The sequence below is a fragment of the Streptomyces sp. NPDC052036 genome (assembly GCF_040680495.1).
Lineage (GTDB): Bacteria > Actinomycetota > Actinomycetes > Streptomycetales > Streptomycetaceae > Streptomyces.
On the sequence record NZ_JBFAWW010000002.1, the window covers coordinates 228,086 to 341,312 of the forward strand.

Annotated in this window: 102 protein-coding genes, 3 tRNA genes, 3 pseudogenes and 1 riboswitch (2 of these 109 cut by a window edge); of the genes and pseudogenes, 55 read left to right on the top strand and 53 right to left on the bottom strand. The window is 70.8% G+C overall.

The genetic code is table 11. The features are described from left to right. On the top strand, positions 1-96 hold the end of the coding sequence (locus AB0L95_RS05050; protein WP_365157069.1) for an ADP-ribosylglycohydrolase family protein. The gene continues 1,020 nt to the left of window position 1, outside the view; only the last 96 of its 1,116 coding nucleotides appear in the window; its start codon lies off the left edge, out of view; it ends in the stop codon at positions 94-96. A 47-nt stretch (positions 97-143) separates the two neighbouring features. Here AB0L95_RS05050 and AB0L95_RS05055 read toward each other — a convergent pair whose 3' ends face one another. After that, a complete protein-coding gene (locus AB0L95_RS05055) occupies positions 144-1,727 on the bottom strand; it encodes a sodium:solute symporter family protein (RefSeq protein ID WP_365157072.1) in 1,584 nt (527 codons plus the stop codon). 413 nt (positions 1,728-2,140) lie between these two features. Continuing rightward, a complete protein-coding gene (locus tag AB0L95_RS05060) occupies positions 2,141-2,926 on the bottom strand; it encodes an SDR family oxidoreductase (protein WP_365157075.1) in 786 nt (261 codons plus the stop codon). 85 nt (positions 2,927-3,011) lie between these two features. Between AB0L95_RS05060 and AB0L95_RS05065 the strand changes: the two genes are divergently transcribed. After that, the gene (locus AB0L95_RS05065) at positions 3,012-3,851 is read left to right on the top strand and encodes a hypothetical protein (RefSeq protein ID WP_365157078.1); all 840 of its coding nucleotides are present in this window, start codon (positions 3,012-3,014) and stop codon (positions 3,849-3,851) included. 116 nt (positions 3,852-3,967) lie between these two features. Here the strand turns inward: AB0L95_RS05065 and AB0L95_RS05070 are convergent, their stop codons facing one another. From AB0L95_RS05070 to AB0L95_RS05080, 3 genes are all read right to left on the bottom strand, one after another. Next, the gene (locus tag AB0L95_RS05070; protein ID WP_365157081.1) at positions 3,968-4,156 is read right to left on the bottom strand and encodes a DUF397 domain-containing protein; all 189 of its coding nucleotides are present in this window, start codon (positions 4,154-4,156) and stop codon (positions 3,968-3,970) included. Between the two features lie 256 nt (positions 4,157-4,412). Then, positions 4,413-5,276: a helix-turn-helix transcriptional regulator gene (locus tag AB0L95_RS05075; RefSeq protein ID WP_365157084.1), complete on the bottom strand. Its 864-nt coding sequence runs from the start codon at positions 5,274-5,276 to the stop codon at positions 4,413-4,415. Between the two features lie 274 nt (positions 5,277-5,550). Further along, positions 5,551-6,303 carry a GPP34 family phosphoprotein gene (locus tag AB0L95_RS05080; protein WP_365157087.1) on the bottom strand — a complete coding sequence of 251 codons (753 nt, stop codon included), beginning with the start codon at positions 6,301-6,303 and terminating at the stop codon, positions 5,551-5,553. Positions 6,304-6,531: 228 nt separating this feature from the next. Here AB0L95_RS05080 and AB0L95_RS05085 point away from each other — a divergent pair, with 228 nt between their 5' ends. Together AB0L95_RS05085 and AB0L95_RS05090 are read left to right on the top strand one after the other, a co-directional pair. Then, complete coding sequence (locus AB0L95_RS05085; RefSeq protein WP_365157090.1) at positions 6,532-9,162, top strand: serine hydrolase; 2,631 nt, start codon at positions 6,532-6,534, stop codon at positions 9,160-9,162. Positions 9,163-9,419: 257 nt separating this feature from the next. Further along, positions 9,420-11,339, top strand: coding sequence for an MFS transporter (locus AB0L95_RS05090; protein ID WP_365157093.1), 1,920 nt, complete (start codon positions 9,420-9,422; stop codon positions 11,337-11,339). Positions 11,340-11,603: 264 nt separating this feature from the next. Here the strand turns inward: AB0L95_RS05090 and AB0L95_RS05095 are convergent, their stop codons facing one another. Further along, positions 11,604-12,113, bottom strand: coding sequence for a glutathione peroxidase (locus AB0L95_RS05095; RefSeq protein WP_365157096.1), 510 nt, complete (start codon positions 12,111-12,113; stop codon positions 11,604-11,606). Between the two features lie 35 nt (positions 12,114-12,148). Continuing rightward, positions 12,149-13,114 carry a winged helix-turn-helix domain-containing protein gene (locus tag AB0L95_RS05100; protein WP_365157099.1) on the bottom strand — a complete coding sequence of 322 codons (966 nt, stop codon included), beginning with the start codon at positions 13,112-13,114 and terminating at the stop codon, positions 12,149-12,151. Between the two features lie 151 nt (positions 13,115-13,265). Between AB0L95_RS05100 and AB0L95_RS05105 the strand changes: the two genes are divergently transcribed. Further along, a complete protein-coding gene (locus tag AB0L95_RS05105) occupies positions 13,266-14,594 on the top strand; it encodes an MFS transporter (protein WP_365157102.1) in 1,329 nt (442 codons plus the stop codon). 122 nt (positions 14,595-14,716) lie between these two features. Here the strand turns inward: AB0L95_RS05105 and AB0L95_RS05110 are convergent, their stop codons facing one another. Next, positions 14,717-15,694 carry a slipin family protein gene (locus AB0L95_RS05110; RefSeq protein WP_365157105.1) on the bottom strand — a complete coding sequence of 326 codons (978 nt, stop codon included), beginning with the start codon at positions 15,692-15,694 and terminating at the stop codon, positions 14,717-14,719. A gap of 117 nt (positions 15,695-15,811) precedes the next feature. Continuing rightward, entirely contained in the window at positions 15,812-16,525 is a 714-nt protein-coding gene (locus AB0L95_RS05115) for a nucleotidyl transferase AbiEii/AbiGii toxin family protein (protein ID WP_365157754.1), read from the bottom strand. Between the two features lie 617 nt (positions 16,526-17,142). Between AB0L95_RS05115 and AB0L95_RS05120 the strand changes: the two are divergent. Further along, positions 17,143-18,189 (top strand): annotated as a pseudogene (locus tag AB0L95_RS05120) (hypothetical protein); the annotation flags it as partial. A 241-nt stretch (positions 18,190-18,430) separates the two neighbouring features. On the opposite strand, the gene AB0L95_RS05125 reads toward AB0L95_RS05120, so the two are convergent. After that, a complete protein-coding gene (locus tag AB0L95_RS05125; protein ID WP_365157108.1) occupies positions 18,431-19,516 on the bottom strand; it encodes a saccharopine dehydrogenase NADP-binding domain-containing protein in 1,086 nt (361 codons plus the stop codon). Between the two features lie 104 nt (positions 19,517-19,620). Further along, on the bottom strand, positions 19,621-20,106 hold the full coding sequence (locus tag AB0L95_RS05130) for a nitroreductase/quinone reductase family protein (protein WP_365157111.1): 486 nt from the start codon (positions 20,104-20,106) through the stop codon (positions 19,621-19,623). Positions 20,107-20,431: 325 nt separating this feature from the next. Between AB0L95_RS05130 and AB0L95_RS05135 the strand changes: the two genes are divergently transcribed. After that, the gene (locus AB0L95_RS05135) at positions 20,432-21,703 is read left to right on the top strand and encodes a serine hydrolase domain-containing protein (RefSeq protein WP_365157114.1); all 1,272 of its coding nucleotides are present in this window, start codon (positions 20,432-20,434) and stop codon (positions 21,701-21,703) included. 103 nt (positions 21,704-21,806) lie between these two features. Here the strand turns inward: AB0L95_RS05135 and AB0L95_RS05140 are convergent, their stop codons facing one another. Beyond that, positions 21,807-22,451: a methyltransferase domain-containing protein gene (locus tag AB0L95_RS05140; RefSeq protein ID WP_365157117.1), complete on the bottom strand. Its 645-nt coding sequence runs from the start codon at positions 22,449-22,451 to the stop codon at positions 21,807-21,809. A gap of 125 nt (positions 22,452-22,576) precedes the next feature. Then, positions 22,577-23,017, bottom strand: coding sequence for a hypothetical protein (locus tag AB0L95_RS05145; protein ID WP_365157120.1), 441 nt, complete (start codon positions 23,015-23,017; stop codon positions 22,577-22,579). Positions 23,018-23,186: 169 nt separating this feature from the next. Here AB0L95_RS05145 and AB0L95_RS05150 point away from each other — a divergent pair, with 169 nt between their 5' ends. Together AB0L95_RS05150 and AB0L95_RS05155 are read left to right on the top strand one after the other, a co-directional pair. Next, positions 23,187-24,437, top strand: a complete 1,251-nt coding sequence (locus tag AB0L95_RS05150; RefSeq protein WP_365157122.1) for a histidine kinase — start codon at positions 23,187-23,189, stop codon at positions 24,435-24,437. After that, positions 24,425-25,069: a response regulator transcription factor gene (locus tag AB0L95_RS05155; RefSeq protein ID WP_365157125.1), complete on the top strand. Its 645-nt coding sequence runs from the start codon at positions 24,425-24,427 to the stop codon at positions 25,067-25,069. The genes AB0L95_RS05150 and AB0L95_RS05155 overlap by 13 nt, the downstream gene beginning before the upstream one ends. Positions 25,070-25,137: 68 nt before the next feature. On the opposite strand, the gene AB0L95_RS05160 is transcribed toward AB0L95_RS05155, so the two are convergent. Together AB0L95_RS05160 and AB0L95_RS05165 are read right to left on the bottom strand one after the other, a co-directional pair. After that, positions 25,138-25,602 (bottom strand): hypothetical protein, encoded by a 465-nt coding sequence (locus AB0L95_RS05160; protein WP_365157128.1) that lies wholly within the window; start codon positions 25,600-25,602, stop codon positions 25,138-25,140. 135 nt (positions 25,603-25,737) lie between these two features. Continuing rightward, positions 25,738-26,847, bottom strand: coding sequence for a Gfo/Idh/MocA family oxidoreductase (locus tag AB0L95_RS05165; protein ID WP_365157131.1), 1,110 nt, complete (start codon positions 26,845-26,847; stop codon positions 25,738-25,740). 185 nt (positions 26,848-27,032) lie between these two features. On the opposite strand from AB0L95_RS05165, the gene AB0L95_RS05170 reads away from it, so the two are divergent. Further along, positions 27,033-27,446 carry a helix-turn-helix domain-containing protein gene (locus AB0L95_RS05170; RefSeq protein WP_365157134.1) on the top strand — a complete coding sequence of 138 codons (414 nt, stop codon included), beginning with the start codon at positions 27,033-27,035 and terminating at the stop codon, positions 27,444-27,446. Positions 27,447-27,498: 52 nt separating this feature from the next. On the opposite strand, the gene AB0L95_RS05175 is transcribed toward AB0L95_RS05170, so the two are convergent. Together AB0L95_RS05175 and AB0L95_RS05180 are read right to left on the bottom strand one after the other, a co-directional pair. Beyond that, a complete protein-coding gene (locus AB0L95_RS05175) occupies positions 27,499-28,260 on the bottom strand; it encodes a DUF4232 domain-containing protein (RefSeq protein ID WP_365157137.1) in 762 nt (253 codons plus the stop codon). A gap of 368 nt (positions 28,261-28,628) precedes the next feature. After that, complete coding sequence (locus AB0L95_RS05180) at positions 28,629-31,049, bottom strand: SpoIIE family protein phosphatase (protein ID WP_365157757.1); 2,421 nt, start codon at positions 31,047-31,049, stop codon at positions 28,629-28,631. A 569-nt stretch (positions 31,050-31,618) separates the two neighbouring features. On the opposite strand from AB0L95_RS05180, the gene AB0L95_RS05185 reads away from it, so the two are divergent. Further along, a complete protein-coding gene (locus tag AB0L95_RS05185; protein ID WP_365157140.1) occupies positions 31,619-31,939 on the top strand; it encodes a hypothetical protein in 321 nt (106 codons plus the stop codon). 345 nt (positions 31,940-32,284) lie between these two features. Here the strand turns inward: AB0L95_RS05185 and AB0L95_RS05190 are convergent, their stop codons facing one another. After that, the gene (locus AB0L95_RS05190; protein WP_365157143.1) at positions 32,285-33,193 is read right to left on the bottom strand and encodes a nucleotide sugar dehydrogenase; all 909 of its coding nucleotides are present in this window, start codon (positions 33,191-33,193) and stop codon (positions 32,285-32,287) included. Between the two features lie 14 nt (positions 33,194-33,207). Between AB0L95_RS05190 and AB0L95_RS05195 the strand changes: the two genes are divergently transcribed. Then, positions 33,208-33,444, top strand: coding sequence for a hypothetical protein (locus AB0L95_RS05195; RefSeq protein ID WP_365157146.1), 237 nt, complete (start codon positions 33,208-33,210; stop codon positions 33,442-33,444). Between the two features lie 123 nt (positions 33,445-33,567). Here AB0L95_RS05195 and AB0L95_RS05200 read toward each other — a convergent pair whose 3' ends face one another. The 5 genes from AB0L95_RS05200 to AB0L95_RS05220 form a co-directional block, all read right to left on the bottom strand. Then, entirely contained in the window at positions 33,568-34,056 is a 489-nt protein-coding gene (locus tag AB0L95_RS05200) for a hypothetical protein (protein ID WP_365157149.1), read from the bottom strand. Beyond that, positions 34,053-34,208, bottom strand: coding sequence for a hypothetical protein (locus tag AB0L95_RS05205; protein WP_365157151.1), 156 nt, complete (start codon positions 34,206-34,208; stop codon positions 34,053-34,055). Before AB0L95_RS05205 ends, AB0L95_RS05200 begins: the two co-directional genes overlap by 4 nt. 266 nt (positions 34,209-34,474) lie before the next feature. Further along, the gene (locus AB0L95_RS05210) at positions 34,475-35,659 is read right to left on the bottom strand and encodes an SPFH domain-containing protein (RefSeq protein WP_365157154.1); all 1,185 of its coding nucleotides are present in this window, start codon (positions 35,657-35,659) and stop codon (positions 34,475-34,477) included. Between the two features lie 11 nt (positions 35,660-35,670). Then, a complete protein-coding gene (locus AB0L95_RS05215) occupies positions 35,671-35,922 on the bottom strand; it encodes a hypothetical protein (protein ID WP_365157157.1) in 252 nt (83 codons plus the stop codon). A gap of 362 nt (positions 35,923-36,284) precedes the next feature. After that, the gene (locus tag AB0L95_RS05220; RefSeq protein ID WP_365157160.1) at positions 36,285-37,238 is read right to left on the bottom strand and encodes a DUF3237 family protein; all 954 of its coding nucleotides are present in this window, start codon (positions 37,236-37,238) and stop codon (positions 36,285-36,287) included. Positions 37,239-37,360: 122 nt separating this feature from the next. On the opposite strand from AB0L95_RS05220, the gene AB0L95_RS05225 reads away from it, so the two are divergent. Further along, positions 37,361-37,987: a TetR/AcrR family transcriptional regulator gene (locus tag AB0L95_RS05225; protein WP_365157163.1), complete on the top strand. Its 627-nt coding sequence runs from the start codon at positions 37,361-37,363 to the stop codon at positions 37,985-37,987. Between the two features lie 101 nt (positions 37,988-38,088). On the opposite strand, the gene AB0L95_RS05230 is transcribed toward AB0L95_RS05225, so the two are convergent. Next, a complete protein-coding gene (locus AB0L95_RS05230; RefSeq protein WP_365157166.1) occupies positions 38,089-40,041 on the bottom strand; it encodes a SpoIIE family protein phosphatase in 1,953 nt (650 codons plus the stop codon). 680 nt (positions 40,042-40,721) lie between these two features. Then, positions 40,722-40,898, top strand: a riboswitch (M-box (ykoK) riboswitch). Between the two features lie 322 nt (positions 40,899-41,220). On the opposite strand from AB0L95_RS05230, the gene AB0L95_RS05235 reads away from it, so the two are divergent. From AB0L95_RS05235 to AB0L95_RS05245, 3 genes are all read left to right on the top strand, one after another. After that, entirely contained in the window at positions 41,221-42,597 is a 1,377-nt protein-coding gene (locus AB0L95_RS05235; protein WP_365157169.1) for a CBS domain-containing protein, read from the top strand. Then, a complete protein-coding gene (locus AB0L95_RS05240; protein ID WP_365157172.1) occupies positions 42,594-43,889 on the top strand; it encodes a divalent metal cation transporter in 1,296 nt (431 codons plus the stop codon). The genes AB0L95_RS05235 and AB0L95_RS05240 overlap by 4 nt, the downstream gene beginning before the upstream one ends. Before the next feature lie 217 nt (positions 43,890-44,106). Further along, complete coding sequence (locus tag AB0L95_RS05245; protein ID WP_365157175.1) at positions 44,107-45,204, top strand: magnesium and cobalt transport protein CorA; 1,098 nt, start codon at positions 44,107-44,109, stop codon at positions 45,202-45,204. A 238-nt stretch (positions 45,205-45,442) separates the two neighbouring features. On the opposite strand, the gene AB0L95_RS05250 is transcribed toward AB0L95_RS05245, so the two are convergent. Next, positions 45,443-45,862, bottom strand: coding sequence for an arsenate reductase ArsC (locus tag AB0L95_RS05250; RefSeq protein WP_365157760.1), 420 nt, complete (start codon positions 45,860-45,862; stop codon positions 45,443-45,445). Between the two features lie 259 nt (positions 45,863-46,121). On the opposite strand from AB0L95_RS05250, the gene AB0L95_RS05255 reads away from it, so the two are divergent. Next, positions 46,122-46,436 carry a metalloregulator ArsR/SmtB family transcription factor gene (locus AB0L95_RS05255; protein WP_365157178.1) on the top strand — a complete coding sequence of 105 codons (315 nt, stop codon included), beginning with the start codon at positions 46,122-46,124 and terminating at the stop codon, positions 46,434-46,436. Positions 46,437-46,498: 62 nt separating this feature from the next. Next, positions 46,499-47,416 (top strand): MIP/aquaporin family protein, encoded by a 918-nt coding sequence (locus AB0L95_RS05260; protein ID WP_365157181.1) that lies wholly within the window; start codon positions 46,499-46,501, stop codon positions 47,414-47,416. Between the two features lie 68 nt (positions 47,417-47,484). On the opposite strand, the gene AB0L95_RS05265 is transcribed toward AB0L95_RS05260, so the two are convergent. Together AB0L95_RS05265 and AB0L95_RS05270 are read right to left on the bottom strand one after the other, a co-directional pair. Next, positions 47,485-47,553, bottom strand: a tRNA-OTHER gene (locus AB0L95_RS05265). 138 nt (positions 47,554-47,691) lie between these two features. Next, positions 47,692-48,258 (bottom strand): Uma2 family endonuclease, encoded by a 567-nt coding sequence (locus AB0L95_RS05270; RefSeq protein WP_123976305.1) that lies wholly within the window; start codon positions 48,256-48,258, stop codon positions 47,692-47,694. Between the two features lie 343 nt (positions 48,259-48,601). Between AB0L95_RS05270 and AB0L95_RS05275 the strand changes: the two genes are divergently transcribed. Continuing rightward, entirely contained in the window at positions 48,602-48,769 is a 168-nt protein-coding gene (locus AB0L95_RS05275) for a hypothetical protein (RefSeq protein WP_365157185.1), read from the top strand. A gap of 67 nt (positions 48,770-48,836) precedes the next feature. Here the strand turns inward: AB0L95_RS05275 and AB0L95_RS05280 are convergent. The 3 genes from AB0L95_RS05280 to AB0L95_RS05290 form a co-directional block, all read right to left on the bottom strand. Continuing rightward, positions 48,837-48,912, bottom strand: a tRNA-Arg gene (locus AB0L95_RS05280). 184 nt (positions 48,913-49,096) lie between these two features. Beyond that, positions 49,097-49,684: a TetR family transcriptional regulator gene (locus AB0L95_RS05285; protein WP_365157188.1), complete on the bottom strand. Its 588-nt coding sequence runs from the start codon at positions 49,682-49,684 to the stop codon at positions 49,097-49,099. Between the two features lie 218 nt (positions 49,685-49,902). Beyond that, the gene (locus AB0L95_RS05290) at positions 49,903-51,816 is read right to left on the bottom strand and encodes an acyl-CoA dehydrogenase (RefSeq protein WP_365157191.1); all 1,914 of its coding nucleotides are present in this window, start codon (positions 51,814-51,816) and stop codon (positions 49,903-49,905) included. Between the two features lie 262 nt (positions 51,817-52,078). On the opposite strand from AB0L95_RS05290, the gene AB0L95_RS05295 reads away from it, so the two are divergent. From AB0L95_RS05295 to AB0L95_RS05305, 3 genes are all read left to right on the top strand, one after another. Continuing rightward, positions 52,079-52,765, top strand: coding sequence for a ScbR family autoregulator-binding transcription factor (locus AB0L95_RS05295; protein WP_365157194.1), 687 nt, complete (start codon positions 52,079-52,081; stop codon positions 52,763-52,765). 250 nt (positions 52,766-53,015) lie between these two features. Next, positions 53,016-54,248 carry a cytochrome P450 gene (locus AB0L95_RS05300; protein ID WP_365157197.1) on the top strand — a complete coding sequence of 411 codons (1,233 nt, stop codon included), beginning with the start codon at positions 53,016-53,018 and terminating at the stop codon, positions 54,246-54,248. A gap of 162 nt (positions 54,249-54,410) precedes the next feature. Further along, a complete protein-coding gene (locus AB0L95_RS05305) occupies positions 54,411-55,043 on the top strand; it encodes a ScbR family autoregulator-binding transcription factor (RefSeq protein ID WP_365157200.1) in 633 nt (210 codons plus the stop codon). Between the two features lie 45 nt (positions 55,044-55,088). Here the strand turns inward: AB0L95_RS05305 and AB0L95_RS05310 are convergent, their stop codons facing one another. Continuing rightward, the gene (locus AB0L95_RS05310; RefSeq protein WP_365157203.1) at positions 55,089-56,363 is read right to left on the bottom strand and encodes a M6 family metalloprotease domain-containing protein; all 1,275 of its coding nucleotides are present in this window, start codon (positions 56,361-56,363) and stop codon (positions 55,089-55,091) included. Positions 56,364-56,706: 343 nt separating this feature from the next. Here AB0L95_RS05310 and AB0L95_RS05315 point away from each other — a divergent pair, with 343 nt between their 5' ends. Continuing rightward, the gene (locus tag AB0L95_RS05315; protein WP_365157206.1) at positions 56,707-57,357 is read left to right on the top strand and encodes a helix-turn-helix domain-containing protein; all 651 of its coding nucleotides are present in this window, start codon (positions 56,707-56,709) and stop codon (positions 57,355-57,357) included. A gap of 400 nt (positions 57,358-57,757) precedes the next feature. Then, a complete protein-coding gene (locus tag AB0L95_RS05320; RefSeq protein ID WP_365157209.1) occupies positions 57,758-59,293 on the top strand; it encodes an MFS transporter in 1,536 nt (511 codons plus the stop codon). Between the two features lie 141 nt (positions 59,294-59,434). Here AB0L95_RS05320 and AB0L95_RS05325 read toward each other — a convergent pair whose 3' ends face one another. Continuing rightward, positions 59,435-59,938 (bottom strand): MarR family transcriptional regulator, encoded by a 504-nt coding sequence (locus AB0L95_RS05325; RefSeq protein WP_365157212.1) that lies wholly within the window; start codon positions 59,936-59,938, stop codon positions 59,435-59,437. 95 nt (positions 59,939-60,033) lie between these two features. Between AB0L95_RS05325 and AB0L95_RS05330 the strand changes: the two genes are divergently transcribed. Further along, entirely contained in the window at positions 60,034-60,840 is an 807-nt protein-coding gene (locus AB0L95_RS05330) for a class III extradiol ring-cleavage dioxygenase (RefSeq protein ID WP_365157215.1), read from the top strand. Between the two features lie 10 nt (positions 60,841-60,850). On the opposite strand, the gene AB0L95_RS05335 is transcribed toward AB0L95_RS05330, so the two are convergent. Beyond that, the gene (locus AB0L95_RS05335) at positions 60,851-61,369 is read right to left on the bottom strand and encodes an N-acetyltransferase family protein (protein WP_365157218.1); all 519 of its coding nucleotides are present in this window, start codon (positions 61,367-61,369) and stop codon (positions 60,851-60,853) included. A 171-nt stretch (positions 61,370-61,540) separates the two neighbouring features. On the opposite strand from AB0L95_RS05335, the gene AB0L95_RS05340 reads away from it, so the two are divergent. Continuing rightward, positions 61,541-62,539 (top strand): sigma-70 family RNA polymerase sigma factor, encoded by a 999-nt coding sequence (locus AB0L95_RS05340; protein WP_365157221.1) that lies wholly within the window; start codon positions 61,541-61,543, stop codon positions 62,537-62,539. Between the two features lie 405 nt (positions 62,540-62,944). Then, a complete protein-coding gene (locus AB0L95_RS05345) occupies positions 62,945-63,628 on the top strand; it encodes a TetR family transcriptional regulator (RefSeq protein WP_365157224.1) in 684 nt (227 codons plus the stop codon). Here AB0L95_RS05345 and AB0L95_RS05350 read toward each other — a convergent pair. Then, positions 63,590-64,645 carry a YafY family protein gene (locus AB0L95_RS05350; RefSeq protein ID WP_365157227.1) on the bottom strand — a complete coding sequence of 352 codons (1,056 nt, stop codon included), beginning with the start codon at positions 64,643-64,645 and terminating at the stop codon, positions 63,590-63,592. The two genes, AB0L95_RS05345 and AB0L95_RS05350, sit on opposite strands and share 39 nt — an antisense overlap. Positions 64,646-64,877: 232 nt before the next feature. On the opposite strand from AB0L95_RS05350, the gene AB0L95_RS05355 reads away from it, so the two are divergent. From AB0L95_RS05355 to AB0L95_RS05375, 5 genes are all read left to right on the top strand, one after another. Continuing rightward, entirely contained in the window at positions 64,878-66,317 is a 1,440-nt protein-coding gene (locus tag AB0L95_RS05355) for an MFS transporter (protein ID WP_365157763.1), read from the top strand. Positions 66,318-66,515: 198 nt separating this feature from the next. Beyond that, entirely contained in the window at positions 66,516-67,277 is a 762-nt protein-coding gene (locus AB0L95_RS05360) for a DeoR/GlpR family DNA-binding transcription regulator (RefSeq protein WP_365157230.1), read from the top strand. After that, positions 67,274-68,227, top strand: a complete 954-nt coding sequence (pfkB, locus tag AB0L95_RS05365; protein WP_365157233.1) for a 1-phosphofructokinase — start codon at positions 67,274-67,276, stop codon at positions 68,225-68,227. The genes AB0L95_RS05360 and pfkB overlap by 4 nt, the downstream gene beginning before the upstream one ends. Positions 68,228-68,427: 200 nt before the next feature. After that, positions 68,428-70,539 carry a fructose-specific PTS transporter subunit EIIC gene (locus AB0L95_RS05370; RefSeq protein WP_365157236.1) on the top strand — a complete coding sequence of 704 codons (2,112 nt, stop codon included), beginning with the start codon at positions 68,428-68,430 and terminating at the stop codon, positions 70,537-70,539. A gap of 221 nt (positions 70,540-70,760) precedes the next feature. After that, entirely contained in the window at positions 70,761-71,048 is a 288-nt protein-coding gene (locus tag AB0L95_RS05375; RefSeq protein ID WP_365157239.1) for a hypothetical protein, read from the top strand. Positions 71,049-71,085: 37 nt separating this feature from the next. On the opposite strand, the gene AB0L95_RS05380 is transcribed toward AB0L95_RS05375, so the two are convergent. The 3 genes from AB0L95_RS05380 to AB0L95_RS05390 all read right to left on the bottom strand — a co-directional run bounded on the left by AB0L95_RS05380 (position 71,086) and on the right by AB0L95_RS05390 (position 74,392). Further along, positions 71,086-71,844 carry a DUF6227 family protein gene (locus tag AB0L95_RS05380; RefSeq protein ID WP_365157242.1) on the bottom strand — a complete coding sequence of 253 codons (759 nt, stop codon included), beginning with the start codon at positions 71,842-71,844 and terminating at the stop codon, positions 71,086-71,088. 157 nt (positions 71,845-72,001) lie between these two features. Further along, a complete protein-coding gene (locus tag AB0L95_RS05385) occupies positions 72,002-73,225 on the bottom strand; it encodes an Ig-like domain-containing protein (protein WP_365157245.1) in 1,224 nt (407 codons plus the stop codon). A gap of 138 nt (positions 73,226-73,363) precedes the next feature. Next, positions 73,364-74,392 carry a P1 family peptidase gene (locus tag AB0L95_RS05390; protein WP_365157248.1) on the bottom strand — a complete coding sequence of 343 codons (1,029 nt, stop codon included), beginning with the start codon at positions 74,390-74,392 and terminating at the stop codon, positions 73,364-73,366. Between the two features lie 436 nt (positions 74,393-74,828). Here AB0L95_RS05390 and AB0L95_RS05395 point away from each other — a divergent pair, with 436 nt between their 5' ends. After that, positions 74,829-75,023 carry a hypothetical protein gene (locus tag AB0L95_RS05395; RefSeq protein ID WP_311695516.1) on the top strand — a complete coding sequence of 65 codons (195 nt, stop codon included), beginning with the start codon at positions 74,829-74,831 and terminating at the stop codon, positions 75,021-75,023. Between the two features lie 54 nt (positions 75,024-75,077). Here AB0L95_RS05395 and mscL read toward each other — a convergent pair whose 3' ends face one another. The 6 genes from mscL to AB0L95_RS05425 all read right to left on the bottom strand — a co-directional run bounded on the left by mscL (position 75,078) and on the right by AB0L95_RS05425 (position 81,019). Further along, positions 75,078-75,548: a large conductance mechanosensitive channel protein MscL gene (mscL, locus tag AB0L95_RS05400; protein WP_365157252.1), complete on the bottom strand. Its 471-nt coding sequence runs from the start codon at positions 75,546-75,548 to the stop codon at positions 75,078-75,080. A 135-nt stretch (positions 75,549-75,683) separates the two neighbouring features. Then, entirely contained in the window at positions 75,684-76,277 is a 594-nt protein-coding gene (locus tag AB0L95_RS05405) for a hypothetical protein (RefSeq protein WP_365157255.1), read from the bottom strand. Positions 76,278-76,530: 253 nt separating this feature from the next. Further along, positions 76,531-77,382: an S-methyl-5'-thioadenosine phosphorylase gene (locus AB0L95_RS05410; RefSeq protein WP_365157258.1), complete on the bottom strand. Its 852-nt coding sequence runs from the start codon at positions 77,380-77,382 to the stop codon at positions 76,531-76,533. 129 nt (positions 77,383-77,511) lie between these two features. Next, entirely contained in the window at positions 77,512-77,823 is a 312-nt protein-coding gene (locus tag AB0L95_RS05415; protein WP_365157261.1) for an FmdB family zinc ribbon protein, read from the bottom strand. A 68-nt stretch (positions 77,824-77,891) separates the two neighbouring features. Then, positions 77,892-79,163 carry an MFS transporter gene (locus AB0L95_RS05420; RefSeq protein ID WP_365157264.1) on the bottom strand — a complete coding sequence of 424 codons (1,272 nt, stop codon included), beginning with the start codon at positions 79,161-79,163 and terminating at the stop codon, positions 77,892-77,894. Between the two features lie 329 nt (positions 79,164-79,492). Continuing rightward, on the bottom strand, positions 79,493-81,019 hold the full coding sequence (locus AB0L95_RS05425) for a potassium/proton antiporter (RefSeq protein ID WP_365157267.1): 1,527 nt from the start codon (positions 81,017-81,019) through the stop codon (positions 79,493-79,495). 257 nt (positions 81,020-81,276) lie between these two features. Between AB0L95_RS05425 and AB0L95_RS05430 the strand changes: the two genes are divergently transcribed. After that, positions 81,277-84,042, top strand: coding sequence for a penicillin acylase family protein (locus AB0L95_RS05430; RefSeq protein WP_365157270.1), 2,766 nt, complete (start codon positions 81,277-81,279; stop codon positions 84,040-84,042). A gap of 95 nt (positions 84,043-84,137) precedes the next feature. Here the strand turns inward: AB0L95_RS05430 and AB0L95_RS05435 are convergent, their stop codons facing one another. Next, on the bottom strand, positions 84,138-84,713 hold the full coding sequence (locus tag AB0L95_RS05435; protein WP_365157273.1) for a 5-formyltetrahydrofolate cyclo-ligase: 576 nt from the start codon (positions 84,711-84,713) through the stop codon (positions 84,138-84,140). A 133-nt stretch (positions 84,714-84,846) separates the two neighbouring features. Between AB0L95_RS05435 and galU the strand changes: the two genes are divergently transcribed. From galU to AB0L95_RS05470, 7 genes are all read left to right on the top strand, one after another. Continuing rightward, on the top strand, positions 84,847-85,749 hold the full coding sequence (gene galU / locus AB0L95_RS05440; protein ID WP_365157276.1) for a UTP--glucose-1-phosphate uridylyltransferase GalU: 903 nt from the start codon (positions 84,847-84,849) through the stop codon (positions 85,747-85,749). Positions 85,750-85,753: 4 nt separating this feature from the next. Further along, entirely contained in the window at positions 85,754-87,076 is a 1,323-nt protein-coding gene (gene glp, locus AB0L95_RS05445; RefSeq protein WP_365157279.1) for a gephyrin-like molybdotransferase Glp, read from the top strand. Positions 87,077-87,327: 251 nt separating this feature from the next. Beyond that, entirely contained in the window at positions 87,328-87,807 is a 480-nt protein-coding gene (gene moaC, locus AB0L95_RS05450; RefSeq protein ID WP_365157282.1) for a cyclic pyranopterin monophosphate synthase MoaC, read from the top strand. Further along, positions 87,804-88,382, top strand: a complete 579-nt coding sequence (locus tag AB0L95_RS05455; protein WP_365157285.1) for a MogA/MoaB family molybdenum cofactor biosynthesis protein — start codon at positions 87,804-87,806, stop codon at positions 88,380-88,382. Before moaC ends, AB0L95_RS05455 begins: the two co-directional genes overlap by 4 nt. Positions 88,383-88,399: 17 nt before the next feature. Then, a complete protein-coding gene (locus AB0L95_RS05460) occupies positions 88,400-89,011 on the top strand; it encodes a GNAT family protein (RefSeq protein WP_365157288.1) in 612 nt (203 codons plus the stop codon). 173 nt (positions 89,012-89,184) lie between these two features. After that, entirely contained in the window at positions 89,185-90,408 is a 1,224-nt protein-coding gene (gene glpR, locus AB0L95_RS05465) for a gephyrin-like molybdotransferase receptor GlpR (protein ID WP_365157291.1), read from the top strand. 95 nt (positions 90,409-90,503) lie between these two features. Further along, positions 90,504-90,577 (top strand) — tRNA-Ala (locus AB0L95_RS05470). 254 nt (positions 90,578-90,831) lie between these two features. On the opposite strand, the gene AB0L95_RS05475 is transcribed toward AB0L95_RS05470, so the two are convergent. After that, entirely contained in the window at positions 90,832-91,308 is a 477-nt protein-coding gene (locus tag AB0L95_RS05475; RefSeq protein WP_365157294.1) for a GNAT family N-acetyltransferase, read from the bottom strand. A 68-nt stretch (positions 91,309-91,376) separates the two neighbouring features. Here AB0L95_RS05475 and AB0L95_RS05480 point away from each other — a divergent pair, with 68 nt between their 5' ends. Further along, positions 91,377-92,177 carry an exodeoxyribonuclease III gene (locus AB0L95_RS05480; protein ID WP_365157297.1) on the top strand — a complete coding sequence of 267 codons (801 nt, stop codon included), beginning with the start codon at positions 91,377-91,379 and terminating at the stop codon, positions 92,175-92,177. A 19-nt stretch (positions 92,178-92,196) separates the two neighbouring features. On the opposite strand, the gene AB0L95_RS05485 is transcribed toward AB0L95_RS05480, so the two are convergent. Continuing rightward, positions 92,197-92,850 carry a MerR family transcriptional regulator gene (locus tag AB0L95_RS05485; RefSeq protein ID WP_365157300.1) on the bottom strand — a complete coding sequence of 218 codons (654 nt, stop codon included), beginning with the start codon at positions 92,848-92,850 and terminating at the stop codon, positions 92,197-92,199. A 168-nt stretch (positions 92,851-93,018) separates the two neighbouring features. On the opposite strand from AB0L95_RS05485, the gene AB0L95_RS05490 reads away from it, so the two are divergent. From AB0L95_RS05490 to AB0L95_RS05505, 4 genes are all read left to right on the top strand, one after another. Beyond that, positions 93,019-94,557, top strand: coding sequence for an NAD(P)/FAD-dependent oxidoreductase (locus AB0L95_RS05490; RefSeq protein WP_365157303.1), 1,539 nt, complete (start codon positions 93,019-93,021; stop codon positions 94,555-94,557). Beyond that, positions 94,554-95,480 (top strand): alpha/beta hydrolase, encoded by a 927-nt coding sequence (locus tag AB0L95_RS05495; protein WP_365157306.1) that lies wholly within the window; start codon positions 94,554-94,556, stop codon positions 95,478-95,480. Before AB0L95_RS05490 ends, AB0L95_RS05495 begins: the two co-directional genes overlap by 4 nt. Next, positions 95,477-96,361, top strand: coding sequence for an SDR family oxidoreductase (locus AB0L95_RS05500; protein ID WP_365157309.1), 885 nt, complete (start codon positions 95,477-95,479; stop codon positions 96,359-96,361). Before AB0L95_RS05495 ends, AB0L95_RS05500 begins: the two co-directional genes overlap by 4 nt. Positions 96,362-96,443: 82 nt before the next feature. Next, positions 96,444-96,695: a hypothetical protein gene (locus tag AB0L95_RS05505; protein WP_365157312.1), complete on the top strand. Its 252-nt coding sequence runs from the start codon at positions 96,444-96,446 to the stop codon at positions 96,693-96,695. A 66-nt stretch (positions 96,696-96,761) separates the two neighbouring features. Here the strand turns inward: AB0L95_RS05505 and AB0L95_RS05510 are convergent, their stop codons facing one another. Beyond that, the gene (locus tag AB0L95_RS05510) at positions 96,762-100,349 is read right to left on the bottom strand and encodes a S41 family peptidase (protein ID WP_365157315.1); all 3,588 of its coding nucleotides are present in this window, start codon (positions 100,347-100,349) and stop codon (positions 96,762-96,764) included. Between the two features lie 298 nt (positions 100,350-100,647). On the opposite strand from AB0L95_RS05510, the gene AB0L95_RS05515 reads away from it, so the two are divergent. Next, the gene (locus AB0L95_RS05515) at positions 100,648-101,247 is read left to right on the top strand and encodes a TetR/AcrR family transcriptional regulator (RefSeq protein WP_365157318.1); all 600 of its coding nucleotides are present in this window, start codon (positions 100,648-100,650) and stop codon (positions 101,245-101,247) included. A gap of 111 nt (positions 101,248-101,358) precedes the next feature. Then, positions 101,359-103,584 carry an MMPL family transporter gene (locus AB0L95_RS05520; protein ID WP_365157321.1) on the top strand — a complete coding sequence of 742 codons (2,226 nt, stop codon included), beginning with the start codon at positions 101,359-101,361 and terminating at the stop codon, positions 103,582-103,584. A 148-nt stretch (positions 103,585-103,732) separates the two neighbouring features. On the opposite strand, the gene AB0L95_RS05525 is transcribed toward AB0L95_RS05520, so the two are convergent. Continuing rightward, entirely contained in the window at positions 103,733-104,074 is a 342-nt protein-coding gene (locus tag AB0L95_RS05525) for an SsgA family sporulation/cell division regulator (protein ID WP_365157324.1), read from the bottom strand. A gap of 160 nt (positions 104,075-104,234) precedes the next feature. Here AB0L95_RS05525 and AB0L95_RS05530 point away from each other — a divergent pair. From AB0L95_RS05530 to AB0L95_RS05555, 6 genes and pseudogenes are all read left to right on the top strand, one after another. Next, a pseudogene (locus AB0L95_RS05530) lies at positions 104,235-105,295 on the top strand (energy-coupling factor ABC transporter permease). Between the two features lie 2 nt (positions 105,296-105,297). Further along, positions 105,298-106,057 (top strand): annotated as a pseudogene (gene cbiQ, locus AB0L95_RS05535) (cobalt ECF transporter T component CbiQ). Continuing rightward, positions 106,033-106,812 (top strand): ABC transporter ATP-binding protein, encoded by a 780-nt coding sequence (locus tag AB0L95_RS05540; RefSeq protein WP_365157765.1) that lies wholly within the window; start codon positions 106,033-106,035, stop codon positions 106,810-106,812. The pseudogene cbiQ and the gene AB0L95_RS05540 overlap by 25 nt, the downstream one beginning before the upstream one ends. Before the next feature lie 10 nt (positions 106,813-106,822). Continuing rightward, positions 106,823-107,290 carry a MarR family transcriptional regulator gene (locus AB0L95_RS05545; protein ID WP_365157327.1) on the top strand — a complete coding sequence of 156 codons (468 nt, stop codon included), beginning with the start codon at positions 106,823-106,825 and terminating at the stop codon, positions 107,288-107,290. A 193-nt stretch (positions 107,291-107,483) separates the two neighbouring features. Beyond that, positions 107,484-107,930, top strand: coding sequence for an organic hydroperoxide resistance protein (locus tag AB0L95_RS05550; protein WP_365157329.1), 447 nt, complete (start codon positions 107,484-107,486; stop codon positions 107,928-107,930). A gap of 91 nt (positions 107,931-108,021) precedes the next feature. Further along, positions 108,022-109,179, top strand: coding sequence for a serine hydrolase domain-containing protein (locus tag AB0L95_RS05555; protein WP_365157768.1), 1,158 nt, complete (start codon positions 108,022-108,024; stop codon positions 109,177-109,179). Between the two features lie 88 nt (positions 109,180-109,267). On the opposite strand, the gene AB0L95_RS05560 is transcribed toward AB0L95_RS05555, so the two are convergent. The 4 genes from AB0L95_RS05560 to AB0L95_RS05575 all read right to left on the bottom strand — a co-directional run bounded on the left by AB0L95_RS05560 (position 109,268) and on the right by AB0L95_RS05575 (position 111,375). Further along, positions 109,268-109,543 carry a DUF1876 domain-containing protein gene (locus AB0L95_RS05560; protein ID WP_365157332.1) on the bottom strand — a complete coding sequence of 92 codons (276 nt, stop codon included), beginning with the start codon at positions 109,541-109,543 and terminating at the stop codon, positions 109,268-109,270. Positions 109,544-109,636: 93 nt separating this feature from the next. Next, entirely contained in the window at positions 109,637-110,053 is a 417-nt protein-coding gene (locus tag AB0L95_RS05565; RefSeq protein ID WP_365157335.1) for a PPOX class F420-dependent oxidoreductase, read from the bottom strand. A 53-nt stretch (positions 110,054-110,106) separates the two neighbouring features. After that, positions 110,107-110,997, bottom strand: coding sequence for an NAD(P)-dependent oxidoreductase (locus AB0L95_RS05570; protein ID WP_365157338.1), 891 nt, complete (start codon positions 110,995-110,997; stop codon positions 110,107-110,109). 51 nt (positions 110,998-111,048) lie between these two features. Continuing rightward, complete coding sequence (locus AB0L95_RS05575; protein ID WP_365157341.1) at positions 111,049-111,375, bottom strand: hypothetical protein; 327 nt, start codon at positions 111,373-111,375, stop codon at positions 111,049-111,051. A 156-nt stretch (positions 111,376-111,531) separates the two neighbouring features. Here AB0L95_RS05575 and AB0L95_RS05580 point away from each other — a divergent pair, with 156 nt between their 5' ends. After that, complete coding sequence (locus AB0L95_RS05580; protein ID WP_365157344.1) at positions 111,532-112,491, top strand: LysR family transcriptional regulator; 960 nt, start codon at positions 111,532-111,534, stop codon at positions 112,489-112,491. 83 nt (positions 112,492-112,574) lie between these two features. Here the strand turns inward: AB0L95_RS05580 and AB0L95_RS05585 are convergent, their stop codons facing one another. Then, positions 112,575-113,227, bottom strand: partial view of a bifunctional YncE family protein/alkaline phosphatase family protein gene (locus AB0L95_RS05585; RefSeq protein WP_365157347.1) — the final stretch only. Its footprint extends 2,101 nt past the window's final position; the window shows 653 of its 2,754 coding nt (coding positions 2,102-2,754); its start codon lies off the right edge, out of view; its stop codon occupies positions 112,575-112,577.

A 113,227-nucleotide genomic window follows, 5' to 3' on the forward strand; every position in this document is an offset into this window, starting at 1 on the left:
GCGGACGACTTCGCCATGGAGATGACGCAGGGCCCTGCGCTGCACGGTCCGGGCGGTTCGTCCCCGGGGTGGCTCGTGCGGTATCCGCGGGCTTAGGGGCCGCACCCGAGGGCTCCGGGTACGGCCCCTCAGGGCTCCCCGGACTACACGCCCGAAGGGCTGGTCGTGGCGCCGGTCGTGCCCGTGGTGCCGCCGGTCGCGCCCGGGGCGGGCACGGACACCGCGGACCCGTCGTCGTCCGTGTTCAGCGTCTCGATGATCGCGACCCGCTCCGGTGTGTCCTCCGGCCTGACCAGGCCGATCACGATGTACAGCACCAGGGAGATCACCATGGGCAGCGCCACCTGGTACTCCAGCTTCACGTCCGAGCGCTGGGAGAAGTCCAGGTGGTAGTTGACGAAGAAGAACGCCAGCAGACCGGCCGCCCAGCTGACGAGCGCCGCCGTCGGGCCCGAGCGGCGCAGCGGGCGCAGCAGGCCCAGGATGAACGGGATCGCGATCGGCCCCATCAGACCGGCCACCCACTTGATGACGACCGTGATGATGTCCTTGAAGGTGGGGGAGTTGACCTGGGTCGCCACCGCCATCGACAGTCCCAGGAAGGCGACCGTGGTGACCCGGCCCGCGATCAGACCGGCGCGGACGTTCCAGGTCCGGGCCGCCTTCGAGAACACCGGCATCACGTCGCGGGTGAACACGGCCGCGATCGCGTTCGCGTCGGAGGAGCACATGGCCATCGTGTGCGAGAAGAAGCCGACGACCACCAGGCCCAGCAGCCCGTGCGGCAGCAGCTGTTCGGTCATCAGGCCGTACGCGTCGGAGCCGTCCGGCTTCTGCGCCGTGACCAGGAGCGGGGACAGCCACATCGGGATGAAGAGGATGACCGGCCAGACGAACCACAGGCCCGCCGACAGCAGGGCGGAGCGTGTCGCCTCCCGGGGGCTGCCCGTGGCCATGTAGCGCTGGGCCTGGTTCCACATGCCGCCGTTGTACTCGAAGAGCTTGATGAACAGGTACGCGATGAAGAAGACCGTCAGGTACGGGCCCGCGAACCCGTGCCCGTGACCGGCCAGCTTCGGCGAGTCCAGCGCCTTGGACAGACCGCCCTGGTCGGAGATCTTGTGCAGCGCGATGATCAGCATGGCGAGGCCCGCGAGCAACTGGATGACGAACTGGCCCAGTTCGGTCAGCGCGTCCGCCCACAGACCGCCGATCGTGCAGTACACGGCCGTGATGCCGCCGGTGATGAGGATGCCCTGGGTGAGGGTGACCCCGGTGAAGACGCTGAGCAGGGTCGCGATCGCCGCCCATTTCGCGCCCACGTCGACAATCTTCAGCAGGATCCCGGACCAGGCCAGGGCCTGCTGGGTGGGCACGTTGTAGCGGTCCTTCAGATACTCCAGCGGCGAGGCCACGTGCAGCCGTGAACGCAGCCGGTTCAGCCGGGGCGCGAACAGTTTCGCGCCTATCAGCACGCCGATGGCGATGGGCAGTGCCCAGGTCACGTAGGACGTGACGCCGTAGGTGTAGGCGATGCCGGCGTAGCCCGTGAACATCACCGCGCTGTAGCCCGACATGTGGTGCGAGATGCCCGACAGCCACCACGGCATCCTGCCGCCCGCGGTGAAGAAGTCGCTGACGTTGTCGACGCGTTTGTGGGACCAGACACCGATCGCGGTCATCACGCCGAAGTACGCGACCAGGACAGTCCAGTCGAGACCGTTCATGTGCCCCCTCCAGGGGTCCGCCTTGTGAACCTGCGCTTACCGGACGGCACTTCGCCAGTACGCACACACGGGCGGTGCCCCCGTGCGGGAGCGGGGACTTCGGGGATTGAACCGCCGGTCAGGCGGATGGTCAAGACTTTTCTAGGTCATGGATATGAACGTAAGTCAGCAAGGCGAACGATTTTACGTTCTCTTGACTTGTCCGCCGGTTGTCGCACGCGTGACGCGGACCACACCATGAGCGGGCACTTCGCCAGTCGGGAGACATCCCATGGATCGGGTGGATCAGCTGGATCAGGCGCGACGGACAGGGCACCGGGATGCGGGTCCCGTACGGCCCGGAGGGGAGACACGGGGCATTCGATGACGTCACGCCAACGCGAGGAGCCGCCGATGTGACGGGACAGGGGTCGTCAGCGCATCAGTTCCCCGGCGTTCACGAGCAGGGACTGCCCGGTGATCGCCCGCGCCCGGTCGGACGCCAGAAAGACGACCGCGTCCGCCACATCGCCGTCCGTGGCCAGTTCCGGCAGCGCCATCCGGTCCGTCAGGCGCCGTGTCACCTCGTCCTCCGGTACGCCCTCGGTGTGTGCGGTGAACCGGACGTAGGCCTGCACGGGCGGGCCCCACATCCAGCCGGGCAGCACGGTGTTGACCCGGATCCGGTGGGGGCCGAGCTCCCGGGCGAGCGAGTACATGGCGCTGGTGAGCGCCCCCTTCGACGCCGCGTAGGCCGCCTGCCGCACCTGGGACGGCGCGGCCACCGAGGACTGGGTGCCGATGAGGACCACCGAGCCGCCGCCCTCCTTGAGCCCCGCCAGACAGGCTCGCGTCATCCGCAGAGTGCCCAGCAGGTTCACGTCGATGACCGCGTGCCAGGTGGCGAAATCCGCGTCCTGGATGCCGCCGAAGTAGCTGTCCCACGCGGCGACATGGACCACGGCGTCGATCCCGCCGAACCGTTCCAGTGCCAGCGCCGCGAGCGCCTCGCACTGCGTCTCGTCGGTGATGTCCGTCGCCCGGTGAGCCGTCTGCGCGCCCTCCGGATCGAGGGCGGCGGCGGACTTGGCGAGGTTCTCCTTCGTACGGGCGCCGAGCACCGCGTTGCCGCCGTCCCGCACCACGGCCGCCGCGACCTGGTGTCCGAGCCCGGCACCGACCCCCGAGACCACGACCGTCTTGCCCTGGAGCAGTGACATCGGCCCTCCCGGATATGGCGCATTGCCTGACGGACCGTCAGAGTAAAGGGGACCGGCGGAGGAGGGAAGGGAGAGGGGAACGGCGATGGGTGAGGACACACGCAGCGCGGTGTACGCGGAACTGGCCGCCGTGGGGCCCTACGACGTCCGCCCGGGCCATGCCCTGATCACCATGGTGGAACCGCACCCGGGGCACGAGTACGCGTACAACCGCTGGTACGAGGACGACCACTACTACGCCGGCGCCATGGCCATGCCCTGGATGTTCGCGGGCCGCCGCTGGGTCGCCACCCGGGATCTGCAACTGCTGCGCTACCCGCGGAAGTCGGCGGTGGCGCAGCCGGTCACGGCGGGCTGCTATCTCTCCACGTACTGGATCACGGACGGCCGCTACGACGACCACATGCGCTGGACGGTCGCCATCAACAAGCGGCTCAACCGCGACCACCGTGTCTTCCGCGACCGCACGCACATCTTCACGGCCTTTCACGACCACGCGGCGACCGTCTACCGAGACGGTGACCGCGGTCCGCGTGACATCCACGCCCTGGACCACCCGTACACCGGGCTGGTCGTCCAGGTCGTCGAGGCCGACTCCCCAGGCAGGCGTGGGGAACTGCTCGCGTGGCTCCGCGATGACCACCTTCCGAGACGTCTAGGGGGCTCGCCTGCGGCCATGGTGACCATCTTCATGCCGACGCCGCTGCCCTTGGACCGGATGACCTACGTCAAACAGGTCGACGGGGTCGGGACCCGGCTGACACTGCTCTGGTTCCTCCAGCAGGATCCCCGCGACCACTGGGGAGACCGCTTTGCGGACCTGGACAGAGAAGTGGCGTCCTCGGGGCTGGGCGACGTGCAGTTCGTCGCACCGTTCATACCCACGGTGCCCGGGACGGACCGGTATGTGAGCGACCTGCGCTGAACCGTGCGGCGCCCCGGCTCACTCGCCCCATGAGACGGACGTGCCCCCTCGGCCGGGACGGCGGGCCAGTCGAGAGGGCTCTGTCGTTGCTGAGTATGGAGTTGTGGCGGTCGGTGCTACTTGATGGTCGTCACGAAGGCGTTCCAGGCATCGGCCGGGAAAGCCAGGACGGGCCCCTCGGGAACCTTGGAGTCGCGAACGGCGAGCGCCGCCACGATGGGAGATTTGACCTCGACGCAGGCGCCGTTGCCCGTCGAATACGACGACTTGGTCCACGTTTCCGTGGCCCCCTGAAGAACGGCCATGTTCACTCCGTAGCGAGTTGCTGAGTTGCTGAGTTGCTGTCGTGCTTTCATCGGGTCGCGAGCCCTGTCGGTGCTCGCGGCCCGAATCGCGCCAACGGGTTTGGCTGATGGCGTGATCGAAGCTACTCGGCAACATCCTTGCCCGGAGAGGCCATTCACTCGACCGGATGGCGTATTCCAGTGGAGCCTTCCGCTTGAAGGTTTCACCGGTGTAAGATCCGCCGCCCGCTCGTGCGGAGGTCCCGGGACGGACTCATCACGTGGAGTCCGCGTACCTCTTGGCCGCATCTGCGATGAACTGGCGGGACTTCTCCACGCTCAGCGCCTGCGCCCGCAGATGCTCGTACATCACGGCGTACTTCTGCACGTCGTTGGCCTTTTCCAGATACAGGTCACTGGTGACCCCCTCCAGGTACACGACGCTGGAGTCGGCCGCGTCGGAGAACTCCAGGATCGCGTACTGCCCGTTCAGGCCGGGATGCGCGCCCGCCTCGAACGGCAGCACCTGGACGGTCACGTGCGGAAGGTGGGACAGCTCGCCGAGGTGCTCCAACTGCTCCCGCATCACATGGTTGTTGCCGACGACCCGGCGCAGCGCGGCCTCGTCCAGCACCACCCACAGACGCAGCGGGTTGTTCTCGGCGGCGATGCGGTCCTGGCGTCGCATCCGCACCTGTACACGCTTTTCGATGTCCGCGCCCGACGTCTCGGGCAGAGCGCCCTGGATGAGGGCCTCGGCGTAGGAACGAGTCTGCAGCAGGCCGGTGATGACCTGGGGCTCGTAGACCCGCAGCGACTCCGCGTCCGTCTCCAGGCCGATGTAGACGCTGTAGGGGATGTCCCCGAACGCGTGCCACCAGCCTTGCTGCCGCGAATCGCGTGCCATCTCCATCAGCGAGTCGACGACGCGCTGGTCCTCGACCTCGTACACGCCGCACAGGTCGCGTACGTCGCGCTGGCTGATGCTGCGGCGGCCGTTCTCCAGTCGGCTGATCTTCGACTGGGAGACGAGCAGGCGCTCGGCGACCTCTTCGGCGGTCATGCCCTTGAGTTCACGGAGCCGGCGCAGCTCCTGACCCAGTCGGCGCCGCCGGACGGTGGGATTGACATTCGACGCCACGGACGTGCACCTCCGGCTACTGCCTCTACTTTGCGTATCTGCTGCTGAGCAGATTGCCACCAAGGTGCTTACTACCGCTGGGAAACAGCGGATATGCGCTGCGTACGCGCGACTTGGGCCCTCTTTGGGTCCTCCTCGGGCGCGAGTCGGCCGCAGTGGCCGCATGTGTGTGCTGTGCGGCCCGGGCCGGTGCCGGCACACGGCAGCGCGGAGCGAGGAGACCGTGCCGTCCCGCCGGACGTACGGTCTCCTCGCCCCGCGCGGGCCGGACGGCTCAGTGGGCCACGACGCGGGCCATGGATCCGCGACGCGGCTGCATCGGAACACCACGGGCGGGTTCCGGTGCTGTCCTGGCCGCGGTGGCCTGGCGGCCGGCCGGGGCCGGGGCACGGCGCGGTTGCGCGACCGCGCCGTTCTGGACGTCCATCACGGCGTGCGCCACGAGGCCGCCCATGGGGTCGTGCCTGATCAGATCCCGTAGCCGGGAGCGGGACGAGCGTCCCTCGTTGCCCGGATACAGGTGCTTGCCGAGACCGACCGCATGGGCCAGCGCGGCGAGCGCCGCGGTCCGCGGGTCCGGCGGAACGCCGGTGCGGATCGCGGAATCCAGCCGGGCCTTGATCTCCCGGCTGATGGCTGTGTCCGTCGCCTGGTAGCGCGTCGTCGGCAGCACTCCGCACATCTGGCCCGGCACGGCCTGGACCATGCCGCACCGCTCCAGATGTGACAGATAGGTCTGGCGCAGCCCGAGACGTGGCCCGCCGATCCAGTGGACTGCCCGCACCGGAGCGCCGCGCCTGCGCAGCAACTCCAACGCACAGTCCAGAGTCGGATCTCCAGTCGGCCGTGGTACCACCACGGCGATACGATCCCCGTCAGGGGCTATCCGTCCGGCCAGCGCCAGCTCCACTAGCTGTGCTCCGGCCAGACCCAGGTCGAGCGACTGCGGCTGTGCAGTGGTACCCGTCGTCGGGTCCAGTGCCAGCAGCAGAAGCTCTTCCGGAATTGTTCTGCGGCTCCTGCCCATCCATGCCTCCCCGCGTGGATGAATGACAGGGTGACCCCTCTCACATTGGTCTGTCGAGAGTGCGTGACCGGAATGTAGTGGAACCGGTAGGTATGTCGTTCTCGTCTAGCCCAGGGGTCAAGTCCTCACACAGGACACTGGTACATGGTTCGGGCAGTGATGTCCGGGTGGCGGTTCATGGTTCGGCAAGGCGCGCGAGCGGGTGCGTGGCGCAAGGAGGAGGCATCGGTGGCGGGCGAGTCCCCCGACAGGTCGAGGCAGCACGAGTCGCCGACGGAAGCGACGTCGGGGAGCGGGGATCCGGTTCCGGGGCCGGCCGCGGGCGACCGCGACCCCCGGCTGGCGATGGCGGGCAAGAAGGCGAGGGTCGACCAGGCGACGACGGTCTTGTCCACGCGTGAGGTGCGGGACCCCACCGGCACGGCGGCGGACGAGGCCGCTCCGGGCGCCGAGGAGTCCACCACGGACGCGAAGGGCGCCAAGGACGCCGAAAACGCCAAGCGCGGTGCGCGGCAGGAGGCTTCGCTGGCGTCCTGGGTGCGGAGCGCGGACGAGGTCGAGACGGAGGCCGGGGCCGAGGCTGAGGGTGCGTCGGACGCGCAGGCCGGGGCCGAGGGCGACGGGGCCAAGTCGGGGGCGGAGGGGGACCGTTCCGGCGACGAGGGCTCCGGGGATTCGGCGTCCGATGAGGCCGAGTCCGGCGACTCGGAGTCCGGTGACGCTGAGTCCGGTGACGCCGAGTCCGGCGACGCGGCGGACGCAGGTGCCGGGGAGGCCTCGAAGGCGTCGGAAGCCTCGGAGGCGTCGGGCGGGGAGTCCGAGGACGCCCCGAAGGAGAAGAGCGAGGACGTCTCGGAGGAGGAGTCGAACGGGGCCGCCAGTGCCTCCGAGGGCGCGCCTGCGGGCACGGCGGCCTCCGGGGAGGAGGCGGCGGCCGACGGGTCCTCTGACGGCGACGCAGAGGCTGCGGCGTCCATCGATGCCGATGCCGATGCCGATACGGACGCAGACGCAGATGTAGACGCTGAGGGCTCGGAGAGCGGCGCGGACGACGCCGAGGGCAAGCCGGCCGTGGATCAGCCCACCGCCGCCTTCAAGACCCCGCGCCGGCCCGCCGTGGACCAGCCGACGACCATGCTCAAGCTCGGAGGCGGCACCAAGTCGTCCGACCTGTCCGAGAAGTCCGGGAAGTCTGATGAGTCCGACGGCTCCGGCGACTCCACGGACAAGCCTGCCGTCGACCAGCCGACGACCATGCTCAAGCTCGGCGGCGGTACCAAGTCGTCCAAGCCGTCCGCGTCGACGTCCACCGAGCCCGAGTCCGAGTCCGTCTCCGGGCCCAAGCCGGAGGCCGACTCCGAGCGCACCAGCAAGTTCGTAGCGCTGAAGCCGCTTGACGAGCCCAAGTCCGCCCAGTCGAAGACCGCGCCGCCGAAGACCGAGCAGTCCAAGGCCGCGCAGTCCAAGGCGGCCACGCAGCCCAAGCCCGCGCAGGCCGCCCCCGCGGACGCCACCGCCGCGTTGCCCCGGGTCGGTCCCGAGCGCACCGCCCAGCAGCCGCTGCCGCCGAAGCCCCCGCTGGACCTGCTCGCCGAGCTGACGAACACTCCGCCGCCGCCGGAGACCCCGGTGCGCACGGTGCTGCGGCGGATCAGGATCTGGACCCCGCTCGCCGTACTGCTCGTGATCATCTTTGCGATCGTGCAGGCGGTACGTCCGCTGCCGACCCCGACGCTCGGGCTGTCCGCCGACGAGACGTACACGTTCGGCGGCGGCAAGCTCGCCCTGCCCTGGCCGGGGCAGGGACAGTCGGCGGTCGAGGTGGACGGCGTCGGCATGATCGGCGTCGAGGGCAAGCAGACCCCGCAGCCGATCGCGAGCGTCACCAAGATCATGACGGCGTACGTCACCCTCCAGGAGCACCCGCTCAAGGGGAACGACGGGGGTCCGAAGATCACGGTGGACCAGCAGGCCGAGGACGAGTCCAAGATCGGGGACGAGTCGACGGCGGCCATGAAGAAGGGCCAGGTGTTCACCGAGCGGCAGATGCTCCAGATGCTGATGATCCCGTCCGGGAACAACGCGGCACGGCTGCTCGCCCGCTGGGACTCGGACAACAAGACCTTCGTCGGCAAGATGAACGCCGCCGCGAAGGGACTCGGCATGACGAACACCACGTACACCGACCCGAGCGGCCTGGAGAAGTCGACGGTGAGCACCGCCGTCGACCAGCTGAAGCTTGCGAAGAAGGTCATGCAGAACCCGGTGTTCCGCGGCATCGTCGGCATGGCCAAGGCGGATATCCCCGGACTTACCGGGACGATCTACAACAACAACGACCTGCTGGTGAAGCAGGTCGGCGTGATCGGTCTGAAGACCGGTTCGTCGACCCCGGCCGGCGGCAACCTGGTATGGGCGGCCACGAAGGTCGTCGACGGCAAGACGCAGACGATCTACGGCGCGGTCCTCAACCAGGACGCCCACACCGGCCGCGTCTGGGACAGCCTCCAGCTGGCGATCACCAACAGCCAGAAGCTGATCGACAAGGTCCAGCAGAGCCTGACCACCGCGACCGTGGTGAAGAAGGGCGAGGTCGTCGGGTACGTGGACGACCAGATGGGGGGACGGACGCCGGTGGTCGCCACCCGGAACATGACGGCGATCGGCTGGCCGGGCCTGCGGACCAAGCTCTCCATCGGGGACGACGGCAAGCCGGTCCCGCACGAGGCGAAGGCCGGCACGGTCGTCGGCAGGCTGACTGTCGGCGACGGTTCCAGCCATGCCGTGATGATTCCGGTCGCCCTGCAGAAGGACCTGAGCGAGCCGGGATACGGCGCGAAGTTCACCCGACTGGGCTGAACCACCCTCCCGCCCCTCCGGCGGGTACGACACGGCGCACCCCCGTCGGCGGCCCCCACCCGGGAGCCCGCCGGCGGGGTGCGTGCTAGCGTCGCGAGGCCGGGGCAGACCGCGAGCCGCAAAGCCTGGCCCGGGGCGGGCCTCCGGGAGAACCCCCACGGAACGGTGGCGGAACTCTTGCGGATGTCCGGGCGCGGAGCGGGAACGGAACCGGATACGGGGCGAGAACAGAAACGGGACACGGGGAGTGCCTTCAGGTGGCCACAGCGGAGCGGACACACGCCGACGACGCCGATCGGGGCCGTCAGCCGGCCCGGCCCTCGGGCCCGCGAATACCACCGGCCGAGCCCGCCGCTGACCCGGCCGTGCACCCGGACCCACCCGCACTCCCCGAGGACGGCCCCGGCGCCGGGCCCGGGGACATCGCCACCCGGCCGCGCACCCTGCTCACCCGGCTGCGGTCCTCGCGCGGCGCGGACCTGGCCCGCAGGCACCCCGTGCTCACGGTCACGACCCTCGCCGGGCTGCTGCACCTCGTGTGGTTCTTCACCTTCGCGAACAGCGGTGGCGACCTCGCCGCGCAGGACGCCTGGGCGGAGTTCGTGGGGCGGCACCCCGACTCGGCGTACAACCTCGCCTGGTACGGCGGTATGCACCCGGTGTCGTACAGCGTGGTGTCGCCGTATCTGATGTCGGTGCTCGGCGTCCGTACGACGATGATGATCGCCGGCACGATCTCGGCGGGGCTGCTGACGCTGATCCTCATCCGCAGCCGTGCGGTCCGCGAGCCGTGGTGGCCCGCCCTGGCCGGGGTGTTCGCGCTGCTGTGCAACGCCATCTCGGGCCGGGTGACCTTCGGTCTCGGCACGATGTTCGCCCTGGGTGCGACGGCGTGCGTGTTCTGCTGGCCGTACCGCTGGCGCTACAAACGCTGGGCGAAGGCCCTGTGCGCCGCACCGCTGGCCGCCCTGGCCACGATGGCGTCCCCGGTGGCGGGCCTGTTCGTCGGCCTGGTCGCGGCGGCGCTGTTCCTGCAGAAGCGCCGCCCCGGTGCCTGGGCCCTCGGCCTCGCCCCGACCGCGGTGGTGGCCCTGTCGGCCTGGCTGTTCCCGTTCTCCGGTACGCAGCCGATGACGTGGGCGTCGGTGCTCCTGCCGTTCGTCTTCTCGGTCATGGTCTTCGTGCTCGTCCCGAAGGACTGGAAGACCGTACGGATCACCGCGGCGGTGTACGGGCTGTCCGTGCTCCTCGTCTGGCTGATCAGCTCCCAGATCGGCTCGAACATCACGCGGCTGGCGATGCTGTTCGCGGGCGTGGCGCTGGTCGCGGCGCTGCCGTTCACGGTGCCGCGCAGCCGCAAGTGGTACGTCATCGTCGTCGCCTTCGCCGGCTTCACCGTCTGGATCGGCGCCAAGACGGTCGACGACATCATCCACACCACCCCGGCGGCGTCCTGGGCGCGCGAGCTGGCCCCGCTGGTGAACCAGCTCCAGGTGGTGGGTGCGGAGAAGGGCCGCGTCGAGGTGGTCCCGGCGCGCTCGCACCGGGAGGCGTCGGCGCTCGCGCCGTATGTGAACCTGGCCCGCGGCTGGAACCGGCAGGCCGACATGGAGCGCAACCCGCTCTTCTACGACGACACGCTGAACTCCGCGAACTACCACGCCTGGCTCCAGCGCTGGGCGGTGCACTACGTGGTCCTGCCGAAGGACGAGCCTGACGGGAACGGCGGCGAACGCGAACGGCAGCTCGTCCAGCGGGGCATGCCGTATCTGAGGCAGATCTGGGGCGACGCCAACTGGCAGCTGTTCGCGGTGACCGACCCCGTCCCGCTGGCGGACCCCCCGGCGGTCGTCGACCGCGCGGAGCAGGGCGAGCTGACGATCGAGGTGAAGCAGGCGGGCCGGGTGCTCATCCGGATCCCGTACTCGCCGTGGCTGGGCCTGGTCGACACCCAGGGCAAGGGGGTCAAGCCCCCGCAGGAGACGGAGGAGTCCAAGCACCGCCCGGACGGCATGCCGAAGACGTACGACAACGTCAACGGCTGTCTGATGGAGACGGCCGAGGACGCGTCGGGCGACAAGTGGACGGAACTCGTGGCCCCGCGCGCGGGCACCTACCACCTGGCGGCGCCCTACCAGCTGCCGCGGGGGACGCCGTGCCCGGAGGAGCTGCGCTGACGTCGGGCCGGGGCGCGACCCCGGCCCGCGCTCGGCCCCGCACCCCGGTCTGTCACGCCCGCCCAGTGGTCGGCGAGCAGTGTGGACGTCCGGACGCCGTCCGACTCGTCGCCCCTGGGGCAGACGCGAGCGTCCTCGTCACCGGGAGACAGGAGCCCGGTGACGGAGTGTGACAGCGTGACGGGGTGACCGACGATCTGCTGGCCATCGGCGCCAAGCCGGTGCCGGTGGCGGGGCGCCAGGACACCGGCCTCGCGCGATGGCTCAGGCGAGGGCCTTCTCCACGGCCGTCAGCACCTCGGCCGACTCCGGCTCGGTCTGCGGGGAGAACCGGGCGGCGATCCGGCCGTCCTTGCCGATCAGGAACTTCTCGAAGTTCCAGCGGATGTCCCCGGTGTGTCCCTCGCCGTCCGCGAAGCCCACCAGCCGGTCGTACAGCGTGTGCCGCGCCTCGCCGTTCACCTCGATCTTCTCGGTCATCGGGAAGGTCACGCCGTACGTCGCCGAGCAGAACTCCGCGATCTCCTCGGCGCTGCCGGGCTCCTGCCCGAGGAACTGGTTGCAGGGCACCCCGAGCACGGTGAAGCCCAGCGGCGCGTACCGCTCCTGGAGCCGCTCCAGGCCCGCGTACTGCGGCGTCAGCCCGCACTTGGAGGCCACGTTCACCACGAGCACGGCCTTGCCCGCGTACTGGGACAGCTGCGCGGAGCCGCCCTGCAGCGCGTCGATCTCCACGTCGAGGACGGATCCGGGGGTGTTGTCAGTAGTCGTCATGCTGCGGATGCTAACTCCGTCCGGTGACATCCCCGTCAGCCGCGCTGCGTTGTGACCAGCACCTCACCGGCGGCCGTCCGGGAGTACAGCACCGACCGGCCCGCGGGCCGCCGCTCCACCAGCCGCGCGTCCAGCAGCACCTTGAGATGCCGCCCGACCGAGCCGAGCCCCTGCCCGGTCACCGCGACCAGCTGGCTGGTGCTCATGGGCGAGTCGAGGAGCACGAGGACCCGGGCCCGGGCCGGACCGAGCAGCGCGGCGAGACTCGTCGGCACCACCGGGGGCGGTCCCCCGGCCAGCACGCCCGTGCACGGGTAGACGACGGCGTACCGGTCGGGGTCCTCCCAGGAGACCCAGCCGGTCTGCGGGGTGACGGGGACGAACACCAGCTGCGCGCCGGAGATCTCCCGGGGCGGGTACGCGTGGAGGTTGATCTGGAGCCGGTTCCCGCCGAGCCAGCGGGTCCGGCCCGGCCGCAGGGTGTCCACCGCGGCCGCCCAGCCGTCCCGGCCGAGCCGTGCCGTCCGGGCCACCACATCCGCCTCCAGGACGTGGCGCCGCCGGTCCCAGGAGGGCAGCACGGTCCTTGTCCATACGTAGGTCAGCAGCTCGGCGGCCCGTTCGGGCAGGTCGTCGCGGTTCAGGAGGGCCGGCAGCGGGCCGCGCAGGGACAGGGTGAGGTGGGCGCGGGCCTCGGCCGGCGGCACGGCGCGGACCCGGGCGACACCCTCCTCGAAGGTCTCGCCGTCCCTCGGGGCGGGGGTGAGGAAGTCCGCGATCCACTCCCTGCCGAGACCGCTGCGGACGAGCAGCGCGGTGACGGGATCGGCGGCCAGACGCCGGCGGTAGCCGGGCAGATGGGTCTCCAGCCAGGCACGTTCCCCGGGGTGCGTGGGCGTGCCCGCGTGCAGCACCTTGAGGCTCGCGAAGGCCTCCGCGAGCGGCGAGAGCACGAACCGACTGCGGGCGAGGGTGTCGGCGTTGACGTACCAGAGACCCATGATGGGTACGACCTTCCCCCCCGTTGTGCATGGTGCCTACCGGCCATGTTCGCGGTGACGGCCGACTGGGTTCGTGTGTCGGCCTGAGGTGACCTTTCGCGCGTACGCGAAAGATTAACGACGGCCCGCGGCACCCGCTCAGACTCCGGTCATGCGCAGCTACTCCGACCTCTTCCGCACCCGGGAGTTCATCCCGCTCTTCCTGACCTCCGCTCTTCAGACGGCCGCCTCCACGCTCGGCGGCCTGGCGCTCGGCACCCTCGTGTACCGGACCACCGACTCGCCCCTGCTCTCCGCGGTGAGCATGTTCGGGCCGCAACTGGCGCAGGTCGTGGGCGCCACGACACTGCTGTCGGCGGCGGACCGACTGCCGCCGCGCGCCACGATGACGGGCATCGCCTGCGTGTTCGCGGTGGGTACGGCGGCGATGGCGGCGCCCGGCCTGCCGCTGGGCGCGGTCTTCGCGCTGATCCTGCTGCTGGGGCTGGTGCAGTCCGTCGGCGGCGGGGTCCGCTGGGGCCTGCTCAACGACATCCTGTCCAAGGACGGCTATCTGCTGGGCCGTTCGACCTTCAACATGATGAGCGGCCTTCTGCAGATCGGCGGCTACGCGACGGGTGGCGTCCTGGTGACGGTCCTGTCCCCGCGTACGACCCTGCTGATCGCGTCCGCGCTGTACCTGGCGGCGGCCGTGGCCGCCGGGCTCGGTCTGACCGGCCGCGTCCCGCGCGCGTCCGGCCGTCCGTCGATCGCGCAGACCTGGCGCACCAACGCGCTGCTGTGGTCGTCCCCGCCGCGCCGGACGACCTACCTCCTGCTGTGGGTCCCGAACGGCCTGGTCGTCGGCTGCGAGTCGCTGTACGTCTCCTACGCACCCGACCGGGCGGGCGCGCTGTTCGCGTGCGCGGCGCTCGGCATGTTCGTCGGGGACGTCACCACGGGCCGCCTCCTTCCGCCCGCCCTGCGCCGCCGCCTGGGCATCCCGTTCCTGGTGCTTCTGGCGACGCCGTACCTGTTCTTCGGGCTGCGCCCCGCCGTGCCCGTGGCGGCCGTCTGTGCGGCGCTCGCCTCGGTGGGCTTCTCCGCGAGTCTCATCCAGCAGGAACGCCTGATGAGTCTGACCCCGCAGGAGCTGAGCGGTCACGCCCTCGGGCTGCACTCGGCGGGCATGCTGACGATGCAGGGCGTGAGCGCGGCCCTGGCGGGGTCGTTGGCCCAACTCACCGCGCCCGGTGTGGCGATGACGCTGATGGCTACGGCGTCGCTGCTGGCGACCTTGACCTTGACGGCGGGGGGAGGGGTGGCCGGTCGCCGATCGTCCGGCGGGGCGGCGGATCCGGCCGATACGGCGGATGCGGCCGATATGGCGGATGCGGCCGATGCGGCGGATACGGCGGATACGGCGGATACGGACGGGACGGTCGCCGGATCGGTTGCGCAGCCCGTCCGGGGGCCCGGCCGGGGCGTCCGGCAGGACTGAGACGGTCCTCACGGTCCCGGGCCGGGCAGGTCCGGGACCGCGACGGGTTCGGCCAAGGTCGGTCAGGTTCGGCCGGGTCAGGTTGAATTCGGTCAGGTTCGGCCGAGAACCGAGGCCGGGGTTCAGGCGCCGGTGCCGTGCGTCTCGTTCGTCGGGGCGGGGAAGGCTGTCGACAGGCGCGGATCGACGGGCTGAGGGCTTTCGCTCCCGGCCGGGTGTACGTGGGCCGTCAGCCGGCCGTCACCGGTCGGCGGTACGTCGAGGGTCGGCTGCCCGACCGCGGCCGACTGTGCGTCCACGGCTTCCTTGGCCCCGCTCGTGGAGCCGCCCTCGTTGCCGAACTGACGAGCCGCCCGGTCGAAGTACCGCAGCAGTTCCACCGGGAAGGGCATCACGAGGGTCGAGTTCTTCTCGGCCGCGACCTCCACGACCGTCTGGAGCAGTCGCAGCTGCATGGCCTCCGGAGTGTCGGACATGATCCGGGAGGCGTTGGCGAGCTGCTGGGCCGCCTGGAACTCGCCGTCCGCGGTGATGACGCGGGCGCGCCGCTCGCGCTCCGCCTCGGCCTGCCGGGACATGGACCGCTTCAGGGACTCCGGCAGCTGTACGTCCTTGATCTCGACGCGGTCGATGTGGATGCCCCAGGCGGCGGCCGGGCTGTCGATCATCAGGGCGAGCCCCTCGTGCAGCCGCTCGCGGTCGGTCAGCAGATCGTCCAGATCGCTCTTGCCGATGATGGACCGCAGCGAGGACTGGGCGACCTGGCCGACCGCGAAGACGTAGTCCTGGACCTCGATCGCGGCCCGCAGCGGGTCGGTCACCCGGAAGTAGACGACAGCGTCGACCTTGACGGAGACGTTGTCCTTGGTGATGCCCTCCTGTGTCGGTACCGGCATGGTCACCACCTGCACGTTCACTTTTCGCATCCGGTCGGCGAACGGGATCAGGAACGTGATGCCCGGCTGCCGGTGATGCGGCAGTGCCTTCCCCCAGCGGAACACGACTCCACGCTCGACCTGGTTGACCACGCGCATCCCGCTGCGCAGCACGAGCAGAGCCAGCACGGCCACCAGCACGACGGCGACGACGGTGCCTTCCATGGCACTTCACTTCCCTCACAGGGTGTGGATGAGTGACACTCAAGGTGACACCACGGACGGGATCACCGGATGCGGCCGTCGCGTCACGAGTTCGTCAAGAATCCGAACGGGCGCCCGCTACTCTTCGGGGGGTTCCTCCTCCGCGAGCCGCTCCGCGATGTCGTCCGCCCATTCCTGTGCCCACCGTCGGAGTTCGGCGAGCGCGTCCCCGCCGACCCCGTAGGCCGCGAACGCCATGTCGTCGACCCACTCCACACCCGTCAGCCGGGCCTGCAGGTCCGTCAGATCGAAGGTGTCGCGGGCGTGGCGGCGGCCGAGTTCCTCCAACTCCGCGCGGCTCCAGCGGTCCGAGGCGGCGTGCACGTCGATGAGGTCCCGGGCGAAGCCACGGTCGGCCAGGGCGCGCATCTTGGTCCCCACGGCGTCCTCCAGGGAGACGGTCAGACCCAGCTCCGTGGAGACCGGCGGACGCCACAGCACTTCCTTCAGGACGTTCAGTTCCGTCGGCGCTGTCCCCTCCGTCGGCTCTGTCGTCTCCGTCAGCTCCGTCTTCTCGCCCCCGGCGGGGCCGCCGACGAGCAGTCGGGCCGAGAGCGGGTCCGTCTCCAGGGAGCGGACGAGCCAGCCCCGTTCCGTCAAGCCGGTCCGGACGGCGGCGGCGATGTCCTCCATCCGCTCCGGGCTCTCCGTGGCGACGTCCAGGCCCCGGCTGGGCCGCTCCACCAGACCGTGCGCCCGCATCGCGTAGCCACCGGAGATGGCCAGCGGGTACGGGGCGCCCACGGCGAGGACGTCGGCGAGCAGGCACCGGTGCGGTTCGGGGAGGTTCACGGGAAGGTTCATGGGGTGGTCCGCAGGGACATGGACGGTCCGGTTCCGGTGATGCGCGACCCGGCCGGCAGCCGTGGGGAGCACCCGTCCCGGTACGGTGTGACGACGGGGAGCGGGGGCGGTGCGGGCATGCCCCGGATTATCGTCCAACGGCCCTGCTCCGGGCGGTGGACGTCGTCGCGGCGTGGCGCGTTTTGACATGTCCTGTCCGTACGCGGTTCGTCCTCGACGAGAGTTCACCCTATAGTTGCGCAAACCGGCAAGCGTCTCGTTATGCTTCCGGCGATTCGCCAGAGGCGCCCCGAGGCTCCGGCGATCGGTTCCCGGCACGGAAAGGCCCAACGGGCCTTCCTTATAAGGGAATGGTGCCGTACGGCATCACCACTCCTGCGGATCGGGCGGTCGTCACGGACGCGGGCGGGCCCTCCCTGCCGAGCCTACGGCGACGCACGGCGGCCGCGTCCACGGCCGTTCCCGCGCCGGACGCGGGCAGAGGGGAAGGACGGAACGTGCGGAACGCGGAGACGGCGGGTGCCGTGTCCAGGGACAGGACGCGGATCGGCCGGATCGGACCCTATCCGCTGCGGTGGCACCACGCGCTGCTCACCCTGTGGACGATGGTCTGGTTCTTCATCGCCGAACGCCACGGAGCCGTGTCCTGGCACTATCTGAAGAGCGGTGAGGAGCTGCTGTTCAGTCAGGTTCCCGGCGGCGGCCTCGCCCTGTACGCCAACCATCCCGAACTCCAGATAGGACCGGTCAGCTTCCTGGTCGCCGGGCTGTTCGCACCGCTCCCCGCGCCGGTGGGCGAGAACCTGGCCGAGGCGTTCATGTCGGGGCTGGGGCTGTACATGCTGGTCCTCATCGGCCGTGCGGCCGCCGAGTACAACCTGGGCACCGGGCTGAACCACCGACGGCTCCAGCAGCGGGTGCTGGTGGCCGGAGCCGCCTTCATCCCCATGTGGGTGGAGGTCTCGGTGCGGTTCGCACATCTCGACGACGTGCTGGCGCTGTTCTTCACCACCTTCGCGGTACGCGCGCTGGTGCGCGGCAACGCCACCGCCGTGGGTCTCTTCCTGGCGCTGGCCGTCGACTCCAAACCGTGGGCGGTGGGCTTTCTGCCGCTGCTGCTGGTGCTGCCCCGGCCCGCCTGGCTGCGCTCCGCCGCCTGGGTCGTCGGCCTGGTGGCCGCCGCCTGGCTGCCGTTCTACCTCACGCATATGGAGACCCTGGCCGCCGCCCGTTTCACCATCCCCAACCAGTCGGCGTCGTCGCTGCGCTGGTTCGGCGTGGACGACCCGGCCACCCCCTGGTGGGACCGGCCCGCGCAGATGGCCCTCGGTATGGGCCTGGGCGCACTGGCGGTGCTCCGGCGCCGCTGGGCGGCGGTGGTCCTGCTCGCCGCCGACGCGCGCATCGTGCTGGACCCGAGCGTGTACACGTACTACAACGCCTCGGTCCTGCTCGGCACGCTGATCTGGGACTCGATCGGACAGCGGCGGCTGGTGCCCTGGGTGAGCTGGATCGCGTTGATCTCGTTGTACGGCAGCGCGCTGCTGGTTCCCTCCGACTCCGCCCGGGGGCTGATCCGGCTGGCGTTCGCGGTCGGGTCGGCCGCCTACGTCCTGTGGTGGCCGCAACGCACACCCCGCAACAAGCGCCGCGGCCAGGACACGGAGGGCCCGCCGCCGCTCCCGGGGCCGGTGGCCGGTGAGCACCCCTCGTGGGCACCACCGGAGCCGCCGCCGTCGGCCGGGAACCATTGGTCCGCCGCCGTCGATCACGGGTCTGGTGTCGATCACGGGCCCGCCGCAAGCCATATGGCCGCCGCAAGCCATGGGGCCGCCGCGGACCCAGGGCACGGGTCCGCCGCGAGTCCGTCAAGAGCCGTCGCGGACGGTGTGATCAGGCCGTCGTCCCGTCTCCGTCGGGGACGAACCGCCCGCCTGCCTTCACGGCGAGCTCCGGGCCGAAGAGCGAGCCGGGTGTGTGGGCGCCCGGCCGGCCCTCCCCTCGGGCGAGACGGCTCGCGACCTCGGCCGCCACCGCCGCGGTGAACTCCCCGGACCGGCCCGCGCGCAGCCACCCCACCCGGATACTGCCGTCCGCGTACTGAACCCGGGCCCGCGCCCAGGAGACCTGCCCGCCCCGCTCGCCCGACGTCATCCGGGCACCGGCGAGCCACCGCTTGGCGGCGCGGCCGAGCACCGGACGCGCCAGCAGCACCGCCACCACAGGCAGGGCAGCCCGCACCGCTCGCCCGGCCGGGACCATGCTCGACGCGGCGACCACGAAAGGTGCCCCGCTGGCCCGCCGGGCCGCCTCCAGCTCACCGCTCGGACTGCCGACGGTGTGCACCGCCGACCCGTCGGGCAGGGCGAGGCGCTCGACGTCGACCCCGAGCCGGGCACGCACCAGCCGGCCGTGCTCATAGCGGCGTCCGCCGAACGCGAGGCTGTCGACGACGCTCGCCGCCAGGGCCGGGCCGACCGGCTCCGCCCCGGCCCCGGCCCTCGGCACCGCGTCGACCCTCACCCGCGTCGCCGGGGGCCGGTCCGCACACAGCCTCAGTACGACACTCTCGGTGGCAAGCACGCCGAACCCGGCGCCGGTCACCAGACACCGACCGGTCGCGACCGCCTCGTCATGCAGTCCCAGCAGCCCGGTGACGGCGGCCGGCTCGTTCGCGAGGTCGACGTAGTGTGTGCCGGGCGGGCATGCGCGGGCGACGGGCGCCGCCGTTTCGGTGAAGGGGCCGATCGTATGGACCACCACCGACGGCGCCTGACGGCCGATCTGCGTCACGATGGCATCGACCGACCCGGCCGCCACGGTCCGCACGTCATCGCCGAGCGTCTCGGCCAGCTGGCGCAGCCGCCCGGGATCGCGCCCCACCAGGACCGGCGGTATCCGATCGGCGGCCAGCCGCGCGGCGATCGCCCGACCGGTCCGGCCGGTGGCCCCGAGGACCCAGATCCGGTGCGCGTCCACTTCGCGATCCCCGTCCGACCTTCGGCGCCTCAACCGTTGACGCCTCAGCCCTCGACACCTCTAGCTCTCGGCGCCCTGGCTTTCGAGGCCCTGGCCTCAGCCGCTCAGTCGCTCTGTCGGGCGGAGGCCCCCTCGGCCGCCGCGGGCTCAGCGACGGAAGCCGTCTCCGAGGTGACGGGCTCCAGTTTCACGATGGGGAACCTGCGGGCCGTCTTCGTCTCGTAGTCCGTGCTGTCGGGCCAGTACGCCGACCAGATCCCGTAGAGACGCTCCCACTCGGGCGAGCCGGGCGTCACGACGGTCGGCGTCGCCCTCAGGATCCGGCTGCCCACCTCGATGGTCACCTCGGTCATGACGGCGACGTTGCCCACCCACGCCGGATCCTTCTCCGCGCCCCGTGCGGAGCCGCAGACCAGCAGATCGTCCCCGTCGGCCGCATACACCAGGGGGTTGATACGCGCCTGGCCGGTGCGGCGGCCGACCGTGTGCAGGAGCAGCAGATGCTTGCCCTCGAAGGGGCCCCCCACGACGCCGCCCTGTGCCCGGAACTGACTGATGACCCTCTTGTTGACCTCATTCACGTCGCCCATGTCCGCCTCGCTCCGCCGAAGACCTGACCGTCTCTTAGCTAACCAGTGCGACACACGACTGAGCCGAGCCGCGCCGGAGCCATGCGGAGGACATCGAGAACCGGGGCGCCGAACCGGTCCTCCCCACTGCGACGGCGAGCCCGGTGAGCCGTGGAGCGGCATCGCGGGGAGCCGGTGCGCCCGGGCCGGTCTCGGGGGAAACCCCGACCCACGTCTCAGGGGATCTTGAGGGATCGTCCCCGATGACCGCACGGGACAGTGAAGGCAGAGTCGAAGTCGCTCCGAGCCAACAGAAAATGACGTCTCATCACCATGGAGTTCGACTGTGCACACCACCCCGCGCCGAGCCCGCTGGACCACCGCGGCTGCCACCACCGCGCTGCTCGCCGCCTTCGCGGCGGGTACGGCCATCCCGGCGTCCGCCGCCGTCCCGATGACGGCGTCGCCCACGCCGACCAGCACGTCCACGTCTGCCGCCGAGCCCGTGCCCCTGCCTCCGCTGAGTCCGGCCGCTCTGCGGAAGGCCATCGCCGGGCTGCCCAACGGGGACGTCACCGGCGCGCTGGTCCGGGTGACGGGCAGCGCGGGCCGCTGGTCGGGTACCTCCGGCACGGCCGACCTCACCACCGGACGGCCGGTCCCGGCGGATGCCCGCTTCCGGATCGGCAGCATCTCCAAGGTCTTCACCGCCGCCGTCGTCCTGCAACTGGCCGCCGAACACCGACTCGATCTGAACGGCACCGTCCAGCGGTATCTGCCCGGGCTGCTGCCCGCCGACTACCCTCCGGTCACCGTGGGAGAGCTGCTCGACCACACCAGCGGGCTGCCCGGCGGGGGCGGAGCCGACTTCTGGGGCGACGGCACCAACCAGTGGTTCGTCGACCACCGGTTCGACAGCTGGACGCCCCGCCAGGTGGTGGAGGGCCTGGTCTCGGGCCAGTCGATGGACTTCGCGCCCGGTAGCGCGCAGGAGTACAACGGCCTCAACACCTTCATCGCCGGCCTGGTCGTCGAGCAGGTCAGCGGCCGGTCCTTCGCCCAGGAGGTGCACGACCGCATCATCCGGCCGCTTGGTCTGCACGCCACCTCCGTCCCCGCGGTGGACGACCCCCGGCTGCCCGGTCCGCACTCCCACGGCTATCTGACGGTCACCGATGCGAGCGGCACCACGCGGTCGGCCGACGTGACCGAGCAGGCCGCCTGGCCCTGGGCCGAGGGCGGGATGATCTCCAGCGCCGCCGATCTGGACCGCTTCTTCACCGCACTGTTCCGTGGCCGGCTCCTGCCGCCCGCTCAGCAGCGGTTGCTGTTCACCGTTCCGGACGTGCCCAATCACCACAACAAGAACTGCGAACTGGGCCCCACCGCCGGGCACGCCTGCTTCAGCATGGGGCTGATGCGCTACGTCTCCGAGGACGGCACTGAGATCTGGGGCAAGACCGGCTCGCGCCCCGGCTACACCAGCGGTGTGTTCGCCACCCGTGATCTCGCCCGCCGCGTGGTCTACTCGATCAACCCCACGGGCCTGGAGGGTGCCGAGGCCCCGTACGTCCAAGGCATCGTCACAACCACCTTCGCCCCCGGCACCCAGGGCTGAACAGGGCTCGCGCACGGACCGTAGGGTCGCCGCCCCCGCCCCCGCCCCCGCCCCCGCCGCCCTGTGAGGGCGGCGGATGCAGCGAACCCCGGACCGGCCCGGGTCAGGCCGCCGCCGGGCAGGGGTGGAAGCGGGCCAGGTAGGCGAGGGTGGAGCCTCGGCGGGCGGCCAGATGGAGGCCGGACGCGTCGGCGAGGCGGTGCAGGGTGCCGAACGGGATCCAATGACGGTCGAAGAACTCGCCGACGACCAGCCGCCCGCCGGGCGCCAGCACCCGGACCGCCTCGGTCAGCACCCGCTCCGGCTCCGGTATCTCGCCCAGCGCCGTCACCAGATACATGGCGTCGAACGTGCCGTCGGAAAAGGGGAGTTCCCGAGCGTCGGACAGGGTCGGTGTGATGTTGGCGAGTCCCCGCCGCTCCGCGCGGCGCATCACGTGGTCGAGCATCTCCGGCTGGATGTCCAGGACGTCCAGCCGTCCGTCCGGACCGAGCTGCGGGGCGATGTGCAGCGACTGGAGGCCGGTGCCGGGACCGACCTCCAATACCCGCTCGCCCGGCTCGGGCCGGAGCACGGTGTCCAGGCCGGCCGGGGTCAGGCAGGGCAACTGGAGGTCGAGCAGCCTGCGTTGGGCGTACGGATACGGGGCCTTGTCGCCGAACCACCAGGCGCCGGCGGCGACGGCACCGGCGGCACCGGCGGCGAGTGCCCAGCGCAGGCCGGGCCCGGTCAGGACGGTGTGGGTCATGGGGCTTCTCCGATGGCATCGAGATGACGGGCGATGACGGGCGCGGAAGGGGAGGGACGAGGAGGCGAGGGAAGAGGGATACGCGGCGGGGGGAGAGAGAGGGGGGCGGCGGTGGAGGCTGCCGGTCAGGCCGTAGGGCGGGCGCGGCCCCTCACCGCGAGCGCGACGCACACCACCGCCAGCGGCAGCTCCGCGCCGAGCGCCATCACCACCGCCGACACCTGATCCCCGCCCGGTGCCGCCGTCAGCGTGTCGAACCAGGCGTCGACCACCAGCAGCGTCGCGGTGGCCGTGGCCGTGAGGGCGTGCCCGTGGTGGCCTCGTACGGCCAGCAGCCCCGTGGCGATCAGGCCCAGCGCCTCCAGGCTGTCCAGGCCTATCCAGACGGTGCGCCAGTTCGCGGCGGTGGCGGTGCCGGGCAGTCCGTGGGCCAGCACGACCAGCCAGGGCAGCAGGGCCAGTCCGCAGACGACCAGCAGGTGTTCCGGTCGATACCGGCGGCGCATCCGCCACCCGGCCGGCCCGCGCTCCGCACCCGTCTTCGCAAAGACACTCAGCGCACTCATCGGTTCGGTCTCCTCGTGTTCCCGGCTCTCCTTCACGACCTCCAGCCTCCGCCGCCCGACGGTCACAGTCAGTAACGCTGGTATCCGTTCGGGGGTGGTACCAGCTACACCCCCACGACGGGTCCTTGCTCCATGGACCGCCCCTGACCGCGGCATCTACCGTTTTCGCATGACCCAAACCGCCCGCCTGCGGCGTGTGATTCAGCGACCGTTCCACGAAGCCGGACGACCGGTCGCGTTCCTCGCCACGGGTGTCCTGATCCAGCTCGGCGTCCTGTTCGTCATCGCTCTGCCGTGGACCCTCTTCGTCCCGGTCTCGGTGGGCGCGATCCTTCTCGCGGTCCTCGTCCCGTTCGCCGCGGTCGTGCTCGCCGGGCCGCTGCTGACCGAGGCGCAGCTCGGCCGCTTCCGCGCCCGGCTGGGGGTGCGCATCCCCTCGCCGTACGAGGGGCGGCGACCCCCGCTGTCCGACTGGCTGCGGTCCCCGGCGGGACGGCGGCAGCTCAGGTACCACCTGCTGGCCGGGCCGCTCCTGTCCCTCGGGTCGGCCCTCGTGCTCCTTGCATGGGCCGCGGCCGTCACGGCCGCCTCGGTCTATGTGTGGCTCTGGCTCGTGCCGCTGGACTGGCGTGCCGACCACCCCGGTTACTCGGTCTGGGCGGCGTATGTCACCGCGGCCGGCATCGCCCTGCTCTACGCGGCGGTGTGGCTGTCCGGGGCCCTGTCCCGGCTCGACACCCGTACCGCGGCCGTCCTGCTCGGGCCCAGCCGTGAGGAGTTGTTGGCGCGTCGGGTCGAGGCCCTGACCGAGAGCCGGGCGGGCCTGGTGGACGCCGCCGACGCCGAACGGCGCCGGATCGAACGGGACCTGCACGACGGCGCCCAGCAGCGGCTGGTCTCCCTGGCGGTCAACCTCGGGGTCGCCAAGGCCACGCTCTCGGACCTCCCCGAGGACGCCCGCCGCGTGATCGACGCGGCGCACCAGGAGGCGAAGGAGGCGATAGAGGAGCTGAACAACCTGGTGCGCGGACTGCACCCGGCCGTTCTGGAGGACCGCGGCCTCGACGCCGCGCTCTCCGGCCTCGCGGCCCGGGCGCCCCTGCCGGTACGGGTGACGGTGGCTCTGCCGTCACGGCCGTCGCCGACGATCGAGGCCGTCGCCTACTTCGTCGTCTCCGAAGCGCTGACGAATGTGGTGAAGCACGCGGAGGCGTCGAGAGCCGAGGTCACGGTGGAGCGCTTCGGTCAGACCCTGCTGGTCGTCGTCAGCGACGACGGGGCGGGCGGCGCCGAACTCGGCGGCGGTACGGGGTTGACGGGGCTGGCCAAGCGGGTCGCCTCGGTCGATGGCACGCTGTCGGTCGACAGCCCCGTCGGGGGGCCGACCGTCATGACTGTGGAGTTGCCGTGCGTGCCGTGATCGCCGAGGACTCTGTCCTGCTTCGGATCGGCGTGGTCAAGGTCCTGGAGATGGCGGGGTTCGAGGTGGTCGCCGAAGTGGACGACGGCGAGGCGCTGTTGGCGGTGGTGGAGGAGCACCGCCCGGACATCGCGGTGGCGGACGTCCGTATGCCTCCCGGTTTCACGGACGAGGGAGTGCGGGCCTCGCTCGTCATCAAGCGGCAGTGGCCGGGGACGGCGGTGCTGCTGCTCTCGCAGTATGTGGAGGAGCGGTACGCGGCCGATCTGCTGTCCGCCCACACATCGGGGCTCGGCTATCTGCTCAAGCAACGGGTCGCGGATGTCGAGGAGTTCGCCGACGCGGTGCGACGGGTGGCCGCGGGCGGCACCGTGCTGGACCCACAGGTGGTCTCCCAGCTGCTGGTGCGCCGCCACAGCGACCCGCTGGACCGGCTCACCCCGCGGGAGCGCGAGGTCCTGGAGCTGATGGCGGGCGGCCGCTCCAACGCCGGGATAGCCGAGCAGCTCGTGGTCAGTGAGAGCGCGGTGGCCAAACACATCAACAGCATCTTCACCAAGCTCGACCTGCCGAAGGCGGACGCGGACCACCGCCGGGTGCTCGCCGTGCTGCGCTTCCTCGGGGTGGCCTGAGGCGGGCGGTGCGCAGATGGCCCGCTGACACGCGGGCGTACCGTCGGCGTGGGCTGAGCGCCGGTACGTCAGTCCGGCGTGGGATGTTGTCCTTGGGCGTCGCGCCGCGCGGCCTTCTTCAGCTCCGTGCGGAGTTCCCGGCGGTGCCGCCACCACTCGGTCACCGAGCCCGTCTCGCCGCGCAGATGGGGCGGTACCAAGAACTTCGGCCGGTTGAACCACGCGATCGTGCCGTGCAGCGCCAGCAACAGGATCGAGCCGAGGACGAAGAAGAAGCCGACCGCCCCGACATCGGAGCCCGGGGCGACACCGGCCGTCGCCATGCCGATCGTGAGGCACGTCAGCCAGCCCGCGAGGGCGACGATGCCGCGTTCATGTCCCCTGATGACCGACGGGTTCGCCGAGTAGCGGTCCGTCCCCCTGTGGGGCGCCCGGTCCGAGCCGGTCCAGTGAAGCCATGCCGTCCGCACGGAGAACACGCTCAACGCGGCTATGACGACAAGGACGAAGACCCCGAAACCGGCGTCTGCCACAACCCCTCCCCGGCGCAGGCACTGACGAGACGCCTCCAGTATCCGCGCGATCCCCCGAAGGCGGCCCGGCAGGGGTCGGGCGCGTACTCGGTCCGGCGCCTGTCCGCTCCCCCGTGGGGCAGGCGCCGGACCGACTCAGCCCCGGGCGGCGGGTGTCCGTGCGGTCCGGGGCCGGGACGCCTCCTCGATGGCGCTGAGCAGCCGGTGCCGGTCCAGGGCGTGGTCGAAGCCCGGGACGGTGTCGGTGCCGGTGCGGAGGTCGGCGGCGAGCGCGGCGTAGAGCTGGGCCACGTTGTGCGCCGGTCCCGTCAGCTCACGGGGGACCGCGGCGAAGTAGCGGTCCGGGATCCGGATGGGCGCGACGGTGCCGTCGGCCCCGCGGCCGCCCTCCAGGCGCAGGTCGGCCACCTGAAGGTTGCCGTTGATGCCCGGGGCGGTCAGCACCAGGTCGCCGTCGGTGCCGTTGATCTCCCAGCGCAGATTGTCGCCGCGGGAGTAGGCGCCCCGGTAGAAGACGGAGGCGGCGGCGCCGTGCAGGGTGCCGGTCACGGACACCTGGTCGGGCGCGGTCACCGGGAGGGTTACCCCCTCGTCGGTGATCCGGACCTCCGTGCGGCCCCTGACCAGGCCGGCGGAGACCTCGTCGAAGTCGCCGAGCACGAAGTTCAGCGCGTCCAGGGCGTGCATGGCGGGGACCGCGAGGGTCGACGCGCCGGCGGTCCGGTCGAAGATGTAGGCATGGGCTCGGTCGGTCTCGCCGACCCAGGCGACTCCCGAGCCCACCAGGGTGGTGCCGAGCACCTTGCCCACATAGCCGTCCGCGACCAGGTCGCGGGCGTGGCGCACCGCCGGGGCGAAGCGCGCCTGCAGACCGATCACCGTACGGACCCGCGCGGCGCGGGCGCGCTCCGCCAGATCGGCGGCCTGTTCGAGGCCGACACCGAGCGGCCACTCGCTGTAGACGGCCTTGCCCGCCCGGAGGGCGTCGGAGACCAGCCGGTGGTGGTGGGTGACCTTCACCGCCACGACCACCAGGTCCACATCCGGGTGGGCGATCAGGGCCTCGTGGTCGTCGAAGCTCGCCGGGACGCCGAACTCCCGGGCGGCCGCATCCGCGGACTCGCGCCGGGTCGTGCTGATCGCACGCAGTTCGTAGTCGGGCAGCGCGCCCAGGGCTGGTACGTGGCCCAGCGCCGCCCAGCCGCCGAGGCCGGCACCGATGATGCCGACGCCGATCGTTCCCATGTGCTTCTCCTCCTGCACTGTCACAGTCCGGCTCGGGCCTGCGGTCACCGCCGTGCGGCTCATACAGTGGTGGGACGCGTGTGATGCGCCCCCGGTCCTGCCGACTGCTCACGATCGAGCCTCGTTCCGGGAGCGGATCCGGACAAGAGAGCACTTCGAAGTGCCCAGGTATCGCGGAGGGAACCGTGGCCGCGACAAGCGCAGAAGAACTCCGCACGGAAGCGGGACCCGGGTCCCCGGACTGCCGGGAGGAGGCCCGTCCGCTGATCCGCAGCGTGCTGGAGCGGATCGGCGACAAGTGGAGCGTGGTCGTCGTCTGCCAGCTGGGCGAGTCGACGTACCGGTTCAACGAACTACGGCGGCTCACCAAACCGATCACGCAGCGCATGCTCAGTGTCACGCTGCGCGGTCTGGAGCGGGACGGGCTGGTCAGCCGCACCGTGCACCCCACCGTTCCGCCACAGGTCGACTACGTGCTCACCGAACGCGGCCGCTCGCTGCTGCGGGTCGTCCGCGACCTGGCCGGCTGGGCCGACGCCCACGCGGAGGAGATCAGCGAGTCCCGCACGGAGTACGACGCTCGGGAGGAAGGTTCCTGAAGGAAGGGGCCGGGTGCTACGGCTTTTCCCCGGCTCTGCGTACGGGAACCGCTCACTTGCCGACCGGGCCGATGAACGTCCCGGGGTGGGTCGCGCCGTCCTGCTTCACGAGGGCGCCGAACCGCCAGGGCAGGTCGTAGGAACTGCGCTCGTTCGGCGCGGTGATGACCACCGTGGTCGGCCTGAACGCGGTGGAGTCGGCGCTCCGCGACACCAGATAGGTGAGGGTGAAGTGGGCGGACGCGCCGTAGGCCAGGGTGACCGTGCGCGGTGTGGTGTTGTCGCGCTGCAGTGACCACTGCTGGCCGCTGTTGACCAGGTCGACGCCCGGGAAGCCGTGCAGGGAACAGGCGTGCCCGCCCTTGTTGGTGAGCGCCACGACGGCCTGCATCTGGTCGCCGCCGCCGGAGGGGGCTGCCTTGGTGCCCGCCCAGGAGTAGCCGAGCCGGTCGGCCTGGCAGGCGGGCGCCGAGCCGCCGGCCGGCGCGTCGGCACCGGTGGCCCCGCCCCTGCTCCTCGTGGTACCGGCCGAGCCGCCGTCCGTCGAGCCGGTGGAGGCCTTCGCCGGCGCGCGGCCGGCGTCGCCGCTCGCGGTGGAGCCGGTGCCGGTGGAGTCGGTGCCGGCGGAGTCACCGGATGCGCTGCCGGCGGAGTCACCGGGTGCGGGGGCGGCGTTGCCGGAGGCGGCCTTCGGCGAGCTGCCGTCGCCGTTGCAGGCGGTGAGCAGGGCCAGCAGGGCGGCGGCGCCCGTCAGGGCCACGGCGCTCTTGCGAAGGCGAAGGTTCGTGCGTCGGCTGGTGCGAAGGTTCGACATGGGGTCCCCCAGTGGATGTGTGTTCCGGTCTTCTGCCCGGCTCCGGATTTCCGCCGGACACTCCATCTGATGGGGCCCTGCGAGGGGAAGTTCGGGGATGGCTGTCACGGCCCCGTCGCGGGTACGTCACGTCTGTCACGAGGAATGTCACGGGGCCGTGACACTCGGACTGCTGTCGGCCGAGGCGGTCACCGAGGCGCGCACAGTGATCGGCATCGATCACCACCGAACCGTGATCGACGCGGCCCGCTCACACACCGCCGATCAGCCCGTGCCGGACGTCCGGCCGGGCGGCGTTCACGACCTGGCGCCGACCGGATCCCCGGTCTGGAGCGCATCGCCCGGCGCACCCGCGCCGCCCGGCCACTTCACTCAGGGGGCAGCAGTTGCTCCGTCCAGACGGTCTTGCCGGCGTGGGTGTAGCGGGTGCCCCACCGCTCCGTGAGCTGCGCGACCAGGAAGAGCCCGCGTCCGCCCTCGTCCGTGCTGAGGGCCCGCCGGAGGTGAGGGGACGTATGACTGCTGTCGGACACCTCGCAGATCAGGCACTGCGTGCGGATGAGGCGCAGGGTGACGGGGCCGGCCGCGTACCGGTAGGTGTTGGTGACGAGCTCGCTGGCCACCAGCTCGGTGGTGAACGCCAGCTCCGTCAGCCCCCATTCGTCCAGTTTCGCCGCGGTCAGTTCCCTGGCGCGGGCCGCGGAGGTCGCTTCCAGGGGCAGTTGCCATGAGGCGACGTTCTGCGGCGGCAGCACCTGGGTGCGGGCGATGAGCAGCGCGACGTCGTCGGAGGGGAGATGGTCCGTCGGCAGCAGCGCTCCGACCACGGCGTGGCAGGTGCGGTCCAGCGGGTCCGCGGGGTGGGACAGATGGTCGCACAGGCGCTCCAGCGCCGCGTCGATGTCGCCGTTGCGTGCCTCCAGGAGGCCGTCGGTGTAGAGCGTGAGCAGGCTGCCCTCGGGGACGTCGATGTCGTACGTCTCGAACGGCAGTCCCCCCAGGCCGAGCGGCGGACCTGAGGGCAGGTCGAGCACGGTCACCTGGCCGTCCGGGGTGGAGAGCACCGGTGCCGGGTGGCCGGCACGCGCCAGGGAGCAGTTCCGGGAGACCGGGTCGTAGACCGCGTAGAGGCAGGTGGCCCCGAGCACCTGATCCTCCGCCGACCGGTTGCCGTCAGCGTCCGCCTCCCGCTCGGCGGCCAGCAGGCTGACCAGATCGTCCAGCCGGGCCACCACCTCGTCGGGTTCCAGATCGAGGCTGGCCAGGGTCCGTACAGCGGCGCGCAGGCGGCCCATCGAGGCCGCGGCGTGGATTCCGTGGCCGACCACGTCCCCTACGACGAGGGCGACCCGGGCCCCTGACAAGGGGATCACGTCGAACCAGTCGCCGCCGATGCCCGGTTCACTGCTCGCCGGAAGGTATCGGCAGGACACTTTGACGGCCGGCAGGTCGGACGGCGCACTCGGCAGCAGACTGCGCTGCAGGGTGAGAGCGGCGCTCTGCTGCTGGGTGAAGCGGCGGGCGTTGTCGATGCAGACGGCCGCACGCGCGGCGAACTCCTGGGCCACCGCGGCATCGTCGTCCTCGAAGGGCTCCGAATGGCGCGATCGCCACAGGCTCACTATGCCCAGGATCAGGCCGCGCGCCATCAGAGGCACCACGATCAGCGAATGAACGCCGAGACCGGAGGCGACCTCGATCCGCCGCCGGTCCATGGCGTACCACTCGGGGCGGAGGGACAGCAGCCGCTCGAGAATCGGGCGGCGCTCGGCCAGGCACCGCGCCTGCGAAGACTCCGGAAGCAGCAGGACCGCCTCGCCCTCCTGGAACGGGATCCGGCGTTCCGGAGGCTGGAGGGCCACCCGGAGCAGCGGCTCCGCCACACCGGGGGAGGGTTCGGCACCGAGTGTCACCGGCTTCAGAAGGTCCACCGAGCAGTAGTCGGCCAGGCCGTGAACCGCCACCTCGGCCAGTTCCCGGGCGGTCTGCGTCACGTCCAGTGAGGTTCCGATCCGGGCGCTCGCCTCGTTCAGCAGGGTGAGCCTGCGCTGGGCCCGGTGGCGGTCGGTCACGTCCTCGATCGTCTCGGCCACCCCGAGAACCCGGCCCGAGGGGTCTTCCATCCGGAACGCCGAGACGGACACAAACCGTTCCCGAGCTGGATCGTGGCGTGTCCGGGCGGACTGCTCCGTGAAGATCAACGGCTCGCCGGTCTCCAAGACGTGCCGTACGCGCTCCTCGGCCGGACCCGCGTCCTCGTCGACCAGGAATTCGCGGGGGCGACGGCCCGCCGCCAGATCAGCCGGGACGCCGCTGGTCTTTTCGACCGCACGGTTGATCCGGATGACCGTCCGCTCCGGGCTGTGGACGACCAGGCCGATGGGGGACCGGTGGTAGAGGCCGTCCAGTAGTGCACGGTCCCGCTGCCAGGCAATGACCTCGGTGGCAGGGGCGCCGACCAGAAGCCACTCCCGACTGTCCTCTTCCCGGATGACGGCACGGGCCCGGAAGCCCATCTCCACACGCTGTCCGTCGCGATGCAGGATGGGCAGGATCCCGAACCAGCCGCCCTTGCTCCTGGCGTCCGCGGCGGCGGCCCGCGCGACTCCCAGGTCACGGGCGTCGATCAGGAAGCCCTGCCACGCCCGTCCGATCACTTCCTTGGCCGGATAGCCCAGCAGCTCCTGCGCACGTGCGCTCCAGCCGACCACGATGCCCTGATCGTCGAGCACGGCCGAGGCGCCGTGTCCCAGCGCGAACGGATCCTCCGGGCTCTCGCTGAACAGCATCGGGGGAGTCCCCACAGCCACCACCTTGCCTCCCTGACTCCGATGCTCCTCCCCCCGGTCTCTCTCCGCGACTCTCCGGTTCCGCTCGGCCCGGGGCTCGGCAGGGGCGGCAGTACGACGCTCGGCGCGGTCGGGGAAGACAACGGCGCGCGTGGCGCGACCACGGCCCGGAACCGCTTCGTCACATGCTGCCGCACACGACCGTGCTCGGAACGGGCGTCGCGGATGCCTGGCCGGGCAGGAGATCCACGCCCGCCGGACGAACCCCGGGAAGAGGGCGGCCACTTGCCGGCCCGCGCTCGCCGATCAGAGGAGCCGGAGCTCAGGGCCGTACGGGCATAGCCGTACGGGCAATGCGTCTACGGTCGCGGGAGCGGTCCCCCAATCTTCGCGCACGCACACGCGCGCGCGTGACGCCGACACGCCTGGCGCCGGTTCCTGACTCAACGTAGACCATCACAAAAGGTGTCTTTGATTGGAATTGCAACTCAACGGGACATTCCGGCTGTAAACATTGATGCGTCCGACCAGGCAGGCGCATCAGGCACCTGCCATGAAAGGAGCACGGAATGCGGGCTTTCCGTTCTGCCGCCGCCCTGGGCGTCGCGGCCGCCGTCCTGCTGGGCGGCGCCACTGTTGCCAGTGCCGCGACCTCTGCACCCTCGACGGTCTCCCATGCCACGTATGACCGTGGTCACGACCACGACGGCTACGGGCGGGGCGACCACGGCGGTATCTGGGGCAACCACCGCTGGGGCAACCACCGCCAGCACAACCACGGCTGGGGCAACCACGGCTGGGGCAACCGCGGCTGGGGCAACCGCGGCTGGGGCAACCGCGGCTGGGGCAACCGCCACCACGGGGGCCAGGGCTACTACGGCCACCGCTGACCGCCCTCGGGGGGCCCTTCCGCTGTCGGGGAAGGGCCCCCCTTCCGCCCACGGCAGCACCAACTGCTGAGGCGCACGGCACCCGAAACGGCCAAGGGCCGGCCCAGGAGGAAACCCCTTCCGAGCCGGCCCTTCCCTCTGTATCCCGACAGGATCCGAACCTGCGACTCCTGCTTCAGGAGAGAGGGTGGGTGAGCAGGCAGGTGACCTGCCGCCTGTCGGTCTGGGCGCTCACCGTGGATGCGCCCACGGTCCGCCGACAGTGACCGCGGACCACCCTCACCTCGTGCACGGTTGTGGCACGCGGCCTCTGTTCGTGATCGGCTGCGGTGGTGGTCGCTGTACTCAGCTGCCGTACAGCCCCTCTGGCCGCGTCGTCGCGCGCCCGATGCTCATGCAGGTGTATCCGGCCCGGGAGAGAGCCGTGGGGTTGAGCATGTTGCGTCCGTCGAAGAGCAGCGGCCTGCGCATGAGGTCGCGTGACGCCACCCAGTCCACTTCTCGCAGTTGGGGCCACTCGGTCACGATCACGGCGGCGTCGGCACCCGTGACGGCTTCGGCGACGGTCGAGTGTCGCTCCGTGGCAGCCCAGGGCGGTGTGCCGACGGCAGGGCGTGCCATGGGATCCCAGCTCGTGAGCGAGGCGCCTTCGGCGAGGAGCCGCGAGGCGAGGACGGTGCTCGGCGCCTCACGCATGTCGTCCGTCCCGGGCTTGAAAGTCATCCCGAGCAAGGCGATGCGGCGTTCGTGCAGGGTGCCGAGTTCGTGCTTCAGCCGTTGGACCGCGCGGCGGGGCTGGAGGTCGTTGACCTCGATGACGGCGTTGAGGAGTTGGAAGGAGTAGCCAGTGTTGCTCGCCATGGCACGCAGGGCACGAGAGTCCTTCGGGAAGCAAGATCCGCCGTAGCCCAGGCCGGCGTTGAGGAAGTGCCGGCCGAGGCGGTGGTCCATCCCCACGGCATCAGCGACTTGGGTGACATCGGCACCGGTGGCTTCACACACGGTGGCGATCTCGTTGATAAAGGTGATCTTGGTGGCGAGCAGCGCATTGGACGCGAGTTTGACCATCTCGGCTGATGCGACGTCCATCCTCTGCACCGGTCCATCGACACCGGCGTGAAGTTCGGTCAGCAGCCCCATGGTCGCTTCGTCGGTGGAGCCGACGATGATGCGGTCGGGGTGCAGGAAGTCGGCAACCGCCCTGCCTTCGGCCGTGAATTCGGCCTCCGCTCGCCTACGGCAACGTACCCCCAAGGAGCATGCTTGTGGTGCCGTTCCTGATCGGCTGGGCCCAAGGTCTGCGCTACCTCAGCATCATCCGCTCCGACGAACGTATCCGCTCCCGTGTTGTGACCTGGCTGGCGATGCCCGCCGCCATCGTCCTCGCCTGGACGCTCCTTCGCTGGTTGCGCTGGTACGGAATCGTCACCTGCGCCAAGACGGGATGGGGAACCCGCCAGAATGGTGCCGAAGTGGCACTCGCGAGCGCCCCGTCGTCGGCCTGATCGCCGGTCGCCCCCCGAAGCGCCACCTGTTCGAACAGGCGCTTCGGGGCCGTTGTGCTGCGAGACGCTTGCTCGGCCATCGTGGATCGGCTGGATGCCGTGATCCGGGGCGGTGGGCGTAGGTCAGATGGCGTCGATCTGCCAGGCGATCACGCCAGTCGCTCCCTTGGCGCCGTCGACGTTGATGCGGACCGGCCCGTCCCCTGTGAACCGCCGCCGGACCAACGACTGATCGCACGGCACCGTGGCCTTCGGGCCGGTACTCGCCGGTGTGAACGACAACTGCGCGCCGCCACTGCCGAAACAGACCAGGTTGAGCTTGTAGTTCTTGCCCTTGCTCAGGATGGTCTCGGTGTGGACGCCGTCGGTCACACGCTCCGCGCCGGCTGCGAAGAACGTGCCGCTGTGTACGGCAGCAAGGGCCGCCTGAGCCTGCTCGGTAACTTGCTTCTCGGACGGACCAGTTGTCGTTGCCGAGTTGCTCGGCGCAGGCGGCTGCGTCGAGTCTCCGGCCTTGTTCTCTGCGCTGCCGGAGGTGCAGGACGTGAGCAGAAGCACCGATGTCGCCGCTGCACATCCGGTGAGCCAGACCCGCGGGTTCAAGTAGGTCATGACGAGGTCGCCCACCACTTCCGGCCCGCTTCGTTCGCGGGCAGCGCGGCCGTACCGTGGCCGATCTCGACACCGTCGCAGCCGCCGTAGCCGTCGCCGGTGGATCGGTACCTCTTCCAGTTCACCTTGTAGCCCCAGGAGCCGTACTGCATTCGACCGCACTTGTCTTGGCACCCGGTCCGTCCTTGAACGCGGTGCCGTTCCCCTGGTCGGTGACCGACCTCGTCGATGTCAGAAGTGGATGTCAAACGCCCCGGACCATGATCGGTCCGGGGCCTTTTGGCCGGTCCCCCGGCAGGATGCGAACCTGCGACACGCGCTTCAGGAGTCTGCGCCGAGTCCTCGCTGCGAGCCGACGCCGCATTCTGTGCTCTCTGACGGTGGATCAGCCAAAAGCGGCGTCGTTCACGGGACAGCCTCAGTCAACGTCCACCGGACCGTCGTTCGACTTCCTCTCCTTGCTGGTGGGCAGCTGGAGCAGGCCGTTCCCCTTGCTCTCCTCGGGGCGGCGGCCGTCGGAGTCCTGGCCGTTCAGGTTCTGTCGGACCGAGTCGAGGATCGTGAGGCCCTGGGACACCAGGCCGGCGGCGATCTCACCGAGGCCGTCCGCGCCGTTGAGGACATTGACGTTGGCGCCGGCCAGGCCGCCGGCGGCCTCCTTGACGATCTGCGGGAGCTGGTCGATCAGCATCCGGTCGAGCGCGACCCGGTCGTGCGAGGCCGCCGCCTCCGCCTGGATCGTCATCCGCTGCGCCTCGGCAGCTGCGAGGATCCTGACCCGCTCGGCCTCAGCCTCGGCGGGCTTCACGACCTCGGCCACCAGCTGCTGCTGGCGCAGCTTGGCCTGGCGCTGGGCCAGCTCCGTCTGGGCGGCGAGCACCTCCTGCTGGGCGTGTGCCTGCGCCAGCGGTCCGGCCTGCGCGGCCTGCGCCTCGGCGCGGTCCACCTCGGCCGAGTACTCCGCCTTGACGACGGCGGTCTGCCGGGCGTACTCGGCCTGCTTGCGGGCCGCCTCCTGCTCCGCCTCCACCGCGGCCTGGGTGGCCTGCGCCTGGGCGATCTGCGCCTGTCGCTGGATGGCCGCCTTGTGCGGCGCGGACATCGCGTCGATGTAGCCGGTGTCTCCGTCGTCGATCGACTGGATCTGCAGCGAGTCGACGATCAGGCCGATCTTCGCCATCTCGGTCTTGGAGGTGTCCAGGACCTCAGCGGCGAGTTTCTGCCGCTCGGTGACGATCTCCTCGACCGTCATCGAGCCGATGATGGCCCGCAGGTGGCCTGCGAAGATCCGCCCGGTCAGCACCGACATCTGTTCCTGGTCGGAGAGGAATCGCTGGCCTGCGTTGATGATGCTCTCGTGGTCGTTGCCGACCTTGAAGGCGATGACAGCGCGGACGTGCAGGGATATGCCCTGCTTGGTCACACAGGTCTCGGTGACCTCGGCCTCGCACATCGACAGGGTGAGGAAACGGGTCTTACGGAAGACCGGGAGCACGAACTTGCCGTGCCCCGTCACCACTCGGAACGGCGCGCCCCCCAGTCCCCGCCGGCCCCCCGAGATCAACATCGCCTCGTCGGGAGCGGGAACGCGGTATCCGAACATGCTTCTACTCCTCAGTCGGCGCCGACGGTATCGCCGCCGAGCGCGTCCAATGGATCCACCCACTCGATGACACCGACCTCGCGGCATCCACGCGATTCGATCACGAGCACCGTCGCACCAGTGGGCAGGGGATCCTCGGACCAGGCGAGGAAGGTCTCCGAGCCGCCTCTGACCCGCACCAGAACCTCGCCGGGGCCCGCGGATCCGCGAGTTCCGATGAGTACCTTGCCCGTGCAGCCGATCACGGCCTCGTCCTGCGGCATCACCGGCCATCCTCCTCGTCCCGGCCCCAGGATTCCGACGATAGACCCAGTCCGGCCGGGGACCCAACGGGCAGGACGACTCGGGCCTGCGCCGCCGGGAACGGACGGCCCCGGCAGCGCCTCCGGCGCCCTGGTCGGCGACGGCCGACAGCACTCGCAGCTGAGAGTTCCGCCGACGTGCCGTGGAGGGAGCCGGGGTCCGGACATGGTCATCGAGTCCACCGGCGCCGGCAATCGCCCTGCCGCTCGGTACCGCCGACTCATCTGCCCCAGTCCTTGGCAAGAGCGTCGTTGGTCGAACGCGCCGGATGCGTGAGCGGACGGGGCGCCCAGCACGATCCGGGCGGTGAACGCCTCAGGCGTCACAGGACCTGGGAGACCTTGTAGGCGATGCCGCCTTCGACGAGGTATCCCGACCCGATGCAGACCGTCCCGTTGAGCCACGCGTAAGTCGCGGCCCCTGTCTCGAAGAGCGGGTTGGTCCGGAGGTAGTACGCGGCCGGGTTGATCCGGTACCGCTCGTCGGGGTCGGCCAGGGCGTCGCGCACCTCGGGCGGGGTGACCCACCGGCCGCCGTAGGTCATGTGCAGGAGGGCGCCGTCGTGGGTGCGCAGTGTCAGGCGCACATCCAGGGTCATCCTCCCGTCGGGGTCGAACAGCGCCCAGTCGCCCCCGCCGGGGAGGACGTCGCCGTGCAGCCTGGGGCCGTGGAACGTGCCGCCTGCCGCACCGAAGAGGACGCGCCGGCCGAACGGGCCGCTGCCGATGGGCAGGCGGGGGTTCAAGTCGACGACCATGTCGAAGAGGTGCGCTGTCCGGATCTCGCCGACGTCCTTCACACGTGGGTCCGCTGTCATGCTGCGTCGCCTCCTGTGAGCGCGGGGAACAGCCTCTGCCGGACCGCGTCCGTCGAGACGCCCGACCGGGCGCACAGCGTCGCCAGGTCGAAGAAGAAGCGTTCGCGCGATCAGGTCGTCTTCGAAAGTGAACTGGATGAACACGGGTATCTCGGCACGTTCGCCGTTGGGGAGCACGCCGAACCGGTTGCCCGTCATGGTCAGCCGTGCCGTACCCCAGCACACGAGCATGTCGCCGTTGCTCGCGTGGCCGTGCAGGGTGACGTCGTAGTTGGGGAACGAGGAGAAGAACCGTCGCAACACCTTCTCGTTCTCGGCCGGGCCCCGGGATGTCGTACCGAAGGCCGGGGTCTCGAGCACCATGTCGGGATGGAAGAGCCGCAGAGCGGCGGAAACGTCCTGTCGGCTCTTGGCGACGGCGAGCGCGTGCGCCAGTTCGAACATGCGTTGTTCCTGCACAGATGTCTCCTTCAACGCACCGAAGCAAAGTAAACGTACGATCGGTCGTATGCTTTGGGCAAGAGCATGACAGGATGGAGCCGATGAACGAGCCCTCAGGGAGCCGGCGCCAGGATGCGGCTGTGTCCTCGACGGAAGCAGCAGGCGCGACCGTGGCGGACCAGCGACTCGTCCGCGGTGCCCGGACCCGGCGCAAGATCGCGCGACACGGCGTCGACGTCGCCTCGCTGGAAGGACTCAACGGGCTGAGCATCGGCCGCCTGGCCACCGACCTGGGACTGAGCAAGAGCGGCATCCAGACGCTCTTCAAGACCAAGGAGGGCCTGCAGCTCGCGGTCGCGGAGTCGGCGCGCGAAGAGTTCGCCGAAGCGGTCATCCGCCCCGCACAGACCACGCAGCCGGGCATCGCCCGGCTCCGCGCACTGACGGACCGCTGGATCTCCTACGTCGAGGCACCGCTGTTCGCCGGAGGCTGTTTCTGGGCGGCCAGCCTCCCCGACTTCGACAGCCGGCCCGGGAAAGTCCGTGACGCCCTGCTGCTCCACCGCCGCACATGGCTCGCTCTGCTCGCCGACGAACTGCGCCACGCCGTGGACACCAGGGAGATCGCCCCACTGGACGTGGACCTCACGGTCTTTCAGATCGACGCGGTGCTCAACGCCGCGAACACCGCACTACGCCTGGGCGAAAGTGACGCAGTCTCCAAGGTTCGCCGCGTTGTCGACGGCTTCTCTGCCCCACCGCACTGACCGGCGGCCCCCTGTGCGATCAGTCGCCGGTGTTCCCCGTCTGTGCCTACCCGATCGGGCAGGCAAGGGGCGCGTCAGGGGAGCTTGATCACGGGAGTTCATCATGTGCGTCGGACGATCAGCACGGCGAGGTCGTCGGGGTTGTTCGAGGCGATGGCGGCGTCGAGGATTCGGTCGGCGGTCGCCTCGGGACTCAGTCCGTTGCGGAGGGCTTGGGCGGCCAGTGTTCCGGTCATCTCCAGTCCGGCGTCCAGCGTGAGGTCCGGCCCTTCGACCACGCCGTCGGTGACCATGACAAGCGCGCTGTCCTTGTCCAGAGTGAAGGTCTCCTGCGGGTAGTCGGCGTCCGGCAGGATTCCCAGGAGCGGACCGCCCGGCAGTCGGCGGACGTCGTGGCTGCCGTCGTCGTGGGCGCACAGCAGGGGCACGTGGCCGGCGCTGGCACCGGTGACCCGTCCGTCGCGTGGATCGATGTGCAGCATGGTGCAGCTGGCGAACCGTGGTGCGTCCATCGCGACGAGCAGCTGATTGGTGTGCGTCAGCACGGTTCCGGGGTTCGGCTCGTGGGCGGCGATCGCGCGCATGGAGCCGCGCACCTGTCCCATGAAGGCGGCCGCGTCCACGTCGTGCCCTTGGGCGTCGCCGATCTCCAGAGCCACGGCACCGTCGGGCGTGACGAAGGCGTCGTACCAGTCTCCGCCGATGTCGAGCCCGGTACGGCAGGGCCGGTAGCGGGCGGCGACCGCCAAGCCCGGCAGACGCTCGGGCAGCACCGGAAGCATGTTCTGCTGAATCGCCGTGGCCAGCTCGACGCGGGCCTGTTGCGATCTGATGCGCACCAGTGCCTGGCCTGCGAGCTCGGCCAGGGTGAGCGTGAACGCCTGCTCGTCCGGAGACGGACGGTGCCCGCTGTCGTAGGTCACCACCCAGGCCCCGAGGGGGTGGTCGCCGGCGGGGCCGAGGGGAATGATCGACATGGCGACGTCGGGCCCGGGCCACTGCAAGGGTGCTGCGTCCGCGTGCGGCCAGCGGCGGAGAAGCTCCTTCTGACCGCTGATGAATTGCGGCTCGCCCGTGCGGATCGCCTGGGTCAACGGACGCTGCTCATCCAGCGCCATGGTGCGTACGGCGTCGGCGTACCACGCGGGGAGCCCGCCATCCGAGGAGACGAAGAGGTGCCCGTTGTCGACGAGCGCGAGTGCCGCGCCGGTACCGCCGAAGGTCGCGGCGAGCCGTGTCAGAACGACCTGCTGAAGCTCCTGCTCGGAGGCAGTGCGGATGAGGGCGGAGGAGAATTCGGTGATCTCGCTGGCGTGGCGCCGCTCGGTCCCCAGCTTGGCCAGCATCTCCTTGCGGCGGGCCTCGTGCTTGGTGTCGTCGCGGATCATCCCGAAGACCTGCTCGGGGCCGTCGAACCCCAGCTGGATCCGACGGGTCTGGCAGGCCAGGTCGTACCGGTCATTGTGGTCGGTATGGAACCGCAGTTTGGTCCAGGTGCGCTGGGGTGTGCCCGGGGCCAGGAGCCGTAGCAGGGAATTCCGATCGTCGGGGTGGATGTGCCGGACCACCCAGGGCAAGGACACCGAGGCCTCCGGGAACAGCGCGCCCACGGTGGCTGCGCCTCCCAGCCACTCGAGTTGCTGCACCTCAGGGTGGTAGATGCACAAGCCGAGGCCTGCGGACTTTGCCGACAACCGGAACGGCATCAGCAGGCTGCCGAGGTCCTTGTGCACGTTCAGGGAGTGCACCCATACCAGCTGCTCGCCTCCGGCGGTGGTTACCGGCCGCGCCTCGACGAGGAAGACCAGAGACGCCCCGCCGGGACTGGGAAGCTCCAGCACCCGCATCGCCAGCTTGCTCGCGTGGGTCACCATGCGCTCGACCACGAGGCGCTGGCTTTCGGGCACCAGCTCCCATGCGTATCGGCCCACACATTGTTCCGCCGGCCTGCAGAGCGTCATGGCCATCGCGGCGTTTACGGAGCGGACAACGCCGTTGGGATGCAACAGAGCCGACGGTTCAGCCCTTCGAAGGAGTTCGTCCGAGGCGTCCACCTGTCGCTCCCCGCGATCGTCGAGGGTTCACCCGTAATGCCAATCATCGCATTCCGGTCATTTCGGCGCGCCGTCAACGCTTTGGGTCACGGGCGACGAAGCCCTATTGACCTGCTCTTTTCGCCTTGGTTTCGGGCGACTGCCGGGCCCGCTGCCTTCCGAAGGCGACGCCGTTCTGCTTCCGGCAGACGGACCTCCGCGCCCGTAGCGCGACCGGGTCCACGTCGACGTGTGGGTGCCATACGACCAGGCCGAGGCCCGGACAGCCGCAGCGCTCGCGGCGGTGGCCGCCTGGCGAACGACGCCGACGCGACGTCGAACCGGGTGCCGGCCGACCCCGAGGGCAGCGAGGCGTGCGTCGGGGCCGGCCCGCCCGTGAATGTCCCTGACCTGCGCGTGACAATCGGGCAATGGATCGCAGTAGGCCCGGCCTTGACCACGCCTACGTCTCCACCCGCACCGGTCGCCCGGTCGAGCCGCGGAACGCGGGGAAGGCGCCGTCGGCCGGAAGGCCGGTTGATATGGGTTCGGTATGAGCTTGGTGTGACGGCGGCTGCTCCGGCCGGGGTGGCTGCTCCGGCCGGTGTACAGGCCCTGGGAACTTGCGCGATCGGTAAGAGAGGTCACCGGCGCATTGGTGGCGGCGCCTTCGGCGGGCGTAGCCTGTGTCCTGTTGTTTTGAGGCACCTCGTTCGGTGAGGCGTCTTCACGGACACAGGCCACTGACCCGACGACGTCGAGAGACGCCCAGGTTCAGGACACCTCTCCCCGGCCTAAGGGGTGAGGCCAAGTGGCTTCCCGCCCACTGGTGGGATCACGCCGTGGAGTGCCAAAGCTCTGACGAGTTGGGGTGAACCAGAGGCGATCCGCCCTGGTCGCTCCTTGCGGAGTCGTTGTGACACCCCAGGTGTCCCGGCCGGAGGGAGGCGAGAGATGGACAGTAGTCCGGGCCATAGTCGGCCCCGTTCCGCGTTGTCCTCGTCGTACCTTCCGTCCTGCCGCGGCACGAGGCAGCCCATCGCTCCCTGACCGGTCCAGTCCAGTCGTCCGGCGTCGTCGCCGGTCCCCGCTCACGCCTGCCCATGTACAGGTGCAGGTCCCTGCGCGCGTCTTCCCTGGTCAGGTACTTGACGCTGGCTGGTGCCGTCTTATGCCCCGCCGTCCTGCCGGGGCTAGGGGGTGTTCATCTTGGCCACCAACACTCTGCTCATGTCCACCACCGCCCGCCTGCGCGGCCGCCGGGTCCAGCTGGAGCGCCGCGCCACCGCCTCCAAGGGCGTCCGCGCCTCCCTGGTCTCGCTGGCCGGGCTGATCGGCGGCCCGGTCACCAACCAGGCCGGAGAGGAGGTCGGCCGCGTCGTCGACGTCGTCGCCCGGCTCTACGGCACCGAGCCCTACCCGCCGGTGACCGGCCTCGTCGTCCGGGTCGGCCGCCGCCACGCCTTCCTGCCCGCCGACACCGTGGAGAAGGTCCACGCCGGGCGGGTCTCGCTGCGCACCTCCCGCCTGGATCTGCGCGAGTACGAGCGCCGACCCGGCGAGGTGCTGCTCGCCCGCGACGTGCTCGACCACCAGCTCGTCGACGTCGACGGGGTACAGGTCACCCGCGCCGCCGACCTGTATCTCGCGCCGCTGGCCGACAGGGTCGTGCTGGTCGGAGTGGACGTGAGCCTGCCGACCCTGCTGCGCCGGCTCGGGCCGCGCCGCTGGCAGGTCCGGCCTACCCCGGAGCGGGTGCTGGACTGGCAGTCCGTCGCCCCGTTCGCCGAGCACGCCACCGACGGGCCCGCACAGGTCCAACTGCGCGCTTCGCGGAGGGGGTTGCACCAGCTGCGCCCCGCCGACCTGGCCGACCTGCTCGAAGACCTCGGCCGGACCGAGCGCCAGCAGCTGCTGCACATGCTGGAGCCCGCCGCCGCGGCGGACGCGCTGGAGGAGATGGAACCGGCAGAACTGGAGAACCTGCTGCGCGAGGCCGAACCCGCCCACGCCGCCCAGCTGGTGGAGGAGATGGAGCCGGACGAGGCCGTGGACGCCCTGCGCGACCTGCACCCCGACGAGCGCGAGCGCCTGCTGGACCGGATGCCCACCGCCGAGGCCGCACACCTGCGGCGTCTGCTGGCCTACCCCGAGGGCACCGCCGGCGGTGCCATGACCACGCTGCTGGTCACCGCACGGCGTGAGCAGACGGTCGCGGAAGTACGGGCCGTGCTCGCCGCGCAGGCCGAACACCGCACCGAGATCGACGCCATCGCCGTGGTGGACGACGACGGGCGGTTGGTCACCGACATCGCTCTGTTCGACCTGGCGGTGGCAGAGGATGCCACCAAGGTCGCCGACCTGACCGGCTGGCTCGCACAGTTCGGACCGCCGGTGACCGTGCGCCCCGACGCCCGGCTGTCCGAGGCGGCCGAGCAGTTGGTGGCCGCCCGCGTCTCCTCCCTCCTCGTCCTCGACGAACAGGACCGCCCGCTGGGCCGCATCCTCGCCGACGACGTCCTCGACACCCTGCTGCCCGAGCGCGGGCGCCTGCACTTCCGGAGGTTCCTCCAGTGACCCGCGACCTCGACACCACCACCACGGCTGCACCCGCCGATGCTCCCGTCACGAGGCGGCGGGGTCTGGGCCGTGTCACGATGATCGCCGCGATCGCCGGCCCCGGCCTGGTCGCCGCGAACGCCGGCAACGACGCCGCCGGCATCGCCACCTACGCCTCGGCAGGTTCCCAGTTCACCTACGGCACGCTGTTCTTCATGGTGCTGGTCACCGTCGCGCTCGTCATGGTGCAGGAGATGGCCGTACGCCTCGGCGCCCACACCGGCAAGGGCCTCGGCGCCCTGATCCGTGAGCAGTTCAGTCTGCGTCTGACCGCGCTGGCGGTGTTCTGCCTGCTGCTGGCCAACACGGGCCTGGTCGTGTCGGAGTTCGCGGGCATCGGCGCGGCCTTCGAACTGCTCGGCGTCCCCAAGTGGGCGGTCATCCCGCCGGCCGCGATCCTGCTGTGGTCGCTGGTGCTGTTCGGCTCCTACCGGTGGGCCGAGCGCATCTTCCTCATCATGTCGTTGGCGTTCTTCGCCTACCCCATCGCCATGATCCTGGGTCACCCGCACTGGGGCGAGGTCGGAAAGCACCTCGTCGTCCCGCACATCGAGCCCAGCAAGAGCTTCATCCTGCTCGCCGTTGCCCTGATCGGCACGACCGTCAGCCCGTACATGCAGTTCTACGCCGCCGCGGGCGTCGTCGACCGAGGCGCCAAGCCGGAGGACTACCGGCTGATCAGGCTGGACGCCGTACTCGGTGCGGTCTTCGCCTGCGTCATCAGCCTGACCATCATCATCGCCACCGCCGCCGTCATCGGCGGCACCGGCCCGCTGGACTCCGCCGCCCAGGCCGCCGAAGCCCTCAGGCCCGTCGCCGGCCAGAACGCCGAACTCCTCTTCGCCTTCGGCCTGATCGGTGCCTCCGCCCTCGCGGGCGCGGTCGTACCCCTCTCGGCCAGCTACGCCATCGGCGAGGCCGCCGGTGTGGAACGCTCCGTCTCCCGCAGCTTCCGCGACGCGCCTTTGTTCCTGGGCCTGTTCACCGCGCAGATCGTCCTCGGTGCGGCCGTCGCCATGACCCCGGTCGACGTGATCCAACTCCTCATCGGCACCCAGGTCCTACAGGGCCTGATCAGCCCCATCGTCCTGGTCTACCTGCTGGTCCTCACCAACCGCCGCTCCGTACTCGGTACGGCGGCCAACAGCCCCCGCTACCGCATGGCCGCCACCGCGGTGGTCGTCGGCGTCGCCAGCATGTCCACGATCCTGCTTGTCCAGACCGTCCTCGGCTGGTTCGGCCTCGGCTGACCCGGCCCCGGTACCCGAAGAGAAGGTCACGCCATGAAGAAGTACGGCCCCTTCCTCGTGGCCGCCGCCGTGCCCACCTGGATCGTCACCATCGTCGTACTGATCACCCTCGATCCTCAGCCCGTCCCCTGACACCGCACCGGCCGGCACGGAGCGCGGCTCTCCGCGTGTCGGCCCGGTGGCACACTGGCCGGACCCGGCGAAGGAGAGTTACCGCATGTCGATGGTCGGCAACCTGCGCAAAGTGACCCGCCTGACGCGGCAGCGTCGCCCCCGTGTGGACCTCAGCCACCCGGCCCGCTCACCGCTCGGCTCCTCGGTGGTCAACTGCGTGGTCTACCGTGACGGCATCCGGCAGCCCGGCACCGACACGGTCGCCGAAGCCGTCCGCCAGGTACGCGAACACGGCAACGGCTTCGTATGGCTGGGCCTGCACGAACCGACCGAGACGGAGTTCGGTGAGGTCGCCGGGCTCTTCGGCCTGCACCCGCTCGCCGTCGAGGACGCCGTCCACGCCCACCAGCGCCCCAAGCTGGAGAGTTACGGCGACGTCCTGTTCGCCGTGTTCAAGACCGTCACCTACGTCGAGCACGAGCAGCTCACCGCGACCAGCGAGGTCGTCAACACCGGCGAGATCATGGTGTTCACCGGTCCGGACTTCGTCATCACCGTCCGCCACGGCCGCCACGGTTCCCTCGGCCCTCTGCGCGAGGACCTGGAGACCGCCCCCGAGCAACTCGCCACCGGCCCCTCAGCGGTGCTGCACGCCATCGCCGACCACGTCGTCGACGACTACCTGACCGTCGCCGACGCCGTCCAGAACGACATCGACACTGTCGAGACCGAGGTCTTCTCCACGCAGGGCTCCCAGACCGTGGACGCCGGCCGCATCTACCAGCTCAAACGCGAACTCCTGGAACTGAAGCGGGCCGTGGTCCCCCTCGCCCGCCCGCTGGAGACACTCTCCACCACGCCGCTGCGCGCTGTCGCTCCCGAAATACGCGCCTACTTCCGGGACGTCGCCGACCATCTGGCCCGAGTCACCGAGCAGATCACCGCCTTCGCCTCCCTGCTCGACTCCATCCTCCAGGCTCATCTCGCCCAGGTCGCCGTGGCCCAGAACGAGGACGCCCGCAAGATCACCGCCTGGGCCGCGATCATCGCCGTCCCCACCATGGTGTGCGGCGTGTACGGCATGAACTTCGCCCACATGCCCGAACTGCGCTGGACCTACGGCTACCCGCTGGCCCTCGGCGTCATGGCCGCCGCCTGCTTCCTCCTCCACCGCAGCTTCAAGCGCAACGGCTGGCTGTGACACCGGTCGGCCGTGCTCACACCCGGAGTCGGTGGTGCAGCAGCGGAAGCGCCGGTACGGCCCAGCATGGGCTGGCGTCGTGCGCTCCCGGCGCTCCTCTGCGTCAGGCCGGCACGCCGGCCGAGACCATCTTGGCGCTGCCGTCGGCGAGCGCAGCCAGACACCACTCGGCGTCCAGCGCCGCCGCGCAGCCGCCGGCGGTGCGGTGATGGCCTGGCCCCGTTGTCGGTCACGAAGGTCACGACTCCTGCGTGGCGTCGATCTCGGCGATCAGGGCCTCGATGCGCTTCTGGATCTCGTCACGGATGGGGCGGACGGCCTCGACACCCTTGCCCGCCGGATCCTCCAGGTCCCAGTCGAGGTACTTCTTCCCGGGGAAGACCGGGCAGGCGTCGCCGCAGCCCATCGTGATGACGTAGTCGGACGCCTGGACGGCCTCGGTCGTCAGGACCTTCGGCTTCTGCGCGGAGATGTCGACGCCGGCCTCCTTCATGGCCTCGACCGCGGCCGGGTTGACCTGGTCGCCGGGGAGGGAGCCGGCGGAGCGGACCTCGATCCGTTCGCCCGCGAGGTGGTTGAGGAATCCGGCGGCCATCTGCGAGCGCCCGGCGTTGTGGACGCAGACGAACAGCACGGAGGCGAGCGGGCTGGAGGGCATGGGTTCTTCCTTCGTAAGAGCGGCGGCCATCCGGGAGCGGCGGGCGTTGTGGCTGTACACGAACAGGCGCTCCGCCAGTACGACGAGGTGGGTGCGGACGCGGGCGTGTTCGGCGAGGCGCTCGTCAGGCAGCGCAGGAGGCGGCGATGCGGTCATGGGAACCCTCTTCGGGGCATGGGGCCCACCTCGTGCTGGATGACGAGTCCCAAGGATCAGCCCAGGCTGGTATCAGCTCGGAGTGATGTGAGAGTATCAGTCCATGCTGATGTCAGTCGATACTGATCTGTTGCGGGTTCTGGCCGACCCGCTCCGCCTCCGGATCGTCACCCTGCTGGCCAAGGAGACGCTCTGCACCACGCACCTGATCGAGGAGACCGGGGCCAAGCAGACCAACCTCTCCAACCACCTCAAGGTGCTGCGCGAGGCCGGGGTCGTGGAGACGGAGCCGTGCGGCCGGTTCACCTACTACCGGCTCAGGCCCGACGTCATCGCCTCGCTTGCCGGTCAGTTCGCCGACCTCGCGGAGACCGCACGCGCCACCGCCGAGAACAACGCCAAGCGGTCCTGCCCCTGATTTTCCCGGCGCCCGACTATCGCCGCGTTCCGTCGCCATCCCGCACGCACCGAGGAGTGCTGTTGACCGCCACCGAGGCCACCGAGCACGACAGAGCCGGGGATGCCACAGCCCCCGCCCCGGGTGCCACCCCACCCCGGACTCCCGCGCTGCCCGCCAAGGCCGCCGCAGAGCTGGTCGGCACGGCGGCGCTCGTTGCGGTCGTGGTCGGCTCCGGCATCCAGGCCACCGAGCTGACCAAGGATGTCGGGCTGCAGCTGCTGGCCAACTCCACGGCCACGGTCTTCGGCCTCGGCGTCCTGATCGCTTTGCTCGGTCCGGTCTCCGGCGCGCACTTCAACCCCGTGATCACTCTGGCCGAGTGGTGGACTGCCCGTCGCGGCGGCGCCGGCGTCACACTCCGCGAGGCTGCCGTGTACGTCCCCGCGCAGGTCGCCGGTGCGATCGCGGGTGCGGTCCTGGCGGATGCGATGTTCGGCGAGCCGTTGGTGAAGTGGTCCACCCACGACCGCTCCGCAGGGCACCTGCTGCTCGGCGAGGTCGTCGCCACCGCCGGGCTGATCCTGCTGATCTTCGGCCTGGCCCGCACCGACCGCCTGCGCTTCGCGCCGGTCGCGGTCGCGTCCTACATCGGCGCCGCGTACTGGTTCACCTCGTCCACCTCCTTCGCCAACCCGGCGGTGACCATCGGCCGCGCCTTCACCGACACCTTCGCGGGCATCGCGCCCAGCTCGGTCGCCGGCTTCATCGGCATGCAAATCGTCGGTGCCGTGATCGGGCTGGCGCTGGTCGCCCTCGTCTTCATGCCCGGCCGCCTCATGCCACCGCAGGCCGGCAAGACATACCCCGACGCGCAGCATGTGGCGGAGCTGGATCAGCATCACCATGGACGTGTACACCCACGTTGTCCAGGACACCCAGCGCGAGGCCATGAGCCACATGGACCGGCTGCTCAGGAAGGGGCGACTGGTCGCCAGTGACCACCGGCGTTGATGTCAAAAGTGGATGTCAAAGGCCCCGGACCATGATCGGTCCGAGGCCTTTGCTCTGGTGCCCCCGGCAGGATTCGAACCTGCGACACCCGCTTTAGGAGTGGGATCGAATCCCTGCCGGGGGCTGCCTGGCGCTGCCGCGCGGTGCTGTTTCCCCTGGTCAGAACCGTACGGCGAGCCACTTGATCCGGCTCGTGCCGCCCTGCACCGGGCCGTCCGCTCACGCATCGCTCACGCGCTGCCGACTGCTGAGCAGGTCGTGGTCAGAGCTGGCCGAGGTCGATCTCCACCGGGAAGGGGGCCGCTACCTTGAGGACGCCGGTGAACACGTCTCCCTCCCGGTAGGTCTTCGTCGCGGGGTCGAGAACGTAGGTGTACACGAGAGGAACGCCTGTCGCGGCTTGCTCGATCCGCCAGTAGAAGCCGATGCCTGCTTTGGCGTACTGGTCGACCTTCACGATCCGGTCGGTGGTCTCCGAGCCTGGCGACACCACCTCCGCGACCAGCAGCACGTGCTCAGGGCGGGTGGGGGTGATGTCGATCGTGTCTGCGCGGTACACGACGACGTCCGGGCGGCGATTGGTGAGCGGGACGTCCTGAAGCCGGACGTCGAAGTCCGTGTCGGCGTTCCACTCCGGGCCCGCGGCGGCATCCAGGGCGTTCGCCAGAATCCGGGCCAGCCGGTTGTGCCGCTTGGACGCGCTCGGACTCACGACGACCATCCCGTCCACGATCTCGATGCCGGCGCACTGTTCCTCGGACCAGGACTCGTACTCCTCCGCCGTGATCTGCTCATGCATCCACGCCGGGGCCACCATCTCGGCCGTCATGAAGCACCTCCCGGACACTGTGCTGCGGGCCCGATCCCGCTGGACTCAGCGTACTGTCCGCCATCCGTCCGGCATGCTGATCGCGCTCACGTCCCCTCCCCGTCGGCCGGCATCCGACCGGCGAGCCCACGACAAGTGCGGGAACCGGCGCCGGCCTGTGGAACGTCCCGGTCGGTAGCAGCCCCTTCGTCGAGGGACCGTACAGGGCGTTCACCTCGCTGTACCGGACCCGGACCGGCACCCTGCTGATCGCCGGGAGTGTGGGGACCACGCCCGTGCGGGCCATGCTGGAGGAGGCGCCCGGCGAGTCGTCGTGCTGTGCCGGGTGGGCAGCGGCGCCGACGTGCAACTGAACGATGTGCGCCACCTGGTCGCGCTACGGGGCGGACGGCTGCACCTGCTCACCGGCGGAACCGGCGAGGGCGGCACTGCGCCGTTCGGCCCGGGCAGCCGGCACCGGCTGGTCCCCGACATCACCGAACGCGACGTGTACGCGCGCTGGGCGAGGTAGAGGCAGACTGCCGTCAAATGGCGCCGCCAAAACGGCCTGGACCATGATCGGTCCGGGCCGTTTTGCCTGGTGCCCCCGGCAGGATTCGAACCTGCGACACCCGCTTTAGGAGAGCGGTGCTCTATCCCCTGAGCTACGAAGGCGGGGTCCTGGCGGAAGTCGGCTGGATACTCTGGGTGAGTATTCGTCTCGGCTTCTGCAAGGTGTGACCGCCCCTGGAGGCGGTTCCAACAGGTTAGCGGATCGGGGCGGGGCGGTGGGGGCCAGGCTGGGGTCTTGTCTTGATCGTTTGTTTTCGGAGGCTTCAGAGGGCCTAGGGCTTTCGTGTCAGAGGCCGTGTCCGCCGAGGTGGTGCAGGGCGCGGGCAGTGAGGTCCGTGAGGGCGGGCTCGCCGTCGTGGTCCGCCCAGTACATGAGCGTCTCCGTGGCCACCGCGATGAGGACGGCTGCGGTGACGCGTACGTCGTACTCGTTCGCGTCCTGGCCGGCGCGTTCGGCGAGCAGGGCCGCCGTGTGGGCCACCCGGGGTTCCTGGTGTTGCCACATGCGGGCCCGCAGGGGCTGTACCCGCGAGATCAGCCGGAGGCGGGCCAGCGTGGTCTCCCGGTCCTCGCCGATGCGCTGTTCGAGGAGATCGAGGAGGGTGGCGCGGACGATGTCCGGGAGCGGTTCCGACAGGTCCCGGACGGTGATCGCCTTCTCCGGGGGCGGGGTGTGGTCGTCGGCGAGGACCACGTCCTCTTTCGTGGGGAAGTAGCGGAAGAAGGTGCTCGGTGAGATGTCGACCGCGGCGCAGATCTGCTCGACGGTGGTCTCGTCGTACCCCTGCTCGGTGAAGAGGCGGAGCGCCTCCTGTTGGAGCAGGCGGCGGGTCTTGGCTTTCTTCCGCTCCCGCAGTCCGGGTCGGGTCGTCATGGGGCGTGCACTTCTCAAGGACTGTTGGTGAGGGGCGGTCATGGCAGGTCATGACCGATGAGGGGCCTTGGCATTCTCTCATCGGGCTGGGTGTTTGGCCTGTCGGCCGGGAGCAGGCGATCCTGTGGGGCAAGAGGAAGGGCCCGTCCGCGGGAGGTGATTTCTTGGGGCGGCAGTGGACGGGCCCTTTGGGGACGGGCGGGCTGGGGGTCGTGATGTCAGGGGGACGGTGGGGGTTCGTCCGGCATGGTTCGTACGATCGTTCCTCCGCTCGCGATCGGGATCGCGGAGAGCAGTTCCGACGGGAAGTCGAACGCGTCGACCAGGGTCATCATGTGCGGCGCCAGCTCGGCGAGCGTCGTGTCCAGGGTCTTCGGCAGCGCCCGGACCTGGTCCGGCGTGAGATGGCCCTCGGCCAGCAGATCGCCGGTGTGCTCACGGAGTCGGCGGAGCAGGAACAGCCGGCACAGGGAGCGCAACAGCGCGGCCGACGTCGGGTCCGTCGCCTGGTCGGCCGCCGCGGCGAGGGCGTCCGCGGCCTGTAGGCAAGCGTGGGCGGAGACCATCTCCAGGGCGGCGGACGAGGTGACGTTCCAGCGGCCCACCGGGTCGCCGGACGGGCCCTCGCGCAGGGCGGCACGGGCTCGGGCCTGCCAGACGGCCTCGGCCCGGGCGAGCAGGCCCCGTAGGAAGGGCAGGTCGGTCAGGTCTCCGTCGGGTAGTGCCTCCGGCTTCGCGGACTCGTGGCCGAAGACCATCTCGGAGGCGGCCTTCACCCAGATCACCAGGTTGTCGCCCTCGGCGGTGATGCCGCCCTCGACGTTCGCGGGCAGGTCCGCTATGCCGTTGGCGGGGAACAGGCCCTGGGCGCCGCAGCGTTCGCGGCACTCGGTGGCGATCTCCCGTGCCTGCCAGGTGATCCAGCCCTTGGCGACGGCCGTGAGCCGTTCGACCTCCTCGCGGTCCTGCTCGGTGTGCGCGGCGAACCGGTCGACCACCGTGCGGTGCAGGAACGTCATCGCGTATGCCGTGGCCAGCCCGTCGAGCAACCGGCTGTGGTGGCTGCGGTGGGCGGCGAGCGGGATGCGCTCACCGGCCCGGGGTCCGGCGATGAGGCGGCTGTGGGCGTAGCGGACCGCGACGGTGAGTGCGGCGCGGGTCATGCCGAGGGTGCCGGCGCTCATACAGAGCTTGCCCATGGTGACGCGGTTGATGGAACGCAGGAGCCGCTTGCGCTTGTTGCCGAGGTTGCTGGTGAGTGTGCCGTCGCGGTCCAGTCGGCCGTGGTCGGCCTGCAGGAGCGCCTGGCGCGGCAGCCACACCTGGTCGAAGGAGGTGAGGCAGTGGTCGACGGGGGTGCCGGTGCGGTCCGGCAGCCGGCGGACCGTGACCCCGGGCAGATGTCCCCTCTCGTCGCTGAGCGGGGTGAGGAAGAGGAAGACACCCTGGTCCTCGTCGTCGACGAGGAGCCGGGCCGCGACGACCGCGGTCTTGGGGCCGCCGGTCAGGCTGGTGTTGGGCATGAACTTCCGTGCGCCCGGCGTCGGGGTGTGCAGGCGGAAGCCGTCGCTCGCGCGGTCGTGGACGGCGACGGTCTCCATCGCCGCTACGTCGTTGCCGTGCTCCAACTCGGTACACAGAAACGTTCCTGTGTTGCGCAGCGTGGTGAAGGCAGCCAGGTCGCGGCCCTCGTGGTCGTGGTCGACGAGGCTGCCGAGGAAGAGGTTGTAGTGGATGCTCGCGAGGGTGGTCAGCCCTCCGTCCACCGGCCCGATCCACTCGTGCAGGGCGGCCAGGCGGTGCGGGTCGGCCGCGAACCGCTCGGGGTCGGCGAGGACGTTGTTGAGGAGGCGCAGTCGGTCGTAGGAGAGCGCCGCCCGTTCGGCCGGGGGCAGTCCGGGCCGGTACGAGAACGCGCGGCCGGAGATCGTTCTGCGCCAGACGCCGTGCCGGTGCTCTCGCTGCGGACCCTCGAAGAGGAGGCGCGCGAGTTCGTCGGCGACCGGGTGCCCGGCGGGGCCTGCCTGCGCCGGGGTCTCCCTGTCCTCGTGGTCCTCGTGGTCCTCGTGTTCGCGTATCGCCGGGTCTTCCGTGGTCTCCGCAGCCAAGGCTTCGAAGGTCGTGAAAGCCATCGGGCTTCCCCCTGGGTGGGTTCGGTCAGGTGTGAAGCGCGGGACAGAAGATACGTACCATCCGGTTTTTATTTCAAGGGCCTTCTTGGCCGAAGCTCGAAGATCACCGATCCCGTAAGGGATTTTATGGGGGAAATGGGTCCAATTAGGGGCTGAAAGCTTCAGGGTTGAAAAACCGTATGGCTGGTTTTATTGTCCTGAAGCATAGACAGGGACCGTCCGGTCTCTCTTCCCGCGGTGCGGGCTGGTGCGGAGGGTGCTTGTGGCACGGCAGGAGCGGGCCATTCGGACACGGCAGGCGATCCTGCTCGCCGCGGCCGAGGTGTTCGACGCGGTCGGGTACGAGGCGGCGACGATCTCCGACGTGCTGCAGAGGTCGGGGGTGACCAAGGGCGCCCTCTACTTCCACTTCACCTCGAAGGAGGAACTGGCCCAGGCCGTCCTGGCCGCGCAGGTGTCCTCCCTCCCCCGCGTCCCGGAGCAGGATCTGAAGCTGCAGGAGTCGCTGGACGAGGCTCTGTTGCTGGCCTATCTGCTCCGGAAGGACACCGGTGACCCGATCGTCCAGGGCAGTGTGCGGCTGACCGTGGACCAGGGCTCGCCGAAGGACAACCTCAACCGGCGGGTGCCGATGCAGGCGTGGACCGAGCACACGCAGTCCCTCTTCGAGGAGGCCAAGCTGCGGGGCGAGATCCTCCCGCACGTCGATGTCGCGGCCCTGGCCCAACTGTTCGTGGGGGCCTTCACGGGCGTGCAGGTCCTTTCGCGGATCATGACCGAGCGGGTGGATCTGGCCGAGCGGGTGGCCGATCTCTACCGGCATCTGATGCCCTCGGTCGCCGTGCCGGGGGTGCTGGTCCGCCTGGACTTCTCCCCCGACCGGGGGCCGAAGGTGTTCGAGGCCGCCATGAGGCAGCGCCAGTCGGAGGCGGCGAGCGAGGCTCCGTGACGGGGGCGGTCGGGGGTGCAGTGGCGGCGTCGGCCGCCGTCGCGCCGCCGGGTCGGTCCGGTGAGTCGGACGGAGGCAGCCGGGTCCCGCGCAGCGGGAAGTGTCTCCTCTGTGCAGGAGAGTGAGTTCCACCGTGGTGCGCCGGGTGGTGTGTCACGTCGCATGCCGGCACGTCGATTGCCGGCACCACATCGAGTGCCGGTACCACGTCGAATGTCGAACGGGCCGACCGATCGAACGGAGTGCACGGATGGAGATGACCCGATGCCCGTACGCCCTTGACGTGACGGGGCGTGACCTGGTGGGTGAGACCGCCATGTTGCGGGCGCAGGGGCCGGCCGTCGAGGTGGAGCTGCCCGGTGGGGTACGCGCCTGGGCCGTCGTGCGGCAGAAGTACGTCAAGCAACTCCTCATGGATCCCCGGGTGTCGAAGGACGCCCGGCAGCACTGGCCCGACTTCATCGAGGGCCGTATCGGCATGGACTGGCCGCTCTACCCGTGGGTGGCGAACGAGAACATGCTCTTCGCCTACGGGGAGCGGCACGGGCGGCTGCGCCGGCTGGTCGCCGCGGCCTTCACCGCGCGCCGTACCCAGGCCCTGCGGCCCCGGGTCGAGGAGATCACCGAGGAGCTGCTCGACGAGCTGGCCGCGGTGCCGCCGGGTGAACCGGTCGATCTGCGGGCTCGGTTCGCCAATCCGTTGCCCTTGCGGGTGATCTGCGAGTTGTTCGGCATCGCGGAGGAGGCCCGTGAGCCCCTGTGCGCGGATCTGGACCTGGTGTTCGGTACGGCAGTGCCGGGCGACGAGATGGCCGCGGCGCAGGTGCGGGTCTTCGGGATGCTGGCCGACCTGGTCGCGGAGAAGCGGGCCGAGCCCGGTGACGACCTGACGACCGCCCTCATCGAGGCTCGCGACGGCGCCGACGGCCGGCTGACCGAGCAGGAACTCCTCGGCACGCTCTATCTGATGATCGCCGCCGGCCAGGAGACCACCTGCACCTTCATCACCAACACGATCGCCGCGCTGCTGGCCCATCCGGAACAGCGCGCGCATGTGCGTGAGGGCCGTGCCGACTGGGCCGACGTGGTCGGGGAGACGCTGCGCACGCGCAGCCCCGCCGCGTACTCGCCGATGCGCTTCGCCGTCGAGGACATCGACCTTGACGGTGTGCGGATCGAGAAGGGCGATCCGATCCTGGTCTCCTTCGCCGGCGCGGTCTCGGATCCGGAGGCGTACGGGGACGACGTCGGTGTCTTCGATGTGCTGAGGACCGGCCGACGGGACGACCTGGGCTTCGGGTACGGCGTGCACCGTTGTGTGGGGGCGCCGTTGGCCCGACTCGAGGCGACCACCGCGCTGTCGGCGCTCTTCGCCCGCTTCCCCAATATGGAGTCTGTAATTCCGGTGGAGAGGGTCGAACCGGTGCGGTCCTTCATCGTCAACGGGTATGGATCACTTCCGGTCGTGCTGCGACCGAACTGATCCGTTTTCTCCGCCGGTTCGGGCGGGATCCTATGCTTTCGGGCGATGGGATTCCGCCTTTCCGAGTGTGCCGCGGGGGTGCTCCCGAGGTGCTTGCTCGCGCAATTGAAAACCGCACGTGCGGTTTGTTATGCTCCCGATCCAGCCTCAACGGAGCGTGTGATGGCCAAGCAGGAACGTGCGGTACGAACGCGCAACGCCTTGATCCAGTCCGCCGCCGAACTCTTCACCCAGGACGGCTTCGAATCGGTCTCGCTCGCGGCGATCAGCTCCCGGGCGGGGGTCAGCAACGGCGCGCTGCACTTCCACTTCCCCAGCAAGGCCGCACTCGCGGCGGCGGTACGGGACGCGGCGACCCGGCGGTTCGGGCGCATCACCTCCGCCGAGCGGCCGCCGCCGCAGCTCGGCGGTTCCCTTCAGTCGCTCGTCGACGCGAGCCACGCCCTGCTGCAGGGTCTGCGCCACGATGTCGTCCTGCGCGCCGGGTTCGAGCTGGGCGACAGGGCGCGGGATCTCCGCCGGGGCGGAGACCTGTACGAGCGGTGGCATGTGTGGGTGGAGGACGCCGTCGTACGGGCCGCGCGCGAAGGGCTGCTCTCCGATGTGCCGCCGCGCGATCTGGTCGCCACGGTGGTCGGTGCCACGGTCGGCTTCGCCGCGCTCGGGGAGGGCGATGTGCGCTGGCTGTCCCACACCACCCTCACGCGCTTCTGGTCGCTGCTGCTGCCCCGCATAGCCTCGGCGCCGGCCCTGCGGGGAGTGGTGGCGGCGGGACGGCGGGCGGAGGCGAGCTGACCCTCCGGCCCGGTCCGCGCCGAAGGAGCGCGGGAGCGGGAGCCGTCAACGGCGTGACACATGGACCCGGTAGTTGCCCGCCCGGTCCTTCCCCACCACGGTGATGACGACACCCGCCCGCATGTCCTTGAAGGACTGCCCGGGGACGAACGTCGCGTCGGACAACTCGGCCTGTACGTTGGGGCTGCGGGTACAGCCGCCGCTGCCGGGCCGGGAGTCGTAGACCGCGATGGGCCCGTTGCCGGTGTCGACGTCCGCGTCCACGCGGTAGATGAGGACGCCGGGCCGGCACACCGCGGCGTCGTTGCCCTCGCGGGTGCGCACTTCCAGGGCGTATCCGGCCCGGGAGCTGAGCGGTACGAAGACCAGCTTGTGTCCGCCGGTCCGGGCCAGCGGGGTCAGCGTGTACGCGACGGTGCCGCGCGTGGTGGCGCAGGCGACCTGGGAGTCGTCGAGCCAGCCGAGCTTCCACTTGTGCCAGCCGAGCAGGTCGTTGTCGGCGCCCCAGTCCTCGCTCATGATGTCCCAGTGTCCGACCGCGGTGCCGCCCTCCTGGGTGTAGAGGTCGGGCAGGCCGAAGGTGTGGGTGTTCTCGTGGGGCAGGACCCGGTATCCGGTCACCGAGTAGGAGCCCGAGCCGTCGTCCTGGCGGCTGTAGATGAAGGACGCGTTGGCGATGGGGACACCGTCGGCGAGGGGTGCGTCGGCGTTGCCCGCGAAGGTCACGGACAGGACGGTGTCCAGGGCGGACGGACCTGCGTTCGGGGTGACCAGCACGTTCAGCAGGTCGTAGCGGCGGAAGTCCACCTCGGCGTCGGCGGCGGCGACGATGTCCTGGACGAGCCGGCGGTAGCCGGGGTCGAAAGGGGCGCCGCGCTCCAGCCCGTAGGCCTTGAACGGCTTGGGCATCCGCAGCCAGCGGCGTATGGGGGTCTCGGGACGGTAGTCGAGACGGCCGTAGGAACTGGTGGCGAACCACCGCTGGGTCTGCGGGAAGAACTCCGCGAACCGGTCGAGCGCGCTGCCCTGTCCAGGGGCGTCGGAGAAGTCGATCATCAGGGTCAGGGCGTGGACGGTGCCGGTGGAGTGGGCGTAGCCGGTGGAGGTCGGGATGCCTTCGGGCATCTGGATGTTCGGATGGCCGTGGATCATGCAGGGGCGCAGCGCCGAGGAACGGCCCGGGGCGACGGGGCCCGCCGCCGTGGAGCCCCCCAGCAACTGCCCGGTGCCGGCGGCGGTGGCGACCAGCAGGGTCAGAGCCGTGACCGAGGCCAGGGAGGCGGCGCGGCGAGGGGGCACCCGGCGATGGGACGGCTGCATGCGGTGGCCCTCCGCTCCCACGGCAGCCGCCGGTCTTCGGCTGCACCCTTGCGATCACCCTCCGGCGCCCGGTCCGGGGGCGCGCGCTGGAGGAGACCGAACGAGGGGTTCTCGGGCGCGGACGGGGTGAAGCCGGGGGAGGGGAGGCGTGAACCGGGGGCGCGGGGCTCGTCGGGGCGGGCGACGGAGCGTTCGTACCGCCCCGGCCGTGATGTGGTGCACGTCACACGAAGTGGTGCCCTTAGGGGAAATAACCGGGGACGGAATCCCCGTTTAACCCTGTGTCCAGGCGAACCGGGGAGGGATTCCCCGGATCGCGTTCCACTCGCCCGAGGAGTACGCCGTGCAGACCGCGACCGCGACTTCCGTGCAGCGTCGAGCGTCCAGGCCGCGTGCCGACGCCCTGCGCAACCGGGAGCGGATCGTCACCGCCGCCCGGGAGATGTTCGTCGAGTTCGGTGCCGATGTGCCGTTCGACGAGATCGCCCGCCGGGCCGGCGTCGGCAACGCCACGGTGTACCGCAACTTCCCCGATCGCGACGCACTCGCCCGGGAGGTCGTCTGCTCGGTCCTCGACCGTACGTCAGAGGTGGCCGAGCGGGCGCTCGCCGAGCGCGCCGACGCCTTCGAGGCACTGGAGCGCTTCGCGCACGCCGCGGCCGACGAGCGGCTGAGCGCGCTGTGTCCGATGCTCTCCAGCACGTTCGACCAGAACCACCCCGACCTGGAAGCCGCTCGGGAACGGATCGATCGGCTCGTCGAGGAGGTCATGGAGCGGGCGAGAGCCGCCGGACAGCTCCGTCCTGACGTGGGCGTCGGTGATCTGACGATCGCCGTGGCCCAGCTCAGCAGGCCGCCGGCCGGTACGGAGTGCCTGAGCGCGGACCGCTTCATGCACCGTCATCTCCAGCTGTTCCTGGACGGACTGCGGGCCCCGGCCCGCTCCGAGCTGCCGGGTACGGCCGTGACCATGGAGGATCTGCGCCGACCCTGAGCGACCTGTAGCGAGCCCCAGCGACCGATACCGATGAGTTCAGCGCACTCAACCTGTCTGTACCGGCAGACGTCTGCATCGACGGACGCCGTACCGACGAACACCGGTGCCGGCGGACGTCTGTGAGGACGTACGTCTGTACCGACCCGCGACCGTCTGCACCGACCGACGACGTCTGCGGCGAGCAGGGACACGCCCCGCGCCGCCGAGAGACGTGACCACCACAGACATCCCGGCCGTCACCGTCGACGAGCCGTGCCGTTCGACGCCCTTCCACGTTCCGTTACGCCCTTCTCCGTCCTCCTACGCCCTTTAGGTCTCCTAGTCCCGACTTCCACGTCCTTCTAGGTCACCTCAAGTCCTGATCTTTCCGTCACGAAGTCCCGAAGTGGGTACCTCCATGTCTGCACCAGCACGAAGCGTCCCTGGCGCTTCCGCTCCCGACAACAATCGCTGGCGAGCGCTCATCTTCATCGCGCTCGCCCAGCTGATGGTCGTCCTCGACGCCACCATCGTGAACATCGCGCTGCCGTCCGCCCAGCGGGACCTCGGGATATCCGACGGCAACCGCCAGTGGGTCGTCACCGCGTACGCCCTCGCCTTCGGCGGTCTGCTGCTCTTCGGCGGCCGTGTCGCCGACCTGTGGGGCCGCAAGCGGGCGTTCGTCATCGGCCTGACCGGCTTCGCCGCGGCCTCCGCGCTCGGCGGTGCCGCGCAGTCCGGCACGATGATGTTCGGCGCCCGCGCCCTCCAGGGCGTCTTCGGTGCTCTGCTCGCCCCCGCCGCGCTGTCCCTGCTGGCGGTGATGTTCACGGACGCCAAGGAGCGCGCCAAGGCGTTCGGCATCTACGGTGCGATCGCCGGTGGTGGCGGCGCCGTCGGTCTGATCCTCGGCGGCTTCCTCACCGAGTACCTGGACTGGCGCTGGACGTTCTTCGTCAACATCCCGTTCGCCATCGTCGCGGCGGCCGGTGCCTACTTCGTCATCCGTGAGCCGGAGGGCGGCCGCAACCGTTCGCCGCTCGACATCCCGGGCGTCATCCTCTCCACCCTCGGCCTGGTCTCCCTCGTCTACGGCTTCACGCGCGCCGAGTCCGACGGCTGGGGCGACTCCATGACGGTCGGCCTGTTCGTCGCGGCGGCGGTCCTGCTGGTGGCCTTCGCGGTCACCGAGTCCCGGGTCAAGGCCCCGCTGCTGCCGCTGCGTGTGGTCACCGACCGCAACCGCGGCGGTATCTACCTCTCCCTCGGTCTCGCGGTCATCGCGATGTTCGGCACGTTCCTCTTCCTGACCTACTACCTGCAGGTCGTGAAGGGCTACTCGCCGGTCAAGACCGGCTTCGCCTTCCTGCCGATGGTGGCCGGCATGATCACGGGCTCGACCCAGATCGGCACCCGCCTGATGACCCGTGTGCCCGCGCGGCTGCTGATGGGCCCCGGGTTCCTGGTGGCCGCCGTCGGCATGCTGCTGTTCGCGCAGCTGGAGATCGGTTCCTCGTACGCGACCCTCGTGCTGCCGGCCCTGCTGCTGCTCGGCCTCGGCATGGGTACGGCGTTCATGCCGGCCATGTCCCTGGCCACGCACGGCGTGCAGCCGCGGGACGCCGGTGTCGCCTCCGCGATGGTCAACACCTCCCAGCAGGTGGGCGGCGCGATCGGTACCGCCCTGCTGAACACGATCGCGTCCTCGGCCACCACGTCCTACATCAAGGACCACATCGCGACGGCGACCTCCAAGCCGCAGCAGCAGCTGGTCCAGCTCCAGGGCATGGTGCACGGCTACTCGACCGCGATCTGGGTCGCCGTCGGCATCCTCGTGCTCGCCGCGACGTTCGCCGTGACCTTCGTCAACGCCGGACGCCCGGGTGCCGGGCAGGCCTCCGGTGCGAGCGAGGGCGTCGAGGACGAGGTGCAGGTGCCGGTGGTCGCCCACTGACCCTGCGTACGGGCGCGGACGTCGTCCGCTGAACGCGCGCCTCGTACGCCTCCACCCGTACGCCCCGGCCCGCCCCGGCTCCGCCGTCCCGGCGGGCCGGGGCGGACCTGTATGCGGAGGTGAGTGAGGGTGCGTCCCGGCTCAGCGGAGCCAGGGCAGGTCCGCCCCCGCCTCCTTGGGCTGCAGTCCCTCCGAGATGACCGACATGATCTCGCCCAGGGACTTCTGCTGCTCGGGGGAGAGGCGGTCGAACAGGGCCTGGCGCACGGCCGCCACATGCCCGGGCGCGGTGCGGGCCAGCACCTCGTAGCCCTCGTCCGTGAGGACCGCGAGCTGTCCTCGCTTGTCGGAGGGGCAGTCCTCGCGGCTCACCCAGCCGTTCTTCTCCAGGCGGGCGATGGCGTGGGACAGCCGGGAGCGGGTGATCTTCGCCCCGATCGCCAGCTCGGTCATCCGCATCCGCCGGCGCGGCGCCTCGGCGAGCTGGACGAGCAGTCCGTAGTACACGTGCGGCATGCCCGCGTCGCGCTGCAGCTGGCGGTCCAGGTGGTCCTCGAGAAGGGTGACGGCGTGCATGTACGCACGCCATGTGCGCTGCTCTTCGTCGGTGAGCCAGCGGGTGTCCTCAGCGGGTGCCGTCTTCATGGGCTCCACTGTACGAGGCCCTTCTTGAAACTTAAACAAATTGTCGCTACGCTCATGGAGCTTGAGGTTTCAAGTAAATGCCGGAGGGAGCCGTCATGTCCGTCGTCGCCGAGGAGCGCATCGCGCCCGAGCGCATGCCCGCCCTCTATCTCAGCCACGGCGCGCCCCCGCTGGCCGACGACCCGGTCTGGCCCGGCCAGCTCGCCGCCTGGTCCGCCGGCCTGTCCCGGCCCAGCGCGATCCTCATGGTCTCCGCCCACTGGGAGGAGGCCCCGCTCGCCCTCGGCGCGGTGGAGACGATCCCGCTGGTCTACGACTTCTGGGGCTTCCCCGAGCACTACTACCGGGTGACCTACGCCGCCCCGGGCGCCCCGCGGCTCGCCGACTCCGTACGCAAACTGCTGCGCGCCCCCGGCATCCCGGTCCAGGACTTCCCGGACCGCGGCCTGGACCACGGCGCGTATGTGCCGCTGGTCGAGATGTTTCCCGAGGCCGACATCCCGGTCCTGCAGATCTCCCTGCCGACCCTCGACCCGGTGAAGCTCCTCGACATCGGCCGCAAGCTGGCCCCGCTGCGCGACGAGGGCGTCCTGATCATCGGCTCCGGCTTCTTCACCCACAACCTGGCCGCCCTGCGGCACACGGGCGGGGGAGTGCCCGGCTGGTCGGCGGAGTTCGACGACTGGGGCCACCGTGCGCTGGAGGCCGGCGACATCGACGCCCTTCTCGACTTCACCCGCAAGTCGCCGGCGGGCCGGCTCGCCCACCCCCGCACGGAACACTTCGCCCCGCTCTTCGTGACGCTGGGCGCGGCGGACGCCACGGGGGAGCTGGACACGCACAGGTCGGTGATCGACGGGTTCTGGATGGGGCTGGCGAAGAGGTCGGTGCAGTTCGGCTGAGGCCGCGCGGTCACAGCTCCTTCTCGTACCAGGCCACGTCCCAGTACCGGCCGAACTTGCGGCCCACCTGCCGGTAGGTGCCCACATGCCGGAAGCCGAAGCGTTCGTGCAGCCGCACGGACGCTTCGTTGGGCTGCGCGATGCCCGCGTACGCGCGGTGGAGGTCCTCGTCGGCGAGCGCAGCGAACAGCGCCTCGTACAGACGTGTGCCCACGCCGCGTCCCGTCGCGCGGGCGGCGAGATAGACCGTCACCTCCACCGAGGTCGCATAGGCGGGCTTGGCGCGAAAGGCGCTGGATGTGGCGTACCCCAGGATCTCCTGTGAGTCGCTGTCCACGGCAACCATCAGGCGGTGCGGTCCGTCTTCAGGGTGGGAGAGCAGCCAAGGACGTCGCTCTTCCGGTGTGAAGATCGCGGTATCGAAGGTGATCGGTGTCGTGTGTACGTAGTGGTTGTAGATGTCCGTGAGGGCCCCGAGGTCGTCCTCGACGCCTGGCCTGACCTGCACCTCTGTGCGTTCCGATGCCATCCCGCCTCCTTGGTGGCGGCACAGGGTACTGCATGATCAGAAAAATCGAGGGGCAGGTTGGGAATTCTGTCCGGATTGCAGTCGTTGTTTCCTTCGGATGCCGGGCACCCGAATGGGTGTCCTGAGCGCCACCCGGACCATCCGCCAGCCCACCATCGCAAGGGAGCACGCATGGCAACCCGTGCCGTCGCCCGTCGCAAGACCGCCGCAGGCGGGACCGTCGACGCGGCAAACAGTGTTCGCGCCCATGGCGGCGAGATCGCCGATCGCGACCTGGTCGGCATGTACCTCGACGAGATCGCGCGTACGCCTCTGCTCGACGCCGCCAAGGAGGTCGAGCTGTCCCAGACCATCGAGGCCGGCGTGTTCGCGCGGCAGATCCTCGACGGTGAGGAGGAAGCCAAGGCGGATGCCACCCGTGAGGAGTTGGAGGCTCTGGTCGCCGAGGGCGAGCGAGCCAAGGACGTCTTCATACGGTCCAATCTGCGCCTCGTCGTGGCCGTCGCGCGACGCTATCCGCGCAGCGGCCTGCCGCTGCTCGACCTGATCCAGGAAGGCAACGCGGGCCTGGTGCGCGCGGTCGAGAAGTTCGACTACCGCAAGGGCTTCAAGTTCTCGACGTACGCGACCTGGTGGATCCGTCAGGCCATCACCCGGTCGATCGCCGACCAGTCCCGGACCATCCGGCTGCCCGTGCACCTGGTGGAGGAGCTCGGCCGGATCCGCAGGGTGCAGCGGGAGTTCAACCGTGAGCACGGGCGGGACCCCGAGCCCGCCGAGATCGCGACCGAGCTGGACACGACGGCGGAGCGCATCAGCGACGTCCTCGACTGGGCCCGCGACCCGGTGTCGCTGAACATGTCGGTGGACGACGAGGGCGAGACCCAGTTCGGCGATCTGCTGGAGGACACCTCCGCGGTGTCGCCGGAGCAGTCGGTCCTCACGCTGCTGCGCAGCGAGGAGCTGGACGACCTCATCGGGCGGCTCGACGACCGCACGGCGTCGATCATCAAGATGCGGTACGGCATCGAGGACGGCCGGGAGCGCACCCTGACGGAGGTCGGCAAGGAGCACGGCCTGACGCGTGAGCGCATCCGCCAGATCGAGAAGCACGCGCTGCTGGAGCTGAAGAAGCTGGCCCGGGACACCGGGTTCGACGCGGCGGCGTAACGGCATCCGCGGGGCCGGGGGCGCACCCCGGTCCCGACGCGCCGGGGTGTGCGACTTGGCGCTGTTGCATCGCTTCAACCCGCCGGGTCCGGGGCACAAGACCTCCGGGCCCTCTCGCGCCCGGGCCGGGCCTCGCGGTCCGTGCCCCTGAGCCGAGTCCCGACGCACTCCCCCCGGCGGCGGGACTCTTCCGGAGCCGGGCTCCGGCGCCACTCCCCCCTGGCGCCGGAGCCCGGCTCTTCTCGGCATCCGGGCAGGGACATGCCAAACCGGGTCGCCCCGGACCTGAACCCCGGGGCGGCCCGGATGGCAGATTGTGTCACAGCGGCATAACCTGCCGATGTGACCGGTACCAACCGTGCGAGCGGGGCCTCGTCCCGCCGTACGTCGCAAGAACCCGGGGGCGTGTCCGCTGACGGGCTTGCTCCTTCGCGTGACGAGCCTGCGCGGCGTGACAAGGGCGAGTCGCTGATCGAGCGCCGTAAGGCGGCGACCCGTATGGAGATCGCCCGGGCCGCCGCGGGGCTGTTCATGGCGAACGGACTGCGCGCCACCCGGGCCGAGGACATCGCCCGGGCCGCCGGAGTGGCCCCGCGCACCTTCTACCGCTACTTCGCGACCAAGGAGGAGGCGCTCGCGCCGCTGTTCTCCGAGGGCGCCCACCGATGGGTGCGAGCGGTCCGCGAGGCCCCCGCCGGGCTGACCGTCGCCGAGGCCCTGCGCCATGCGGCGGTGCACACCCTCACCCCGGGTGCCGGCGTGTCGGCGACCTCCCTGGAGTGGGTCCGCGCCCTGCTCTGCCTCATCGACACCAACTCCGCGCTCACCAGGGTCTGGGCCGAGATCTGCCGGGCCACGGAGCGGGAGCTCGCAGAGGCGCTCGCGGCACGGACACAGGAGGGTGACGAGACGTCAGTGGCCGTCACGCCCGCCCTTCGTTTCGCGGCGGCCATCGCCGATGCCGCCGTCCGGGTGGCCGTGGAGACCTGGGCCACGGGCGACCGCCCGGCCGACGGTCCCGACGGGCCGGCCGCTCACGCCGTACGCAATCTAGCGGCCCTCGGGGAGTTCGCCTGGGGGAGCGGCTGAGGGAGCGGACGGGCTCGGTCCGGCCGGGTCGGGCCCCTCCTCCCGCGAGGGTCCGGCGCCCGCCGCCCGGCTCAGCCGTGCTCCCAAGTCCCGGGTGCGGGCCACCAGTTCCGGCGGCGCGTGGACGGTGAACGGGCAGTCCACCATGGCCAGCCGTATCGCCAGCCACTCCACCGAGTCGTTCGCCGTACCGCGCAGCCGGCAGTTGTGCTCGTCGAGGGGCTCGGGTTCGTCGAACCACCGGGGCAGGCGCGCCGCCACGAGGTCCGCGGACGCGGCGAAGGTCGCCTCGAACTCGTAGGTCTCCTGGCGCCGGTACATCGACCGCCGCAGATACTCCGCCGCGCTCTTCGCCGGCAGCTCGCGCGGTGTGAAGCGCACGCCCGTCGCGAGGGGTGCGCCGACCCGGTCGACCCGGAACGTGCGCCAGTCGTCGCGTTCGAGGTCGTAGGCGACGAGGTACCAGCGGCGTCCCGTCGACACCAGCCGGTACGGCTCGGTCAGGCGCCGTGACTCCGTGCCGTCCTTGGCGCGGTACGCGAACCGCAGTCGCTCCCCGCCCGCGATCGTCGAGGCCATCACGGTCAGTGTCTCCGGCGCGATGCTCGCCCCGTCGCCGCTGGTCAGCGCGGTGGTGGCGGTCTGGAGTGTGGCGACGCGATGACGCAGCCGGCCCGGCAGCACCTGCTCCAGCTTGGCCAGCGCCCGCACGGACGCCTCCTCCACGCCCTCGACCGCGTGTCCGGCACCCGCGCGCAGCCCCACCGCGATCGCCACGGCCTCCTCGTCGTCGAGCACGAGCGGCGGCATGGCTTTCCCGGCGACCAGCCGGTATCCGCCGTCGGCCCCTCTGCTGGCCTGGACCGGGTAGCCCAGCTCGCGCAACCGGTCGATGTCGCGCCGGACGGTGCGCCGGGACACCCCGAGCCGCTCGGCGAGCTCGCCGCCAGGCCACTCACGGGGAGTCTGCAGCAGGGACAGCAGCTGGAGGAGCCGGGCCGGGGTGTCGGTCGTCATACGTCGAGAATGCATGAAGATGAGGACATGATCTGACCTATTGGGCCTCTACCGTCGGAGTATGACCTCCACCGACAGCACACTCAGCACCGACGCGGCCGACGGGCTCCCGGCCGCGTCCCATCCGGCCGAGGGGCATCCAGCCGACGGACCCCCGGCCGACGGACCCCCGGCCGACGGACCCCCGGCCGGCGCGAGCGACCGGCGTCGCTGGTTCGCGCTCGCGATCGTGATGACCGCGGCCTTCATGGACCTGGTCGACGTCACGATCGTCAACATCGCGATCCCCTCCATCCAGCGTGACGAGGGCGCCTCCTTCAGCCAGATCCAGTGGATCACCGCGGGATACGCGCTCGCCTTCGCCGCCGGGCTCATCACCGGCGGCCGGCTCGGCGACATCCACGGCCGCAAGCGCCTCTTCCTGATCGGCATCGGCGGCTTCACGCTCGCGTCCGCTCTGTGCGGCTTCGCCGCCAACCCGGAGATGCTGGTCGCCTCGCGGATCCTGCAGGGCGCGATGGCCGCGATGATGGTTCCGCAGGTGCTGTCGATCGTGCACGCCACCTTCCCGGCGCACGAGCGGGGCAAGGTCTTCGGCCTCTTCGGCGCCATCGTGGGGCTGGGAGCCGTGTCGGGGCCGCTGCTCGGCGCGCTGCTCACCGAGTGGAACCTGTTCGGGCTGGAATGGCGCCCCATCTTCCTGATCAACCTGCCGGTCGGCATCGGGGCGTATCTGCTCGGCCGGCGCTTCATCACGGAGTCGAAGGCCCCCCGGGCCCTGCGCCTCGACCTCGTCGGGGTGGCCCTGGTCACGCTGGGTCTGCTGATGCTGCTCTACCCGCTCACGCGCGGCCGGGAGCTGGGCTGGCCGCTGTGGGGGTACGCGTCGATGGCGGGCGCGCTGGTCGTCTTCGGGGCGCTGGTGGCGTACGAGCGGCGCAAGGCCGCCCGTGACGGCTCCCCGCTCGTCGAGCTGTCGCTGTTCCGGGTGAAGAGCTTCGCCGCGGGCATCGCGGTGCAGACGGTGTTCGGGATCGGCCTCGGCGTCTTCTTCCTGGTCTGGACGCTGTACATGCAGGTGGGGCTGGGCTGGAGCGCCCTGCGGGCCGGTCTGACGGGTGTGCCGTTCTCGATCGCGGTCTCGGTGGCGGCCGGGATGTCGGTGCAGAAGCTGGTTCCGCGCTTCGGCCGCAAGGTGCTGCAGGCGGGCGCGCTGGTGATGGCGGCGGGCGTGCTCATCTACATCGCCGAGGCCCACCGCTACGGCCTGTCCATCGCCTCGTGGCAGATGGCGCTGCCGCTGGTGGTCATGGGCGCGGGCATGGGTCTGATCGTGGCGCCGCTGACGGACGCGGTCCTCTCCGAGGTTCCGCGGGAGCACTCCGGTTCGGCGTCGGGGCTGATCAACACGGTGCAGCAGATGGGCAACGCGCTCGGCCTCGGGCTGGTGTCGGTGGTCTTCTTCGGCGAGATCGACGACCGGCTCGCCCCCGCCGCGGTGGGGCCGGCCTTTGTGCACGCCTTCCAGCACGCGCTGGGCTATGTCGTGGCGGTACTGGTGGTGATCTTCCTGCTGATGTTCGCGCTGCCGAAGCGGCCGGCGCAGCACGTGGAGGGCGCGGAGGCGGACACGGACGCGGAGCCCGTCGGGGAGCGGGTGCTCGTCTCCTGAGGGTGTGCGGGGCCCCTGGCGCCCGGCGGGTCGCGTTCCGTGCGCGCTCGCCGGGCGTCGGCATGTCTGGACCCCCCTCAGGGGCACCCCGCCCGATTGTGCCCGTTCCGATGCCCGAACCTGTTTACTTTTCAGACATGCGGCCGTAGCCTCCCACCTGAAACCACACGTTCGGGCATCAGTCGGAGGCGAACGGACATGTACGCACCGGAGCGGCAGCAGGAGATCCTCCGGCTTGCCCGTGACGGCGGCCGGGTGGACGTGATGTCTCTGGCCGAGGAGTTCCAGGTCACGGCGGAGACGATCCGTCGCGACCTCAAGGCCCTGGACCGCGCGGGACTGGTGCGCCGGGTGCACGGCGGTGCCATACCCGCCGGGCGCCTGGACTTCGAGCCCGACCTCGCGGAGCGGGAGTCCACGGCGGCCGACGAGAAGGACCGGATCGCGCAGGCGGCCGTCGCCGAGCTGCCGAGCGAGGGCACGATGATCCTCGACGCCGGCTCGACCGTCGCCCGGCTGGCCGGGGCCATCCCCCTGGACGCCTCCCTCACCGTCGTCACCCACAGCCTTCCCACCGCGGCCCGTCTCGCGGACCACCCCGGCATCCAGCTCCATCTGGTCGGGGGGCGCGTACGGCACCGCACGCGCGCCGCCGTGGATGCCTGGGCGCTGAGCGCGTACGCCGAGATCCGTGCCGATATCGCGTTCATCGCCGCCAACGGCTTCTCCGCCGGTCACGGACTGACCACCCCCGACCTCGCCGAGGCCGCCGTCAAGCGGGCCGCGATCCGCGCCGCACGCAGGGTGGTGCTGCTCGCCGACTCCTCCAAGCACGGCCAGGAGCACTTCGCCCGCTTCGGCGACCTCGGTGACGTGGACCTGCTGATCACCGACAGCGGGCTGAGCCCCGAGGACGCCACCGCGATCGAGCGCGGCGGCACGGAAGTAGTGCGCGCATGATTCTCACCGTCACCCCGAACCCCTCTCTCGACCGTACGTACGAGGTTCCGTCCCTCGGCCGCGGCGAGGTCATCCGGGCCACCGGTGAACGCATGGACCCGGGCGGCAAGGGCGTGAACGTCTCGCGTGCCGTCGCGGCCGCCGGACGGCGCACGGTCGCCGTGCTCCCGCTGGGCGGCGCGCCCGGCGCGCTCGTCGCCGAGCTGCTCCACGACCAGGGCATCACCGTGGCGCCGGTGCCGATCGCCGGAGCCACCCGGTCCAACATCTCGGTCGCCGAGCCCGACGGCACCCTCACGAAGATCAACGCGCCCGGACCCGAGCTGTCCCCGGTCGAGGCCGAACTGCTGCTGGAGACAGTCCGCGAGCAGTACCGCGCGGCCGAGACCACGTGGATCACCTGCTGTGGCAGCCTCCCGCGCGGACTCGCCCCCTCCTGGTACGCCGACCTGGTCGCCCGTGCCCACGCCGCGGGCGCCAGGATCGCGCTCGACACCTCGGGGCCCGCGCTCCTCGAAGCACTGCGCGAGCGCCCGGACGTGGTGAAGCCGAACGCCGAGGAACTCGCGGCGGCCGTCGGGCGCCCGCTCGTCACCGTCGGCGACGCCGCCAAGGCGGCCGAGGAACTGCGCGAAATGGGGGCGGGCGCCGTGCTCGCGAGCCTCGGCGCGGACGGGCAGCTGCTCGTGTCCGACACGGGTGTGTGGTTCGGCAGCGCCCGTGTCGACGCCGTACGCAGCAACGTCGGCGCCGGTGACTCCTCCCTCGCCGGTTTCCTGATCGCGGGCGGCACCGGGCCCGAGGCCCTGGCCTCGGCCGTCGCCCACGGAGCCGCGGCGGTCCAGCTGCCCGGCAGCGTGATGCCGACCCCGGCCGATCTGGACCCCTCCGCCGTGACGGTCACGTCGGAGGTGCCCTTGGACCGCGTGCTGACGGAGCCGGTGTCATGAGCGCGCGCCGGCCCGCGCCGCGCCCGCGACGGCACCCGGCCGTCGCCGCCGAAGCCGGGGGGAGGCGGGGTTTCCCCGGCCCCGCCTCCCCCCTCATCCCCCCGGGGCCCCCCGCCCTCCCCGACCCACCCCCCTGCAACCCCCATCCCCGCCCCCGCCCGTCACACCCCCCGGGCGATACGCGTGCGAAGGAGCCCGCGATGAGCCAGATGATCACCGCGGACCTGGTCGATCTCGACCTGTCCGCCGACACCAAGGAAGCGGCGGCACGTGCCCTCGCCGAGCGGATGGTGGCCCAGGGCCGGGTGACCGACCTGGAGGGCTTCCTCGCGGACGTCGCGGCCCGCGAGGCGCAGATGCCGACCGGCCTCGACGGCGGCATCGGCATCCCGCACTGCCGCAGCGAGCACGTCACCGAGCCGACGCTCGCCTTCGGCCGCAGCGCCCAGGGCATCGACTTCGGTGCCGCGGACGGCCCGGCCGACCTGATCTTCCTGATCGCGGCTCCCGCGGGTGCGGACGACGCGCATCTGACGATCCTGTCGTCCCTCGCCCGTCAGCTGATGAACGCCGAGTTCACCTCCGCGCTGCGGGCCGTGGACGACGCGGCGGCCGCCGCCGCGCTCATCCGCGGCGACGAGGCCCCGGCGAAGGACTCCGAGGCAGCCGAGGCTTCGGCGCAGTCGGCGCCCGAGGCCGGTTCCGGTGCTTCCGCCGACACCGACGCGGACGCCGCCGCGGGCGACACGGCCCCGGTGCCGGGCGCGCGTGCCGCGGACGCCGCCGGTGCTCCGGCCGGGCAGCCGTTCCGTATCGTCGCCGTCACCTCCTGCCCCACCGGCATCGCGCACACCTATATGGCCGCCGAGTCGCTGGAGAACGCGGGTCGCGAGGCGGGCATCGAGGTCGTCGTCGAGACACAGGGCTCGGCCGGCTTCACGCGGCTCGACCCGGCCGTCATCGCGGCGGCGGACGGCGTGATCTTCGCCCATGACGTGCCCGTACGGGACAAGGACCGCTTCGCCGGCAAGCCGACCGTCGACGTCGGCGTGAAGGCGGGCATCAACCGGCCCGCCGAGTTGATCGCCGAGGTGCGCGAGAAGGCCGCGCGCGGCGAGGTCACCGCGACGGCCGGCGCCCCCGCGTCACCGGTCGAGCGGACCGGTGACTCCGGCGAGGGCTACGGCACCAAGCTGCGCAAGTGGCTCATGTCCGGTGTGAGCTACATGGTTCCGTTCGTCGCCGCGGGCGGTCTGCTCATCGCCCTCGGCTTCGCGATCGGCGGCTACAAGATCAACAAGGCGCCGTCGGTCATGGACCACTTCGTGTGGACCCAGTCGGACAGCTGGGCCGCGCTGCTCTTCCAGATCGGCGTGGTGTCCTTCGGCTTCCTCGTCCCGGTCCTGGCCGGCTACATCGCCTACGGCATGGCCGACCGCCCCGGTCTCGTGCCCGGCTTCGTCGGCGGCTCGATCGCCCTCACCATCAACGCGGGCTTCCTCGGCGGTCTGGTCGCCGGTCTTCTCGCCGGTGGTGTGGTGATGGCCATCCAGAAGATCGAGATCCCGGCGGCGGTGCGCGGCATCATGCCGGTGGTGGTGATCCCGCTGATCTCCTCGGCGATCGTCGGATTCCTGATGTTCGTCGTCGTCGGAAAGCCCATTGCCTCCGCGCAGAAGGGCCTGACCGACTGGCTGAACGGTCTCACGGGCACCAACGCCGTCCTGCTCGGCGCGCTGCTCGGCCTGATGATGTGCTTCGACCTCGGCGGCCCGGTCAACAAGGTCGCTTACACCTTCGCCACCGCCGGTATCGCGGTCTCCAACCCGAGCGACTCGGCCATGAAGATCATGGCCGCGGTGATGGCCGCCGGTATGGTCCCGCCGCTGGCGATGGCCCTGGCGACCACGGTCCGCGGCAAGCTCTTCACGCACACCGAGCGTGAGAACGGCAAGGCCGCCTGGGTGCTGGGTGCCTCCTTCATCTCCGAGGGCGCGATCCCGTTCGCTGCGGCCGACCCGCTGCGCGTCATCCCCTCGTCGATGGTCGGCGGCGCGCTCACCGGTGCCCTGTCGATGGCCTTCGGCGCCACCCTGCGCGCCCCCCACGGTGGCATCTTCGTGGTCCCGCTCATCGGCAACCCGTTCCTCTACCTGGTCGCCATCGCCGCCGGCGTGTGTGTGACCACGGCCCTGGTGGTGGTCCTGAAGGGCCTGCGCAAGCAGCCCATCGAGGGCTCGGCGGGTGCGGCAGGCGAGTCGGGCGGCGCCATAGCGGCTCCGTCCGAGGCCAAGCAGCCGGTCGCCGCCTGATCGGACACCGCGCCGGCACAACACATGTCGGCCGCAACCCCGGTGAGGGTGTTGCGGCCGACGTGTATGCCCGGCATGTCCGTTCGATGGCGGGTGCCCCTGTTGTGCCGCCTCTGATCCCTTGATCACCTCTTCGTCACCTCCTGACCGTACTGTTCGTACCTGCGAGATGCGTCACGGTACGGGGTCAAAGGCATGGATCATGGTGTCTACTGGGATTCATGCCTGTGCATATGTCGACCTTCCAGCTGCTGGGTGCACCCGCCCTCGCCCTGGTGACGGCCATCTGGATCGTCTACGTGGGCCGCGCGCTGCGCCGCCGCGACGGCGAGGAGGCGGCCCGGTGGCACGTCCGCGCCGAGGATGCCGCCCGGTACCACCGCGAGGTGCTCCGAGGCCTGCCTCGCCAGCCGCAGTCGGGACCGGACCTGGAGAGCGTCGAACTCACACCCGCCGAACAGGACGCCTTCGCCGGTCTGATGCGGCAGCTCCGCCAGGGGCGGTCCTGACGGTCCTGGGCGGTTTCGTTCAGTGGGGGCGTTTCGTTCAGCGGGAGCGGCCGAGTGTCTCCGCCCGGCGGTCCATCGCCTCCCGCGCCCTCTCCGCCGTCGCGTACACCTCGCACATGTGGCGTCCGTCCGGTGTCGCCGTGTGCTCGACCTCCCACAGGGACAGCTCCCGGCCGTCGCGCAGCAGGAACGCGTGCTCGTAGAGCGAGAAGCTCAGCCCTGCCCGGGCGGCCCGGCCCGGCCGGCCGAAGGACTGCGTGATCTCGTGTGCGAACGCCGAGCGCAGCAGTAACGACTCCAGGTCCGCGTCCGGGCGGTCCGGGTTCTCGGCGCGGCGCAGCAGCCGACGGGCATGGTCCGCCGAGCCGTCGGGCCGGTACGCATGACGGGGCTCGGGGACAGGGGACAGCTGAACCGGCACGGGCAGCTCGAACTCGGGGGCGTCCGGCGTCAGCGGAAGCCGGGCCGTGGCGGCGCGCAGTTCCTCCTCGTCCACGTACACCTCGTGTTCCAGGTGGCCGCCGGGTCCCGTGTTGTGGACCAGCTCCCACAGGGTGACGGCCGAGCCGTCCGCCAGCAGCCAGGTGTGCCGGTACGTCTCCCGGTGCAGGCCCGCGCTGTGGTGCGCCGAGTGCAGCGAACTGTCGTCGGCCAGCGCGCAGTCGAGCATCGCTATCGTCTCGTCGGGCAGCTCGAAGGAGTTCAGGGCACGGCCCAGCAGCCGCGCGAGGTGCTCCTCCGGAGACTCGGGCGACTCGGCTGGCTCGTGCGCCGCCGTCTTGTACGGAACGCTCAAGGCTTCTCCCGGCGTTGCTGCATGTCACCTTGTGGGTGCATACCGTAGCCCCTCGGTCGGACATCATGTCCGCGAACCGAGAAAACGTACGGTGGGAAAACGCCCGAGCCGCGCGGTTGGTTCCCGCGCGGCCCGAGATGGTGTCAGAACGTCCTGGTCAGACGGCACTTCCGGCGGTCCATGCACTCCACGCCATGTTCCAGCCGTTGAGGCCGTTGTCCGGCGCGACCGTTGTGTCCGGGGAGTTCTTGACGATCACGACGTCCCCGACCAGCGAGTTGTCGTAGAACCACTTCGCGGTCGTGTCCCCCTGCGCGCCCTGCACATCCGCCATTCCGACGCAGCCGTGGCTGGTGCCCTCGCTGCCGAACGGCGGGTTGCCCTTGTTGTACCAGTAGTTGCCGTGGATGAAGGTCCCGGAGGTGGTCAGCCGCATGGCGTGCGGCACATCCGCTATGTCGTACTCGCCGCCCAGCCCGACCGTCTGGCTGTTCATACGGGTCTGGGTGAACTTCTCCGAGATCACCATCTGCCCGTTGTACGTCGTGTGCTGCGGACTGCCGGTCGAGACCGGGACCGTCTTGACGGTCTGGCCGTCCCGCACCACCGTCATGGTCTGCGTCCGGGTGTCCACCGTGGAGACCTGGGAACGGCCGACGGTGAAGGTCACCGTCTTCTTCTGCACGCCGTAGATGCCGTTCGCGCCCTGGACCCCGTCCAGGTCGATCTTCATCGTGACCTTGGAGCCGGCCTTCCAGTAGTCCTCGGGCCGGAAGTCCAGCCGCTGGGTCCCGAACCAGTGCCCCACGACCTGCTGCCCGCTGCTGGAGGTCACCGTGATGTGCGACTGCACGGCCTTCTTGTCGGTGATCGACTTGTTGAAGTTGAAGGACACCGGCATCCCGACACCGACCGTCGTGCCGTTGTCGGGCGTGTACGTGCCGATGAAGCTGTTCGCCGAAGAGACCGTCGTGAAGATCGAGTTGGCGGCCGCGACCCGGTTGTTCGCATCCTTGGCGGTCGCCGAGATCTCGTACTTCGTCCCGCGCTCCAGCTGCTCCTTCGGCTTCCAGGACGTCCCGTCCGAGGACATGTCCCCCGCGACGGCGGTGCTCGTCCCCGCCACCGTCATCTTCACCTCGGTCAGCTTCCCGTCGCTGACCTTCACCCCGGTCGCGTTGATCGACGCGTCGGTGGCGCCGTCCTTGGCGCTGATGGCGATCGTCGCCGTGGAGGTCTTGGCGGAGTCCTTCGAGTCCTTTCCGCCCTTGCCGTTGTCGGCGTTGGCGCTGCCACCGCAGGCGGTGAGGGTCAGGGCGCCGATCATCAGGGCGGCACTGGCCCCCAGTACGCGCCGCGCTCGCATGTCCGGCGTTGTCACGGGCTTCTCCAGGTCTCTTGAGGTGCGTGATCCGCTTCAGTACGTGGAGAGAGAGTCGATGTCCCGGTGAAGAGTTCCCATGGCTGCCAAGTGAAGGCCACCATGTGACAGAACCAGGACAATCGCTCGCCGTGTCCCCTATCGCCCCGCGTACAACTCCTCGTACGACGGCCACGATCCGCCCGGCCCGTCGACCGACACGGCGGCGCGCACGGCCCGCACGATGGCGTGCGTCACCAGGTCCGCGCCCGCCGCGAGCACCTCGTTGAGCGCGAGGGGGCCCGTCGGGGCGAGCGGACGCGCGCCGGTGGCCAGCGCGAACACCGTGTCCCCGTCGTTGAGCAGATGCACGGGCCGTACGGCACGCGCGATGCCGTCGTGCGCTGTGCCGGCGAGCTTCTGCGCCTGTGCCTTGGTGAGGTCGGCGTCGGTCGCCACGACCGCGAGCGTCGTGTTCAGCGGAGGACGGCCGCCCTCCGCCGCGGCCTCGGCGAGCCGTCGCCGCGCGGCCTCGTGCACCTCCGGCGTGGGCAGGTCGACCCGGCCCTGGGCCAACTCCCCGTACAGGGCGCCCGTCGTCGGCTCCGACACCGAGCCCACCGCGTTGCACACGACCAGTGCGCCCACGGTGATCCCCGAGTCGAGCACGGTGCTCGCCGTGCCGATCCCGCCCTTGAAGGGGCCGACCGTCGCACCCGTGCCGGCACCGACGCAGCCCTGCACCACCGGTGCGCCCGGTTCGCTCGCCGCGGCAGCCTCGACCGCCGCCCGGCCGACCGCCGCGTCCGGACGGGCCTTGAAGTCGCCACCGCGCCCCAGGTCGAAGACGCAGGCGGCGGGTACGACCGGCACCACGTGCGCCGGATCGGGACCGACCCGCACCCCGCGCCCGCGCTCTTCCAGCCAGGCCATCACGCCCGACGCCGAGTCCAGTCCGTATGCGCTGCCTCCCGTCAGGACGACCGCCTCGACCTTCTGCACCAGGTTGCGCGGGTCGAGCGCGTCGGTCTCCTTGGTGCCGGGCCCGCCACCGCGCACATCCACGGCCGCGACGGCCCCGCCTTCCGGGGCCAGGACGACGGTGGTCCCGGTCAGCCAACCGTCCCCGGTCCGTGTGGCATGGCCCACCCGGAGACCCGCGACATCTGTCAGAGCGTCAACTGTCATGCCTCCATGATCCGTCGAGGCCAGGGGTCCGGGGGCCGGTGACCGGTGAGCGGGGGCCGAACATCAGTCATCAGTCGTCGGCCATCGGCCATCGGCCATCGGTCATACGACATCCGCCGTCTGTCACCGGCCACCGGCCACCGGACCCCGGCCATCGGTCATCCGACATCCGCCGTCTGTCATCGGCCACCGGCCATCGGCCATCCGACATCCGCCGTCTGTCATCGGTCATCGGTCATCGGCCACCGGTCATCGGCCACCGGACCCCGGCCATCGGCCATCCGACATCCGCCGTCTGTCACTGGCCATCGATCAGCGTCGCCCGGCCGGGTACTGTGCTCGCGCCGGGTAGCTGGCCGGCTGGTCCCGCGCCCAGTGGCTGCCTGGCGGAAGGACCGGCCCCGTGCCCCGGCGTCGCGGACGTACGCTGGGGGGCATGAGCACCACCCCCGCCCGTGCGCCGCGCGATGCCAAGCCCGACCCCAAGGACGCCCTCGTCTTCGACGACCCGCTGAGCCGGCCGTCCTCCGACGACACCGACCAGGGGTGGGGCGAGCGGCCCGGCACGAGTGGTGACAGCGCGGCCGACCTGGCGCGTTTCCTCGACGAGAAGCCGCCCCACCACCTGTGAGTGCTCCCGGGCATAGGGCGGCCGACTCATCGGTGCCCTTTCCACCTCGGTCCGCTATGACCTGGTGCGTTCCGATTCGCGCTGGGAGACGAGAGCGTCGCGTATCTCCTTGAGAACCTGCAACTCGCTGACCTCCATCGCCTCGTCCGTCCCCTCCTTCGCCTTGCGGCGCGCCTCCTGCCGGGCCAGGAACCTGGACATGGGCAGGACCATCAGGAAGTAGACGACAGCCGCGGTGATCAGGAAGTTGAGCGTGGAACCGAGGACCGAGCCCCACAGGATCCGGACCCCCGTCGCGTTCGCCCCGGTACCTGTGCAGGGGTCCTTGATGCAGGAGCTGTAGTTGTCCAGGCTTTGGGTGCCGAGCGCACCCACGACCGGGTTGATGACGCCTTTCACCACGGAGTTCACGATGCTGGTGAAGGCGGCGCCGATGACCACCGCGACCGCCAGATCGACGACGTTCCCTCGCATCAGGAACGCCTTGAACCCCTGCAAGACGCTCGGCGCCTTCTTCTCGCTCACCAGTGAGCCCCTCCTCGACTGCACACGTTGCGGAACAAACAGCTCCGCAACCTACGTCAGGCCCTCCCACGCCTGTCCAGCCCGGGGGCCGGCAAACGGGACTCGGAGCCCGGCCGACGGGTGTCTCCGGCGTGGTCAGCACAGCGTCACCGCCAGCCGTGAGGCCGCGCCGGCACCGGCCAGGCGCGCGGCCGTGGCGCGCGGCACGGAGAGCACCACCAGCGCGCCGCTCTCTGTGGGCTCCTCGTCCGGCACCCGCGTCACCCGGGCCCCAGGCGCGACCACCGTGGCGCTGCCCCCGCCGTCGGCCGCGATCACATCGACCCGGTCGCCGGGCCGCAACAGCCGCACCGTCGCCCCGTCCGCGATCCGTACCGGGGCCGTGACCATCTCCACGGGGCGTGGTGCCCCCGCGGGCCCTGCGGCCGCCCTGGGGTGTCTGCCGACGCCTGGATGTCCCCGCGCCCCCTCGGAGCCGCCGGGCCCCGCCGCGACCAGCGCGGCCGCGGTGACCGCGAGGCCCACGGCCACGGCCCGCCTCCGATGCCCCAGCAGACGGTGCAGCCCATGCCGCCCGCCGCGCACGCGCAGGGGCGCGAAGTGCGGCACTGCGGAGATCGGGGGCGCGCTCGAACGGTCTCCGAGACCGCCGAGGGCGGGCGGATACACGGTGCCGGGGTGCGGCAGGTGTACGGAAGTATCGGGGTAGGGCGGAGAGAGCCGAGCCATGGTGATCACCACCTGCGTCGTGAGAGCGGGACGCCGTCCACGATGAGGCTTTACGGCGCCGCTCGCCGAGGCCCGTGGACTACCGGCCGGTTGTGGACAACTCGCCCACCCGAACGAGGCGTTCCGGGCGCCCGCACGGCATCACGCCTGCACGGCATCACGACGTCACGGCATCACGCCTGCACGGCATCACGCCTGCACGGCATCACGACGTCACGGCATCACGACGGCACGGCATCACGCCTGCACGGCATCACGGCAGCTCGAAACCCGGATCCATCCCACCCAGCGCGGTCGTGCACAGGCAGTCCCGTGTCTCGTTCGCCGGCAGCCCCGCGACCGCGTCGAACAGCACGCCCCGCAGCCGGTCCACGTTGGCCGCGAACACCTTCAGCACCTCGTCGTGCGAGACGCCCTCGCCGGTCTCGGCCCCCGCGTCCAGGTCCGTGACGAGGGTCAACGACGTGTAACACAGCTCCAGTTCGCGGGCGAGCGCGGCCTCGGGGTGGCCGGTCATGCCGACCACGGACCAGCCCTGCGCCTGGTGCCACAACGATTCGGCACGGGTGGAGAAGCGCGGGCCCTCGACCACGACCAGCGTGCCGCCGTCCACCGGCTCCCAGTCCCGTCCGCGGGCCGCCTCCAGCGCGGCCTTCCGGCCGACGGGGCAGTAGGGGTCGGCGACTGAGACGTGCACCACGTTCGGGACGTTGCCGTCGGGCAGCGGGAGCCCGTCGAAGTACGTCTGCGTCCGAGCCTTCGTACGGTCCACCATCTGGTCGGGGACCAGCAGCGTCCCGGGACCGTACTCGGGGCGGAGCCCGCCCACGGCGCACGGTCCGAGCACCTGCCGTACGCCGACGGACCGCAGCGCCCAGAGATTGGCGCGGTAGTTGATCCGGTGCGGCGGGAGGTGGTGGCCGCGGCCGTGGCGGGGGAGGAAGGCGACCTTCCGGCCGGCGATCTCACCGAGGAAGAGGGAGTCGCTGGGTGCTCCATAGGGGGTGTCGACCTGTATCTCGGTCACGTCGTCGAGGAACGAGTAGAAACCCGAGCCGCCGATGACCCCGATCTCCGCCCTGACATCGATTTCTGCGTTCGCCATGGCGAGCACAGTAGCGGGCCCCGAACAACGCGAATCCCCCCGCCGCCGCACGAGAGCGGGGGCAAGGGGGGACCAGGAGAAGCCTGTCGGCCCCGCCGTCGTGCGACAGCGGGGTCGCTGAGCGGAGCCTTACGCGGCGGAGCTGGACGTGGTGCCGCTCGACGACGATCCGGAGCCGGACGACGACGACCCGGAGCCGGACGACGACGAGGAGGAGCTCGACGACTTCGAGGACGACGACGCCGGGCTGCTGCTCGAGGACGAGCCGCGGCTGTCGTTGCGGTAGAAGCCGGAGCCCTTGAAGACGATGCCGACGGCGGAGAACACCTTCTTCAGGCGGCCACCGCAGTTGGGGCACTCGGTCAGGGCGTCGTCGGTGAACTTCTGCACCGCCTCGAGGCCCTCGCCGCACTCGGTGCACTGGTACTGGTAGGTCGGCACTAGTCTTCCTCCTGGCACTCTTACTCGATGAGTGCTAACGACCATCAATAGTGACGCATTCCCCGCGATCAGTCCACCGTGGCAGGGGAGCGGTGACCGACGCCACGTGCCACGGTGCGTCCGCGCGGCCGTGCCGCCAGCCGTGACCGCAGGGACACCAGGGTCACCAGTGCCAGCACCGTGCCCCCCATCGGGACGAGGAATCCGGCGCCCTCCCACAGGCGGTCCTCCAACTGTCCGGCGACGGTGACCGCGGCCGCCTGGCCGAGCGCGACCGCCCCGGTCAGCCAGGTGAAGGCCTCGGTGCGGGCGCCCGCCGGGACCAGTCCGTCGACGAGCGTGTAGCCGGTGATCAGGGCGGGGGCGATGCACATGCCCACGAGCAGGCCGAGGCCCGCCAGGAGGACCACGGAGTGCGCGGTCCACAGGGAGGAGGCGGCCAGCGCCAGGGCCGCGTAGCCGACGACGAGACGACGCTGCGGGGACGCCTTCCAGGCGAGGGCGCCGCAGACGAGGCCGGAGAGCATGTTGCCGGCGGCGAAGACGCCGTACAGGACGCCGTTCAGACCCGGGGAGCCGATCGACTCGCTGAACGCGGCCAGCGAGACCTGCATGCCGCCGAAGACGGAACCGATGCCCAGGAAGGTCGCGATCAGCACCCGTACCCCGGGAATGCTCAGCGCTGAGGCGTGCTGCACGCGCGCGTGCGTCTCGGCGGCGACGGGCGGCTGTGTGCCCTTCTGCGTGGCGAACAGGACACCGCCGACCAGTGTGAGCGTCGCCTCGGCCAGCAGGCCCGCGGCCGGGTCCACGGCGGTGCACAGGGCCGTCGCCAGCAGCGGTCCGAGCACGAAGGTCAGCTCGTCGGTGACGGACTCGAAGGCCGCGGCCGTCGGCATCAGGGGCGAGTCCTTGAGCTTCACGCCCCAGCGGGCCCGCACCATGGGGCCGACCTGCGGCACAGAGGCACCGGTCGGGACGGCCGCCGCGAACAGGGCCCACAGGGGTGCGTGGGCCAGCGCGAGCACCGTCAGGGACGTGGCCGCGAGGGCGTGTGCCAGGACGCCGGGCAGCAGCACCGCCCGCTGGCCGTGGCGGTCGGCGAGCCGGCCGCTGTAGGGCGCGAACAGCGCCATGGAGACGCCGGTGGCGGCCGCGACGGCGCCCGCGGCCCCGTAGGAGCCGGTCGTGTGCTGGACCAGCAGCACGATGGACAGGGTGAGCATCGCGAACGGCTGACGCGCCGCGAAGCCGGGGAGCAGGAACGTCCAGGCGCCGCGAGTGCGCAGCAGCTGTCCGTAGCCCGGACGGGACGACTTCGAGGTGACCGTGGACACCACGGCCCGTGCCTTTCTGCCGCCTGGTAGCGCGGCCCCTTATGTGGGCCCGTTCGCCGTGTGAGGGCGCGCCGAGAGCTGTCCTCTTGCGCGGACTGCGGTAGATACCGTCGCCCACTGCTCAGGGGGCCCGGCCGCCATACGGTCGCGCCAGCTCTGCGTCAGGCAGAGTTGGTTCGATCAAGGTGGGTCGCCTTGATTGTACAGAGGTGGGGGGCGAGTGAACCTGTGAAAAGGGGCACCATCGGGTCCTGCGCCTGCGATTGCCGGAGGTGTGAATCGGGCGAAACGTTCCCGTAACCCCACCCCCGCCGTCTCGTCGGCCCTCGCCGTCAGGACCCCGCCGCCCCGTTCCCCAGCCCCAGCCAGCCGGCCAGCTTGCCGCCCTGGCCCACGGCCCTCAGGCGCCGCTCCGCCGCGTCACGGACCTCGTCCGTGGCGACCACGAGGAGTTCGTCCCCGCGGCGCAGCACCGTCGAGGGCAGCGGCACGAACGAGGTGCCGTCCCGCACCACGAGGGTGACCGCGGCCCCGGGCGGCAGCCGCAGCTCGCTGATCTCCACGCCGTGCATCCGTGAGCCCTCGGGGATCGCGACGGACAGCAGATGCCCGCGCAGCCGCTCCAGGGGTGCCGACTCGATGCCGAGGTCGGCGGCCTCGGGGCCCTTGCCCAGGCGCAGGACGCGGGCCAGCCACGGCAGGGTCGGGCCCTGGACCAGGGTGTAGACGACGACGAGGACGAAGACGATGTTGAAGATGCGGCGGCTGCCCGCGACGCCGTTCACCATGGGGATCGTCGCCAGGATGATGGGGACCGCGCCGCGCAGCCCGGCCCATGACATCAGCGTCTGCTCCTGCCACGGCACCCGGAACGGCAGCAGGCTCAGCATCACGCTCAGGGGGCGCGCCACCATCGTCAGCACGAGCCCGATGACGAGGGCGGGCAGCACGTCGTCGCCCAGCTCGTGCGGGGTGACCAGCAGGCCGAGCAGGACGAACATGCCGATCTGGGCGATCCAGCCGAGCCCCTCCGCGAATCCGCGTGTCGCGGGCCAGTGCGGCAGTTTGGCGTTGCCGAGCATCATCGACGTCAGGTACACGGCGAGGAAGCCGCTGCCGTGGGCGAGCGCGCCGCCCGCGTAGGCCATGACCGCGATGGCCATGACGGCGATCGGGTAGAGGCCGGAGGCGGGCAGCGCCACATGCCGCAGGCCCCAGGAGCCGAGCCAGCCCACCGCGAGGCCGATGGCGGCGCCGACGGCCAGCTCCGCGCATATCTCCAGCACCAGCCGGTACCAGTGCTCCACCGGGCCCGCGGCGGAGAAGGCGACGACGAGGATGACCACCGGGGCGTCGTTGAAGCCGGACTCGGCCTCCAGAACGCCCGTCACGCGCGCGGGGAGCGGGATTTTCCGCAGGACAGAGAAGACCGCCGCCGCGTCGGTCGACGACACCACCGCTCCGACGATGAGCGCCTGCCGCCATTCCAGGCCGCTCACGTAGTGCGCGCCGGCCGCCGTGACGCCGACGCTCACCGCGACGCCGAGCAGGGCCATGGAGGAGGCCGCGGGGAGCGCGGGCCTGATCTCCTTCCATTTCGTGCCGAGACCGCCCTCGGCCAGGATCACGACCAGGGCCGCGTAGCCGATGACCTGGGTGAGCTCGGCGTTGTCGAAGTGGATGCCGCCCACCCCGTCCTGCCCCATGGCGATGCCGATGCCCAGGTAGACGAGCAGGCTGGGGAGCCCGCTGCGTGACGAGACGCGGACCGCCGCCACCGCGATGAGCAGGACGAGCGAACAGACGAGCAGGAGCTGGTTGAGGTGGTGGACAGTCAGCGGCCGTTCCCTTCTCGCCAATCCGGGGCGTCGCCGTGGGGACGCCTCGGGCCCGGCAGGAATCGGGGTCCGCCGGGATGTTCAGGACAGGTACTTCATTACCTTACCTAAGTCTTGACGCTTTCTTGACGCTTCGAGGCGCATGATCGAACTCCCGTCCGGGGCGCGTTCCCGACTCCGCGTCAAGGCGGTGCGGGCCCTGCGCCTATGGTTGCTCCCAGCGCTCAGTAGAAAGCACAGCCCGCCCTGCCGCTCGTGTTAGGACAGCAAGGACAGCGATGCCCCCCAACACCACCGCCTCTTCCGGCCAGAAGCCCGGCAAGTCCGGCAGGAAGAAGGGGCGCAGAGCCCGTCTGCTCGTGATCGTCCTGGTTGTGGCCCTTGTGGGGGGCTTCGGCTATGGCGGGTACTGGTCCCTCAGCACCGTCCGTGCCTCCTTCCCGCAGACCAAGGGTTCGATCACGCTCGGCGGCCTGTCGGGTCCCGTTCAGGTCAAGCGTGACGGTTACGGGATCCCGCAGATCTACGCCTCCTCGGACGAGGACCTGTTCATGGCGCAGGGATACGTCCAGGCGCAGGACCGGTTCTACGAGATGGACGTGCGCCGCCACATGACATCCGGACGGCTGTCCGAGATGTTCGGCAAGAGCCAGGTCAAGAACGACGAGTTCCTGCGCACCATGGGCTGGGACAGGGTGGCGCAGAAGGAGTACGACACCAAGCTTTCGTCCGCCACGAAGAAGTATCTCCAGGCGTACGCCAAGGGAGTCAACGCCTATCTGCAGGGCAAGGACGGCAAGGACATCTCCTTGGAGTACGCGGCGCTGTCCCTGACCAACGACTACCGTCCCCAGACGTGGACGCCGGTCGACTCGGTCTCCTGGCTCAAGGCGATGGCCTGGGACCTGCGCGGCAACATGAAGGACGAGATCGACCGCTCGCTGATGACCAGCCGGCTCGGTCCGAAGCAGATCGCGGATCTGTACCCGGAGTACCCCTACGACCGCAACAAGCCGATCGTCCAGACCGGCCAGTACGACGCTGTCACCAAGGCCTTCGAGGACAGTGACTCGACGGGCGGCCAGTCGACGACCGGGACCTCCGTGACCGGTACGTCCACGTCCGGCACTTCCTCGACCGGCACCGGACTGCAGGGTCAGCTGGCGCGGCTGTCCACGAGCCTCGACAGCCTCCCGACGGCCGTGGGCGTGAACGGCAACGGCATCGGCTCCAACTCCTGGGTCGTCGCCGGCAGCCACACCATCACCGGCAAGCCGCTGCTGGCCAACGACCCGCATCTGACGGCCTCGCTGCCCTCGGTCTGGTACCAGATGGGCCTGCACTGCACGCAGCTCTCCAGCTCCTGCCACTACGACGTGAGCGGCTACACCTTCGCCGGTATGCCCGGGGTGGTCATCGGCCACAACCAGAACATCGCCTGGGGCATGACCAACTCCGGTGTCGACGTCACCGACCTCTACCTGGAGAAGCTGTCCGGCGACGGCTACCTCTATGACGGCAAGGTGAAGCCGTTCACCACCCGCACCGAGACGATCAAGGTCGCCGGAGGGGACTCCAAGAAGATCGTCGTCCGTGAGACGAACAACGGCCCGCTGTTGTCCGACCGCGACGACGAGCTGGTCAACGTGGGCAAGAAGGCCACCGTGAACACCGCGGCGCCCGACCGCGGCGACGGCTACGGGATCGCGCTGCGCTGGACCGCCCTGGACGCCGGTACGTCCATGGACGCCGTCTTCGAGCTCGACAAGGCGTCGAACTGGGACGAGTTCCGCGCGGCGGCCCGCTCCTTCGACGTGCCCTCGCAGAACCTGATCTACGCCGACACCAAGGGCAACATCGGCTATCAGTTGCCGGGCAGGATCCCCACGCGCGCGTCGGGCGACGACGGCTCGGTCCCGGCGCCCGGCTGGGACGGCAAGTACCAGTGGACCGGCTACATCCCGCAGGCCGCGCTGCCGTACGAGTACAACCCGAAGCGCGGCTACATCGTCACCGCCAACCAGGCCGTGATCGACAAGGACAAGTACCCCTACACCCTCACCACGGACTGGGGCTACGGCACCCGCAGCCAGCGGATCACCGACCTGATCGAGTCGAAGATCAAGGGCGGCGGCAAGATCTCGACCGACGACATGCGGCAGATGCAGCTCGACAACAGCAGCGAGATCGCCAAGCTCCTGGTGCCCAAGCTGCTCAAGATCGATGTCGCGGACAAGCACGTCCGTGAGACGCAGAAGCTGCTGGAGGGCTGGGACTACACCCAGGACGCCGACTCGGCGGCGGCCGCCTACTTCAACGCCGTCTGGCGCAACATCCTCAAGCTCGCGTTCGGCAACAAGCTGCCCAAGGAGCTGCGGGTCAAGGGCCAGTGCCTGTGGGTCGAGCCGGCCGACTCCACCGGCCCCGCGGACGCGGACCAGAAGGTGCGCGAGTGCGGCCAGCGCGACGCGGACCAGGCTCAGCCCGACGGAGGCGACCGCTGGTTCGAGGTGGTGCGCAGCATCATCGACGACGAGAAGAACGACTGGTGGCAGACGCCCAAGACGCGCACCGACCCGGCCGCCACGACGCGTGACGAGCTGTTCGCGCGGGCCATGAAGGACGCCCGCTGGGAGCTGACCGCCAAGCTCGGCAACGATCTGGACACCTGGAGCTGGGGCCGGCTGCACCGGCTGTTCCTGAAGAACCAGACGCTGGGCACCGACGGCCCCGGTCTCCTGCAGTACATGCTCAACCGCGGGCCCTGGAAGCTCGACGGCGGCGAGGCGACCGTGAACGCCACCGGCTGGAACGCGGCGGGCGGCTACGGCGCCGTCTGGGTGCCGTCGATGCGCATGGTGGTCAACCTGGCCGACCTCGACAAGTCCAAGTGGATCAATCTGTCCGGTGCCTCGGGACACGCCTACAGCGCCCACTACACCGACCAGACGGACAAGTGGGCCCAGGGTGAACTGCTGTCGTGGCACTTCACCAAGGACGCGGTCGACAAGAGCACGACCGACACCCTGGTGCTCAAGCCCTGACCCCGGGCGCCGGGTGAGACCCGGTGAGAAACGGCCCTCCACGCGTGCGTGGAGGGCCGTTCTCGTCGAGCGGTCGTCCGCGGGTCCGCCGGTGGTCAGCGGAAGCGGTGTACGCCCGAGGGTGTCACCACCGCGTGCACGGGACGGTCGTGCGCCTCTTCGGGGACGCGGTCGACGACCTCCGGGTCGTAGAGGAGCACCACCAGCGCCGGGCCGGCTCCCGCGCGCTCCAGACGGGCCAGCACACGGTCGTAGGAGCCCCCGCCGCGCCCCAGACGCATGCCGCGTGCGTCGACGGCCAGGCCGGGCAGCAGCACGGCGTCGGCCTGCCGTACGGCCTCCGGGCCCAGGTGCTCGCCCGCAGGCTCCAGGAGGGCCATCCGGGAGCCGCGCCGGACGCGGACCAGGGAGTCGGGTCCGGTGTACACGCCCCAGTCCAGGTCGTTGTCCGGCAGGAGCACCGGCAGCAGGACGCGTACGCCTCGCGCGCGCAGGGCGTCCAGGAGGGCGAGGGTGCCGGGTTCCTCCCCCACGGAGACATACGCCGCGACCGTGCGCGCGTGCGCGAGTTCGGGCAGCTCCAGGGCCCGCTCGGCGAGCGCGCCCGCGGCCAGGTCGACGTCATCCGCCGTCAACCTGCTTCTCATCGAGAGGAAGCCTTGCCGCAACATTCGTTTGTCAGGCTCCGCGTCGTGTTCCCTGGGAACCACTGGTCACTGCCCTGCCTTCCTTGATCTGCTCATATGAGAGCAAATTAATCGGAGCCACAGATACCGCACAAAGCCACCCGATAGGGTGGCGGGTATGACTGAGTCCATCCCCAGGATCACCAAGGCTGTCATTCCCGCGGCAGGCCTCGGTACCCGGTTCCTCCCGGCCACCAAGGCCACCCCCAAGGAAATGCTGCCGGTCGTCGACAAGCCGGCGATCCAGTACGTGGTCGAGGAAGCGGTCTCCGCGGGGCTCGACGACGTCCTCATGATCACAGGCCGCAACAAGCGTCCCCTCGAGGACCACTTCGACCGCAACTACGAGCTCGAGTCGGCCCTGCAGAAGAAGGGCGACGCCAACCGGCTCGCGAAGGTCCAGGAGTCCAGCGACCTCGCCACCATGCACTACGTCCGCCAGGGCGACCCCCGGGGCCTCGGCCACGCCGTGCTGTGCGCGGCCCCGCACGTCGGCCACGAGCCTTTCGCCGTCCTCCTCGGCGACGACCTCATCGACCCGCGCGACCCCCTGCTGGCCCGCATGGTCGAGGTCCAGGAGCGGCGCGGCGGCAGCGTCATCGCGCTCATGGAGGTCGCGCCGGAGCAGATCCACCTCTACGGCTGTGCGGCCGTCGAAGCCACCGAGGACGGCGACGTGGTCCGGGTGACCGGGCTGGTCGAGAAGCCGGATCCGGCGGACGCCCCGTCGAACTACGCGGTCATCGGCCGCTATGTCCTCGACCCGCACATCTTCGGCATACTGCGCAAGACCGAGCCGGGCCGGGGCGGCGAGATCCAGCTCACCGACGCCCTCCAGCAACTCGCCGAGGACGAGAAGGTCGGCGGCCCGGTGCACGGTGTCGTCTTCACGGGCCGCCGCTATGACACCGGCGACCGTGGTGACTACCTGCGTGCCATTGTCAGACTCGCGTGCGAACGTGAAGACCTGGGGCCGGACTTCCGGGCCTGGCTTCGCAGTTACGTATCCGAGGAGATGTAGCGATTTGAGCGCCGCCGCGACCCCCGCCACCGGCCAGGACCGCCTCTGGTCGGTGGACGAGCACCTCCAGGACATCCTCGCCGCCGTCCGCCCGCTGGACCCGATCGAGCTGCAACTGCTCGACGCCCTGGGCTGTGTGCTGGTCGACGATGTCACGGTGCCCGTCTCCCTGCCGCCGTTCGACAACAGCTCGATGGACGGCTATGCGGTGCGGGTCGCGGATGTCGCGGGCGCGAGCGAGGAGTTCCCGGCCGTCCTCACGGTGATCGGCGATGTCGCGGCCGGGGCGGCCGGCTTGCTCCGGGTGGGGCCCGGCCAGGCGGCGCGCATCATGACCGGCGCTCCGCTGCCGCCCGGCGCCGAGGCCGTCGTCCCCGTGGAGTGGACCGACGGCGGACTGGGCGGCGGCCCCGTCTCCGGGATGCGCGCCCGCAGTCTCGCGCCCGAGGGCGCCTCCGGGCAGGTGCGGGTGCACCGCCTGGCCGGGGCGGGCGCACATGTGCGCGCGAAGGGCAGCGATGTGCAGGCCGGTGAGCTCGCCCTCGCGGCGGGCACCGTCCTCGGTCCCCCGCAGATCGCGCTGCTCGCCGCGATCGGCCGTGGCGCGGTCCGGGTGCGTCCGCGCCCGCGCGTGGTCGTCCTGTCCACGGGCAGCGAACTCGTCCAGCCCGACGAGGAACTGGCGGACGGCCAGATCTACGACTCCAACAGCTTCGCCCTGACCGCCGCCGCCCGGGACGCCGGGGCGATCGGCTACCGGGTGGGCGCGGTCGCCGACGACGCGGACACACTCCGCTCCACCATCGAGGACCAACTCGTCCGCGCCGACCTCATGGTCACCACCGGAGGGGTGAGCGTGGGGGCCTACGACGTCGTCAAGGAAGCCCTCACCGCCGTGGGCGACCCGGACGAGGGAGGCGGCGGCGTCGAGTTCCGCAAGCTGGCCATGCAGCCCGGCAAGCCCCAGGGGTTCGGCTCCATCGGCCCAGCGCACACGCCGCTGCTCGCGCTTCCCGGCAACCCGGTGTCGTCGTACGTCTCCTTCGAGCTGTTCGTACGGCCCGTGATCCGCACCATGATGGGCCTGGAGGACGTGCACCGGCCCAGGACCAGGGCCGTCCTCCAGGCGGACAAGTCGCTGACCTCCCCCGCGGGCCGACGGCAGTTCCTGCGCGGGAGATACGCCGACGGCACGGTGACCCCGGTCGGCGGGGCGGGCTCGCATCTGATCGCGGCCCTCGCACAGGCCGACGCGCTGATCGTCGTCCCCGAGGACGACACGTTCGTCGAGCCGGGCGCCGAGGTCGAGGTAGTCCTCCTCGGCTGACCCCGCGACGACGGGTGACCTCACGGCCGCGACCTCATGAACGACGCTCTCACGACGGCTGCCCCTCTTTTCAGGGCGCTGGGCGGTGCCCGGGTCGGGGGCCTTCGTCCGGGCGTCGGGAGGGGCGTGTCCACCGGGACGTCCGGTCAGTGGACCTTGCCCGTCCCGGCCCGCGTGCTTGGCGGTACCGTGTCGCGCACAACAGGCCCGTGCGCCGCACCGCCGGGCCCGGACATGGAGCGCCGCAGCAGATGAGTACGCCAGACCGACTGACCCACATCGACGACGCGGGGGCAGCCCGTATGGTCGACGTCTCCGGGAAGGACGTGACCGAGCGCACCGCCCGCGCCAGCGGCCGTGTGCTGGTCTCGCCCCGTGTGGTGGAGCTTCTGCGGGGCGAGGGCGTGCCCAAGGGCGACGCGCTCGCCACCGCGCGCATCGCGGGCATCATGGGTGCCAAGCGCACCCCCGACCTGATCCCGCTGTGCCATCCGTTGTCGGTGTCGGGTGTGAAGCTGGATCTGTCGGTCGCGGACGACGCGGTGGAGATCACGGCGACCGTGAAGACCACCGACCGCACGGGTGTCGAGATGGAGGCGCTGACCGCGGTCAGCGTCGCGGCGCTGACCGTGATCGACATGGTCAAGGCGGTCGACAAGGGAGCGGTGATCACGGACGTGCGCGTGGAGGAGAAGACCGGCGGGAAGTCGGGCGACTGGAGCCGGGCATGACGGCACCGGCCGAGCAGCCGTCCGGCGGCGCCCTGACGGCGCCGTACGCGGCCCTGGTGATCACTGCGTCGAACCGCGCGGCCGCGGGCGTGTACGAGGACAAGGGCGGCCCCCTGATCGTGGAGGCGCTGGCCCGGTTCGGTTTCGCCGTCGACGGACCGTGGGTCGTCCCGGACGGCCACCCGGTGAAGCAGGCGCTGCGGACCGGTGTCCGGGCCGGCTACGACGTGATCGTGACGACCGGGGGCACCGGGGTCTCGCCCACCGACCGCACCCCCGAGGCGACCCGCGCGGTGATCGACTTCGAGGTGCCGGGCATTCCCGAGGCCATCAGGGCGTTCGGAAGGGAGAAGGTGCCGACGGCGGCCCTCTCCCGGGGAACCGCCGGGGTCGCCGAGCAGACGTTGATCGTCAATCTGCCGGGATCCACCGGCGGGGTCAGGGACGGGCTGGCCGTCCTGGAGCCCCTGGTGGTGCACGCCGTCGACCAGATCCGCGGCGGTGACCACCCGAGGGCCGACGCGGGTGCGGCGGCCGGCACGGACCGCCCCAGACCGAGTGGGGGTGCGAGCTGAACAGCCCGTCCTGGCCTGTGGAGCTGGTGGACGGCGATGTCGTCCTCCGGCCGATAAGGCTGCGCGACCAGCGGGCCTGGCGCGAGGTCAACCGGCGCAACCGGGAGTGGCTGCGGCCGTGGGAGGCGACCATTCCGCCGCCCACCCCGAGCGGCCCGATAGCGCACCGGCCGACCTACCGCCAGATGGTCCGGCATCTGCGCAGGGAGGCGGTCGCGGGCCGGATGCTGCCCTTCGTCATCGAGTACCAGGGGCGGCTCGTGGGCCAGTTGACGGTCGCCGGGATCACCTGGGGCTCGATGTGCTCCGGGCATGTGGGCTACTGGGTGGACGAGGCGGTGGCGGGCCGCGGGGTGATGCCGACGGCCGTGGCGCTCGTTGTCGACCACTGCTTCCGGACCGTCGGGCTCCACCGCATCGAAGTCTGCATTCGCCCCGAGAACGGGCCGAGCCGCCGGGTCGTGGAGAAACTCGGATTCCGCGAGGAGGGGCTCCGGCCGCGTTACCTGCACATCGACGGGGCCTGGCGGGACCACCTCGTCTTCGCGCTCACCGCCGAAGAGGTCCCCGAGGGGCTGCTCGCGCGCTGGCGCCGGTCACGCTCTCAGCAGGCCCACCCCGGAAAATAAAAAATGTGTTCGAAATTGATCGGGTGGCGATCGGCTCAGGCCAATGCAATAGCGGTCCCGTCGGCCTGCTGATCGCATCGGTCCCAAAAAAAGTTCGAAATATCAGCCAGATCGTGCGACACACCGGCCCAATTGGCAGATGGCCTCACGCAAACCCCTCTACCGTGTGAGGCGTGAGCAGCAGCGGCCTCATCTACGCAGTCATTGTCGGGGCCTGGGCCGCCTACTTGGTGCCGATGTGGCTCCGTAGGCAGGACGAGCTGAACGAGTCTCGTCCGACGGAACGCTTCAGCACCGCCATCCGGCTGCTGTCCGGACGGGCGGGCATGGAGCGTCGGTACGCCAAGGGCCTGCGGACGCGCTCCGCCGAGGAGGGGGAGCCCAGTGGTCACCCGGACGGCGCCACCGGCTCGGTGGACGTCCGGGCCTTCGCCATGCCGCCGAACGGACGGCAGGAGCGGGTGCGCGTGGAGCCGGAGGACCCGGCCCCGCGGGAACCGGCGGCCCAGGAGGCGGCCAGGTCCGGCGCGCACCCCCAGACCGGCCCCGGACCGGAGCCGGCCCGGACGGGCAAGGACGTGCCTCGGGCCCGGAAGGCGCCTTCGGCGGAGGCCAGGGCACGCGCCCGGCGCTCGAAGGTGCTCGCACGGCGCAGGCGCACCACCGTCATGCTCTTCCTCGCGTTCACGCTCGGTGCGATCGTCGCCGCGGTCGGGGGGCTGGCCTTCCTGTGGGTGCCCGGCGTGCCCGCCGTGCTGCTGAGTGCGTACATCGCCTATCTGCGGTCGCAGGAGCGCAAGCGGTTCATCTACACGATGGACCGGCGCCAGGCCGAGGTGGCGGCACAGCGGCTGAGGGAGCGGCAGCCCCGGCGGCGGCCTCCGGCCGCCTCCGAGGCGGACGAGCAGCAGCCGGAGGACGGACCCGAACCCGCGACCGACCCCGGACTGTCCGCGCTCGCGGCCGACCGTCGGGCCCTGGTCGAGCAGACCGACCACGCCGAGTGGGTGGACCAGCAGCGTGAGCGCCGGCGCAGGCCCGGGCACGGGGACAGCTGGGATCCCGTACCGGTGCCGCTGCCGACGTATGTGACCGCGCCGGTCGCGCCGCGGGCGACGCCGAGCGTGGACCTCGGCGCCTCGGACGCCTGGAGCTCCGCCCGGTCGAGCGCGGCGGAGGCGGCGGCGCCCGTGCCCGGGGCCTCCGCGGCCGACCGCGGTGAGCCGGACCTGGAGGAGGAACCCGGCGCCGGGGCCCAGGAGCCGTCCGAAGCCGACGACGACGGCCGGAGCGACGCCCGCAGGGCGGCCTCGGCGCGACGGTCCCGGGAGCGGGGGCGCACCCCGCTGTTCGACCAGTACGAGGACGGGGAACGTCCGCGGGCCGCCAACGAGTAGATGCCGCGGCGGCCTGGTCGGAGCTCGCCGGTTGACCTGGGCGGAACGGATTTCCAGACCGGCCGATGGGGATGCTAGAGTTTCACTCGTTGCAAGGGCCTGTGGCGCAGTCCGGTAGCGCACCTCGTTCGCATCGAGGGGGCCAGGGGTTCAAATCCCCTCAGGTCCACCGCAACAACTCCCTGAAGCTCAGGGAAGTTGAGAAAATCCCGTCCGATCGGAAGATCGGGCGGGATTTTTGTTGTGGTGACATGTTCCCGAGTTCGCTCCGGCACCCCCGAACGCGGTCGGCGTGCCGCGGAGTTCGGGCGCCGGAGCGCTACGTGAGGGAGCCCACAGATGAGGGCCCCACGCAGGCGAAGGCCCGCAGAAGGGCCGCGGGCGCGGGCCCCGCGGCACCAGGGCGGACGGGCCCCCAGGGCCCTACAGCGGCTTCGCGAAGCAGAGGCTGAGCTCGTGGTGGCGGTAGTAGCCGAACTTGGCGCACGGCTCGTAGCCGCTGGAAGCGTAGAGGGCCACGGCCTCCGGCTGCTTGCTGCCGGTCTCCAGGACCATGCGGGTGCGGCCGGCCGAGCGGGCGTCCTCCTCCAGCGCGGCCAGAATGCGGCGGGCCAGACCGCGGCCCCGCATCTCCGCTATGACGAACATCCTCTTGAGCTCGGCGTCCCCGTCGAGATACCCCTCGTCGTTCTTCTCCTGGCCGCGCCAGCCGCCCGTGGCGACGGGGCGCTCGTGCTCGTCGTAGGCGACCAGATACAGACCGGAGGGCGGTACGAACATCGCCGGGTCCAGATGGGTGGCGTCGCCGCCGTCGCCGTAGCGCAGGTGGTACTCCGCCTGGACCTCATCGCTGAGCTCGACGGCGTCGGGGTGGTCGAAGGACACGCGGCGAATATTCATGCTACCAATCGTACAACTATGCATAATCGTGAACGGGATCCTGTCCAGTGTGCCGGTAGGGTTCCGGGGTGCTGACTGTGACCACCGTGAACGTGAACGGGATCCGGGCCGCCGCGAAGAAGGGTTTCGTGGAGTGGCTGGCCGGAACCTCCGCCGATGTGCTCTGTCTGCAGGAGGTGCGGGCCGAACCCGGGCAGATTCCCGTGGACGTGCGGACGCCCGACGGATGGCATGTCGTGCACGCGCCCGCCGCCGCGAAGGGCCGTGCCGGGGTGTCGCTCTACACCCGCCGCGAGCCCGACCGGGTGCGCGTCGGGTTCGGGTCGGCCGAGTTCGACGGCAGCGGGCGGTACGTGGAGGTGGACCTGCCCGGTGTCACCGTCGCCAGTCTCTATCTGCCCTCCGGCGAGGTCGGTACCGAGCGGCAGGACGAGAAGGTCCGGTTCATGGCGGAGTTCCTCGGACATCTGAAGGAGCTGCGGGAGCGGGCGGCCGCCGACGGACGCGAGGTCCTCGTGTGCGGCGACTGGAACATCGCCCACCGCGAGGCCGACCTCAAGAACTGGCGCGGCAACCAGAAGAACTCCGGCTTCCTGCCCGAGGAACGGGAGTGGCTGGGCCGGGTCCTCGACCCCGAGGACGGCGGGTATGTCGACGTGATGCGGGCGCTGCACCCGGAGGTCGAGGGGCCCTACACCTGGTGGTCCTACCGGGGCCGCGCCTTCGACAACGACTCGGGATGGCGGATCGACCTGGCCATGGCGACCCCCGGGCTCGCGGGCCGGGCCGTCAAGGCCGTGGTGGAGCGGGCGGCCAGCCACGGTGAGCGCTGGTCCGACCACGCTCCCGTGACGGTGGTCTTCGAGTGATCTGAGTCCCGCACGGGACCTACGGCTCGCGCAGACGGCGGTCCAGGACCAGGGAGAGTTCCGCCTGCACCACGCTCTGGGCCAGCGGGCGCAGCCGCCGGACGTCCTCGGGGGAGCGGTGGTGGGCGGACATCAGATCCGTGAAGACGTCCGCCAGGGCCTCCGCGTGGTCGCGGACACGGCGGGCGGCGGCCAGGACGTCCGCGAGCGGGATGCCCTCGCGCACCAGGGCCGCCGAGACGTCGAGAAGCCGGCGGCTGATGTGGACGATCTCGCCGCCGTCGGTGCCGAGATAGCCGAGATCGAGGGCCGCGGCGAGGTTGTCCGGGGTCGCCTCGGCGCCGAACTCGTCGGCCAGGTCCTCCGGGGTGAGGCGGACCGGAGTCTCCTCGGTGGGGCCGCCGAGCCCCAGCAGCTCGCCGACGTCGCGACCGTGGTCGAACGCCTCGGCCAGTTCCGCGATGCCGCTGAGGGTGTGACCGCGTTCCAGGAGCGCCGAGATCGTGCGCAGCCGGGCCAGATGGGTGTCGTCGTACCAGGCGATCCGGCCCTCGCGGCGCGGTGGCTGGATCAGCTTGCGCTCGCGGTAGAAGCGCAGGGTGCGCACCGTGATGCCGGCCGCCTCGGCCAGCTCCTCCATGCGGTACTCGCGCCGCTCCCCGTCCTCTGCCACGCCCGAACCCTACGTCGTACCACCGGTAACTTTCCTTGTGCCGACCTCTACCCATCGGTACGCCGCTGCCCTACCCTCCCCATTACGCCAGTGTTCACTGGCAGAGTCTCACCGGCTCCTCTGACCAGATGTCAGCCGAGCCGGCCGCAAGGACCGGGAGGCTTCGGGATGGCCGGGAACGAGCATGTGCCTCATGTACGGGTGGCGGTGATCGGGTCCGGGTTCGGCGGGCTCGGGGCCGCCGTGCGGCTGCGCCGGGAGGGCGTCACCGATTTCGTCGTGCTGGAACGGGCGAGCGGCGTCGGCGGCACCTGGCGCGACAACAGCTACCCCGGCTGTGCCTGTGACGTTCCGTCGCACCTGTACTCGTTCTCGTTCGCGCCCAACCCCGAGTGGCCGCGCACCTTCTCCGGCCAGGAGCACATCCGCGCCTATCTGGAGCATGTGGCGGACCTCTTCGGGCTGCGGCCCCACCTCCGCTTCGACTCCGAGGTGAAGGTGATGACCTGGGACCCCGGGAAGCTGCACTGGGCGATCGAGACCAGCAGCGGGCCGCTCACCGCCGATGTCGTCGTCTCCGCCACCGGGCCGCTGTCCGACCCGAAGATCCCGGACGTTCCGGGCCTCGACGGCTTCCCCGGCAAGATCTTCCACTCCGCCCGCTGGGACCACGACTACGATCTGCGCGGCAAGCGCGTCGCCATGATCGGCACGGGCGCCTCCGCGATCCAGATCGTTCCCGAGATCCAGCCGGTCGTCGGGGGACTCACCCTCTTCCAGCGCACCCCGCCCTGGGTGATGCCCCGGGTCGACCGGGAGATCAGCTCCCTGGAACGCCGGCTGCACCGCGCGCTGCCGTTCACCACGCAGCTGCGCCGCGGATTCCTGTGGGGCATCCGGGAGCTGCAGGTCCAGGCGTTCACCAAGCACCCCGACGAGCTGGGCCTGGTCGAGCGAATGGCCCGGCGCAACATGGCGCGGGCGGTCAAGGACCCGGCGCTGCGGGCCAAGCTGACCCCGGACTACCGCATCGGCTGCAAGCGAATCCTGCTCTCCAACACGTACTACCCGGCGCTCACCCGCCCCAATGTGGAGGTCGTCGCCTCCGGTCTGACCGAGATCCGCGGCTCGACCCTGGTCGCGGCGGACGGCACCGAGGCCGAGGCCGACGCGATCGTCTTCGGCACCGGCTTCCACGTCACGGACATGCCGATCGCCGACCGGGTGGTCGGCTCCGAGGGGCAGACACTCGCCCGGGCCTGGAGCGGCGGCATGAAGGCGCTGCGCGGCGCGACCGCCGCCGGATTCCCCAACTGGATGTCGATCATCGGGCCCAACACCGGTCTCGGGAACTCCTCGATGATCCTCATGATCGAGTCTCAGCTGAACTACATGGCCGACTATCTAAGGCAGTTGGAGGTGCTCGGCGGCCGGGTCGCGCTCGACGCCCGGCCGGGTGCCGTCGACGCCTGGAACGGCAAGGTGCAGGAGCGCATGAAGCGCACCGTGTGGAACACCGGCGGCTGCACCAGCTGGTACCTCGACGCGAGCGGCCGCAACACCACCATCTGGCCGGGTACGACGACGGAGTTCCGCAACGCGACCCGACGGGTCGACCTGGCGGAGTACGAGGTGGTCCGCGCCCCCGGGACGACGGCGGGACCCGGCGAGAGCACCAGCGGGACGCGGACGGAGGCACGCGCATGAGCCGGCCGGCGTATGTCACCAGCGGGCCGTACGCGCCGCCCGCCCCTGCCCGGGAGCTGACCGTCCGCTCCGCCGACGGCGCCCGGTTGCATGTCGAGATCCACGGACCCGAGGACGCGCCCGTCGTGGTCCTCGCCCATGGCTGGACCTGTTCGACCGCCTTCTGGGCGGCACAGATCCGGGACCTGTCCGCCGACCATCGGGTGATCGCCTACGACCAGCGGGGGCACGGGCGCAGTCCCGCGAGCCCGGCGTGCACCACCGAGGCACTCGCCGACGACCTGGAGGCGGTGCTCTCCGCCGCCCTCGCGCCGGGCGAGAAGGCCGTGGTCGTGGGGCACTCCATGGGCGGGATGACGGTGCTGGCCGCGGCAGCGCGCCCCCGCTTCCGGGCGCACACGGCGGCCGTGCTGTTGTGCAGCACCGGGAGTGCGCGCCTGGTCGCCGAGGCTCGGGTGCTTCCGATGCGCGCCGGGCGCGTGCGCACCTGGCTCACGGGGCGCGTCCTGGGCTCCCGCGCCCCGCTCGGACCGGTCACGCCGGTGTCCCTGCGCATCCTCAAGTACGCCACCATGGGCGCCGGTTCGACGCCCGCCATGGTGGAGGCGTGCGCGCGGGTGGTGCACGGCTGCCCCAGCGCGGCGCGCCACGCCTGGTCGCGCGTGCTGGCGGCGCTGGACCTGGAGGGCGGCGCAGGGGAGTTGACGGTCCCGACGGAGGTGCTGGTCGGCACCGCCGACCGGCTCACCCCGCCGGTGCACACGCGGGCCCTGGTCGCCGCCCTGCCCCACTGCGTGGGCAGCACCGAACTGCCGGGGCTCGGCCATATGACTCCGGTGGAGGCACCGGAGCTGGTGACCGGGAAGATCCGAGCCCTCGTCACGACGTACACGGGGAACGCACAGGTCAAGGAGGGTGCATGAGCAGGGTGAGCCTGGAGGGCCGGGTGGCCGTCGTCACCGGCGCCGCGCGGGGCGTCGGCGAACTGCTGGCCCGGAAGCTGTCGGTCCGCGGGGTGCGGGTCGCGCTCGTCGGTCTTGAGGCGGACGCGCTCAAGCAGGTCTCGGAGCGGCTGTACGGGGACAGCGGTCACTGGCACGCCGATGTCACCGACCATGAGGCGATGACACGGGTCGCGGGGGAGGTGAAGGAGCGGTTCGGGAAGATCGACATCGTGGTCGCCAATGCCGGTGTGGCGAACGGCGGGCCGTTCGCCGCCTCCGATCCCGAGGCCTGGCGGCGCGTGATCGAGGTCAATCTCATCGGCTCGGCGGTGACGGCCCGCGCGTTTCTGCCGGCGCTGATCGAGAGCCGTGGCTATCTGCTCCAGATCGCCTCGCTCGCGGCGATCACGCCTGCGCCGATGATGACGGCCTACTGCGCGTCCAAGTCGGGTGTGGAGGCGTACGCACACAGTCTGCGCGCCGAGGTCGCGCACCATGGTGTGGGGATCGGGGTCGGGTATCTGTCCTGGACCGACACGGACATGGTCCGGGGCGCCGACCGGGACGACGTGATGCGGGAGTTGCGGCAGCGGCTTCCGTGGCCGGCCGGCAAGACCTATCCGCTCGGCCCGGCGGTGGAACGGATCGTGGCCGGGATCGAACGGCGCTCCAGCCATGTCTACGGGCAGGCGTGGCTGCGCGGGATGCAGGCGGTGCGCGGGTATCTGCCCGGGCTCGTCGCCACGGTGGGACAGCGGGAGATGCGGCGGTTCGAGCCCCGGCTCAAGGCGGTGCGCACGGGGCTGGTGGGGGCCGGCGGGGAGGCCGATGAGCAGCAGCGCCATACGCTGCGTAACTGATCGAAATGCGTGCTTTGTCGGTGCGTGTCAGTCTGGTCGAGCCCGATCCCCTCACCCACTACGGGAGTGAACCCTCATGGGCATGAAGGACCAGTTCCAGGACAAGGCCGAGCAGATGAAGCAGCAGGCCAAGCAGAAGGCGCAGCAGACCAAGCAGCAGGCGCAGCAGCGGGGCGAGCAGGCGCAGCAGCGTGGGCAGCAGGCGCAGCAGCGCGGCCAGCAGGCCCAGGAGCGCGGCCGGCAGGCCCAGGAGCGCGGCCGGCAGCGCGAAGAGGACACGCGACGGCTCCAGGACGAGGCGGAGGACCGCCTCAACCAGGACTACGACATGTAGTTCGCCGCCCGGCCTTGACCCCGCGTGGGGCGTCCCCTCTGGAGGGCGCCCCACGCCGGTGCGCGGCTAACCCTCTGTCCGTGGCGGCAGTTTCGGGCGGGTCCGGTCCGGGACGTCGCTGTAGTCCGGCGGTTCGGCCGCCGGTTGCGTGCGCAGCAGTTCCAGGGCCAGTTCCACCGCGTCGCTCAGCTGCTTGTGCCGGCCCTCCGCCCAGTCCAGCGGGGTGCGCGGGATCTCCAGGTCGGGGGCGACACCGTGGTTCTCGACCGACCAGCCGTACGCGTTGAACCAGGCCGCGTTCATCGGGACCGTGATCACCGTGCCGTCGCCCAGACGGTGCCGGCCCGTCATGCCCACCACACCGCCCCAAGTGCGCTGGCCCACCACCGGGCCGAGCTTCAACTGCTTGATCGCAGCTGTGATCATGTCGCCGTCGGAAGCCGTGGCCTCGTCGGCCAGCGCCACGATCGGCCCGCGCGGCGCGTTCGAGGTGTACGACACCGGCTGGGCGTTGCGGGTCAGGTCCCAGCCCAGGATCTTGCGCGTCAGCTTCTCGATGACCAGTTCGCTGATGTGGCCGCCCGCGTTGCCCCGTACGTCCACGATCAGCGCCGGCAGCGAGACCTCCATCCGCAGATCCCGGTTGAACTGCGCCCAGCCCGATCCCCCCATGTCGGGGATGTGCAGATAGCCGCAGCGACCGCCGCTCAACTCGCGTACGACCGACCGGCGTTTGGCCACCCAGTCCTGATAGCGCAACGGCCGTTCGTCGACCAGCGCGATCACGGCGACCCTGCGCGGCCGTCCCCCGCCCTCGGTCGGCCGGAACGTCAGCTCTACCGTCGTGCCGCCCGCGCCCGCCAGCAGCGGATACGGTCCCGTCAGCGGATCCACCGGCCGCCCGTCCACATGGGTCAGGACGGCCCCCTCCCGGATCCCCATGCCCGCCAGCGGCGAGCGCGCCTTGGAGTCCGAGGACTCGCCCGGCAGGATCCTCTTCACCACCCAATGGTCCTCGCGCCGTACGAAGTTGGCGCCGAGCAGCCCCTGGTAGCGCTGGTAGTGCGCCGGACCCTCGTTGCGGCGGGCCGGTGACACATAGGCGTGGGACGTGCCCAGCTCGCCCAGCACCTCGCGCAGCAGATCCGCGAAGTCGTCCGGGGAGGCGACCCGTTCGACCAGCGGACGGTACTGCTCCAGGATCGCGTCCCAGTCGATCCCGCACATGTCCGGTTCCCAGAAGTACGCCCGGATGATCCGGCCCGCCTCCGCGTACGCCTGCCGCCACTCCGCCCCGGGGTCCACCTCGTGCATGATCCGGCGCGCGTCGATCCAGACCGTCGTGTCGCTGTCACCGGGCTCGGTCGAGGGGACCGCACGCAGCTCGCCCTCGTCGACGATCACCAGCCGCGTCCCGTCCCCGCTCACCGCGTACCAGTCCAGATGGCCGACCAGTTCGGACTTCTTCGCCTTGCTGATGGTGAAGTGCTCCAGGGTGGGCCGGCCGGAGACGTCGTCCGGGTTCAGGAAGGTCTCGCCGAGCGCGCCCGAGATCGGCCAGCGCAGCCAGACCAGGCCCCCGCCCGCGACCGGGTACAGCGAGGAGTACTTGGACGCCGGGACCGGGAACGGGGTCACCCGGCTCGCCAGGCCCTCGACCTCGACGGTCACCACCCCGTCGCCCTCCTCTTCCTCCAGCGGGTCGAGGCCGCCGGCCGCGGGACGTCCCTCCGGGTTCAGCGCGAAGGGGGAGGGGATCGCCGAGGACAGCGGAACCAGATACGGGCGGCAGCCGAGCGGGAAGGACAGGTCGCCGGTGTGCACGTCGTACACCGGGTCGAAGCCGCGCCAGGACAGGAACGCCAGATAGCGGCCGTCGCGGGTGAAGACCGGGTTCTCGTCCTCGAAGCGGCCGTTGGTGACGTCGACGACGAGCCGGTCCTGGATCCGCGCCATCTTGATCTGCCTCAGCGACCGGCCGATCCACGGGTGCGACCACGTCAGCCAGGCCCCGTCCGGGGAGAACGCCAGGTCCCGGACCGGGCCGTTGACCGACCGGATCAGCTCGGTGACCGTGCCGCCCGTCGCCGCCGCGGTCTCTTGCGGCGCGGCGTCCTCGGCTGCTTGCTGTGCTTCTTCGGCTTTCTGGGCCGCAGCTGCTTCCTGGGGCTGGTCGGCGTCCTGGTCCTCAGTTGCCTTCTGGGGCTGGTCGGCTTTCTGGGCCTCAGCTGCTTTCCGGGCCTCGTCGGCACCCTGGGCCTCAGCTGCTTTCCGGGCCTCGTCGGCACCCTGGTCCTCAGCTGCTCCCTCGGCCTCGTCGGCACCCTGGTCCTCAGCTGCTCCCTCGGCCTCTTCGGCCCTTGAGGCTTCCGTCGTCCCGACGGCCTCCTCCTCCGGTTCCGCCGTGTCGACGAGCAGGAGTCGTCCGTCGTTGGAGGCGATCGCGAGCCGCTCGCCCTGCGGGTCGGCCACCATCTCCTGGACCCGGCCCAGTTGTCCGCAGGCCAGCCGACGCGGTGCGCGGTCGCCAGAGGCCCGCGGCAGATACACGATCTCGATCGCGTCCTCGCCCTCCGCGTCGGTGACGTAGGCGACCTGCCCGGCGTCGCCCAGCATCTCCGGCAGCCGTACCCGGACGCCGGGGATGTCCGTGATCGTACGGGCCGGGCCGTCGCGGTGGGTGAGCCAGTACAGACTGCCGCGGACGACGACCGCGCTGGCCCGCCCGGTCTCGTCCACCGCGATGCCGTCCACGTGCTGGGTGGCCGGCACCTGGTACGTGCGGCGCCCCGCGCGCGGTCCGCCCAGGCGTATCTCCAGGCGGTGGGGGACCGAGTCGGGGGACAGGTCGTCGACGATCCACAGGTCGCCCGCGCACTGGTACACCACCCGTGTACCGTCGCTGGACGCGTGCCGGGCGTAGAAGGCGTCGTGGTCGGTGTGGCGTCGCAGGTCGGAGCCGTCGTAGGCGCACGAGTACAGGTTTCCGATGCCCTCGTGGTCGGAGAGGAACGCGATCCGTCCGCCCACGAACATCGGGGAGTCGAGATGGCCGTCGAGGTCGGCGAGCAGCCGCTGCCCGTGCAGCCAGAGCCGGCCCGTCGCGCCGCCCCGGTAGCGCTTCCAGGACACCGGTTCGTGGGGCGCGGCGCCGGTGAGCAGCAGGGTCATGTGTTCGCCCGCCACGTTGGCGACGGCGATGTCGGAGACCGGGCCCCAGGGGAGCTTGCCGCCCGGGTCACCGTCGGTGGGGACCTTGTAGGCCCAGGTGAAATGAGTGAAGGGCTCGCCGTGCGAGGCGACGGCGAGGATGTCGGAGTGGCCGTCCGGTTCGGGGGGTGTCCAGCCGCAGACCCGGGTGTCGGAGTTGCCCCAGTAGGTGAGCCGGCGGCTGGGACCGCCGTCCACCGGGGTCAGATGGATCTCCGGGACCAGACTGCGCCAGCTCGTGTACGCGATGCGGTGGCCGTCGGGTGAGAAGCGGGGATGGCCGATCTTCGTGCGGTCGACGGTCAGCCGCCAGGCCCGGCCGGACCCCTCCAGCGGGGCCACCCACAGGTCGTCCTCGGCGACGAAGCAGAGCCGGTCGCCGTGCAGGTGCGGGAAGCGCAGGTAGCCGGGGGTGTTCTCGTGCACGTCGCTCGTGTCGGTCACCTACTCATGCTTTTCCTGCCGACGGGCTGCGGCAACTTGTAGGCCGTTCAGGTGGTCGCGGCGCGCGCCGTGCCGATGCCCGGGCGTGCGCCCTTGCGCGTATCCACGGCCCTTTGCGCGCCGTGGGCGCCCCTGCCGGCGCGTCCTGCCCGCGCACCGGTTGAGCGCCCGGCCCGTGATTCAGGACACGTACGAAACGGTTTCGTTTCGTTGGTGGCACGGGGTATCTTCGTAGTGGTACGAAACCGTGTCGTTCGAAGCGTTGTCGCTTCGGACGCGGAGCAGGAAGGTGAGCCGTATGACTGAGATCGCGACGGCGCGGCGCAGTCGGATCACCCCCGAGCGCGAGGCCGAGTTGTACGAGGCCGTGCTCGAACTGCTCCGGGAAGTCGGCTACGACGCCCTGACCATGGACGCCGTGGCCGCCCGTACCCGGTCCAGCAAGGCCACCCTCTACCGCCAGTGGGGCGGCAAGGCCGAACTGGTCGTCAAGGCCCTCCGGCACGGCAAGCCCAGCCGTATCGGTGAGATCGACACCGGTTCGCTCCGGGGTGACCTGCACGCCCTGGTGACGCACGAGGACGACTGCACGATGGAGCAGAACTCGGCCCTGATGCGGGGCGTCGCCATGGCCATGCACCACAACGACGATCTGCGCCAGGCGTTCCGGGAGCAGCTGATCGAACCCGAGATGACGACGTTCCAGCAGGTGCTGCAACGCGCCGTCGACCGGGGTGAGATCCGTCCGGACTGTCCCGCACTGGACTTTCTGGTGCACATGCTGGTCGGCGGCTTCGCCACCCGCGCGCTGATCGAGAATCAGCCGCCGACCCGGGCCTTCCTCACGTCGTATCTCGACGCCGTGGTCCTCCCCGCCCTCGGCGTGCCCACCACCTGACCAGACCTCACCAGTCCCCCCAGTAAGCCCCTACCTGACGTCACCGCTCACGTCGTCGGGCTGATCACCCCTGCCCTGAACACCCCACGACCTGACCGGGAGTACCTCCTCGTGGCCACGTTTCTCTATCGACTAGGCCGACTGGCCTTCCGGCGACGGCATTTCGTCGCCCTGATCTGGGTGGCGCTGCTGACGCTGGCGGGTGTCGGCGCCGCCAGCGCCCCCGTAGCGGGCTCCTCCTCCTTCTCCATCCCCGGCACCGAGGCCCAGAAGGCCTTCGACCTGCTGGAGCAGCGCTTCCCCGGGATGAGCGCCGACGGGGCGACCGCACGGGTCGTCTTCAAGGCGCCGGGCGGCGAGAAGGTGACGGCGAAGGACAACAAGGCGGTCGTCGAGAAGACCGTCAGGGAACTGCGCGACGGTTCCGAGGTCGTCTCCGTCGCCGACCCGTTCGTCGCACACGCCGTCAGCAAGGACGGCACCATCGCCTATGCCCAGGTGAAGTACAAGGTCTCCGGCATGGAGCTGAAGGACGCCTCCAAGGACGCCCTGAAGCAGGCCGCGCAGGGCGCGCGGCAGGGCGGGCTGACCGTCGAGGTCGGCGGTGACGCGCTGCAGGCCGTACCGGAGACCGGAGCGACCGAGGTCATCGGCATAGCGATCGCGGCGGTCGTCCTCGTCATCACCTTCGGCTCGCTGGTGGCGGCCGGACTGCCCTTGCTGACCGCCCTGGTCGGCGTCGGCATCGGCGTCTCCACGATCACCGCCCTGGCGAGCGCCCTGGACCTGGGCTCGACGACCTCCACCCTGGCGATGATGATCGGCCTCGCGGTCGGCATCGACTACGCGCTGTTCATCGTCTCCCGCTACCGCGCGGAGCTGGCCGAGGGCCGCGAGCGCGAGGAGGCGGCGGGCCGCGCGGTCGGCACGGCGGGCTCGGCGGTGGTCTTCGCGGGTCTGACGGTCGTGATCGCGCTGGTGGGTCTGGCGGTCGTCAACATCCCGATGCTGACGAAGATGGGCGTCGCCGCGGCGGGCACGGTCGCCATCGCGGTCCTGATCGCGCTGACGATGATCCCGGCGCTGCTGGGCTACGCGGGCCGCAAGGTCAAGCCGACGGGCGAGAAGAGCAGGCTGCTGGGCGGGGGCCGGGCCGCCGCCCGCCAGGACCGCCCGAACATGGGCACGCGCTGGGCGAGCCTCGTCGTGCGCCGTCCGCTGCCGGTCCTGCTGCTGGGTGTCGTGGCGCTCGGTGCCGCGGCCGTGCCCGCGTCCAAGCTGCAACTGGGGCTGCCGGACGACGGTTCGCAGCCGACGTCCACGACCCAGCGCCGGGCGTACGACCTGCTCTCCGAGGGCTTCGGCCCCGGCTTCAACGGGCCGCTGATGGTCGTGGTCGACGCGAAGGCGAGCGACCACCCGAAGTCGGCCGTCACCCAGGTGACCGACGACATCAAGGGCATGAAGGACGTCGTCACGGTGACGCCGGCGACGTACAACAAGTCCGGTGACACCGCGATGATCACCGTGATCCCCGGCTCGAAGCCGTCCTCCACCACCACGGAGGACCTGGTGCACGGCATCCGGGACGCGGGCGCGGGCATCAAGGCGGACACCGACGCGAAGCTGCTGGTCACGGGCTCGACGGCGATGAACATCGACGTCTCGCAGAAGCTGAACGACGCACTGCTGCCGTATCTGGCGCTGGTGGTGGGGCTCGCCTTCCTCCTCCTGATCGTGGTCTTCCGCTCGATCCTGGTCCCACTGAAGGCGGCGCTCGGCTTCCTGCTCTCGGTGACGGCGGCGCTCGGCGCGGTGGTCGCGGTCTTCCAGTGGGGCTGGCTGTCCGGCCTGATGGGCGTCGAGGAGACCGGCCCGATCATGTCGATGATGCCGATCTTCATGGTGGGCGTGGTCTTCGGTCTGGCGATGGACTACGAGGTCTTCCTGGTGACCCGGATGCGGGAGGCCTACGTCCACGGGGAGACTCCCGGGCAGGCGATCGTGACCGGCTTCAAGCACGGTGCCCGGGTCGTCACCGCGGCCGCGGTGATCATGATCGCCGTCTTCTCCGGCTTCATCGGCTCCAGCGAGTCGATGATCAAGATGATCGGCTTCGGCCTCGCGATCGCGGTCTTCTTCGACGCGTTCGTGGTCCGTATGGCGCTCGTCCCGGCGGTTCTGGCGCTCCTCGGCCGCAGGGCCTGGTGGCTGCCGAAGTGGCTGGACCGTGTCCTGCCCGACGTGGACGTCGAGGGCGAGGGACTGCGCACCCGGGCCGACGCCGGCCGCCGGGACCCGGACTCGGACCAGGACCGCGAGCTGGTGCGGGTCTGATCACCGGTCCCTGAAGGGGATCAGCCGGCCTCCGGACACCAACAGGGCGCCCCATCACCGGGTGGGGCGCCCTGCCGCGCACACCGGGCGGCGATCGGCGCCGGTCCTTTCGGCCCTGCCGGTGACGGGCCTGTTCGGGCGGGTCTGTTCAGTGGACCGAGGTGGTGCCCGCCAGATAGGTCCGTTGCAGGAAGTGCACCAGTTCCTTGGACTCGAACTGGACCACCTCGACCCCTCGGGCCGAGTGCAGTTCCATCACCGCCTGGACCCGGCCGCACGGCCAGATGCGGACGTCGCCGCGGCCCGCCGGGGCGCGCAGCCCCTTCTCCAGGAGGTCCCGGGAGAAGGCCCACTCATGGGGGCCGGGGAGGCCGACATGGACGGAGGGGTCATGGTCCGGGTCGTAGCGCAGGATCACGGGGACCGCGTCCGGCGCTTCCGGGGAGTCGGTGACGACATGGGCTCGTGCGTACTGTTCCACGACGGACATCGGACCGCTCCTCACGCTGAGTCACCTGAGCACAATCTGCGCATCCGCTTCCTCTCCAATGTTGCATAACGGGACAAAAGAGGCATTTGTCGTCTGTGCATGACTTCAGCCTGCCCCAAGTTCTTGCAATGCATTCGCAATAAGCGGGTATTCGCCGAGCGTGCATGTGCCCGACGGATTCATCAGCGCGCCCACTTCCGCCGCGACCGGCGTCCTCGCCGCAGGTGCCCTGGCGGTCAGCCTCAGGGGCGCCCGGCGCGAACTCGACGAACGGACCGCCCCCCTGGCCGGCCTGGTGGCCGCCTTCATCTTCGCCGTGCAGATGCTGAACTTCCCGGTCGCCGCGGGCACCAGCGGTCATCTGCTGGGCGGGGCGCTCGCCGCCATCCTGGTGGGGCCGTTCACCGGCATCCTGTGTGTCTCCGTCGTCCTGCTCATGCAGGGCGTCCTCTTCGCCGACGGCGGGCTCACCGCCCTGGGCGTCAACATCACCGACATGGCCCTCGTGACGACGGTCGTGGCCTACGCCGTCTTCCGCGGGCTGGTCAGGATCCTGCCCGCCACCCGTCGCTCGGTCACCGTCGCCTCCTTCCTCGCGGCCCTCGTCTCCGTCCCGGCCGCCTCTGTCGCGTTCACGCTGATCTACGCGGTCGGCGGCACCACCGATGTCTCGATCGGCAAGGTCGCCACCGCGATGATCGGGGTCCACGTCCTCATCGGCATCGGTGAGGCCGCCATCACCGCCCTCACGGTCGGGGCGGTCATCGCCGTACGGCCCGACCTCGTGTACGGGCCCGGGGTCTGGGGCGGCGCCTCAAGCTGCGGGTCGGCGGCGAACTGGTCGACGCGCCCGCCCCCGTCGCCGCCCATCCCCAGGCTCTCGGCTCCGCGCGAGCAGGGAGCCACCCCCGCCACCGCAAACCGTGGATCTCCGGTCTGGTCGCCTCCCTCGTCCTCGCCGGCTTCGTCAGCTTCTACGCCTCCGCCAGCCCCGACGGCCTGGAGAAGGCCGCCGCCGACCACGGCATCGACAAGAAGGCCGAGCGGCACGCGAGCGCCGACTCCCCGCTCGCCGACTACTCCGTCAAGGACGTCGGCGACGCCCGCCTCTCCGGCGGCCTCGCGGGCGTGATCGGTGTCGGGGTCACCGTGCTCGCCGGCAGCGCGGTCTTCTGGGCGGTCCGCAGGCGCCGGGACGGCGAACCCGCCGAGGCCCGCTGACCATGGGGGCAGGTCATACGCACCGGCTCTACCGGCACGCGCACTCGCCCGTGCACGCCCTTCCGCCGCACACCAAGCTCGCCGCCGTCTTCGCGTTCGTGGTGGTCGTGGTGTCGACGCCGCGCGAGGCCGTCTGGGTGTTCGCGCTGTACGCCGTGCTGCTCGGCCTCGTCGCCCGGGCGGCCCGGGCCCGGGCGGGTTTCTGCTGCGGCGGCTGCTGATCGAGATCCCGTTCGTCGCCTTCGCCGTGCTCATGCCGTTCGTGGTCGAGGGCGAGCGCGTCGACGTCCTCGGTTTCTCGCTGAGCGTCAGCGGCCTGTGGGGGCCTGGAACGTGCTCGCCAAGGGCACCCTCGGCGTCGCCGCCTCCGTGCTGCTCGCCGCCGCCACCGAACTGCGCGAACTGCTCCTCGGGCTGCAGCGGCTCAGACTCCCGCCGCTCCTCGTGCAGATCGCGTCCTTCATGATCCGCTACGGCGATGTGATCACCGACGAGATGCGGCGGATGCGGATCGCCCGGGAGTCGCGCGGCTTCGAGGCGAGGGGCATGCGGCACTGGGCGGTGCTGGCCAAGTCCGCGGGGGCGCTCTTCATCCGCTCCTACGAGCGCGGCGAGCGCGTGCATCTGGCGATGGTCAGCCGTGGCTACGCGGGGTCCATGCCGGTCATCGACGAGGTGACCGCGTCCCGCGCCCAGTGGTCCCGTGCCCTCGCCCTGCCCTTCGCCGCCCTCGTCGTCTGCCTGCTGGGACGGACCCTGTGACACCTTCGCTGGAAGTGGCCGGACTGGCCTTCGCGTACCCCGACGGGCACCAGGCCCTCTTCGGGATCGACCTCTCGATCGCCCGCGGCGAGCGGGTCGCGCTGCTCGGGCCGAACGGCGCCGGGAAGACCACGCTCGTCCTGCACCTCAACGGCATCCTGACCGCCGGCGCGGGCTCGGTGACGGTCGCCGGGCTGCCCGTCGGCAAGCACCACATGGCCGAGATCCGCCGCAAGGTCGGCATCGTCTTCCAGGACCCGGACGATCAGCTCTTCATGCCCACGGTCCGCGAGGACGTGGCCTTCGGGCCCGCGACGGCCGGGCTGAAGGGCGCGGAACTCGACGCCCGTGTCGACCGGGCCCTCGCACAGGTCGGCATGGCGGACTTCAAGGACCGTCCGCCGCACCACCTCTCCTTCGGCCAGCGCCGCCGGGTGGCGGTGGCGACGGTCCTCGCCATGGAGCCGGAGATCCTCGTCCTGGACGAGCCGTCGTGGAACCTGGATCCCGCCTCACGGCGCGAACTCGCCGACATCCTGCGGTCGTTGGACGTCACGGTCCTCATGGTCACGCACGATCTGCCGTACGCGCTGGAGCTGTGCCCGCGCTCCCTGATCCTCAGCGAGGGTGCGATCGCGGCGGACGGGCGGACGGGCGCGCTGCTCGCCGACGACGCGCTCATGCGGGCCCACCGGCTGGAGCTGCCCTTCGGATTCGATCCCCGATCCGTCCCGACGGGCGCGGACCGTCCGTGACAATGGGCGGATGACGAACGAGGACCATCGGAGCGAGGGCTCGTTGCTGCTGGACGAGCAGCTGTGCTTCGCGCTGTACGCGGCGCAGCGCGCGGTCACGGCCGCGTACCGTCCGCTCCTCGAGGAACTCGGTCTCACCTACCCCCAGTACCTGGTGCTGCTGGTGCTCTGGGAGCGCGGTCAGACCACGGTCAAGGAGCTGGCCGGGGCCCTGCGGCTCGACTTCGGCACCGTGTCCCCGCTGCTCAAGCGGCTTCAGTCGGCGGGTCTGGTACGGCGTGAGCGCTCGGCGCGCGACGAGCGTTCGGTGCTTGTCGCCCTCACCGGACGCGGCGAACAGCTCAGGGAGCGCGCCGAGTCCGTGCCCGGCGCGCTGCTGGCGGCGTCCGGACTCGGCGACCCTGACGTGGTCCGGCTGCGCGAGGAGCTGTGGCGGCTGGCGGAGAGTGCGGAGGGCGCCGCGGGCCGCACCCGCTGACCTGGCGTTCCGGGCCTTCTCCGGGGCTTTCCCCGCGGGGTCCCCCGGGCCTCGGCGTGCCCCGTTCCGGGGCGTGTGACGTATCCGCCCCCCTGCGCACACGGTCCGCCTACCGGCGAGTTACCTTGTGCACGATGTACTTGCACACGTTTGTGTTGTCCGTCGTTGTTCCCGCTCCGGGGGAGGTCCTGCCGTGATCGAAGGTGCCGCCGTCGACACCCGCCCTACGAAGATCATGTACGTTGCCGAGGCCACCGCGCACGGCGGCCGGGAAGGCTATGTCACCAGCCAGGACGGGCAGATCGAGCTACGGGTCGCGATGCCGCCGCAGATGGGCGGCGACGGCAACGGCACCAATCCCGAGCAGTTGTTCGCGGCGGGCTACAGCGCCTGCTTCCACAACGCGCTGATCCTCGTCGGCAACCGCGCCGGCTACGACCTGTCCGGCTCGACGGTCGCCGCCAAGGTCGGCATCGGCCCCAACAAGCAGCGCGGCTACGGACTCGCGGTCGCGCTCAGCGTCTCGCTGCCCGTGCTCGACCAGGAGGTCGCGGCGCAGCTCGTGGACGCGGCCCATGAGGTCTGCCCGTACTCGAACGCCACCCGCGGCAACATCGACGTCTCGATTGTGCTGGGCTGACGCCTGGGGGCGAGGAATCGAAGGCCGCATGCCCTTGTTTCACTGACTGTCGCAGGCGAGTGAACGACGAGAAGGGCGTGCGAACGTGGACGTGGACGTGAACGGCGTGGTGGCCGAGGGCTTCGAGCCGGTCAGGGACGCGTTCGTACGGAACTTCGAGATGCTGGGGGAGCGCGGGGCGGCGGTGGCCGTGTACCGCGACGGGCGCAAGGTCGTGGACCTGTGGGGCGGCACCCGGGACGTCGACGGCACGCGGCCCTGGGAGCGGGACACCGCGCAGATCGTGCGCTCGGCCACCAAGGGAGTCGCCGCGGCCGTCCTGCTGATGCTGGCCGAGCGCGGGGAACTGGACCTGGACGCGCCGATCGGCGCCTACTGGCCGGAGTTCAAGGCGCGGGGCAAGGAGCACGCGCTGGTGCGGCATGTGCTGGCGCACCGCGCCGGGGTACCGGCGCTCGACCGCACGCTCACGCCCGCCGAGGCCGCCGACCCGGATCACGCCGCCGCCGTGCTGGCCGCTCAGGTCCCTGCCTGGGAGCCCGGCACGGACCACGGCTACCACGCGCAGACGTACAGCTGGCTGACGGGCGAGCTGGTGCGGCGGACCACCGGCCGTTCGATCGGCGAGTGGATCGCCGCCGAGATCGCCGGACCGCTGGGCCTGGACCTGTGGGTGGGCCTGCCCGAGGCGCAGGCGCACCGGGTGGGGCGGGTCGGTCCCGTTCAGGCGCCGGCGCAGGACGGCGCGCTGCGCGCCCGCCCCAAGCGCGCGGTCGCCGAGGCGTACGCCGACCCCATGAGCCTCACCTGCCGCGCCTTCGCCGCCATCACCCCGCAGCCCGACGAGAACGACCCCGCCTACCGTGCGGCGGTCCTGCCCGCGTCGAACGGCATAGCGACGGCGGACGGTCTCGCGCGCTTCTACGCGGCGCTGAACGGCGGGGTCGACGGGATACGGCTGTTCGCGCCCGAGACGAGGGAACGGGCCCGCACGGAGGCGTCGGCGGGCCCCGACCGGGTGCTGGTGGTCACCACCCGCTTCGGCCTCGGCTACATGCTGCACGGCAGCGCGTCACCGCTGCTCGGCCCCGGCTCCTTCGGCCACCCGGGCCGCGGCGGGGCGCTCGGCCTCGCGGACCCGGAGTCGGGCATCGCCTTCGGCTATGTCACCAACGGCTTCCGCAAGAGCGTGACGGCGGACCCGAGGGCCCAGGCACTGGTCCGCGCGGTGCGCACCTCGCTGGCGTAGACGGCGTGGACGACGGTCCGGGGTGTGCGCGGGGCAGGACGCGGCGACGCCCGGACGCGGGGTCGCGCACGGGCATCGCCCGGGGATTTCAGTGCGTCAGCGGGCGGGAGCTTCTGCCCGACGCCTCGTCGATCTCCTCGTGCGCCTTGGTGAGGAGCTGCATCGCCAGCTCGTTCAGTGCGCGCGCGCCCGCGATCTCCTCCCCGACACGGGGCTGATTGGAGTCGGTGTGGTGGCGGCTGGCGTACCCGCGGGACCGTACCTCGTTCCCGTCGGGAAGCCGCACGAGTGCCGCCGCCCGCGTCCGCTCGTCGTCCTCCTCGAATTCCAGCTCGACATGCCATCCCACTGCGGTGTGCATCATGACGATCACCTCCGGAACCACTGATTCCAGAGTGCTCCTCCTCGCCCTCGGACGCACGGTCTGAGCGGGCCCGGCACCGCGCCGGCACCCGGCTCACGCCTGGTCGTTGTCCTTCAACTCGCCCCAGCCGTGCCACCGGTCGACCTCGATCCAGGCACTGACACGGCCTCGGTCCCGCCTCGGGTAGGGCTTGCCGATGTAGTGCCGGGAGACGCGGTCGATGTCGGCGAGGCCCTCGTCGTCGTACATCTCCGTGACCCGGCCGATGAGCGTGACATGCGTGTACCAGTCGTTCTCGTCGAGGACCGTGAGGGTGACGCGCGGGTCCCGGCGCAGATGCTTCAGACGGACCCGGCCCTCGTCCATGTTGACGAGCACGCGGCCGTCCTCCCACAGGTACCAGGTGGCGGTGGAGACGGGTGCGCCGTCCGCGCGCAGGGTGGCGATGACGCTGTGGTTGGGGCGCCGCAGCAGTTCGACGGCCTCCGCGGGAAGGGGCGGTTCGGACATGGGACTCCTCGGCTTCGGGGACGGGGGTGTGGTCGGGGGGGAGGGGACTGCGGTCAGGAACGGGGGGCGTCGTCGAAGCTGGCGAAGTAGGCGGCGGCCATGTCCTTGTCCGCGTGACCCTGCTCGGCCGCGCGACGCATCCGTTCGGCGGTCGCGGCGGCCACGTCGAGGCGGACGCCGTTGGCCTCCCCGGCTTGGACGATCAGGCGGGCGTCCTTCTCCGCGGTCGTCACCGCGAAACTGGCCGGGGTGAGCTTGTCGTCGAGGACCGCTTCGGCCTTGGCGCGGAGATAGCCCATGTCGAGCGGGCCGCCGCCGATGAGATCGAAGAAGCTCCCCGGGTCCACGCCCAGGGCCCGGGCCAGGGCCAGTACCTCACCGCCCGCCGCGGTCACCGCGAGGACCCAGCTGTTGGTCACCAGCTTCAGGCGGGTGGCCCCGGCCTCGGCACCGTTCTCGCCGATCCACATCGTGCGGGCGCCGACCGCGTCGAAGACGGGCGCGACCGTGTCCCGGCCCTCCGCGGGGCCCGCGGCCAGCACGGTCAGCTGTCCCGCTTCCGCGGGCTGGCGGGTGCCGAGCACCGGGGCGTCGTAGAACACCAGACCGTGCTCCTGGGCGAAGCCGGCCAGTTCGCCGACGGAGTCGAGGCCCACCGTCGTCGACTGGGCCCAGACGGCGCCGGGGCGCAGGGCGGGGGCGGCCTCGCGCATCACCTGAAGGACCGCGGGGCCGTCGTAGAGCATGGTCAGGACGACATCCGCGCCCTGCACGGCCTCGGCGGGCGTGTGGACGACCTGCGCGCCGTCGGCGGCCAGCGGCTCGGCCTTGGCGCGGGTCCGGTTCCAGGCGCGGACGGTGTGTCCGGCGCGGGCGATGTTACGGGCCATCGCGGCCCCCATGATCCCGGTGCCCAGGACGCTCACGGTGAGCTTGTCTGTCATGACCTCAACTTCCTGATCCGTACGGTGGATACTGCGGCTCAGCATGCTCGTTCAGCCGCCAACCTTCCCGGCGGCGGCGCGGACAAGCCCGTCGAGCCAGGCCTGATGGCCGTTGAGCATCGGGCCGGGGGCCCGCGTGGCCGGCTCCGCGGCCGGCCGACGGAAGCGGACGCCGTCCTTCAGCTCGGGGCCGTCGCCGTCCGGGAAGGAGATGCCGGCGACGTTGTCGTAGTACGACTCCCCCCGGGAGGTGTCCACGAGGTGCGGCCAGACCTCGGTGGCGCCGAGGCCCCGGACGATCACCTCGTTGGAGACGAAGTTGTCGCCGGTGCCCGGCAGATAGCGCTCGGGCCACTCGATCGCGTTCTGGGTGGTCATGGTCGGGGTCCCTTCCTCTGGCTGCATCGTCGGACGCGGTGTGTGCCGTCGCCACTCGGCGACGCGTCGACGGGAGGAGCGCTGTCATCGGGAAACCAATAGAAGCGCCGGGACTGCCATCGGACCTTCGATGCCGCACAGGGCTAGGCTGACCGTATGGGAAAGCGGACGTCCGACGGGGGCGAGGCGGTGGCCGACAGCGGCAGGCAGCTTCCGGCACCCGCCGACCTCAACCTGCTGCGCACTTTCCTCGCCGTCTATCGCTCCGGCTCCCTCACGGCGGCGGCACCCCTGCTCGGGCTCTCCCAGCCGACCGTGACCGCCCAGATCCGCACCCTGGAACAGCAGTCGGGACGTGTGCTGTTCACCCGGCTTCCTCGTGGCGTCGAGCCGACCCCCTACGCCCACGAACTGGCCGGGCAGGTCGCGGCACCGCTCGATGCGCTCGCCTCCCTCGCAGGCGGCAGCGGCCCGCTCTTTGGACACACCGCCCCCGTGCACCTCGCCGGTCCCTCGGAGCTGCTGTGCGTCCGGGTGCTGCCCGCGCTGGTCCCGCTCGTCGCCGACGGTGTGCAACTGCGCGTCGTGCAGGGGCTGACGGAACCGCTCCTGGAGGACCTGCGCGCCGGGCAGCACGATCTGGTGATCGCGACCCGGCGGCCCCGCGGCCGTGGCCTGCCCTCGGTGCCGCTCGCGGACGAGGAGTACGTGCTCGTCGCGGCGCCCGGACGGGTGGGGCGCGGCAGGCAGAACACGACACCCGAGGACCTGTGCGCCGCGCTCCGGGACGTGCCGCTGGTCGCCTACGCGGAGGATCTGCCCATCGTGCGCCGCTACTGGCGGACGGCCCTCGGCAGACAGCTCACCGTCCGCCCCTCGGTGACCGTGCCCAACCTGTACGCCGTGCTGTCGGCGGTCAACGCGGGCGCCGGCTACAGCGTGCTGCCCCGCTCCCTGTGCCAGGAGCACCTGGACTCGGGGCGCCTCGCCCTGCTCCACGGCCCGGAGGAACCCCCGCTCAACACCCTGTTCCTCGTACAGCGCCCGGGCGCCGAGGCCAACCCAGACGTGGTGCGTGTGCGGGAGGCCCTGCGCGGCGCGGCCCGCGCCTGGTGAGGGCCCAGCCGGACACAGGGCAGCAAAGGGCCCCCGGCCGGCGGTGACGCCGACCGGGGGCTCCTTGACGCGATGAGGTCACGTCAGCCGTCGGACTCCGACGACGGGATGTAGGCGCCCGGCACGTCGTTCGGCGCGTAGATCTTGCTCTCGCCGGGGTACGGCCGGGTCCAGTTGTGCGTCTGGTACCAGGTGAAGCGGTTCATCTGCGCGGGGTTCGCGTAGTCGGGCACGGCGTTCGGTCCGGTCAGCCGCTGGTGCGACTCCCAGGCCTTCCACTGCGCCGCGACCTTCTGCTCGGCCGCCGGCACCTTCGCGGACGTCGGCGCGGGCGCCGCCTTGGCGTCCTGCGGCGCCGGGGTGTCCGCGCCGCAGGAGGGCTGGGGGCTCACGCCGAGGGTCAGCGAGGTCCGGTTGGGCACCGCCGTGAACGGCGTGTTGTCCGCGCGCCCGGTGAACGCGCCGAACATGGGGGTGGCCGCGCTGTCCTTCTGGTTCATCGGGTGGATCCCGAGGATCTGCTCGACGGTGCGGATCATCGTGATCTGCGAGTAGTAGTGGTTGTCCACGGTGCCGTGCCTGGCCCAGGGGCTGATGATCTGGACCGGGGCACGGTGGCCGTCGACGTGGTCGAGGCCGGCCTGGGAGTCGTCCTCGACGACGAAGATCGCCGAGTCCTTCCAGTACCTGCTGTGCGTGATCTCGTCGACCATCCGGCCGACCGCGAGGTCGTTGT

What these genes read in the sequence shown, in the direction of transcription:
- AB0L95_RS05395 (WP_311695516.1), top strand. Translation starts at nt 74,829, where the DNA reads ATGAGCACCACCCCCGCCCGTGCGCCGCGCGATGCCAAGCCCGACCCC.
- AB0L95_RS05335 (WP_365157218.1), bottom strand. Translation starts at nt 61,369, where the DNA reads ATGGCATCGGAACGCACAGAGGTGCAGGTCAGGCCAGGCGTCGAGGAC.
- AB0L95_RS05065 (WP_365157078.1), top strand. Translation starts at nt 3,012, where the DNA reads ATGGGTGAGGACACACGCAGCGCGGTGTACGCGGAACTGGCCGCCGTG.
- AB0L95_RS05140 (WP_365157117.1), bottom strand. Translation starts at nt 22,451, where the DNA reads ATGACCCACACCGTCCTGACCGGGCCCGGCCTGCGCTGGGCACTCGCC.
- AB0L95_RS05375 (WP_365157239.1), top strand. Translation starts at nt 70,761, where the DNA reads ATGCCTGTGCATATGTCGACCTTCCAGCTGCTGGGTGCACCCGCCCTC.
- galU (WP_365157276.1), top strand. Translation starts at nt 84,847, where the DNA reads ATGACTGAGTCCATCCCCAGGATCACCAAGGCTGTCATTCCCGCGGCA.
- AB0L95_RS05390 (WP_365157248.1), bottom strand. Translation starts at nt 74,392, where the DNA reads ATGACAGTTGACGCTCTGACAGATGTCGCGGGTCTCCGGGTGGGCCAT.
- AB0L95_RS05355 (WP_365157763.1), top strand. Translation starts at nt 64,878, where the DNA reads ATGACCGCGGCCTTCATGGACCTGGTCGACGTCACGATCGTCAACATC.
- AB0L95_RS05110 (WP_365157105.1), bottom strand. Translation starts at nt 15,694, where the DNA reads ATGGAAGGCACCGTCGTCGCCGTCGTGCTGGTGGCCGTGCTGGCTCTG.
- AB0L95_RS05495 (WP_365157306.1), top strand. Translation starts at nt 94,554, where the DNA reads ATGAGCCGGCCGGCGTATGTCACCAGCGGGCCGTACGCGCCGCCCGCC.
- AB0L95_RS05245 (WP_365157175.1), top strand. Translation starts at nt 44,107, where the DNA reads ATGTCGATGGTCGGCAACCTGCGCAAAGTGACCCGCCTGACGCGGCAG.
- pfkB (WP_365157233.1), top strand. Translation starts at nt 67,274, where the DNA reads ATGATTCTCACCGTCACCCCGAACCCCTCTCTCGACCGTACGTACGAG.
- AB0L95_RS05185 (WP_365157140.1), top strand. Translation starts at nt 31,619, where the DNA reads ATGCGGGCTTTCCGTTCTGCCGCCGCCCTGGGCGTCGCGGCCGCCGTC.
- AB0L95_RS05175 (WP_365157137.1), bottom strand. Translation starts at nt 28,260, where the DNA reads ATGTCGAACCTTCGCACCAGCCGACGCACGAACCTTCGCCTTCGCAAG.
- AB0L95_RS05055 (WP_365157072.1), bottom strand. Translation starts at nt 1,727, where the DNA reads ATGAACGGTCTCGACTGGACTGTCCTGGTCGCGTACTTCGGCGTGATG.
- AB0L95_RS05490 (WP_365157303.1), top strand. Translation starts at nt 93,019, where the DNA reads ATGGCCGGGAACGAGCATGTGCCTCATGTACGGGTGGCGGTGATCGGG.
- AB0L95_RS05545 (WP_365157327.1), top strand. Translation starts at nt 106,823, where the DNA reads ATGACGAACGAGGACCATCGGAGCGAGGGCTCGTTGCTGCTGGACGAG.
- AB0L95_RS05340 (WP_365157221.1), top strand. Translation starts at nt 61,541, where the DNA reads ATGGCAACCCGTGCCGTCGCCCGTCGCAAGACCGCCGCAGGCGGGACC.
- AB0L95_RS05330 (WP_365157215.1), top strand. Translation starts at nt 60,034, where the DNA reads ATGTCCGTCGTCGCCGAGGAGCGCATCGCGCCCGAGCGCATGCCCGCC.
- AB0L95_RS05360 (WP_365157230.1), top strand. Translation starts at nt 66,516, where the DNA reads ATGTACGCACCGGAGCGGCAGCAGGAGATCCTCCGGCTTGCCCGTGAC.
- AB0L95_RS05560 (WP_365157332.1), bottom strand. Translation starts at nt 109,543, where the DNA reads ATGATGCACACCGCAGTGGGATGGCATGTCGAGCTGGAATTCGAGGAG.
- AB0L95_RS05070 (WP_365157081.1), bottom strand. Translation starts at nt 4,156, where the DNA reads ATGGCCGTTCTTCAGGGGGCCACGGAAACGTGGACCAAGTCGTCGTAT.
- AB0L95_RS05285 (WP_365157188.1), bottom strand. Translation starts at nt 49,684, where the DNA reads ATGACGACCCGACCCGGACTGCGGGAGCGGAAGAAAGCCAAGACCCGC.
- AB0L95_RS05095 (WP_365157096.1), bottom strand. Translation starts at nt 12,113, where the DNA reads ATGACGACTACTGACAACACCCCCGGATCCGTCCTCGACGTGGAGATC.
- AB0L95_RS05320 (WP_365157209.1), top strand. Translation starts at nt 57,758, where the DNA reads ATGTCTGCACCAGCACGAAGCGTCCCTGGCGCTTCCGCTCCCGACAAC.
- moaC (WP_365157282.1), top strand. Translation starts at nt 87,328, where the DNA reads ATGAGTACGCCAGACCGACTGACCCACATCGACGACGCGGGGGCAGCC.
- AB0L95_RS05505 (WP_365157312.1), top strand. Translation starts at nt 96,444, where the DNA reads ATGAAGGACCAGTTCCAGGACAAGGCCGAGCAGATGAAGCAGCAGGCC.
- AB0L95_RS05410 (WP_365157258.1), bottom strand. Translation starts at nt 77,382, where the DNA reads ATGGCGAACGCAGAAATCGATGTCAGGGCGGAGATCGGGGTCATCGGC.
- AB0L95_RS05080 (WP_365157087.1), bottom strand. Translation starts at nt 6,303, where the DNA reads ATGGGCAGGAGCCGCAGAACAATTCCGGAAGAGCTTCTGCTGCTGGCA.
- AB0L95_RS05435 (WP_365157273.1), bottom strand. Translation starts at nt 84,713, where the DNA reads ATGTTGCGGCAAGGCTTCCTCTCGATGAGAAGCAGGTTGACGGCGGAT.
- AB0L95_RS05210 (WP_365157154.1), bottom strand. Translation starts at nt 35,659, where the DNA reads ATGTTCGGATACCGCGTTCCCGCTCCCGACGAGGCGATGTTGATCTCG.
- AB0L95_RS05105 (WP_365157102.1), top strand. Translation starts at nt 13,266, where the DNA reads ATGCGCAGCTACTCCGACCTCTTCCGCACCCGGGAGTTCATCCCGCTC.
- AB0L95_RS05215 (WP_365157157.1), bottom strand. Translation starts at nt 35,922, where the DNA reads ATGCCGCAGGACGAGGCCGTGATCGGCTGCACGGGCAAGGTACTCATC.
- AB0L95_RS05500 (WP_365157309.1), top strand. Translation starts at nt 95,477, where the DNA reads ATGAGCAGGGTGAGCCTGGAGGGCCGGGTGGCCGTCGTCACCGGCGCC.
- AB0L95_RS05455 (WP_365157285.1), top strand. Translation starts at nt 87,804, where the DNA reads ATGACGGCACCGGCCGAGCAGCCGTCCGGCGGCGCCCTGACGGCGCCG.
- AB0L95_RS05525 (WP_365157324.1), bottom strand. Translation starts at nt 104,074, where the DNA reads ATGTCCGTCGTGGAACAGTACGCACGAGCCCATGTCGTCACCGACTCC.
- AB0L95_RS05570 (WP_365157338.1), bottom strand. Translation starts at nt 110,997, where the DNA reads ATGACAGACAAGCTCACCGTGAGCGTCCTGGGCACCGGGATCATGGGG.
- AB0L95_RS05255 (WP_365157178.1), top strand. Translation starts at nt 46,122, where the DNA reads ATGCTGATGTCAGTCGATACTGATCTGTTGCGGGTTCTGGCCGACCCG.
- AB0L95_RS05580 (WP_365157344.1), top strand. Translation starts at nt 111,532, where the DNA reads ATGGGAAAGCGGACGTCCGACGGGGGCGAGGCGGTGGCCGACAGCGGC.
- AB0L95_RS05165 (WP_365157131.1), bottom strand. Translation starts at nt 26,847, where the DNA reads ATGGGAACGATCGGCGTCGGCATCATCGGTGCCGGCCTCGGCGGCTGG.
- AB0L95_RS05130 (WP_365157111.1), bottom strand. Translation starts at nt 20,106, where the DNA reads ATGGGCGACGTGAATGAGGTCAACAAGAGGGTCATCAGTCAGTTCCGG.
- AB0L95_RS05575 (WP_365157341.1), bottom strand. Translation starts at nt 111,375, where the DNA reads ATGACCACCCAGAACGCGATCGAGTGGCCCGAGCGCTATCTGCCGGGC.
- AB0L95_RS05430 (WP_365157270.1), top strand. Translation starts at nt 81,277, where the DNA reads ATGCCCCCCAACACCACCGCCTCTTCCGGCCAGAAGCCCGGCAAGTCC.
- AB0L95_RS05290 (WP_365157191.1), bottom strand. Translation starts at nt 51,816, where the DNA reads ATGGCTTTCACGACCTTCGAAGCCTTGGCTGCGGAGACCACGGAAGAC.
- AB0L95_RS05060 (WP_365157075.1), bottom strand. Translation starts at nt 2,926, where the DNA reads ATGTCACTGCTCCAGGGCAAGACGGTCGTGGTCTCGGGGGTCGGTGCC.
- AB0L95_RS05310 (WP_365157203.1), bottom strand. Translation starts at nt 56,363, where the DNA reads ATGCAGCCGTCCCATCGCCGGGTGCCCCCTCGCCGCGCCGCCTCCCTG.
- AB0L95_RS05200 (WP_365157149.1), bottom strand. Translation starts at nt 34,056, where the DNA reads ATGACCTACTTGAACCCGCGGGTCTGGCTCACCGGATGTGCAGCGGCG.
- AB0L95_RS05145 (WP_365157120.1), bottom strand. Translation starts at nt 23,017, where the DNA reads ATGAGTGCGCTGAGTGTCTTTGCGAAGACGGGTGCGGAGCGCGGGCCG.
- AB0L95_RS05475 (WP_365157294.1), bottom strand. Translation starts at nt 91,308, where the DNA reads ATGAATATTCGCCGCGTGTCCTTCGACCACCCCGACGCCGTCGAGCTC.
- AB0L95_RS05205 (WP_365157151.1), bottom strand. Translation starts at nt 34,208, where the DNA reads ATGCAGTACGGCTCCTGGGGCTACAAGGTGAACTGGAAGAGGTACCGA.
- AB0L95_RS05325 (WP_365157212.1), bottom strand. Translation starts at nt 59,938, where the DNA reads ATGAAGACGGCACCCGCTGAGGACACCCGCTGGCTCACCGACGAAGAG.
- AB0L95_RS05405 (WP_365157255.1), bottom strand. Translation starts at nt 76,277, where the DNA reads ATGGCTCGGCTCTCTCCGCCCTACCCCGATACTTCCGTACACCTGCCG.
- AB0L95_RS05370 (WP_365157236.1), top strand. Translation starts at nt 68,428, where the DNA reads ATGAGCCAGATGATCACCGCGGACCTGGTCGATCTCGACCTGTCCGCC.
- AB0L95_RS05515 (WP_365157318.1), top strand. Translation starts at nt 100,648, where the DNA reads ATGACTGAGATCGCGACGGCGCGGCGCAGTCGGATCACCCCCGAGCGC.
- AB0L95_RS05270 (WP_123976305.1), bottom strand. Translation starts at nt 48,258, where the DNA reads ATGACGGCCGAGATGGTGGCCCCGGCGTGGATGCATGAGCAGATCACG.
- AB0L95_RS05300 (WP_365157197.1), top strand. Translation starts at nt 53,016, where the DNA reads ATGGAGATGACCCGATGCCCGTACGCCCTTGACGTGACGGGGCGTGAC.
- AB0L95_RS05350 (WP_365157227.1), bottom strand. Translation starts at nt 64,645, where the DNA reads ATGACGACCGACACCCCGGCCCGGCTCCTCCAGCTGCTGTCCCTGCTG.
- AB0L95_RS05305 (WP_365157200.1), top strand. Translation starts at nt 54,411, where the DNA reads ATGGCCAAGCAGGAACGTGCGGTACGAACGCGCAACGCCTTGATCCAG.
- AB0L95_RS05150 (WP_365157122.1), top strand. Translation starts at nt 23,187, where the DNA reads ATGACCCAAACCGCCCGCCTGCGGCGTGTGATTCAGCGACCGTTCCAC.
- AB0L95_RS05250 (WP_365157760.1), bottom strand. Translation starts at nt 45,862, where the DNA reads ATGCCCTCCAGCCCGCTCGCCTCCGTGCTGTTCGTCTGCGTCCACAAC.
- AB0L95_RS05100 (WP_365157099.1), bottom strand. Translation starts at nt 13,114, where the DNA reads ATGGGTCTCTGGTACGTCAACGCCGACACCCTCGCCCGCAGTCGGTTC.
- AB0L95_RS05180 (WP_365157757.1), bottom strand. Translation starts at nt 31,049, where the DNA reads ATGCTGTTCAGCGAGAGCCCGGAGGATCCGTTCGCGCTGGGACACGGC.
- AB0L95_RS05565 (WP_365157335.1), bottom strand. Translation starts at nt 110,053, where the DNA reads ATGTCCGAACCGCCCCTTCCCGCGGAGGCCGTCGAACTGCTGCGGCGC.